The 110,979-nt window shown below is 67.7% G+C and carries 98 protein-coding genes, 3 tRNA genes, 1 pseudogene and 1 riboswitch (1 of these 103 only partly in view); of the genes and pseudogenes, 36 read left to right on the top strand and 66 right to left on the bottom strand.

Going from position 1 to position 110,979, the window contains the following annotated elements; all coding sequences use genetic code 11:
- From ACIGKL_RS10100 to ACIGKL_RS10080, 5 genes and pseudogenes are all read right to left on the bottom strand, one after another.
- Positions 1-53, bottom strand: the 5' portion of a protein-coding gene (locus tag ACIGKL_RS10100; RefSeq protein ID WP_280075991.1) for an IclR family transcriptional regulator. 709 nt of this gene lie to the left of the window's left edge; 53 of the gene's 762 nt are visible here — the first part of the coding sequence; its start codon is at positions 51-53; its stop codon lies beyond the left edge, outside the window.
- Positions 54-244: 191 nt separating this feature from the next.
- Positions 245-424: pseudogene (locus ACIGKL_RS10095) on the bottom strand (transposase); the annotation flags it as partial.
- A gap of 371 nt (positions 425-795) precedes the next feature.
- Positions 796-1,323, bottom strand: a complete 528-nt coding sequence (gene ppa / locus ACIGKL_RS10090) for an inorganic diphosphatase (protein WP_397486520.1) — start codon at positions 1,321-1,323, stop codon at positions 796-798.
- Positions 1,324-1,401: 78 nt separating this feature from the next.
- The gene (locus tag ACIGKL_RS10085; protein WP_397486519.1) at positions 1,402-2,229 is read right to left on the bottom strand and encodes a zinc-dependent peptidase; all 828 of its coding nucleotides are present in this window, start codon (positions 2,227-2,229) and stop codon (positions 1,402-1,404) included.
- Positions 2,230-2,310: 81 nt separating this feature from the next.
- Entirely contained in the window at positions 2,311-2,766 is a 456-nt protein-coding gene (locus ACIGKL_RS10080; RefSeq protein WP_106733470.1) for a GNAT family N-acetyltransferase, read from the bottom strand.
- A gap of 248 nt (positions 2,767-3,014) precedes the next feature.
- Between ACIGKL_RS10080 and mpl the strand changes: the two genes are divergently transcribed.
- Genes mpl through ACIGKL_RS10065 form a run of 3 tightly spaced genes read left to right on the top strand, consistent with a single transcriptional unit; the run spans position 3,015 to position 5,289 of the window.
- Positions 3,015-4,370: a UDP-N-acetylmuramate:L-alanyl-gamma-D-glutamyl-meso-diaminopimelate ligase gene (gene mpl, locus ACIGKL_RS10075; RefSeq protein ID WP_397486518.1), complete on the top strand. Its 1,356-nt coding sequence runs from the start codon at positions 3,015-3,017 to the stop codon at positions 4,368-4,370.
- Positions 4,371-5,000 (top strand): flavin prenyltransferase UbiX, encoded by a 630-nt coding sequence (ubiX, locus tag ACIGKL_RS10070; RefSeq protein WP_397486517.1) that lies wholly within the window; start codon positions 4,371-4,373, stop codon positions 4,998-5,000.
- A complete protein-coding gene (locus ACIGKL_RS10065) occupies positions 4,993-5,289 on the top strand; it encodes a YceK/YidQ family lipoprotein (protein WP_397486516.1) in 297 nt (98 codons plus the stop codon). Before ubiX ends, ACIGKL_RS10065 begins: the two co-directional genes overlap by 8 nt.
- A 176-nt stretch (positions 5,290-5,465) precedes the next feature.
- Here ACIGKL_RS10065 and ACIGKL_RS10060 read toward each other — a convergent pair whose 3' ends face one another.
- A complete protein-coding gene (locus tag ACIGKL_RS10060) occupies positions 5,466-9,590 on the bottom strand; it encodes an EAL domain-containing protein (RefSeq protein ID WP_397486515.1) in 4,125 nt (1,374 codons plus the stop codon).
- A 545-nt stretch (positions 9,591-10,135) separates the two neighbouring features.
- On the opposite strand from ACIGKL_RS10060, the gene ettA reads away from it, so the two are divergent.
- Entirely contained in the window at positions 10,136-11,803 is a 1,668-nt protein-coding gene (gene ettA / locus ACIGKL_RS10055) for an energy-dependent translational throttle protein EttA (RefSeq protein WP_397486514.1), read from the top strand.
- 148 nt (positions 11,804-11,951) lie between these two features.
- Here the strand turns inward: ettA and ACIGKL_RS10050 are convergent, their stop codons facing one another.
- Positions 11,952-12,284: a PilZ domain-containing protein gene (locus tag ACIGKL_RS10050; RefSeq protein WP_397486512.1), complete on the bottom strand. Its 333-nt coding sequence runs from the start codon at positions 12,282-12,284 to the stop codon at positions 11,952-11,954.
- 9 nt (positions 12,285-12,293) lie between these two features.
- Positions 12,294-14,615, bottom strand: a complete 2,322-nt coding sequence (locus ACIGKL_RS10045) for a DUF1631 domain-containing protein (RefSeq protein WP_397486511.1) — start codon at positions 14,613-14,615, stop codon at positions 12,294-12,296.
- A gap of 205 nt (positions 14,616-14,820) precedes the next feature.
- Between ACIGKL_RS10045 and ACIGKL_RS10040 the strand changes: the two genes are divergently transcribed.
- From ACIGKL_RS10040 to ACIGKL_RS10030, 3 genes are all read left to right on the top strand, one after another.
- Positions 14,821-14,896, top strand: a tRNA-Asn gene (locus ACIGKL_RS10040).
- 9 nt (positions 14,897-14,905) lie between these two features.
- A tRNA-Pro gene (locus ACIGKL_RS10035) sits at positions 14,906-14,982 on the top strand.
- 5 nt (positions 14,983-14,987) lie between these two features.
- Positions 14,988-15,063, top strand: a tRNA-Lys gene (locus ACIGKL_RS10030).
- A gap of 188 nt (positions 15,064-15,251) precedes the next feature.
- Here ACIGKL_RS10030 and ACIGKL_RS10025 read toward each other — a convergent pair.
- The 4 genes from ACIGKL_RS10025 to ACIGKL_RS10010 all read right to left on the bottom strand — a co-directional run bounded on the left by ACIGKL_RS10025 (position 15,252) and on the right by ACIGKL_RS10010 (position 17,971).
- Positions 15,252-16,553, bottom strand: a complete 1,302-nt coding sequence (locus tag ACIGKL_RS10025; RefSeq protein ID WP_397486509.1) for an NAD(P)/FAD-dependent oxidoreductase — start codon at positions 16,551-16,553, stop codon at positions 15,252-15,254.
- Between the two features lie 63 nt (positions 16,554-16,616).
- The gene (locus ACIGKL_RS10020) at positions 16,617-16,790 is read right to left on the bottom strand and encodes a DUF3094 domain-containing protein (RefSeq protein WP_021445286.1); all 174 of its coding nucleotides are present in this window, start codon (positions 16,788-16,790) and stop codon (positions 16,617-16,619) included.
- Between the two features lie 24 nt (positions 16,791-16,814).
- Positions 16,815-17,345 (bottom strand): MOSC domain-containing protein, encoded by a 531-nt coding sequence (locus tag ACIGKL_RS10015; protein ID WP_397486508.1) that lies wholly within the window; start codon positions 17,343-17,345, stop codon positions 16,815-16,817.
- Complete coding sequence (locus ACIGKL_RS10010; RefSeq protein WP_397486507.1) at positions 17,342-17,971, bottom strand: DUF1780 domain-containing protein; 630 nt, start codon at positions 17,969-17,971, stop codon at positions 17,342-17,344. Before ACIGKL_RS10010 ends, ACIGKL_RS10015 begins: the two co-directional genes overlap by 4 nt.
- A gap of 128 nt (positions 17,972-18,099) precedes the next feature.
- Here ACIGKL_RS10010 and ACIGKL_RS10005 point away from each other — a divergent pair, with 128 nt between their 5' ends.
- Positions 18,100-18,789: an energy-coupling factor ABC transporter permease gene (locus ACIGKL_RS10005; protein ID WP_397486506.1), complete on the top strand. Its 690-nt coding sequence runs from the start codon at positions 18,100-18,102 to the stop codon at positions 18,787-18,789.
- An 84-nt stretch (positions 18,790-18,873) separates the two neighbouring features.
- On the top strand, positions 18,874-19,089 hold the full coding sequence (locus ACIGKL_RS10000) for a hypothetical protein (protein WP_397486505.1): 216 nt from the start codon (positions 18,874-18,876) through the stop codon (positions 19,087-19,089).
- A gap of 67 nt (positions 19,090-19,156) precedes the next feature.
- Here ACIGKL_RS10000 and yacG read toward each other — a convergent pair whose 3' ends face one another.
- The 6 genes from yacG to miaB form a co-directional block, all read right to left on the bottom strand.
- Complete coding sequence (yacG, locus tag ACIGKL_RS09995; protein WP_397486504.1) at positions 19,157-19,351, bottom strand: DNA gyrase inhibitor YacG; 195 nt, start codon at positions 19,349-19,351, stop codon at positions 19,157-19,159.
- A complete protein-coding gene (gene coaE, locus ACIGKL_RS09990) occupies positions 19,348-19,956 on the bottom strand; it encodes a dephospho-CoA kinase (protein ID WP_397486503.1) in 609 nt (202 codons plus the stop codon). The genes yacG and coaE overlap by 4 nt, the downstream gene beginning before the upstream one ends.
- 163 nt (positions 19,957-20,119) lie before the next feature.
- Positions 20,120-20,959, bottom strand: a complete 840-nt coding sequence (locus tag ACIGKL_RS09985; protein ID WP_021443096.1) for an HlyC/CorC family transporter — start codon at positions 20,957-20,959, stop codon at positions 20,120-20,122.
- A gap of 6 nt (positions 20,960-20,965) precedes the next feature.
- Positions 20,966-21,445, bottom strand: coding sequence for an rRNA maturation RNase YbeY (ybeY, locus tag ACIGKL_RS09980; protein WP_397486502.1), 480 nt, complete (start codon positions 21,443-21,445; stop codon positions 20,966-20,968).
- On the bottom strand, positions 21,438-22,430 hold the full coding sequence (locus ACIGKL_RS09975; protein ID WP_397486501.1) for a PhoH family protein: 993 nt from the start codon (positions 22,428-22,430) through the stop codon (positions 21,438-21,440). The genes ybeY and ACIGKL_RS09975 overlap by 8 nt, the downstream gene beginning before the upstream one ends.
- Positions 22,431-22,518: 88 nt before the next feature.
- Positions 22,519-23,862: a tRNA (N6-isopentenyl adenosine(37)-C2)-methylthiotransferase MiaB gene (gene miaB / locus ACIGKL_RS09970; protein ID WP_397486500.1), complete on the bottom strand. Its 1,344-nt coding sequence runs from the start codon at positions 23,860-23,862 to the stop codon at positions 22,519-22,521.
- A 200-nt stretch (positions 23,863-24,062) separates the two neighbouring features.
- On the opposite strand from miaB, the gene ACIGKL_RS09965 reads away from it, so the two are divergent.
- Positions 24,063-24,386 (top strand): DUF1820 family protein, encoded by a 324-nt coding sequence (locus ACIGKL_RS09965; RefSeq protein WP_397486499.1) that lies wholly within the window; start codon positions 24,063-24,065, stop codon positions 24,384-24,386.
- Between the two features lie 89 nt (positions 24,387-24,475).
- Here the strand turns inward: ACIGKL_RS09965 and ACIGKL_RS09960 are convergent, their stop codons facing one another.
- The 5 genes from ACIGKL_RS09960 to ACIGKL_RS09940 all read right to left on the bottom strand — a co-directional run bounded on the left by ACIGKL_RS09960 (position 24,476) and on the right by ACIGKL_RS09940 (position 28,498).
- Entirely contained in the window at positions 24,476-25,024 is a 549-nt protein-coding gene (locus ACIGKL_RS09960; RefSeq protein ID WP_397486498.1) for a tetratricopeptide repeat protein, read from the bottom strand.
- Positions 25,025-25,130: 106 nt separating this feature from the next.
- Positions 25,131-25,763 (bottom strand): hypothetical protein, encoded by a 633-nt coding sequence (locus ACIGKL_RS09955; protein WP_397486497.1) that lies wholly within the window; start codon positions 25,761-25,763, stop codon positions 25,131-25,133.
- A complete protein-coding gene (gene hemL / locus ACIGKL_RS09950) occupies positions 25,763-27,052 on the bottom strand; it encodes a glutamate-1-semialdehyde 2,1-aminomutase (protein ID WP_397486496.1) in 1,290 nt (429 codons plus the stop codon). Before hemL ends, ACIGKL_RS09955 begins: the two co-directional genes overlap by 1 nt.
- 22 nt (positions 27,053-27,074) lie before the next feature.
- Positions 27,075-27,704 carry a thiamine phosphate synthase gene (gene thiE, locus ACIGKL_RS09945; RefSeq protein ID WP_397486495.1) on the bottom strand — a complete coding sequence of 210 codons (630 nt, stop codon included), beginning with the start codon at positions 27,702-27,704 and terminating at the stop codon, positions 27,075-27,077.
- Positions 27,701-28,498, bottom strand: coding sequence for a bifunctional hydroxymethylpyrimidine kinase/phosphomethylpyrimidine kinase (locus ACIGKL_RS09940; protein WP_397486494.1), 798 nt, complete (start codon positions 28,496-28,498; stop codon positions 27,701-27,703). The genes thiE and ACIGKL_RS09940 overlap by 4 nt, the downstream gene beginning before the upstream one ends.
- Positions 28,499-28,719: 221 nt before the next feature.
- On the opposite strand from ACIGKL_RS09940, the gene ACIGKL_RS09935 reads away from it, so the two are divergent.
- A complete protein-coding gene (locus tag ACIGKL_RS09935) occupies positions 28,720-31,128 on the top strand; it encodes a 7TM diverse intracellular signaling domain-containing protein (RefSeq protein WP_397486493.1) in 2,409 nt (802 codons plus the stop codon).
- A 462-nt stretch (positions 31,129-31,590) separates the two neighbouring features.
- On the opposite strand, the gene ACIGKL_RS09930 is transcribed toward ACIGKL_RS09935, so the two are convergent.
- Positions 31,591-33,174 (bottom strand): peptide chain release factor 3, encoded by a 1,584-nt coding sequence (locus ACIGKL_RS09930; protein ID WP_397486492.1) that lies wholly within the window; start codon positions 33,172-33,174, stop codon positions 31,591-31,593.
- Positions 33,175-33,765: 591 nt separating this feature from the next.
- Between ACIGKL_RS09930 and ACIGKL_RS09925 the strand changes: the two genes are divergently transcribed.
- The 4 genes from ACIGKL_RS09925 to ACIGKL_RS09910 all read left to right on the top strand — a co-directional run bounded on the left by ACIGKL_RS09925 (position 33,766) and on the right by ACIGKL_RS09910 (position 39,598).
- Positions 33,766-34,929, top strand: coding sequence for a type III PLP-dependent enzyme (locus ACIGKL_RS09925; protein WP_397486491.1), 1,164 nt, complete (start codon positions 33,766-33,768; stop codon positions 34,927-34,929).
- 346 nt (positions 34,930-35,275) lie between these two features.
- Positions 35,276-37,570: a TonB-dependent receptor gene (locus ACIGKL_RS09920; protein WP_397486490.1), complete on the top strand. Its 2,295-nt coding sequence runs from the start codon at positions 35,276-35,278 to the stop codon at positions 37,568-37,570.
- A 158-nt stretch (positions 37,571-37,728) separates the two neighbouring features.
- Positions 37,729-38,397 (top strand): Fe2+-dependent dioxygenase, encoded by a 669-nt coding sequence (locus ACIGKL_RS09915; protein WP_397486489.1) that lies wholly within the window; start codon positions 37,729-37,731, stop codon positions 38,395-38,397.
- 94 nt (positions 38,398-38,491) lie between these two features.
- Positions 38,492-39,598: an alpha-hydroxy acid oxidase gene (locus ACIGKL_RS09910; RefSeq protein ID WP_397486488.1), complete on the top strand. Its 1,107-nt coding sequence runs from the start codon at positions 38,492-38,494 to the stop codon at positions 39,596-39,598.
- A 7-nt stretch (positions 39,599-39,605) separates the two neighbouring features.
- Here ACIGKL_RS09910 and ACIGKL_RS09905 read toward each other — a convergent pair whose 3' ends face one another.
- Positions 39,606-40,043: a YqaA family protein gene (locus ACIGKL_RS09905; RefSeq protein WP_397486487.1), complete on the bottom strand. Its 438-nt coding sequence runs from the start codon at positions 40,041-40,043 to the stop codon at positions 39,606-39,608.
- A gap of 40 nt (positions 40,044-40,083) precedes the next feature.
- Complete coding sequence (locus ACIGKL_RS09900) at positions 40,084-40,812, bottom strand: VC0807 family protein (RefSeq protein ID WP_397486486.1); 729 nt, start codon at positions 40,810-40,812, stop codon at positions 40,084-40,086.
- A gap of 165 nt (positions 40,813-40,977) precedes the next feature.
- Between ACIGKL_RS09900 and ACIGKL_RS09895 the strand changes: the two genes are divergently transcribed.
- The 5 genes from ACIGKL_RS09895 (at position 40,978) to ACIGKL_RS09875 (ending at position 44,905) form a co-directional block, all read left to right on the top strand.
- A complete protein-coding gene (locus ACIGKL_RS09895) occupies positions 40,978-41,901 on the top strand; it encodes a substrate-binding domain-containing protein (protein WP_397486485.1) in 924 nt (307 codons plus the stop codon).
- A gap of 80 nt (positions 41,902-41,981) precedes the next feature.
- Positions 41,982-42,755: a substrate-binding periplasmic protein gene (locus ACIGKL_RS09890; RefSeq protein ID WP_397486484.1), complete on the top strand. Its 774-nt coding sequence runs from the start codon at positions 41,982-41,984 to the stop codon at positions 42,753-42,755.
- Positions 42,756-42,823: 68 nt separating this feature from the next.
- Complete coding sequence (locus ACIGKL_RS09885) at positions 42,824-43,582, top strand: substrate-binding periplasmic protein (protein WP_397486483.1); 759 nt, start codon at positions 42,824-42,826, stop codon at positions 43,580-43,582.
- A 118-nt stretch (positions 43,583-43,700) separates the two neighbouring features.
- On the top strand, positions 43,701-44,564 hold the full coding sequence (locus ACIGKL_RS09880) for an oxaloacetate decarboxylase (protein WP_397486856.1): 864 nt from the start codon (positions 43,701-43,703) through the stop codon (positions 44,562-44,564).
- 74 nt (positions 44,565-44,638) lie between these two features.
- The gene (locus tag ACIGKL_RS09875) at positions 44,639-44,905 is read left to right on the top strand and encodes a DksA/TraR family C4-type zinc finger protein (protein WP_397486482.1); all 267 of its coding nucleotides are present in this window, start codon (positions 44,639-44,641) and stop codon (positions 44,903-44,905) included.
- Here ACIGKL_RS09875 and ACIGKL_RS09870 read toward each other — a convergent pair whose 3' ends face one another.
- On the bottom strand, positions 44,906-45,370 hold the full coding sequence (locus ACIGKL_RS09870) for a hypothetical protein (RefSeq protein ID WP_397486481.1): 465 nt from the start codon (positions 45,368-45,370) through the stop codon (positions 44,906-44,908). It abuts the gene before it with no gap.
- Between the two features lie 186 nt (positions 45,371-45,556).
- Between ACIGKL_RS09870 and ACIGKL_RS09865 the strand changes: the two genes are divergently transcribed.
- A complete protein-coding gene (locus ACIGKL_RS09865) occupies positions 45,557-46,420 on the top strand; it encodes a DMT family transporter (protein WP_397486480.1) in 864 nt (287 codons plus the stop codon).
- A 448-nt stretch (positions 46,421-46,868) separates the two neighbouring features.
- Here ACIGKL_RS09865 and ACIGKL_RS09860 read toward each other — a convergent pair whose 3' ends face one another.
- From ACIGKL_RS09860 to ACIGKL_RS09730, 27 genes are all read right to left on the bottom strand, one after another.
- Positions 46,869-47,372, bottom strand: a complete 504-nt coding sequence (locus tag ACIGKL_RS09860) for an REP-associated tyrosine transposase (RefSeq protein ID WP_397486479.1) — start codon at positions 47,370-47,372, stop codon at positions 46,869-46,871.
- 376 nt (positions 47,373-47,748) lie between these two features.
- On the bottom strand, positions 47,749-49,449 hold the full coding sequence (gene ureC, locus ACIGKL_RS09855; protein ID WP_397486478.1) for an urease subunit alpha: 1,701 nt from the start codon (positions 49,447-49,449) through the stop codon (positions 47,749-47,751).
- Positions 49,450-49,525: 76 nt separating this feature from the next.
- Complete coding sequence (locus tag ACIGKL_RS09850) at positions 49,526-49,831, bottom strand: urease subunit beta (protein ID WP_397486477.1); 306 nt, start codon at positions 49,829-49,831, stop codon at positions 49,526-49,528.
- A gap of 7 nt (positions 49,832-49,838) precedes the next feature.
- Positions 49,839-50,339, bottom strand: a complete 501-nt coding sequence (locus tag ACIGKL_RS09845; protein ID WP_397486476.1) for a GNAT family N-acetyltransferase — start codon at positions 50,337-50,339, stop codon at positions 49,839-49,841.
- 3 nt (positions 50,340-50,342) lie between these two features.
- Entirely contained in the window at positions 50,343-50,645 is a 303-nt protein-coding gene (gene ureA, locus ACIGKL_RS09840) for an urease subunit gamma (RefSeq protein ID WP_397486475.1), read from the bottom strand.
- Between the two features lie 129 nt (positions 50,646-50,774).
- The gene (locus ACIGKL_RS09835) at positions 50,775-51,611 is read right to left on the bottom strand and encodes an urease accessory protein UreD (protein ID WP_397486474.1); all 837 of its coding nucleotides are present in this window, start codon (positions 51,609-51,611) and stop codon (positions 50,775-50,777) included.
- 230 nt (positions 51,612-51,841) lie between these two features.
- Complete coding sequence (gene urtE / locus ACIGKL_RS09830) at positions 51,842-52,540, bottom strand: urea ABC transporter ATP-binding subunit UrtE (protein WP_397486473.1); 699 nt, start codon at positions 52,538-52,540, stop codon at positions 51,842-51,844.
- 131 nt (positions 52,541-52,671) lie between these two features.
- On the bottom strand, positions 52,672-53,514 hold the full coding sequence (gene urtD, locus ACIGKL_RS09825; RefSeq protein ID WP_397486472.1) for an urea ABC transporter ATP-binding protein UrtD: 843 nt from the start codon (positions 53,512-53,514) through the stop codon (positions 52,672-52,674).
- Positions 53,511-54,602 carry an urea ABC transporter permease subunit UrtC gene (gene urtC, locus ACIGKL_RS09820; protein ID WP_397486471.1) on the bottom strand — a complete coding sequence of 364 codons (1,092 nt, stop codon included), beginning with the start codon at positions 54,600-54,602 and terminating at the stop codon, positions 53,511-53,513. Before urtC ends, urtD begins: the two co-directional genes overlap by 4 nt.
- Complete coding sequence (gene urtB / locus ACIGKL_RS09815) at positions 54,602-56,170, bottom strand: urea ABC transporter permease subunit UrtB (protein ID WP_397486470.1); 1,569 nt, start codon at positions 56,168-56,170, stop codon at positions 54,602-54,604. Before urtB ends, urtC begins: the two co-directional genes overlap by 1 nt.
- A 141-nt stretch (positions 56,171-56,311) precedes the next feature.
- The gene (gene urtA, locus ACIGKL_RS09810; protein WP_397486469.1) at positions 56,312-57,577 is read right to left on the bottom strand and encodes an urea ABC transporter substrate-binding protein; all 1,266 of its coding nucleotides are present in this window, start codon (positions 57,575-57,577) and stop codon (positions 56,312-56,314) included.
- 76 nt (positions 57,578-57,653) lie between these two features.
- Positions 57,654-58,376, bottom strand: coding sequence for a GntR family transcriptional regulator (locus tag ACIGKL_RS09805; RefSeq protein ID WP_397486468.1), 723 nt, complete (start codon positions 58,374-58,376; stop codon positions 57,654-57,656).
- Between the two features lies 1 nt (position 58,377).
- A complete protein-coding gene (gene uca, locus ACIGKL_RS09800) occupies positions 58,378-62,007 on the bottom strand; it encodes an urea carboxylase (RefSeq protein WP_397486467.1) in 3,630 nt (1,209 codons plus the stop codon).
- Between the two features lie 15 nt (positions 62,008-62,022).
- A complete protein-coding gene (atzF, locus tag ACIGKL_RS09795; RefSeq protein ID WP_397486466.1) occupies positions 62,023-63,831 on the bottom strand; it encodes an allophanate hydrolase in 1,809 nt (602 codons plus the stop codon).
- 270 nt (positions 63,832-64,101) lie between these two features.
- Positions 64,102-64,698 (bottom strand): MarC family protein, encoded by a 597-nt coding sequence (locus ACIGKL_RS09790; RefSeq protein ID WP_397486465.1) that lies wholly within the window; start codon positions 64,696-64,698, stop codon positions 64,102-64,104.
- Positions 64,699-64,736: 38 nt separating this feature from the next.
- Entirely contained in the window at positions 64,737-67,526 is a 2,790-nt protein-coding gene (locus ACIGKL_RS09785; protein WP_397486464.1) for a response regulator, read from the bottom strand.
- 198 nt (positions 67,527-67,724) lie between these two features.
- On the bottom strand, positions 67,725-69,014 hold the full coding sequence (gene purD, locus ACIGKL_RS09780) for a phosphoribosylamine--glycine ligase (protein ID WP_397486463.1): 1,290 nt from the start codon (positions 69,012-69,014) through the stop codon (positions 67,725-67,727).
- Positions 69,015-69,234: 220 nt separating this feature from the next.
- Entirely contained in the window at positions 69,235-70,842 is a 1,608-nt protein-coding gene (purH, locus tag ACIGKL_RS09775) for a bifunctional phosphoribosylaminoimidazolecarboxamide formyltransferase/IMP cyclohydrolase (protein ID WP_397486462.1), read from the bottom strand.
- Positions 70,843-70,912: 70 nt separating this feature from the next.
- Positions 70,913-71,233, bottom strand: a complete 321-nt coding sequence (gene fis, locus ACIGKL_RS09770) for a DNA-binding transcriptional regulator Fis (RefSeq protein ID WP_397486461.1) — start codon at positions 71,231-71,233, stop codon at positions 70,913-70,915.
- Positions 71,230-72,228 (bottom strand): tRNA dihydrouridine synthase DusB, encoded by a 999-nt coding sequence (gene dusB / locus ACIGKL_RS09765; RefSeq protein WP_397486460.1) that lies wholly within the window; start codon positions 72,226-72,228, stop codon positions 71,230-71,232. The genes fis and dusB overlap by 4 nt, the downstream gene beginning before the upstream one ends.
- Positions 72,229-72,458: 230 nt before the next feature.
- Positions 72,459-73,718 (bottom strand): DUF3426 domain-containing protein, encoded by a 1,260-nt coding sequence (locus tag ACIGKL_RS09760; RefSeq protein ID WP_397486459.1) that lies wholly within the window; start codon positions 73,716-73,718, stop codon positions 72,459-72,461.
- Positions 73,719-73,913: 195 nt separating this feature from the next.
- Entirely contained in the window at positions 73,914-74,795 is an 882-nt protein-coding gene (gene prmA / locus ACIGKL_RS09755; protein WP_397486458.1) for a 50S ribosomal protein L11 methyltransferase, read from the bottom strand.
- 141 nt (positions 74,796-74,936) lie between these two features.
- The gene (gene accC, locus ACIGKL_RS09750) at positions 74,937-76,292 is read right to left on the bottom strand and encodes an acetyl-CoA carboxylase biotin carboxylase subunit (RefSeq protein WP_011920892.1); all 1,356 of its coding nucleotides are present in this window, start codon (positions 76,290-76,292) and stop codon (positions 74,937-74,939) included.
- Positions 76,293-76,309: 17 nt separating this feature from the next.
- A complete protein-coding gene (gene accB, locus ACIGKL_RS09745) occupies positions 76,310-76,768 on the bottom strand; it encodes an acetyl-CoA carboxylase biotin carboxyl carrier protein (RefSeq protein WP_397486457.1) in 459 nt (152 codons plus the stop codon).
- Positions 76,769-76,790: 22 nt separating this feature from the next.
- Positions 76,791-77,240 (bottom strand): type II 3-dehydroquinate dehydratase, encoded by a 450-nt coding sequence (gene aroQ, locus ACIGKL_RS09740; RefSeq protein ID WP_021445594.1) that lies wholly within the window; start codon positions 77,238-77,240, stop codon positions 76,791-76,793.
- 143 nt (positions 77,241-77,383) lie between these two features.
- Complete coding sequence (gene dsbD / locus ACIGKL_RS09735; RefSeq protein ID WP_397486456.1) at positions 77,384-79,156, bottom strand: protein-disulfide reductase DsbD; 1,773 nt, start codon at positions 79,154-79,156, stop codon at positions 77,384-77,386.
- Positions 79,157-79,274: 118 nt separating this feature from the next.
- On the bottom strand, positions 79,275-80,195 hold the full coding sequence (locus ACIGKL_RS09730) for a histone deacetylase (protein WP_397486455.1): 921 nt from the start codon (positions 80,193-80,195) through the stop codon (positions 79,275-79,277).
- Positions 80,196-80,264: 69 nt separating this feature from the next.
- Between ACIGKL_RS09730 and ACIGKL_RS09725 the strand changes: the two genes are divergently transcribed.
- The 8 genes from ACIGKL_RS09725 (at position 80,265) to ACIGKL_RS09690 (ending at position 87,713) form a co-directional block, all read left to right on the top strand.
- The gene (locus tag ACIGKL_RS09725; RefSeq protein ID WP_397486454.1) at positions 80,265-80,825 is read left to right on the top strand and encodes a GNAT family N-acetyltransferase; all 561 of its coding nucleotides are present in this window, start codon (positions 80,265-80,267) and stop codon (positions 80,823-80,825) included.
- Positions 80,822-82,426, top strand: a complete 1,605-nt coding sequence (locus tag ACIGKL_RS09720; RefSeq protein ID WP_397486453.1) for a nitroreductase family protein — start codon at positions 80,822-80,824, stop codon at positions 82,424-82,426. The genes ACIGKL_RS09725 and ACIGKL_RS09720 overlap by 4 nt, the downstream gene beginning before the upstream one ends.
- A complete protein-coding gene (gene tesB / locus ACIGKL_RS09715; RefSeq protein WP_397486452.1) occupies positions 82,423-83,292 on the top strand; it encodes an acyl-CoA thioesterase II in 870 nt (289 codons plus the stop codon). Before ACIGKL_RS09720 ends, tesB begins: the two co-directional genes overlap by 4 nt.
- A complete protein-coding gene (locus ACIGKL_RS09710) occupies positions 83,289-83,885 on the top strand; it encodes an HAD family hydrolase (protein ID WP_397486451.1) in 597 nt (198 codons plus the stop codon). The genes tesB and ACIGKL_RS09710 overlap by 4 nt, the downstream gene beginning before the upstream one ends.
- 144 nt (positions 83,886-84,029) lie before the next feature.
- Positions 84,030-84,671: a TetR/AcrR family transcriptional regulator gene (locus ACIGKL_RS09705; RefSeq protein WP_397486450.1), complete on the top strand. Its 642-nt coding sequence runs from the start codon at positions 84,030-84,032 to the stop codon at positions 84,669-84,671.
- Positions 84,668-86,317, top strand: a complete 1,650-nt coding sequence (locus tag ACIGKL_RS09700) for an acyl-CoA dehydrogenase family protein (protein ID WP_397486449.1) — start codon at positions 84,668-84,670, stop codon at positions 86,315-86,317. Before ACIGKL_RS09705 ends, ACIGKL_RS09700 begins: the two co-directional genes overlap by 4 nt.
- Positions 86,318-86,320: 3 nt before the next feature.
- Complete coding sequence (locus ACIGKL_RS09695; RefSeq protein WP_397486448.1) at positions 86,321-86,746, top strand: PaaI family thioesterase; 426 nt, start codon at positions 86,321-86,323, stop codon at positions 86,744-86,746.
- 33 nt (positions 86,747-86,779) lie between these two features.
- Positions 86,780-86,978, top strand: a riboswitch (cobalamin riboswitch).
- A gap of 54 nt (positions 86,979-87,032) precedes the next feature.
- Positions 87,033-87,713, top strand: a complete 681-nt coding sequence (locus tag ACIGKL_RS09690) for an energy-coupling factor ABC transporter permease (RefSeq protein WP_397486447.1) — start codon at positions 87,033-87,035, stop codon at positions 87,711-87,713.
- 9 nt (positions 87,714-87,722) lie between these two features.
- Here ACIGKL_RS09690 and ACIGKL_RS09685 read toward each other — a convergent pair whose 3' ends face one another.
- Positions 87,723-88,445, bottom strand: a complete 723-nt coding sequence (locus tag ACIGKL_RS09685; protein ID WP_397486446.1) for a hypothetical protein — start codon at positions 88,443-88,445, stop codon at positions 87,723-87,725.
- A gap of 104 nt (positions 88,446-88,549) precedes the next feature.
- Here ACIGKL_RS09685 and ACIGKL_RS09680 point away from each other — a divergent pair, with 104 nt between their 5' ends.
- Positions 88,550-88,879, top strand: a complete 330-nt coding sequence (locus ACIGKL_RS09680; RefSeq protein ID WP_397486445.1) for a DUF3703 domain-containing protein — start codon at positions 88,550-88,552, stop codon at positions 88,877-88,879.
- A 65-nt stretch (positions 88,880-88,944) separates the two neighbouring features.
- Entirely contained in the window at positions 88,945-90,417 is a 1,473-nt protein-coding gene (gene amn / locus ACIGKL_RS09675) for an AMP nucleosidase (RefSeq protein ID WP_397486444.1), read from the top strand.
- On the opposite strand, the gene ACIGKL_RS09670 is transcribed toward amn, so the two are convergent.
- On the bottom strand, positions 90,418-91,386 hold the full coding sequence (locus tag ACIGKL_RS09670) for a threonine dehydratase (protein ID WP_397486443.1): 969 nt from the start codon (positions 91,384-91,386) through the stop codon (positions 90,418-90,420).
- An 81-nt stretch (positions 91,387-91,467) separates the two neighbouring features.
- On the opposite strand from ACIGKL_RS09670, the gene ACIGKL_RS09665 reads away from it, so the two are divergent.
- Positions 91,468-92,811, top strand: a complete 1,344-nt coding sequence (locus ACIGKL_RS09665) for a PLP-dependent aminotransferase family protein (protein WP_397486442.1) — start codon at positions 91,468-91,470, stop codon at positions 92,809-92,811.
- A 3-nt stretch (positions 92,812-92,814) separates the two neighbouring features.
- Here the strand turns inward: ACIGKL_RS09665 and ACIGKL_RS09660 are convergent, their stop codons facing one another.
- The gene (locus tag ACIGKL_RS09660; protein WP_397486441.1) at positions 92,815-93,846 is read right to left on the bottom strand and encodes an NAD(P)-dependent alcohol dehydrogenase; all 1,032 of its coding nucleotides are present in this window, start codon (positions 93,844-93,846) and stop codon (positions 92,815-92,817) included.
- 174 nt (positions 93,847-94,020) lie between these two features.
- Here ACIGKL_RS09660 and ACIGKL_RS09655 point away from each other — a divergent pair, with 174 nt between their 5' ends.
- A complete protein-coding gene (locus ACIGKL_RS09655; RefSeq protein WP_397486855.1) occupies positions 94,021-94,590 on the top strand; it encodes a pseudouridine synthase in 570 nt (189 codons plus the stop codon).
- A 23-nt stretch (positions 94,591-94,613) separates the two neighbouring features.
- On the opposite strand, the gene ACIGKL_RS09650 is transcribed toward ACIGKL_RS09655, so the two are convergent.
- Both ACIGKL_RS09650 and cra read right to left on the bottom strand, forming a co-directional pair.
- Positions 94,614-95,411 (bottom strand): TatD family hydrolase, encoded by a 798-nt coding sequence (locus tag ACIGKL_RS09650; RefSeq protein ID WP_397486440.1) that lies wholly within the window; start codon positions 95,409-95,411, stop codon positions 94,614-94,616.
- A 346-nt stretch (positions 95,412-95,757) separates the two neighbouring features.
- Positions 95,758-96,744 (bottom strand): catabolite repressor/activator, encoded by a 987-nt coding sequence (cra, locus tag ACIGKL_RS09645; RefSeq protein ID WP_397486439.1) that lies wholly within the window; start codon positions 96,742-96,744, stop codon positions 95,758-95,760.
- Between the two features lie 385 nt (positions 96,745-97,129).
- Here cra and ptsP point away from each other — a divergent pair, with 385 nt between their 5' ends.
- The 3 genes from ptsP to ACIGKL_RS09630 are packed head-to-tail and all read left to right on the top strand — an operon-like array spanning position 97,130 to position 102,658.
- Positions 97,130-99,994: a phosphoenolpyruvate--protein phosphotransferase gene (gene ptsP, locus ACIGKL_RS09640; protein WP_397486438.1), complete on the top strand. Its 2,865-nt coding sequence runs from the start codon at positions 97,130-97,132 to the stop codon at positions 99,992-99,994.
- Positions 99,994-100,914, top strand: a complete 921-nt coding sequence (pfkB, locus tag ACIGKL_RS09635; protein WP_397486437.1) for a 1-phosphofructokinase — start codon at positions 99,994-99,996, stop codon at positions 100,912-100,914. The genes ptsP and pfkB overlap by 1 nt, the downstream gene beginning before the upstream one ends.
- A gap of 13 nt (positions 100,915-100,927) precedes the next feature.
- Positions 100,928-102,658, top strand: a complete 1,731-nt coding sequence (locus ACIGKL_RS09630; RefSeq protein ID WP_397486436.1) for a fructose-specific PTS transporter subunit EIIC — start codon at positions 100,928-100,930, stop codon at positions 102,656-102,658.
- A gap of 189 nt (positions 102,659-102,847) precedes the next feature.
- On the opposite strand, the gene ACIGKL_RS09625 is transcribed toward ACIGKL_RS09630, so the two are convergent.
- From ACIGKL_RS09625 to ACIGKL_RS09595, 7 genes are all read right to left on the bottom strand, one after another.
- On the bottom strand, positions 102,848-103,288 hold the full coding sequence (locus ACIGKL_RS09625; RefSeq protein ID WP_397486435.1) for a PAS domain-containing protein: 441 nt from the start codon (positions 103,286-103,288) through the stop codon (positions 102,848-102,850).
- A gap of 4 nt (positions 103,289-103,292) precedes the next feature.
- A complete protein-coding gene (locus ACIGKL_RS09620; protein ID WP_397486434.1) occupies positions 103,293-104,294 on the bottom strand; it encodes a response regulator in 1,002 nt (333 codons plus the stop codon).
- A gap of 41 nt (positions 104,295-104,335) precedes the next feature.
- On the bottom strand, positions 104,336-105,583 hold the full coding sequence (locus ACIGKL_RS09615) for a TIGR03862 family flavoprotein (RefSeq protein WP_397486433.1): 1,248 nt from the start codon (positions 105,581-105,583) through the stop codon (positions 104,336-104,338).
- A gap of 86 nt (positions 105,584-105,669) precedes the next feature.
- Entirely contained in the window at positions 105,670-106,617 is a 948-nt protein-coding gene (locus tag ACIGKL_RS09610) for an adenosine deaminase (protein ID WP_397486432.1), read from the bottom strand.
- 156 nt (positions 106,618-106,773) lie between these two features.
- Positions 106,774-107,742 carry a 2-oxoglutarate and iron-dependent oxygenase domain-containing protein gene (locus ACIGKL_RS09605; RefSeq protein ID WP_397486431.1) on the bottom strand — a complete coding sequence of 323 codons (969 nt, stop codon included), beginning with the start codon at positions 107,740-107,742 and terminating at the stop codon, positions 106,774-106,776.
- A 238-nt stretch (positions 107,743-107,980) separates the two neighbouring features.
- Positions 107,981-109,063: a BMP family ABC transporter substrate-binding protein gene (locus tag ACIGKL_RS09600; RefSeq protein WP_397486430.1), complete on the bottom strand. Its 1,083-nt coding sequence runs from the start codon at positions 109,061-109,063 to the stop codon at positions 107,981-107,983.
- 334 nt (positions 109,064-109,397) lie between these two features.
- On the bottom strand, positions 109,398-110,753 hold the full coding sequence (locus ACIGKL_RS09595) for an 8-oxoguanine deaminase (RefSeq protein WP_397486429.1): 1,356 nt from the start codon (positions 110,751-110,753) through the stop codon (positions 109,398-109,400).
- Positions 110,754-110,979: the final 226 nt, after the last annotated feature.

Here is a 110,979-nt window from a genome sequence, read left to right as displayed (position 1 = left end):
GCATTCAGCATTCGAAACGCTTTTATGACGGATAAATTAACTGGCGTGGCCATGGATTACCTGAGGCTAGTTTCGATGTTTGCTTAGCCAATTTGGGTGGCAGGATTGGCGTCTTAAATTATAACGACCTGCCGTGCGTCGATGGGAGTCAGACCCTACTGATTGCTTGGCTTGCCTGTCCCGGGTTGAGTGGACACTGACTTAAGGTTGATAAGGTGATTGTCACGATTGGGCTCGCTCAGATGGGCGTGATCCGGGCCCAGTTGCGTCGCCAAGACTGGCCAATTGACAAGTAGTCATCGTCCCACCTGGCCTCGAACTCTCCGCGGCGCCGTTCGGCCTCGTCTGCCGTGGCAGACTGGTAAATCCTCCTCAGGTCAGCCGCCACCTTTGCGCGACGCTTCCAGGACACGTAATGCAGGCTCACTTCCGGGTAGGAGCCTAGGCCCATCTCTCTGCGTTTGCCTGGCAGTTGAAAACGCAGTACTCACGATTTTCGACTAGCCGCTTTTACCACTAGTCGAAGTCCGTCTCCCTCTTCGTAGGTGCCAGGTTCTGCGAGGTTCTCTACCTGCTTTGGATTCAGCTTTCCCATCAGTCACCGCCACATCGGTTCGCCTCTGTCCCCCCACTTCACGCTCGGATGGGGTCGAATCTCATCGGATTGGATCGGGTTTAGAGATGGCTTCAGTCATTGATTTATCTAGGCTATAAGCTTGTGGTTAGGACTTTATAGTATTTTTTTGGAGCATAAAAAAGCCGGCTTGTGGCCGGCTTTTCGGAGGTGGTCAGGGCTTATTTTTGATAAGCCGCGACTGCCTTGTTGATCAGGCCGCGGGCTTCTTCAGCGTTGCCCCAGCCTTCTACCTTGACCCACTTGCCCTTCTCGAGATCCTTGTAGTTCTCGAAGAAGTGCTTGATCTGTTCGATCAGCAGTGCGGGCAGGTCGGTGTATTCCTGAACGTCCTTGTACAGAACGGTCAGTTTGTCGTGTGGTACGGCAACCAGCTTGGCGTCGCCGCCGGCTTCGTCGCTCATGTGCAGGACGCCGACCGGACGGGCGCGGATCACCGAACCCGGAGCAACCGGGTAAGGGGTCACGACCAGCACGTCGAGGGGGTCGCCGTCATCGGCCAGGGTGTGCGGGATGAAACCGTAGTTGGCCGGGTAGAACATCGGAGTGGCCATGAAGCGGTCGACCATCAGGCAATCGCTGTCGTGGTCGATCTCGTATTTGATCGGCGCGTGATTGGCCGGGATTTCGATGGCAACGTAGATGTCGTTCGGCAGGTCTTTACCAGCCGGGATCTTGCTGTAGCTCATGGGGGAAACTCCCAGGGAGGGCCAAAAAAGTGGGGCGCATTATAGGCGTATTCGCAGTGCGTTACTACGGCGTCCTACTCAGCCATTGGTCGCGTTTTCGACCGCCTTGTAGTCGGGGTGTTCCGCTTGCAGACGCTGCAATCGCGCCAGGCTGTCCTGACGGTAGAACAGCGCCAGTTGCCGGTAGACATCCGGGAAGGCGTCGGCCAGCAGGTCCGGGGCGGTGAAGAAGTATTCGCTGGTGACGGCAAAGAACTCTGCCGGGTCTTCGGCGGCGTAAGGGTCGATGGCGGTTTCGGCCTCGGGGTCGGCGTCCAGCTCGGCGTTCAGGGCGTCATAGGCGCTCTGCATGGCGTGGGCCCAGTCCTGCACGCGCATGTCGCGGTGCAGCGGCGGCAGGCCATTGGCGCCGCCTTCGAGCATATCCAGCTTGTGTGCCAGTTCATGGATCACCAGGTTGTAACCTTCCCAGCCGCCACTGGCCTCGACCCCGGGCCAGGCGAGGATCACCGGGCCCTGTTGCCAGGCCTCGCCGCTGCGCGCGTCGTCCCATTCGTGTTCGATGCCGCTGGCATCGCGGTGGCGCTGCGGGCTGATGAAGTCGTCCGGGTAGAGGACGATTTCGTGAAAACCCCGGTACCAGTCCAGATCGCCCAGGTGCAGCAGGGGCAATTGCGCCTGAGCCGCCAGCAGCAGGTGTTCGACCGGGCCGAGTTTGAGGCCGGGCAGTGCTGTCAGGTGCTTGTCATGCAGGAACAGCACGGCGCGTTCGCGCAGGTACTGCTCTTCGTGTTCTTCGAGGCCGTCAAGGATGGGCAGGCGCTTGCGAACCTCGGCCCAGTGAGCCGGATCGACGGGGTTGCGTTCGAGAGTGCGACGACGGCGCCAGGCCTTGAGTGACCACATGGGGAATGCTTCGTGGCGGAAAACCCGGCCACCATAAGGGCGGTGGCCGTTCGCGGCAAGCCGTGGCGAGCGCTCGCTGTCTCAATCGACGTTGATCGGCAGCACGTAGTTCTTGAACTGCTCGTCCTCGACGAAGCCGATGGACTCGTAGACCTTCTGCGCCACTTCGTTGTCGCGGCTGGTGGCTACGCGCATACGCACGGCGTTGGTGTCCTTGGCCATCTGTTTGGCCGTGTGCAGCAGGCGGTCGGCCACCAGTTGGCGGCGAGCGTCTTCGGCCACGTAGATGTCGTTGAGAATCCACACGCGTTTGAGCGACAGCGAGGAATAGCTGGGGTAGAGCTGGCAGAAACCGAGCAGCTTGTCTTCGTCGTCGGCCAGGGCCAGGTAGATCACCGACTCCTTGCGGCGCAGGCGCTTCTCGAGAAACTTGCGCGACGACTCGGGGTAGGGCAGCTCGTTGTAGAACTCGCGGTATTTGACGAACAGCGGGGTCAACAGATCCAGGTGCTCCAGGGTGGCTTGGACGATGCGCATGGTGGGCCTCGGCTTCTCTTTGTGGTGGGCAGCAGCGGCGATGCAGCTGTATATGCCAGCGACTCGGTCGATGCTGCCTCAAAGCCAGTTGAATGCGCAATCCAAGCAAGCGTTTGATTTTTACCGGCCGGGCAACTTGGTTTTCGCGTCCTGGTCTGAACAGGGCGCAGCAGCCGCCCGTCGGACGCTGTGCTAACCTGCCGCCATCGCGTTAAGCCCGGTGAATAGGGCACCTCAAGAGGTCATTCATGCATATCCATATTCTCGGCATCTGCGGCACCTTCATGGGTTCGCTCGCGGTGCTGGCCAAGGAACTTGGCCACCGCGTCACCGGCTCCGATGCCAACGTTTACCCGCCCATGAGCACGCAATTGGAGGCTCAGGGCATCGAGCTGATGCAGGGCTATGACCCCGCGCACTTGCAGCCGGCGCCGGATCTGGTGGTGGTGGGCAACGCCATGAGTCGTGGTAATCCTGCCGTCGAGTACGTACTGAACAAGGGCTTGCCCTATGTATCCGGCCCGCAGTGGCTGGCCGACCACGTGCTGCAGGGCCGTTGGGTGATGGCGGTGGCCGGCACCCACGGCAAGACCAGCAGTTCCAGCATGCTGGCCTGGGTGCTGGAGCACGCGGGCATGGCGCCGGGCTTTCTGATCGGCGGTGTGCCGCAGAACTTCGGCATTTCCGCGCGCCTGGGCGAGACACCCTTCTTCGTGGTCGAGGCCGACGAGTACGACAGCGCCTTTTTCGACAAGCGCAGCAAGTTCGTCCACTACCGTCCGCGCACGGCGATCCTCAATAACCTGGAATTCGATCACGCCGATATCTTCCCGGATCTGGCGGCTATCGAGCGGCAGTTCCACCATCTGGTGCGGATCATCCCCAGCGAAGGCCTGGTCATCCACCCGGCCAGCGAAACCGCGTTGGCGCGGGTGATCGAGATGGGTTGCTGGACGCCCGTGCAGACCACCGGTGAAGGCGGCCAGTGGCAGGCGCGTTTGCTCAGCGCCGATGGCTCGCGCTTCGAGGTGAGCTTCGACGGCAAGGTCGAGGGCACCGTGGAGTGGAACCTGACCGGCCAGCACAACGTCGCCAACGCCCTGGCCGTACTCGCTGCGGCGCGCCATGTCGGCGTGGTGCCGGCGCTGGGCATCGAGGCGCTGGGCCAGTTCGTCAACGCCAAGCGGCGCATGGAGAAAGTCGCCGAGGTCAATGGCGTGACCATTTTCGATGATTTCGCCCACCACCCCACGGCCATCGCCACCACCCTCGACGGCCTGCGCAAGCGCGTCGGCGACCAGACCCAGGTGATCGCGGTGATCGAGCCGCGCTCCAACTCCATGAAGCTCGGCGCCCATCGCGACGGCCTGGCCGAGTCCGCCGCGCAGGCCGACGCGGTGTTCTGGTACGCGCCGCCGAACCTGGGCTGGGACCTGACCGCCAGCGTGGCGCAGGCGCGTAACCCGACCCGCGTATGCGACTCGCTGGAGTCGATCATCGACGGTGTCAAAGCATTGGTGCGGCCTGGCACCCAGGTGGTGATCATGAGCAACGGCGGCTTCGGCGGCCTGCACGGCAAACTGGCCAAGGCCCTGGAGGCATAGATGTCAGGCCCCGAACGCATCACCCTGGCGATGACCGGCGCCTCAGGCGCGCAATACGGCCTGCGCCTGCTCGATTGCCTGGTGCAGGAGGATCGCGAGGTGCACTTCCTGATCTCCAAGGCGGCACAACTGGTGATGGCCACCGAAACCGACGTGGCGCTGCCGGCCAAGCCGCAGGCCATGGCTCAGTTCCTCACCGAGTACACCGGTGCGGCGCCGGGGCAGATACGGGTCTACGGCAAGGAGGACTGGCTGGCGCCGGCGGCGTCTGGCTCCGGCGCGCCGACCGCCATGGTGGTGGTGCCGTGCAGCACCGGCACCCTGTCGGCCATTGCCAGCGGTGCCTGCAACAACCTGATCGAGCGCGCCGCCGATGTGGCGTTGAAGGAGCGTCGCCAGTTGATCCTGGTGCCGCGCGAGGCGCCGTATTCGAGCATCCACCTGGAGAACATGCTCAAGCTGTCCAACCTGGGCGTGACCATATTGCCGGCCTCGCCCGGCTTCTATCACCAGCCGCAGACGCTCGACGACCTGGTGGATTTCGTCGTCGCGCGCATCCTCAACTGCCTGAATATCCCCCAGGACATGCTGCCGCGTTGGGGCGAGCACCATCTGGTGTCGGATGACTAGCGCCATGCGCCTGGGCATCTCCGTCCTGGCGTTGTTGAGCCTGAGCGGCTGCGCCACGGTACGCACCCTGGATGCGGCGAAGGTCGATGCGCCGGTGGTCTACGCCGGCACGCGGCTGGACTGGTATGCGCTAAACGGCGGCTGTTGTCCGCTGGACCGCTTCGGCGCCGAGGCGCCGCGTTACCCGGGGCTGGACCTGCCGGCCAGCGCGCTGCTCGATACCCTGCTGCTGCCGTTTTCGCTGGCCACCGCGCTGGGGATCGGCCTGGGCGTCAGCGGCGGGCTGTAGGGCTGGCCCGGTGAAGGCCTGGTGCGCGCGGCGCACCCTACATGATGCTGGCCGCGTCCTCAGGTCAGGCCCGTAGGTTGGGTTAGCGGCGGGTGCATCTGTCCTGATACGACCCAGCTGCCAGGCGCCGCGCTAGCCCATACCGCCTTGGCGGCTAACCCATCCCAGGATTGCGTTTAGCTCAGGATAAACAGCGCCGCATTGCCGAACTGGGCGCTGAACTGCTGCGCCTGCATCGGCCGGCCGAGCAGGTAGCCCTGCACTTCGTCGCAGTCGTGCATGCGCAGGAAGTCCAGCTGCGCCTGGGTTTCCACGCCCTCGGCGATCACCGCCAGGTTCAGGCTGTGGGCCATGGCGATGATGGCGCGGGCGATCTGCGCGTCCTGTTCGCCCTCGGGCAGGCCGTCGACGAAGCTGCGGTCGATCTTCAGCACGTCGATGGGGAACTGCTTGAGGTAGTTGAGCGAGCTGTAGCCGGTGCCGAAGTCGTCCACCGCGATGCACAGGCCCAGGCGCTTGAGGTCGGCCAGGGTCTGCATGGCGCTGGCCACGTCGCGCATCAGGATGCTCTCGGTCAGCTCCAGCTCCAGGCAGGCCGGCGGGATGCCGCTGTCGGCGAGGATGGCGGCGATGCGGGTGTGCAGGTCGCCCTCGGCGAACTGGCGCGCCGACAGGTTGACCGAGATCTTCGGGATGCGGATCTTCTCCTCGTGCCAGGCCTTGAGCTGGCGGCAGGCCTCGTCCAGCACCCAGTCGCCGACCTGCACCACCAGGCCGAGTTCTTCCAGCACCGGAATGAACTCGTCCGGCGGCACCAGGCCGCGGCGCGGGTGGTTCCAGCGCAGCAGCGCCTCGACCCCGGTCAGGCGCCGGCCGTCGCCGGAGAACTGCGGCTGGTAATGCAGGACGAACTGGCCCTGTTCCTGGGCATGGCGCAGGTCGCTCTCCAGCTCCAGGCGCTCCAGGGCGCTGGCGTTCATGTCCGCCTGGTAGAACTGGAAGTTGTTCTTGCCGCGCTCCTTGGCGTGGTACATGGCGGTGTCGGCGTTCTTCATCAGCTGGCTGAGTTCCTCGCCGTCCTGCGGCGCCAGGGCGATGCCGATGCTGGCGGTGACGAAGAACTCGCGGCCCTCGAGGACGAACGGCCGCGCCAGGCTGGAGAGGATCTGCTCGGCGACGTGGATCGCCCGGTTCAGCGCGCCCTCGCGGGTGGCGCGCGGCTGCAGCAGCAGGGTGAATTCGTCGCCGCCCATGCGCGCCACGGTGTCGTCGCCGTCGACGCAGGCCGATAGGCGGATGGCCACGTCCTTGAGCATGCGATCGCCGGCGGCGTGGCCGAGCGAGTCGTTGATCGGCTTGAAGCGGTCGAGGTCGAGGAACATCAGCACCACCCATTCCTGGTGCCGTTCGGCATGCTGCAGGGCGCTGTGCAGGCGGTCCTGGAACAGGGTGCGGTTGGGCAGGTGGGTGAGGGCGTCGTAGTAGGCCAGGCGATGGATGCGCTGCTCGCTGGCCTTGCGCTCGCTGATGTCGCTGAAGAAGCACACGTAGCTGACCAGGTCGCCTTCCTCGTCGTGCACCGCGGTGATGCCGACCCAGGCCGGGAAGTTCTCGCCGCCCTTGCGCTTGAGCCACACCTCGCCCTCCCAGCTGCCGCGCTGGTTGAGCTGGCCGAGGATGTATTGCAGGTGCGCCGCCTGCTGGCGGTCGGCGGTGAGCATGCCGGGCAGCTGGTCGAGCACCTGGCCGGCGGAGTAGCCGCTGACCCGGCTGAAGGCCTTGTTGACCTGGACGATGTAGCCGGCCGGATCGGTGACCAGGATCGCTGCGGTGGAGTGCTCGAACACCGTGGCGGCCATGCGCAGGTCCTTCTCCGCACGGCGCTGCTGGCTGATGTCGCGGCCGACGCCGAGGATGCCCTCGAAGCGGCCGTTCTCGTCCCACATCAGCACCAGGCGCAGTTCCACCGGGATCTTGTGACCGTCGGCACGCAGGCAGTCGAAGACGAACAGCTGGTCCGGCAGCTCCTCGCGCAGGCGGTCGAGGCGGGGGCGGTCGCCGAGGGCGTCGCGGATGCGTTCGAGCAGCAGGTTGAGGCCGTTCAGTTGCTGGGGATTGGCCGCCAGGCTGTAGAAACTGTTGGCCATCACCCAGTCGACCGAGTAGCCCAGCACCGGCTCCACCGAGGGGCTGACGTAGTTCAGCGCCAGGCCGTCGTCGGTGGAGAAGATCACGTCGCTGATGCTTTCGGCCAGCAGGCGGTAGCGCTGCTCGCTGTCGCGCAGCGACTGGTTGCGCTCGATCTGTTCGGTGATGTCCTTGGCCACGCCGATCAGGCGGCTGACCCGGCCGCGCGGATCGCGCGCCAGGGCCTGTTCGCGGATGCTGAACCAGCGCCACTGGCCGTCGCGGTGGCGCCAGCGCAGCACCGACTCGAGCAGCAGGCCGTCGCCGACCACCTTCTGCAGGTTGCGGATGCGCCAGTAGTAGTCGCTGTCGTCCGGGTGCAGCACCTGCTCCCAGAATTCCCCGGTCATCGCCTTGAGTTCGCCGACGCTGTAGCCCAGCTGCAGGCCGAGGCTGTGGTTGCTGAACAGCACCTGCTTGCTCTGCATGTCGTGCACGTAGAGCAGGTCGGGCACCGAGCGCACCACCTCGGACCAGAAGCGCTCGCGCTCGATCAGCGACAGCTCGATGCGCTTGCGGCTGGTGATGTCGCCGATGCTCAGGGTCACCGCCTGGTAGTCCTGGATCATCTCCGGCAGGCGCAGCAGCAGCCAGACATGGCGCTGCAGGCCCTGGGCGGTGATCAGTTGGGTCTCCAGCTCGACCAGGTTGGGGCCCTCCAGCACGGCCACCGCCAGCCGGTAGCGCAGGTCGTCCGGCTGCAGCGGGCCGCAGTCGATCAGCTGCTGCCAGGCCTGCTCGGTGGACCTGACCCCGAGCAGGTTGAGCGCCACCTGGTTGGCCTCGGTGATGCGCAGCTGTTGCAGCAGTTGCCGCTGGTGCCCGGCGTCGGCCTGCAGCCAGCGGCCCAGGCTCGCGCTGTCGCGCAGTTTGTGTTGCAGGAGGAAGCTGCGCAGGCCGGCCAGGTCGAGCACGCACAGGGCCACCCCGGTGCCTTCGAAGATGTCCTGGTAGCGCCGCCGGGTTTCCTGCAGCACGCGCATCGCCTGTTGCTCGTCGGTGACGTCGCGCAGAACCCAGACGTAGCCGGCCTGGCGGCCGCCCTCGCTGATGTCGCTGCGGGTCACGGCGAACAGACGCGCGCGCCCCTGCTGCACCACCCGCACCAGCTCCGGGCCGAGGTCGCTGGTCTGTTGTGGGCTGTTGAGCAGCAGCGGGTCGAGGTCGGGCAGCAGCTCCAGCAGGTGGCGATCCCACACCGCCTGGCTGCTCAGGCCGAACAGCGCCTCGGCCTGCGGGTTGAGGTAGCGCAGCTTGCCGTCGGCCTGGGTCACCAGGATGCGTTCCTCCACCGCGCCGAGGGCGCTGGCGGCCTGGCGCAGCGAGCGCCGCGATTCGGCGTTGAGCCGCTGCAGGCTGCGCTGTTCGCGCTGCAGGCCGTACAGGGCGAGCAGGGTGAGCAGGCTGCACAGGGCGAACAGCAGAAACTTGCCGGCCAGGGTCGGCATCAACCGGCTGCCGGCGCGATCGGCGTCGAACAGCGCGCGCAGCTGCCAGTCGCTGCCGTCCAGGGGGATCAGCTGCAGGCTCTGCGCCTGCTCCTCGGCGGTGACCGGGGCGACCAGGCTGCCTTGTTGCAGGGCGTCGGCACGGGCGATCACCCGCCGGCTCTGCAGGTCCTCGAGCAGCCAGGCGTGTTCGCTCTGGTGCTGCTCGCGCAGCCAGCCGCGTAGCGCACGCACGCTCATGCGCAGCACCCGCGCGCTGCCGTCGCTCTGGCGCAGCAGCAGGTACAGCGCGCCGCCGTCGTGGGCGCTGAAGGCGAAGTGGTAGGGCGCGCCGCCGCTGCGTTGCTGCAGGCTGCGGATGAAGCTCAGGTCGGCGGTCTCGCCGGCGCTGTCGGCCAGCAGTTGGCCGTGGTCGTCGAGCCAGGCCAGGCTGGCCAGGGTCGGGAAGATGCCGCGCAGCGGCTTGAGCTGCGCGGCCAGTCCGTCCGCGCTGACGCTACTCGGCTCGCTGCCCTGCAGCATGGCCTGGCCGGCCTGGGCCTTGAGGCGCATGTTCAGGCCCAGGTGCTTGGCCAATTGTTCGCTGTAGCTGCGGCTCAACTGCTGCTGGCTGTCCAGCAACTGGCGGTATTCCTGCAGCAGCTGCCAGGCCAGCAGCCCGAGCATGGCCAGCACCAGCACCACCAGGGCGCGTCTGAGCGATTCGCGGCGGCGCGGTGCGTGCGACTCTCCCTGAGGCGACGAGGGCGGTGATGAGGGGGTCGACACGTCTTAGAACCTGTTCAAAAGTCTCGCGAGCTAGAGCAATGCAATACCGATGGCGGCCCCGCAAAAACAGGCGAGGGCCGGTCGGAGTCGCGCTCGACTTTACGAGTTGTAAATGAGCATTCCGAGCCTGTTTTTACCGCAGCAGTGCCGACGCGCAGCAGACTTTGAACAGGTTCTGAACCTGCAGCTACTGCGGAGTGTCGGGCGCGCGAGCATGCCTGCGCTCGCGCGAGCCGGCTAGCATGCCTGCAAATGTGGCCAAGTGCCAGCCGGGCCGACGAGCGTAGGTTTGCCCTGTCTCGCGCATTCCGGTAGCTTTGCGCCGCGCGCGCATGGCCAGCCATCCGTTCGGCACTTGGCGTGCGCCCCGGCAGGGGCTAAGGTCTCTGCACTGCGCGCCACGACGCGCCGTTTTCACCCCATTCTCACCAGTCAGGTTCTCCATGGCTCAGTACGTCTACAGCATGCATCGGGTCAGCAAGGTCGTCCCGCCGAAGCGTGAAATCCTCAAGGACATCTCCCTGTCGTTCTTCCCCGGCGCCAAGATCGGCGTGCTCGGCCTCAACGGCGCCGGTAAGTCGACCCTGCTGCGCATCATGGCCGGCGTCGACACCGAGATCGACGGCGAAGCCCGCCCGATGCCGGGGATCAAGGTCGGCTACCTGCCGCAGGAGCCGCAGCTCGACCCGAGCAAGAGCGTGCGCGACATAGTCGAGGAGGCCGTGGGCGAGATCAAGCAGGCCCAGGCCCGCCTCGACGAGGTGTACGCCGCCTACGCCGAGCCGGACGCCGACTTCGACGCCCTGGCCGCCGAGCAGGCCAAGCTGGAGGCGATCCTGCAGGCCTCCGACGGCCACAACCTGGAGCGTCAGCTGGAAGTCGCCGCCGACGCCCTGCGCCTGCCGCCATGGGAGGCCAAGATCGAACACCTGTCCGGCGGCGAGAAGCGCCGGGTGGCGCTGTGCCGCCTGCTGCTGTCGGCCCCCGACATGTTGCTGCTGGACGAACCGACCAACCACCTGGACGCCGACTCGGTGGCCTGGCTGGAGCGCTTCCTGCACGACTTCCCCGGCACAGTGGTAGCGATCACTCACGACCGCTACTTCCTCGACAACGTCGCCGGCTGGATTCTCGAACTCGACCGCGGCCACGGCATCCCCTACGAGGGCAACTACTCCGGCTGGCTGGAATCGAAGTCCAACCGTCTGGCCCAGGAAGCCAAGGCTGAGGCCTCGCACGCCAAGGCGATGAAGGCCGAACTGGAATGGGTGCGCCAGGGCGCCAAGGCGCGTCAGTCGAAATCCAAGGCGCGTCTGCAGCGCTTCGAGGAAATGCAGTCGCAGGAGTTCCAGAAGCGCAGCGAGACCAACGAGATCTACATCCCGGCCGGTCCGCGCCTGGGCGACAAGGTCATCGAGTTCCACAACGTGTCGAAGTCCTTCGGCGACCGCGTGCTGATCGACGACCTGTCCTTCAGCATCCCCAAGGGCGCCATCGTCGGCGTGATCGGCGGCAACGGCGCGGGCAAGTCGACCCTGCTGCGCATGATCACCGGCAAGGAGCAGCCCGATTCCGGCCATATCGAGATTGGCGAGACCGTGCAGATCGCCAGCGTCGAGCAGAGCCGCGACCTGCTCGACGGCAGCAAGACCGTGTGGGAGCAGATTTCCGACGGCTTCGACATGATCAAGGTGGGCAACTACGAGGTGCCGTCGCGCGGCTATGTCGGCCGCTTCAACTTCAAGGGTGCCGACCAGCAGAAGTTCGTCAAGGATCTCTCCGGCGGTGAGCGCGGTCGTCTGCACATGGCCCTGACCCTGAAGCAGGGCGGCAACGTGCTGCTGCTCGACGAACCGTCCAACGACCTCGACGTGGAAACCCTGCGCGCCCTGGAAGAGGCGCTGCTGGACTTCCCCGGCGCCGCGGTGGTGATCTCCCACGATCGCTGGTTCCTCGACCGCATCGCCACCCACATCCTCTCCTACGAGGACGACGGCAAGGTCAACTTCTTCGAGGGCAACTACAGCGAGTTCGAAGCCGACCGCAAGAAGCGCCTGGGCGACGCCGCCGCGCAGCCGCACCGGGTGCGCTACAAGAAGCTGGCGCAATAACTTTTCGCCAGATGAAAAAACGGAGCCTGCGGGCTCCGTTTTTCGTTGCGGCATGTGGGCTACGTCAGCCTGCGGGCTCCGTTTCGTAGGGTGCGCCGTGCGCACCGGTTGCGCTGGAATATCGGTGCGCATAGCGCACCCTGCCTGCTCAGAGCCTGGCCAGCAGGATTTCCAGCGCCCTGGCCTGGTCCTCGGCCAGGTCGATGATATGAAAGCCGGCCCAGCAGTGCTGGCCGTCGGCGCCGGGGCGGCTCCACAGGCAGTCGGCGCCCAGGCGCACCTCCGGCAGGTCCTGCGTGCCGGCGCTGCACACCAGGCGACATTGCAGCACCGCGTCGGCGGTGTGCGGAGTGTCGCTGAACAGCATGAAGCCGTCGGCGGACAGGTCGACGATACGGCCCAGGCGCTGACCGCTGTTCAGGTCGAAGACCTCCAGCTGCAACTCGGTGCCATGGCGGCTGTGTTGGCGACGCTCTTCCATGGAATTTCCTCAGCGGGGTTCGGCCGTGCGCCCGGTAAAGCGCTGCAGCACACGGTAGATGGCAGTCAGGGCGCGATCCATCAGCGGCGCCGCGCGTTCCGGGGCGACGATGCGGGCCAGGCCCTGTTCCATCTCGCTGGCCAGCAGGGTCAGGGGTTTGATCGCCACGCGCTGGCCGCTGTTGTCGACGAACATGTAGTTGTGGGTGGTGGGGCTGAACCAGGACAGCTTGAGCACGCGGCTCTGCTCGCCGTTGACGAACTCGAACCAGGTGCCGAACTCGACGCTGGCCAGTTCCTTGGCCAGTGCCTGGGCGCGCGCCGACAGCCTGGTGCGCGGCGGTGCCTGACGGGCGAGGTCGGCGTCCTCGCCGAGCATGGCGCCGAGCGGGCTCTCCGGCAGGCTCGGCTTGAGCTGGGCGGCCAGCTGCGGCTGCTTGGCCTGCACCGCGTGCTGGCAGGCCACCAGGTCCTGCAGCAGGCGGCGGATGCCGTCCTCGTGATAGCCGCCGAGCAGTTCCAGGCCCTTGCGCAGGTCGCTGAGCAGCGGCACGCGCAGCTCCTGCAGGCGGTGCAGGTCGGCCTCGCCCAGCGGGACGCCGCTCCAGGCCAACTGCTCGGCGACCTCGCAGTGGCGCCGCCATTCCGCGCTGGCGTCGCCGTGGCGCAGCAGGACGAAGACCAGCACGTCGGCCCAGGTCAGCTCGAGGAAGTTGCGGATGATCGCCGGCAGGTCGCGCTGGGCGACGCTGCGCTGGATCACTTCCAGCGCCTGTTCGCGGGCGCCGAGCAGGCGGTCGCGCCCCTTGGCCGCCTCGACCGCGCGGCGCTCGCGCAGCTCCACCTTGTGGCGCAGGGTCTCGACGTACTCGTTGAACTCGTCGATCAGGCTGTCGAACAGCGCCAGGTCGCCGCTGAAGCCGTGGATCACCCGTTCGACCACCCACTGCATCTTCGCCAGCAGGCCGCGTTCGTCGCCTTCGTTGCCATAGAGCACGCCGGCCTGGGCCATGGCGTTGAGCAGGCGGCGCGCCGGGTGGTGGTGCTGGGTGAACAGCGCCTTGTCCTGCAGGGCGATCTTCAGGTAGGGCGTGTGCAGGTGCGACAGCGCGGTCTTGCAGCTGTCCGGCAGGTTCTCGTCGTCGAGGATGAAGTCGAACAGCATGCCCACCAGGTCGATCACGTCGGCTTCCTGGTCGGACACCTTGCTGTCGCCGGGCAGGCTGCTGTGCGCCTCCAGTTGCTGCTGCAGGTCGGCCTTGAGCCCCTCCACCTGCTGCGGTCGCTGCAGGCGCTGGGCCAGGTCGTGGGCCGACTGCTGCTGCATGCGGTTGAGCGCGGCGAGCAGCTCGTTGGCGCTGTAGGTGCGGCTGGCGCCGCGCGGCGAGAAGCTGACGATACTGCGCGTGCCGCCCAGCAAGGGTTCGTCCGGATGGCTCTGGCGGTGCTCGCCGAGCAGGCTGGACAGGCCGCTGAACAGCGCCGTGGGGTCGCTCGGCGGCGGCGCGCTGAGGTCCAGGTCGAGCAGCGCCGGTTCGGCGGCCGGGGCGCCAGGCGGGCCCTGGGCGGGCGGCTGGTGTTCGGGCGGCGCTTCGGGCTTGCTCGGTTCCGGGCGGCTGACGCTGGGGTTGAGCTGGGCGCTGTACTTGAGGTTGGGCAGCACGCCGGCGTCGATCAGGCGCTGGTTGAGCGCGTTGTAGAGGGCGTCCAGGCTCTGCATCACGTGGCGATCGAAGAGCATATAGAGGATGGTCTTGATCTGCAGCGGGAAGGGGCAGGGCGCCAGGGCTTCGCGGAAGGCCTGGGCGATGGCCTGCGGGCCGAAGGGGTTGCTGTCCTCGCCGAGCTTCTGGCCGTTGTTGAGCAGCGCCAGGCGCTGCTCCAGGGCGAATAGTTGCTGGGTGCAGCGCGCCTTGACCCGGCTGACCATGTTGGTCACCTGCAGGCTTTCCTCGTAGTCCTCGTTCTGCACCAGGGCCAGTTGCTCGGGGTCGAGCTCGGCCGGCGCCTGGTTCTGCAGTTTGCCTTCGAGGAAGTCGGAGAAGTTGTGCGCGATCTTCTGGTGGTAGCTGCGTTCGATCTGCGGCCGCTGGCGGCGAATCTCGCGCATGCTGTCGAAGAACAGGGTCTGCACCTTGTTGTTCTCGGCCTTTTCCGCGCACTCGAACAGGGTGTCGTCGACCTGGCCGAACACGCCGCTCAGGTGCTCCGCCAGGCGATTCATCACCAGCTTGCGGCAGCTCTGGACCAGCTCGCCGAAGCGCGGCTGGATGCCGCGGCTAGCGAGCGTCGCCACGCTGGGCTTGATCGGGGGCGTGTCCTGGTTGCTCATGGACTGTCCTGGCTGGAGTCGTCGGCTGGCGCGTCCTGCGTCGGGCCGCAGTTCGATGAAACATATAGTAGTCCATGCTCGCGCTGCAAAGCATTGTCGTAAAAGCAGTTTGCAGGGGTTGACAGGGAAGTTTTGCGACGTAAAATGGCGCGCCTCTGAAGCGGGAAAGCAAAAGCCGAACGCTGCGGGGATGGAAGACCGAAGTTCCGCGATAGCTCAGTCGGTAGAGCAAATGACTGTTAATCATTGGGTCCCTGGTTCGAGTCCAGGTCGCGGAGCCAACTTCCAGACGGGGTATAGCGCAGTCCGGTAGCGCGCTTGCTTTGGGAGCAAGATGTCGGGAGTTCGAATCCCCCTACCCCGACCATATTTGGGTCGTTAGCTCAGTTGGTAGAGCAGTTGGCTTTTAACCAATTGGTCGTAGGTTCGAATCCTACACGACCCACCATATAGAACGACGAAGCCCGCCTTGTGCGGGTTTTGTCGTTTTTGTGCGGCGGCTTTTATGCGTAGCCGGATGCAATCCGGGGCTCCCAGGCGCTGCATGGCTGTCCCGGATTGCATCCGGGCTACGTGCCTGTCTCCCCTCTCCCGCTTGCGGGAGAGGGTCATCAGAAGGCCGCATGGCGGCCGCTATCAGTGCAGCTTCAGGCGCGGCTCGGTGCTGCGGCCGATGCGGTCGCTGAGCATCAGCAGCAGGGTGCGCAGCGGGCCGTACAGGGCCATCTGGTGCATGCGGTAGAGCGACACGTAGAACACCCGCGCCAGCCAGCCCTCGAGCATCACGCTGCCGGTCAGGTTGCCCATCAGGTTGCCCACCGCGGAGAAGCTCGACAGCGAGATCAGCGAGCCGTAGTCGCGATAGCGGTACTCCGGCAGCGGCTGGCCGCTGATCTTCAGGCGCAGCGACTTGGCCAGCAGCGAGGCCTGCTGGTGCGCGGCCTGGGCGCGCGGCGGCACGTTGCGGCCGTCGCTGCCCGGCTGCGGGCAGGCGGCGCAGTCGCCGAAGGCGAACACGTCGTCGTCCAGGGTGGTCTGCAGGGTCGGGCGCACCTGCAGCTGGTTGATGCGGTTGCTCTCCAGGCCGTCGAGTTCCCTGAGAAAGGCCGGGGCGCGGATGCCGGCGGCCCAGACCTTGAGGCTGGCCGGGATGAAGTTGCCGTCGGCGGTCTGCAGTCCCTCGGCGCTCACCTCGCTGACGGCGGCGCCGGTGAGTACGGTGACGCCGAGTTTTTCCAGGGTCTGGTGTACCGGTCGGGCGATGCGCTCGGGCAGCGCCGGCAGCACCCGCGGGCCGGCCTCGATCAGGGTGATGCGCATGTTTTCCGGGCGGATACGATTGAGCCCATAGGCCGCCAACTGCTGCGCCGCATGGTGCAGTTCGGCCGCCAGTTCGACGCCGGTGGCGCCGGCGCCGACTATGGCGATATTGATCTGTGCGCCGTCCTCGCCCTCGTTGGCGTGGGCGCGCAGGTAGTGGCTGAGCATGCGCCGGTGGAAGCGCTCGGCCTGCTCGCGGGTGTCGAGGAACAGGCAGTGCTCGGCCGCGCCGGGGGTGCCGAAGTCGTTGGTGGTGCTGCCGACGGCAATTACCAGGCTGTCGTAGGCGAGCTGCCGCTCGGGCATCAACACCTGGCCGTCGTCGTCCAGGGTCGGCGCCAGGGTGATGCTCTTGCCGGCGCGATCCAGGCCGCTCATGCGGCCGAGCTGGAACTCGAAGTGATTCCACTTGGCCTGGGCCACGTAGTTCAGTTCGTCTTCCGAGGAATTCAGCGAGCCGGCGGCCACTTCGTGCAGCAGGGGCTTCCAGATATGGGTGAGGTTGGCGTCGACCAGCACGATGCGGGCCGCGCCGCTCTTGCCGAGTTTTCTACCCAGACGGGTGGCCAGCTCCAAACCGCCGGCGCCGCCGCCGACAATCACGATGCGATGGGACATGGATGATGCTCACAAGGCTTTGAAAAAGACGGTGCGAGTCCGATCGGGCGAGCGCGAGGCAGCTCATAGCACCAATCGACTCAGGAAGCGGCTCAGCAGGCCGAGGCCGACGACCACGCAGAGAATGATGGCCAGCAGGCGCCAGACCCGGAAGGGCTGGCGCTCGACCTGGTGTTGTGGCGCACTCAGATAGTGATCGACCTTCTGCTGGTCGTCGGGGCTCAGGCGGCTGGTCATCGGGAGGCCTCTGCTCGAATGCGGCTATTCTAGGCTTGCCCGCCGGGCTTGGCGAGCCTCGTTGTCCGGCGGGTCAAGCACCTGCACGCTATCGTCGAGGCGGATGATGCCGCCTTCCAGCACCCGCGCGGTAATGCCGCCGTGGCCGCGCATGGCCTGGAAGGCGCCGCGGCCGAGGCGCTCTTCCAGCCTGGCGCAGGGTTGGCACCAGCCGGTGGTTTCCAGCAGCGCCTGGCCGATGCGAAAGCGCCGGCCCTTGAGGCTGAACAGGTTGATGCCGGCGACGGCGATATTGCGCCGCAGCTCGTTGGGCGGCAGCGGCGCCTGGCGGCCGAGCAGGGCGGCGACCACCGCCAGGTGCTCCCACTGGATCAGCGTCACCTGGCGCGCGTTGCGCGGCCCCGGGCGGGCGTGGTCGCCGGTCAGCCCGGCTTCGCGGCGGGCCTGCACGGCCTCGACCTCGAGCATGGTGGCGCGGGCGGCCGGGCGCACGCCTAGCCAGCGCACCCGGCCGACCTGCGGCACCTCGGCGAGCAGCTCCTGCAGCGGGCTCACAGGCCGATCCCGATGTCGAACAGCAGGCTGCGGCCGAGGTTCTGGCGCAGGAAGTCCGGGGCGTCCGGGTGGGCGAACAGCACGCGGGCGAAGCGCGGGCCGACCAGCGACAGCGAGCGCCAGCCCTGGCGCAGGTATTCGGTGGGCGGCGGGAAGTGGCTGTTGCAGTCCAGCACGGCGCGCTTGAGGCTGACGAAGGCGATCAGATCCAGTTCGCCCAGGTCGATGCCGCGCTCGCGGTAGTTGTGCGCCTTCTTGCGCAGGGTGGGCGCCAGGCGCGCCTGCAGCTCGCTGGCGGGGATGCGCTTGGGGCGGGCTTCGCGGCGCACCAGTTGGCTGAGGGAGAAGGCGCTGCGGCGGCGTTCCAGCTCGGCGCGCCATTCGTCGTTGAGGCGGCGGCCCTCGTCGAGGACGAAGAACACCTCGAAGTTGGCGTCGCGAAACAGCACGTCCGGCGGCTCCTGCCCGCTGGGGCTGAAATCCTCGTTGCGCTGGGTGACGTTGAGCGCCTGCAGCAGGCGCTGGCAGACCCAGCGCTCGCGCTCCCACTTCTTGGCGTTGGAGAGAAAGGCGTTGGCTTGTTCGGCTTGGTGCGTGAGTAGACGCAGGTAATCGGAGTCGTCCATGAACCTAGCTTAGCCCCGCGCCGGGGCGCCTTGCCAGCGCGAGTCGTCCGCCGCCAGTGGCCGGTGTAGACTGCCCGGCAGCGAGCGGAGGATGGCATGCGCAGAGACGACGAAAGCGGGGCGGCGGCATGATCGCGGCGGAGTTGCTGGCGGGCACCACCCTGGCGGCCGGCTGGCTGATCTACCTGCCGGCGCTGCTCTGGGCCGTCTGGCGGGCGCCCTGGCTGGAGCTGTGCAGCGACCTGCGCCGCCAGCACCTGCTGTTCGGCACCATGCTCGGGCTGTTTTTGCTGTGGCTGGTGCGTCGCGACTTCGACTCGGGGCTGTCCTACCACTTCATCGGCATGACCGCGGTGACCCTGCTGCTGGACTGGCCGCTGGCCGTGCTGGCCGGCCTGGCGGCGCAGCTCGGCCTGCTCGCCATCGGCCGCCAGGACCTGGCCGCGCTCGGCGTCAACGGCGTGCTGCTGGTGCTGATCCCGGTGCTGGTCACCGAGCTGTGCGCGCTGCGCGTGGAGCGCGCGCAGCCGCGCAACCTGTTCGTCTACATCTTCTTCTGCGGTTTCTTCCCGGCGGCGCTGGCCACCCTGCTGACCCTGCTCGGCGGTCTCGGCCTGCTGTGGCTGGACGGCCTGTTCCCCATGCCGCCCTGGCTGGACGACTTCGCCGGCTACCTGTGGCTGGTGATGTTTCCCGAGGCCTTTATCAACGGCACCGTGGTCACCGCGTTGGTGGTGTTCTACCCGGACTGGCTGGAGACCTTCAATCGCAGTCGCTACCTGCAGGCGCCGTGGAAGGAGAACGAGCGCGACGAGTGACTCCGGTTGCCGCGCTTGATCCGGATCAATGCCGCGCCGTGGTTTCGCGCCATGCTGGGACAAACCGCCGCGGAGGCTTCGAGCATGAGCATTCACAGCTGGGCCAGGCTTGCCCTGGAGAGCGATCTGCAGGGCGCCGAGGCGCAGGGCTTCGACCGCCTGCTGGCGTTGCGTGCGCTGCTGGCCGAGGTCGTCGAGCAGAACAGGGGGCTGCGCGATGCGCAGGAGCTGGCGCACGAGCTGCAGTTTCTCGCCGACAACCTCGACGACGAGCGCGATTACGCCTTTATGCGGCCCTAGCCCGGATATGATCCGGGGTTGGCGCAATAGCGTCCCCGGATTGCATCCGGGCTACGGCCAGGGTTGGTCAGTGCGGGCGGGTCGGTAGTTCGCCGCTGAACAGCTCGTCTTCCAGGTGATCGCCGGGAATCGCGTGTTCCTCGGCGGCCCAGGCGCCGAGGTCGATCAGCTTGCAGCGTTCGCAGCAGAATGGGCGATAGGTATTGTCGGTTTTCCACTCGACGGGCGCGCCGCAGGTGGGGCATTGCACTGTAGTGGTCATGGCTGGCCTCCGCGCAGGGTCAGGTAGAAGGTGTGCAGGCGTTCGACCTCGGCATCCAGCCAGGCCAGGTCGCGGTCGTTGAGCAGTACGTCGTCAGCGTGGCGCAGGCGTTCCTCGCGGCTGGCCTGGGCCTGGAGAATGGCGCGCACCTGCTCCTCGCTGCTCTGGTCGCGGGCCATGGTGCGCTGTACCTGCAGCTCCACCGGGGTATCGACCACCAGCACGCGCTGGGTCAGGCGCTGCTGGCCGGATTCGACCAGCAGCGGCGAGACCAGGATGGCGTAGGGCGACTCGGCGCGCGCCAGCACCTGGACGATCTCCTGGCCGATCAGCGGGTGCAGCAGCGCTTCCAGCCAGCGGCGCTGCTCGGGGTCGGCGAATACCAGCCGGCGCAGGGCGGCGCGGTCCAGTTGGCCGTCGGCCTGCAGCACGCCGGCGCCGAAATGCTCGACTATCTTGGCCAGCGCCGGGCGACCGGGCTCGACCACCCAGCGCGCGGCGTGGTCGGCGTCCACCAGGTGCACGCCGCGCTCGATAAAGCCTTGCGCCACTGCGCTCTTGCCGCTGCCGATGCCGCCGGTCAGGCCGAGAATCCAGGGTTTCATAGCGAGGTTGCGGTCCCGTTGCTGCTCAAGGCCGCGATTGTAGGGTGGATTCGGCAACGAAGCGAACAATCCGCCGGTGCGCGGCCGCCAGGACGATCGAGTCGCCGTAGCCCGGATGCAATCCGGGGAGGCTGGCGGCCAAGCCCCGGGTTGCCGTCGAGGCTCAGCGATTGACCGGGGTCAGGCGCAGCAGGTGGATGCGCCGGCTGTCGGCGTTGAGCACGCGGAAGCGGAACTCGCCGATCTCGGTGACCTCGTTGCGCTTGGGCAGGTGGCCGAAGGCGTTCATCACCAGGCCGCCGACGGTGTCGTACTCGTCGTCGGAGAACTCGCTGTCGAAGGTCTCGTTGAAGCTGTCGATGGGGGTCAGCGCCTTGATCAGGAAGTCGCCGGACGGCAGCGGCTTGATGTAGCCGTCTTCCTCGACGTCGTGCTCGTCCTCGATGTCGCCGACTATCTGCTCGAGCACGTCCTCGATGGTCACCAGGCCGGCGACGCCGCCGTATTCGTCGATCACCACGGCCATGTGGTTGTGGTTGGCGCGGAACTCACGCAGTAGCACATTCAGGCGCTTGGACTCGGGCACGAAAGTGGCCGGGCGCAGCAGGTCCTTGATGTTGAAGCTGGGCTGCTCGCCCGAGAGGATCAGCGGCAGCAGGTCCTTGGCCAGGAGGATGCCGATGACGTCGTCGAGGCTCTCGCCGATCACCGGGTAGCGCGAGTGGGCGGCGTCGATGATGGCGGGGAGGAATTCGCGCGGGGTCTGGCTGGCTTTGATGCTGATCATCTGCGAGCGCGGCACCATGATGTCGCGCACCTGCAGGTCGGCGACCTGGATGGCGCCCTCGACTATGGCCAGTGCCTCGCTGTCGAGCAGCTTGTTCTGGTGGGCTTCGCGCAGGACTTCCAGCAGTTCCTGGCGGTTTTTCGGCTCATGAGCAAAAGCCTGGGTCAGTTTGTTCAACCAGGACTTCTGCTCGTTGCTCGATCGGTCTTCGCTCATGGCGTTTTACTCGGGGTCCTTATCAATAGGAGATTCGTCGTCCGCATAAGGGTCGGGATGACCCAGTTCGGCGAGCAATTGTCGTTCCAGTTGTTCCATTTCGAGGGCTTCGTCTTCCTCGATATGGTCGTAGCCGAGCAGGTGCAGGCAGCCGTGGATCACCAGGTGGGCCCAGTGCGCCTGCAGCGTCTTGCCTTGCTCGGCGGCCTCGCGCTCGAGCACCGGTACGCAGATCACCAGGTCGCCCAGCAGCGGGATATCGAGGATGCCGTCGGGAATCTCGGCGGGGAAGGACAGCACGTTGGTGGCGTAGTCCTTGTGCCTCCAGGTGCGGTTCAGCTCGCGGCCTTCGGCTTCGTCGACCAGGCGGATGGTCAGCTCGGAGTCGGCGCTGCGCTGGCGCAGGGCCAGTTCGCACCAGTGACGCAGCTGGGCTTCGTCGGGGTGCTGGCCGTCACTGGCCAGTTGCAGGTCCAGTTCAAGCATCGCCATCCTCGACCTTGCCGTGCAGGCGGTTGTCGTGGCGCTCGTAGGCCTCGACGATGCGCTGCACCAGGGGGTGGCGCACCACGTCCTTGGGCTTGAAGTGGGTGAAGCTGATGCCGGGCACGTCGCGCAGCACGTCGATCACGTGGGTCAGGCCGCTCTTGGTGCCGCGCGGCAGGTCGACCTGGGTGATATCGCCGGTGATCACCGCGGTGGAACCGAATCCGATGCGGGTGAGGAACATCTTCATCTGCTCGACCGTGGTGTTCTGGCTCTCGTCGAGGATGATGAAGCTGTTGTTCAGGGTGCGGCCGCGCATATAGGCCAGCGGCGCGACCTCGATCACCTGCTTCTCGATCAGCTTGGCCACGTGTTCGAAGCCGAGCATCTCGTATAGTGCGTCGTACAGCGGGCGCAGGTAGGGGTCGATCTTCTGCGCCAGGTCGCCGGGGAGGAAACCGAGCTTCTCGCCGGCCTCGACCGCCGGGCGCACCAGCAGGATGCGCCGCACCTGCTCGCGCTCCAGCGCGTCCACCGCGCAGGCCACGGCCAGGTAGGTCTTGCCGGTGCCGGCCGGGCCGATGCCGAAGTTGATGTCGTGGTCGAGGATGGCCTTGACGTAGCGCTGCTGGTTGGCGCCGCGCGGCTTGATCACCCCCTTGCGCGTGCGCAGGCTGACCTGCGGCGCGCTGCTGGGGTTGACCAGTTCCTCGACGCCGGATTCCTGCAGGTACAGGTGGACCAGGTCCGGCGACAATTCGGTGGCCTTGGTTTCGCGGTACAGCTTGCGCAGCAGCGACTCGGCGGCTACGGCCTTGTCGCTAGCGCCGACCAGCTCGAACTGGTTGCCGCGGTTGCGGATTTCCAGGCCGAGGCGTTCTTCGATCAGGCGCAGGTGTTCGTCGAACTGGCCGCAGAGGTTGGCGAAACGGCGTGCCTCGAAGGGTTCGAGGACGAAGCGATGGGGTTCTAGGGGAGCGTTCAAGGTCGTGTGATGGCCGCCAGTCGGCTGGGGTAGTGAATCGAAGCATAACGCCGGCCGCCCAAGACGCAAAGCGCGGGCGGCTACGGCTTTAGTGGAGGCCCTGTGCGTCGAGCAGGGTGCCGCGCAGGGAGTGGGGCAGGGCGTCGTCGATATGCACGTCGACGAACTGGCCGATCAGCCGCGGATTGTCGCAACGGAAGTTGACGATGCGGTTCTGCTCGGTGCGACCCTGGAGCATGCCCGGGTCCTTCTTCGAGTAGTCGCTGACCAGGATGCGCTGCACGCTGCCGACCATCCGTCGGCTGTTCTCGAAGCCGTACTGGTTGATGCGGTGCTGGAGGATGGCCAGGCGCTGCTTCTTCACCTCGTCCGCGGTGTCGTCGACCAGATCGGCGGCCGGGGTGCCGGGGCGCGCGCTGTAGATGAAGGAGAAGGAGAAGTCGAAGCCGACGTCGTCGATCAGCTTCATGGTCTGCTCGAAGTCCTTCTCGGTTTCCCCCGGGAAGCCGACGATAAAGTCCGAGCTGATCAGGATGTCCGGCACCGCCGCGCGCAGCTTGCGGATGCGCGACTTGTACTCCAGGGCGGTGTGGTTGCGCTTCATCGCCGCGAGGATGCGGTCGGAGCCGGACTGCACCGGCAGGTGCAGGTATTTGACCAGCTGCGGGATCTCGGCGTGGGCGGCGATGATGGCGTCGGAGAACTCCAGCGGGTGGCTGGTGGTGTAGCGGATGCGCTCGATGCCGTCGAGCGCCGCCACCGCGTGCAGCAGCTCGGCGAAGTCGACGATGCGCCCGTCCGGCGCCGCGCCGCGGTAGCCGTTGACGTTCTGCCCGAGCAGGGTGACTTCCTTGACGCCCTTGTCGGCGAGCTGGGTGATCTCCAGCAGCACGTCGGCCAGCGGCCGGCTGACTTCCTCGCCGCGGGTGTAGGGCACCACGCAGAAGGTGCAGTACTTGCTGCAGCCTTCCATCACCGAGACGAAGGCGCTGGGGCCGTCGACCCGCGGTTCGGGCAGGCGGTCGAACTTCTCGATCTCGGGGAAGCTGATGTCGACCTGGGCGGTCTTGGTCACGCGCGCGGCGTCGATCATCTCCGGCAGGCGGTGCAGGGTCTGCGGGCCGAACACCACGTCGACGTAGGGCGCGCGGTCGCGGATCGCCGCGCCTTCCTGGCTGGCCACGCAGCCGCCGACGCCGATTACCAGATCCGGGTTGGCCAGCTTCAGCTCGCGCCAGCGACCGAGTTGGGAGAACACCTTGTCCTGGGCTTTTTCGCGGATCGAGCAGGTATTGAGCAGGATGACGTCGGCTTCTTCGGGTTTTTCCGTGACCTCCAGGGCCTGATGCTCGCCCAACAGGTCGACCATGCGCGAGCTGTCGTACTCGTTCATCTGGCAACCGTGGGTTTCGATATAGAGCTTCTTGGTCATGGCACTGTCTGGGCTGGTTAAAAAATGACCGCGCATTATAGGGGAGCGGCGAGCATCAGGCTACACGCGACAAGCTGCAAGCAAGCGCGTAGCCCGGATGCAATCCGGGAACTCATGGGGCCGCTCCCGGATTTCATCCGGGCTACTGCTGTGCGCTGTGCTATTCTTCTTGCCCCCGTTTTTCCTGACTTCGAGTCTTCATGAGCAAGCGCGACCCCATCTACAAGGTGATCTTCCTCAACCAGGGCCAGGTGTACGAGATGTACGCCAAGCAGATCTTCCAGAGCGATCTGTGGGGCTTCCTGGAGGTGGAGGAGTTCGTCTTCGGCGAGCGTACCCAGGTGGTGGTCGACCCCAGCGAGGAGAAGCTCAAGGCCCAGTTCGACGGCGTGGTGCGCAGCTTCGTGCCGATGCACGCGATCATCCGCATCGACGAGGTGGAGCGCCTGGGTACGCCGAAGATCAGCGAAGCCAAGGGCGCCGGCAACGTCATGCCGTTTCCCATGCCGATGCCGGACAAGTAAGCGGCAGGCCACGAGCTGCAGCTAGGTAGGGTGGGCTTCAGCCCGCCTCCTGCAGAGGCCACTCGGTGGGCTGAAGCGGATCTACGGGGTCAGGGCAAGGGCGCGAAGGGCGAGCGGCCTTCGGCGGCCTGCAGCTCCAGCAGGTAGTTGCGGAAGATCTGCCCCAGCACCTGGCTGGCGATTTCCAGCTCGTCGCGGCGCATCTGCGCCGACACCAGGTCGGCGGTGTCCATGGCCTCGTCCGAACCGTTGACCGAGGCCATCTTCAGCACGATATAGGCTTGCACGTTGTTCGCCGGCACCCCTTCGCCGCGAAAGAACATGGTGCCGAGGCGCAGCTGCGCCTCGGCATGCCCCTGCAGCGAGGCGCGTTCGAACCAGGTCAGCGCCTGCTTGAGGTCGCGCGGGGCGCGTTTGCCGTCGTAGTGGTATTCGCCGAGCTCGAAGGCCGCCTGGACGTTGCCGCCGCGGGCCATTTCCTGGCAGCTGGCCAGCGCTTCGGGCAGGTCTTCGGGGGCGCCGTTGAGGGCGCAGCTGCCGGTTGCGGGGATCAACAGGGAGTTGCCGCCGGCGAGTGCGAACAGCGGGAGGAAAAGCAACAGGCAGCCCAGGGTCAGGGTGCGGCCGGTGCGGTTCATCTGGATAACGGGACCTCGGCGGTTCGGGGCGGGTGACATGCCCGGCCGGCGCAAAGCGTGCCGGCCGTCGCATTATGAAATAAACCGCGCGCTTCTTACAAAGCCTTTACCCAGCCGATTGGCGTGCGCTGCCCGGCAGGCTCAGCAGCAGCCAGGCTAGCAGCGGATAGGCCGGGGTGAGCAGGCCGTGGAACAGGTCGACGCGGCGCAGCGGGCCGATAAAACCCTCGGTGCCCACCGCCAGGCCGGCCAGCAGAAACAGCCCGACCACCGCCGCGGCGACTGCCGGCGGCGCGCACCGCGGCCACTGCAGGGCGCCGGCGTAGAGAATCAACGCCAGGGTGGCCAGGTTCAGCGCCAGGCGGTAGTCCTCCAGATAGCCCATCTGCCGAAACAGCTCGAAGAAGGCGCACAGCCCCAGCACGATGCGCCCCCAGTTCGGCCGGCTCCAGGCCCAGCCGCGGCCCAGCGCCAGGGCGGCGGCGCCGAGCAGGGGCAGGGCGAGAAAGCTGCTGGCCTGGGAGAGCCACAGGTGCGCGCCCTGCCAGCCGGGATCGAAACCGTAGCGCACCACGCCGACGGCGGCCGCCGCGGCCGGCAGCAGGAAACCCAGCAGGGCGCAGAACAGCGCCGGCTGATCGGCCTCGCCATAGTGCTTGCGGGCCTTGCCGATGACCAGCGCGCAAGCCAGGCAGGCCAGCGCGAGTACGCCATCGGAGAGCGCGGTGCTGTACTGCATCAGGCTTTTTTCAGTTCGGCGAAGGCGCGCTCGGCGGCGTCCAGGGTCAGTTGCAGTTCGGCTTCGCCGTGGGCGATGGAGGTGAAGCCGGCTTCATAGGCGCTGGGCGCCAGGTACACGCCGCCGTCCAGCATCAGGTGGAAGAAGCGCTTGAAGCGTTCGACGTCGCTGGCCATCACGTCGGCGAAGGTGAGGATATCGTCGGCGCCGCTGAAGTACAGGCCGAACATGGCGCCGGCCTGGGTGGTGACGAAGGGGATGCCGGCGGCATCGGCGCGCTGCTGCAGACCGTCGAGCATGCGCGTGGTGTAGTCGCTCAGCTCGGTATGGAAGCCCGGGCGGCTGATCAGCTTGAGGGTGGTCAGGCCGGCGGCCATGGCCAGCGGGTTGCCCGACAGGGTGCCGGCCTGGTAGACCGGGCCGAGCGGGGCGACGCACTCCATGATCGCGCGCTTGCCGCCGAAGCAGCCCACCGGCATGCCGCCGCCGATGATCTTGCCGAAGGTGGTCAGATCCGGGGTGACGCCGTAGTGCGCCTGGGCACCGCCTAAGGCGACGCGGAAACCGGTCATCACCTCGTCGAAGATCAGCACCACGCCGTGCTGGTCGCACAGCGAACGCAGGCCTTCGAGGAAGCCCGGTGCCGGTGGCACGCAGTTCATATTGCCCGCTACGGGTTCCACTATGATGCACGCGACTTCCTGGGCGACCTGCGCCAGGCACTCGGCCACCGCGTCGATATCGTTGAACGGCAGGGTCAGGGTGTGCTTGGCGAAGGCCGCCGGCACGCCGGCGGAGTTCGGCACGCCCTGGGTCAGGGCGCCGGAGCCGGCCTTGACCAGCAGGCTGTCGGAGTGGCCGTGGTAGCAGCCTTCGAACTTGATGATGCTGTCGCGGCCGGTGTAGCCGCGGGCCAGGCGGATGGCGCTCATGGTCGCCTCGGTGCCGGAGCTGACCATGCGCACCATCTCCATCGACGGCACCAGCGAGCAGACCAGCTCGGCCATCTCGGTTTCCAGCGCGGTCGGCGCGCCGTAGGACAGGCCGTGCTGCAGCTGGCGGCGCACCGAGTCGAGCACCTCGGGGTGGCTGTGGCCGAGGATCATCGGGCCCCAGGAGCCGACGTAGTCGACGTAGCGCTTGTCGTCTTCGTCCACCACATAGGCGCCTTCGGCGTGCTTGAAGAACAGCGGGGTGCCGCCGACGCTCTTGAAGGCGCGCACCGGCGAGTTGACGCCGCCGGGGATGTGTTTCTGCGCGTTGGTGAACAAAATCTCGGAACGGGACATGGCAGGTCTCTCTACAAACGAATCAGTCGAACAGCGCGGCGAAGGCGCGGGCGCGGTCTTCCACCTCAAGGGTGGAGTTCGCGGCGAACAGGGCGTGGATCACCGCGACCAGGCTGGCGCCGCGGGCGATCAGGCCGGGGGCGTTGCCTAAGGTCACGCCGCCGATGGCGACGATGGGCTGGGCAAAGCGTGCGCGCGCCTGATCCAGCAGCTCCACAGTGGCGGCCGGGGCACCGGGCTTGGTGTTGGAGTTGAAGAAGCGGCCGAAGGCGATATAGCTGGCGCCTTCGGCGACGGCGCGCTCGGCCAGCTCCAGCTGGGCATGGCAGGTGCCGCCGATCACGGCATCGGCGCCCAACTGCTGGCGCGCGGTAGCCAGCGAACCGTCGCTCTGGCCCAGGTGCAGGCCGACCTTCAGCCGTGCCGCCAACTCCAGGTCGTCGTTGACGATCAGCGTGGCGCCGTGGCGGGCGCAGAGTTCGGCCAGGGCCTGGGCTTCGTCGAAACGGCGCACGGCATCGGCGGACTTGTCGCGGTACTGCAGCAGACGCGCGCCGCCGCGCAGCGCGGCCTCGGCGTAGGGCAGCAGCTTGCCGCCGGCCAGCAGCGGGGTGTCGGTGATGGCGTAGAGGCCGCGCAGCGCCGCAGTCATTGGGCGAAGTCCAGCGGCAGGCGGCGCGGGATGTACTGACCGCGACCGGGCTGTTCGGCGTCGCGCAGGGTGCGCCAGGTGTAGTCGAGGGCGCTCTTCACCGCGCTGACCAGCTCCTCGCCCAGCGCCAGGCGGCCGGCCAGGGTGCTGGCCAGGGTGCAGCCGGAGCCGTGGTAGCTGCCGGGCAGGCGCGGGCAGGTGAAGTCGTGGCGGCTGCCGTCGCGGCAATACAGGCGGTTGTGCACCTCGCGCTCGTCGCCGTGGCCGCCGGTGATCAGCAGGTATTGGATATAGGGCAGCAGCTTCTCGGCGCATTCGTCGGCCGTGCCGTCCGGCAGTTCGGCGAGGATGCGTGCCTCCGGCAGGTTCGGCGTGGCGATGGTCGATACGGCGAACAGCCGCTCGCGCATGGCGTAGCCGACTTCGTCCTTGCCCAGGGCGCCGCCGCCGCCGGCGCGCAGCACCGGGTCGCAGACCAGCGGCACGCCGGGCAGCTGGCTCATCAGCTCGAGCACGGTGTCGACCATCTGCGTCGAGCCGAGCATGCCCAGCTTGACCGCGGCCACCGGCAGGTCGGCGATCACCGCGCGGGCCTGGGCCAGCACCCAGTCGCGGTCGAGCACGCGGAAGTCGGCGACGTCGACCGTGTCCTGCACGGTCAGCGCGGTTACCGTCGGCGCGGCGTGGCAGCCCTGGGCGAGCAGGGCTTCGATATCGGCTTGCAGGCCGGCACCACCACTGGGGTCGTGGCCGGACAGACAGAGCACTACGGGGCGGGAATGGGTCATGTTCATGGCCGCCGAGCTTACCACCAAATCGCTCGGCCGAGACCGCCCGGTCGCCTGCGCTGCGGCGCCGCGCGATGGAAAAACTGTCGGCTGGATCAGACTTGCTGTCATTTCGCCAGGCGATGCCTGTGCTAGAGTGCCGCGCTATCGACAACTCTGCCCAGGCGGCGTGCGAAGCGGTGAGCGGGCGGCTCCCGGTGCGCCGTAGCGGGTTCTGGCCGGGCCGCATGCGCTACCTTCTGTTCTGTCTCTTTATATGGATGCCTGGCCTGGCCAGCGCCCTGGTGTTCGACGAACACAGCCGCAGCCTGCCGCTGGGCCAGGCCATGCACGTGTTCGAGGACGTGCGCGGCGACGCCAGCATCGACGACATCGCCTCGCCGGCGCTGCAGGACAGCTTCCGCCGGCACGACAAGCCGGTGCTCAACGCCGGCTATTCGCGCTCGGTGTTCTGGCTGCGCCTGGACCTGGAATACCGCCCGCAGCAGGCGACCGGTGCGCGCAACTGGCTGCTGGAGCTGGCCTACCCGCCGCTGGATCACCTGGAACTCTACCTGCCCGACGCCGACGGCGGCTTCGTCCTGGCGCAGCGCACCGGCGACGCCTTGCCCTTCGTCAGCCGGCAGATCAAGCAGCACAACTACCTGTTCGAGCTCAACCTGGCACCGGGCCAGCCGCAGCGCCTCTACCTGCGGCTGGAGAGCCAGGGATCGATCCAGGCGCCGCTGGCCCTGTGGGCGCCCAACGCCTACCTGGAAGAGCAGCCCGGGCGCATCTACGTGCTCGGCATCATCTACGGCGTGCTGCTGGTGATGCTGGTGTACAACCTGTTCATCTTCCTCAGCGTGCGCGACACCAGCTACCTCTACTACATCCTCTATATCGCCTCGTTCGGCCTCTACCAGGTGTCGGTCAACGGCGCCGGCATCGAGTACTTCTGGCCCGACAACCCCTGGTGGGCCAACGCCGCCACGCCCTTTCTGATCGGCTCGGCGGCGCTGTTCGGTTGCCAGTTCGCCCGCAGCTTCCTGCACACCGGCGAACACAGCCCCTGGATCGACCGCCTGCTGCTGCTGTTGATGGCCTGCGGCGCCGCGGTGATGATCCTGGCGCTGAGCGTCAGCTACGCCACCGCGCTGCGCCTGGCCACCTACCTGGCGCTGCTGTTCACCGTGGCGATCTTCAGCGCCGGGGTGCTGGCCTGGCTGCGCGGCATGCGCGTGGCGCGCTACTTCATCATCGCCTGGAGCGCGTTCCTGATCGGTGGGGCGATCAACACCCTGATGGTGCTCGGCTACCTGCCTAACGTGTTTCTCACCATGTACGCCAGCCAGATCGGCTCGGCGCTGGAGGTGGGCCTGCTGTCGCTGGCGTTGGCCGACCGTATCAACGCGATGAAGGAAGAACGCACGCGCATCCTCCAGGAGGCCGGGCGCAAGCTGGAGGCGCTGAACCAGGAACTGGCCAACAGCAACCGCTTCAAGGACGAGTTCCTCGCCACCGTCACCCACGAGCTGCGTACGCCGATGAACGGAGTGATCGGCTCGCTGGAGCTGATGCAGACGGTCAGCCTGGACGTCGAACTGGCCCAGTACCAGCGCACCGCCGCCAGCTCGGCGCGCGACATGATGCGCATGGTCAACGACATCCTCGCCCTCACCGAACTGCAGGCCGGCAAGCTCTACCCGCGGCGCGAGCCGTTCAGCCTGCGCGGCCTGTTCGACGGCCTGCGCGCGCAGTATGCGCCGCGGGCGCAGGACAAGGGGCTGCGCTTCGACCTGGAACTGGACGACAGCCTGCCCGATATCCTCGAAGGCGATGCCGCCAAGCTGGCCCAGGCGCTCGGCTATCTGCTGGACAACGCCATCAAGTTCACCAGCCAGGGGCGCGTGACCCTGCAGGTCGGCCGCGCCGGCAATGGCGGCGACTGCCTGCCGCTGAGCGTGCTGGTGAGCGACACCGGCATCGGTTTCGAGCCCGACGAGGGCCAGCTCTACCGGCGCTTCCAGCAGCTCGACGGCTCGATGACCCGCAAATACGGCGGCCTCGGCATCGGCCTGGCGATCTGCCGGCAACTGGTCGACCTGCTCGGCGGCAGCCTCGGCCACGAGTCGCAGCCGGGGCAGGGCAGCCGTTTTCGCCTCGACGTGCCGCTGACCCTGCCGCTGCAGCCGCCGGTCGCGGCCGTGCGCCCCGCTCGTGCGCCGGGCGGTGCACTGCAGCGCCTGGCGCAGCAGTGCACGGTGCTGATCGTCGAGGACAACGCGATCAACCAGCTGGTCACCCGCGGCATGCTGCTCAAGCTCGGCTACCGCGTGCGCACCGCCGACAACGGCGCCGAGGCCCTGGAACTGCTGCGCAGCGAGACGGTGGACGCGGTACTGCTCGACTGCCAGATGCCGGTGATGGACGGCTTCGCCACCTGCCGTGCGCTGCGTGCCCTGCCGGGCTGCGCCGAGCTGCCGGTGCTGGCGATCACCGCGCACAGTCACAGCGGCGACCGCGAACGCTGCCTGGCCGCGGGGATGAGCGACTACCTGGCCAAACCGGTGAAGTTCGACGAGCTGCGCGTGCTGCTGCACGACTGGGTGCTGTGCCGCCCGGCGAGCCCTTCGCTGACCGCCAGCTCGTCCTGAACCGCCGTCGGTTATTCCGCGCATGCCGCGGTGCGCGCGGCGCAGCCTACAGAGTGATCCCGACGTGGCGCCCCTTCGTCGGTCAGGGGACGTCCGGCTAGGTTAGTAGCAATGCCTGTTCGGCGAGTCGGAGAAGCTCATCCCGCTAGCCTATCTAGCCTGTTTGGCATTTTCGAACAGGCCGGTTGCCCCTGCCCCGGCAGTGGCACTCTGGATTCCCGCAATAATCGATCAGCAATATCTGGGGCAGCAGGCGCCATGTTATGGCGAACTCTTCGTTCGTGACGGGGTCATCGGCTGGCGCCGGCACCCTTGCTGGAGCAGGTGCTGCACGAGTGCTGCGAGCCCGGTGTGTTCCCACTGCCGTGTGCGTTTGAGCATACGCAGGAAGCGCTTGGCGAGGGATTCGGCTAAATACCCCGCAGAAACAAAAACGGCCCGATCAACGGGCCGTTTCGCTAGTCAGTGATGCTCGCGGGTGGCGCGGAACTTGATCTCCGGCCAGCGCTCTTCCATCAGGCTGAGGTTGACCCGGGTCGGGGCCAGGTAGGTGAGGTGGCCGCCGCCGTCCACGGCGAGGTTCTCGAAGGCCTTGTCCTTGAACTCCTTGAGCTTCTTCTCGTCGCTGCATTCGATCCAGCGCGCCGACCAGACGTTGATCGCCTCGTAGGCGCACTCGACTTTGTATTCCTCCTTGAGGCGGCTGGCGACCACGTCGAACTGCAGTACACCGACCGCGCCGAGGACGATGTCGTTGTTGCGCTCGGGGAAGAACACCTGGGTCGCGCCTTCCTCGGCCAGCTCCTGCAGGCCCTGGCGCAGCTGCTTGGATTTCAGCGGATCTTTCAGGCGCACGCGGCGGAACAGTTCCGGGGCGAAGTGCGGGATGCCGGTGAAGCCCAGGTTCTCGCCTTCGGTAAAGGTGTCGCCGATCTGGATGGTGCCGTGGTTGTGCAGGCCGATGATGTCGCCGGCATAGGCTTCTTCCAGGTGCTCACGCTCGCTGGAGAAAAAGGTCAGGGCGTCGCCGACGCGCACGTCCTTGCCCAGGCGCGCGTGGCGCATCTTCATGCCCTGGGTGTACTTGCCCGAGCAGATGCGCATAAAGGCAATCCTGTCCCTATGCTTCGGGTCCATGTTCGCCTGGATCTTGAACACGAAGCCTGTGAACTTCTCCTCGGTTGGCTCCACAGTGCGCTCGTTGGCTGCGCGTGGCAGTGGGCGTGGCGCCCAGTCGACCACGGCGTCGAGCACATGGTCGACGCCGAAGTTGCCCAGTGCGGTGCCGAAGAATACCGGGGTCATCGTGCCCTTGAGGAAGGCGTCGGGTTCGAAGGCGTGGCAGGCGCCCTGCACCAGTTCCAGCTCCTCGACGAAGCGCTCGTACATGTCGCCGAGGTGGTTGCGGGCCTCGTCGGAGTCCAGCTTCTGGATGATCTTGGCTTCGGTGCGCTCGTGGCCGTGACCCGGGGTGTAGACGATGATGTAGTCGCCGGTCAGGTGGTAGACGCCCTTGAAATCCTTGTAGCAGCCGATCGGCCAGGTGATCGGCGCGGCCTTGATGTTGAGCACCGCCTCGATTTCGTCGAGCAGCTCGATGGGGTCGCGGATGTCGCGGTCGAGCTTGTTGATAAAGCTCACAATCGGAGTATCCCGCAGGCGGCACACGTCCATCAGGGCGATGGTGCGTGGCTCGACGCCCTTGCCGCCGTCGAGCACCATCAGCGCGCTGTCCACCGCGGTCAGGGTGCGGTAGGTGTCTTCGGAGAAGTCTTCGTGGCCGGGGGTGTCGAGCAGATTGATCATGTGCTCGCGGTAGGGGAACTGCATCACCGAGGTGGTGATGGAGATGCCGCGCTGCTTTTCCATCTCCATCCAGTCGCTGGTGGCGTGACGGTCGGATTTACGCGACTTCACCGTGCCGGCGACCTCGATGGCCTTGCCCATCAGCAGCAGCTTTTCGGTGATGGTGGTCTTACCGGCGTCCGGGTGGGAAATGATGGCGAAGGTGCGGCGCTTGGCGACTTCGGCGGCCTGGGTGGTCATGGGCTGAACCTGGATGAAGATGGGGCGAAAAATTGGTCGCGAAGTATACAGCAAGCGCCGTGCAGGTGCCTGCACCTCGGTAGCGAGCCGCCGGCAGCTGGTCGCGCCGCTGCAGAGTGTCGGATGGGGTTTTTGCGAAGCCAATCTCCGGCCTGGTCATGGCGCTGACTCGAGGCTGTTCTAGACTGCTTCGCAGCAGGGAGTTCGCCTGCCGGGCAAGCGGCTGCAGGCCGCGCCCGTTCAGCATTTCCGGGCATTTCGTGCGATATCCGGAACGTTCGAAAGCAGTGCTGAAAATCGCGGCAATTTCCGGTTGATCTGCGCGGCGCATGGTCTTAAAGTCCGCGCCCGAACGTCCATGCTGGAAACGATCCATCCGGCTCAAGTACTGACGACGAGAGATCGCTGGTGGCTCACCGCGATCAGCGATGCTCGGCGACATGCCTTGGGAAGTAGGCGAACCAAAGTGGGGAAACTGTCAGACGTTCAGGCCGGCGCATTGCGCGGCCAGCCCCGACACGTGGCGGAACCTGTAAGCGGTTCTGCTGCCCGAATCAATGTGTTCCCGGTTTTGCCATTGGAGTCACCAGCATGTCGATCAAGGTCGAAGACTATTACGCACCCGCCACTTTTTCCCGCATGAAGGCGTTCGCCGATCAGCACGAAACCCCCTTCGTGGTGATCGACCGGCAGATCATCGCCGATGCCTATGACCAACTGGGCAACTGCTTCCCGTTCGCCAAGATCTATTACGCGGTCAAGGCCAACCCGGCCACCGAGATCATCGAGCTGCTGCGCGACAAGGGCTCGAGCTTCGACATCGCCTCGATCTACGAGCTGGACAAGGTCATGGCCACCGGCGTTGGCCCCGAGCGCATCAGCTACGGCAACACCATCAAGAAGTCCCGCGATATCCGCTACTTCTTCGACAAGGGCGTGCGCCTGTTCGCCACCGACTCCGAAGCCGACCTGCGCAATATCGCCAAGGCCGCGCCGGGCTCGAAGATCTACGTGCGCATCCTCACCGAAGGCTCGACCAGCGCCGACTGGCCGCTGTCGCGCAAGTTCGGCTGCCAGCCGGACATGGCCCTGGACCTGCTGATCCTGGCCAAGCAGCTGGGCCTGGTGCCTTATGGCATCTCCTTCCACGTCGGTTCGCAGCAGCGCGACATCGACGTGTGGGACGCGGCCATCGCCAAGGTCAAGGTGATCTTCGAGCGTCTTAAAGAGGAAGACGGCATCACCCTGCAGATGATCAACATGGGCGGCGGCTTCCCGGCCAACTACATCCAGCGCACCAACGACCTGGAGACCTACGCCGAGGAAATCACCCGCTTCCTCAAGGAAGACTTCGGCGACGAGCTGCCGGAAATCATCCTCGAGCCGGGTCGTTCGCTGATCGCCAACGCCGGCGTGCTGGTCTCGGAAGTGGTGCTGGTGGCGCGCAAGTCGCGCACCGCGGTCGAGCGTTGGGTCTATGCCGACGTGGGCAAGTTCAGCGGCTTGATCGAAACCATGGACGAAGCCATCAAGTTCCCCATCTGGACCGAGAAGAAGGGCGAGATGGAAGAGGTGGTGATCGCCGGGCCGACCTGCGACAGCGCCGACATCATGTACGAGAACTACAAGTACGGCCTGCCGCTCAACCTGGCCAGCGGCGACCGCCTGTACTGGCTGTCCACCGGCGCCTACACCACCAGCTACAGCGCGGTGGAGTTCAACGGCTTCCCGCCGCTGAAGTCCTACTACCTGTAAGACAGCTGCAAGCCGCAGGCCACATAGCCTGGATGCAAACCGCCGCGTAGGGTGCGCCGTGCGCGCCGCCTGATAATGCTGGTGCGCGCGACGCACCCTACGGGTGATAGGCCGGCGATGCTGCGTGACGAACGCCCACCTCGTGTGGGCGTTGGCGTTTCTGGCGTCAGCTTTTTTGCGGTTTTTCCGGGGCGGCCGCAATGCCCGTCCTAGAGCGGTCTGCCAAGGCTGCAGGTAGAGTCGTGACATCTTTGTTACAAATTCGCCTTTGTAAATCGTTCGTAAAGATTGATTGCGACTGAATCTCAAATACTATCGCGCGCAGTTTCCATCTGGAGTGACTCTCGTGAGCGATAACCACAACAAGCGTGCACCTCTTCCCCAGCCCCGTCTGCTGGCTTCGGCCATCGGTCTGGCCCTGGCGTCCGGCTTCGCCGTGGCCCAGGACAGTACAGTGGAGCTGGACAGCGTCACCGTGCAGGGCCAGCAGGACCAGGGCTACAAGGTCGACAAGGCGTCCTCGCCGAAGCAGACCGCGGCGCTGCTGGACACGCCGCAGACGATCAACGTCATTCCCGAGGCGCTGTTTCGCGAGCAGAACGCGCGCACCCTCACCGAGGTGCTGAAGAACACCCCGGGGATCAGTTTCAACGCCGGCGAGAACGGCTTCTCCAGCGGCACCAACAACTTCAGCCTGCGCGGTTTCGACACCAGCGGCAGCATCTTCATCGACGGCGCCCGTGACAACGGCAGTTACACCCGCGACGTGTTCAACGTCGAGCAGGTGGAAGTGGCCAAGGGCCCGGCCGCCGACAACGGCCGCGGCGGCGCCGGCGGCTACGTCAACCTGGTGACCAAGACGCCGACCCTGGAAAGCTTCGTCGCCGGTGGCGCCAGCTTCGGCTTCGATCAGTACGATTCCGAGGCGCGCCGCCGCGCCACCCTGGATACCAACCAACTGATCCACGACAGCGCCGCCTTGCGCCTCAACCTGCTGGTGGAAGACAGCGGCGTGGCCGGTCGCGAGCACGCCGAGAAGAACAGCTGGGGCCTGGCGCCGTCGCTGGCCTTCGGCCTGAGCACCGACACCCGCGCGATCTTCGCCTACGAGCACGTGCAAATGAACGACCGCCCGGACTGGGGCGTTTCCGCCGCGTCGGTCAAGGGCATGAAGGGCGACACGCCCTACAACCCGGCGCTGTCCGGGGTCGACCGCGACGAGTTCTACGGCCTCAAGTCGGACTTCGACGACACCACCAGCGATGCGCTGCTGGTGCGTCTGGAGCACGACCTGTCCACCGGCATGACCCTGAGCAACCAGACCCGCTGGGCTCGCGTCGACCGCCAGGCGCGCTACACCGTGCCCTTCCAGTACCTGGGCGGCGACCAGCTGCGTACCGACACCCAGTTCTACGACCGGGTCAACACCAGTCTGAGCAACCTGACCAATCTCTCGGCGCAGTTCGCCACCGGCTCGATCAAGCACAACCTGGCCGCCGGCCTGGAACTGACCCGCGAGGAGTCCGAGGCCGGCACCTATGCCGAGGTCAACCCGGGCAACGTCAGTATCTTCGACCCGGACTGGGAGCGTGCCGGCCCGGCCGCCATGCGTGGCCAGCTGCGCGAGCGCAGCGACGTGAGCGTCGACACCGTGGCGCTGTACGTCTACGACACCCTGGAGTTCACCCCTCAGTGGCAACTGACCGGCGGCCTGCGCCTGGAACAGTACGACGTCGATATCAGCAGCCATAACGTGCAGACCGGTGCCGCGGTGGGCGCCGACGGCTTCGACGACCGCGAGTTCAGCATCGGCGGCAAACTCGGCCTGGTCTACAAGCCGGCGGAGAACGGCAGCCTGTATGCCGCCTACGGCGTGTCCACCCAGCCGCCCGGCTCCTACCTGTCCAACCCGGACATCTCGCGGGTCAACGGCCAGGCCTTCCCCGGCTTCGTCCCGGGCGCCGATCCGGTGCGCGCGCACAACTACGAAGTCGGTACCAAGTGGGACTTCTTCGACAAGCGCCTGTCCACCACCGCGGCGCTGTTCTACACGGTGAAGAAGGACGTGGCCATCACTGGGCGCGACGTCGGCGAGACCAGCGACAGCCTCAAGGGCTACGGCGAGCAGGTGGTCAAGGGCCTGGAGCTGGGCGCCTCGGGGCAGATCACCGAGGCCTGGAACGTCTACGGCGGCATCGTCTTCATGGACAGCGAGCGCAAGCACAGCGCCTACCTGGACGAGGTGCGCCGCCGCGCCAACGCCGGCGACTACGGCACTGCGCTGCGCACCGACGGCGACGAGCTGGCCTTCACCCCCAAGGTGTCGGGCAACCTGTGGACCACCTACCGCCTGCCGGTCGGCCTGACCCTGGGCCTGGGTGCGCAGCACGTCGGTTCGTCCTACCTGGGCCGCCCCGACGATGCCAGCCGCATCGTCGCCAACGGCCTGTACGGCAAGTTGCCGAGCTACACCACCTTCGCCGCCATGGCCAGCTACGAGGTCAACCAGAACCTCGATCTGCGCCTGAACGTCGACAACCTGACCGACGAGGAATACGCCGTCTCCAGCAACTGGAACGGTCGCCGCGTGCTGCTGGGCGACCCGCGTACCTTCACCCTGAGCACCAACTTCCGCTTCTAAGCGCAAGCCGGTGTCACAACGCCCCGACCGCGTCAGCGGCCGGGGCGTTTGCCTGTTATAGGGGCGAGCGCCAGGCAGCCTGGCGCATTGGCTGTCATAGTGGCCTCGCTCTCTTTAGAATTCTGCGCCAACGGCGAGTTGCCCCGGAGACCTCACCCATGCTGCTGCAAATCCCCGATCTGCTGAGCGCCGAGCAGCTGCGCCAGTGCCGTGCCGCGCTGCAGACCGCCAACTGGCAGGACGGTCGGCACAGCGCCGGGCATCAGGCGGTCGGCGTCAAGGCCAACCAGCAACTGGCCGAGGACGACCCGCTGGCCCAGCAACTGGCCGAGTTCGTCCTCGCCCAACTCGGCCAGAGCCCGCGTTTCATGGCCGCCGCACTGCCGCTCAAGGTGCTGCCGCCGCGCTTCAACCGTTACGCCGAGGGCGGCAGCTACGGCGCGCATATCGACAGCGCCGTGTTCAGCGTGCCGGGCACGCCGCACCGCATCCGCGCCGACCTGTCGGCCACCCTGTTCCTCAGCGAGCCGGACGAGTACGACGGCGGCGAACTGGTGCTGCAGGACCAGCGCATCAAGCTGCCCGCCGGCCATCTGCTGCTCTACTCCAGCGGCAGCCTGCACCGGGTCGAGCCGGTGACCCGCGGCGCGCGCCTGGCCGCCTTCTTCTGGGTGCAGAGCCTGGTGCGCGAGCAGTCGCAGCGCGACCTGCTGCTGGAGCTGGACGACAGCATCCAGGCGTTGCGCCGGCACCTGCCGGACAGCCCCGAGCTGCTGCGCCTGACCGGCGTCTACCACAACCTGCTGCGCCAGTGGTCGCAGACCTGAGCGCCCGACCCGTAGCCCGGATGCAATCCGGGGATAGCTGGTGCGCATTTCCCGGATGGCATCCGGGCGACCAACAACTCGCGGAGAGGCTCCCATGCCCTTGCCCAAACTGCAGCAGATACCCGCAGAAATCGCCGCGCTGGCCGACTACGAGCGCTTCGCCCGCGAGCGCCTGAGCGAGCAGGCCTGGGCCTACCTGGCCGGCGGCGCCGCCGACGAGCTGACCCTGGCCGACAACCGTGCCGCCTTCGACCGCCTACGCCTGCGCAGCCGCGTACTGCGCGACCTGAGCGGCGGCAACACGCGCCTGCGGCTGTTCGGCCAGGACTTCGACCACCCGATCTTCCTCGCCCCGGTGGCCTATCAGCAACTGGCCCACCCCGACGGCGAGCTGGCCAGCGTGCTGGCGGCCGGTGCGGTGGGCGCCGGTATGCTGGTCAGCACCCAGGCCAGCGTCGAACTGGAAACCATCGCCGCCGCGGCGCAGGCGCCGCTGTGGTTCCAGCTGTATCTCCAGCCCGATCGCGACTTCACCGCCGCGCTGGTGCGCCGCGCCGAGGCCGCCGGCTACCAGGCGCTGGTGCTGACCGTGGACGCGCCGGTCAGCGGCGTGCGCAACCGCGAGCAGCGCGCCGGTTTTGCCCTGCCGACCGGTGTCGAGGCGGTCAACCTGCGCGGCATGCGCCCGCTGCAGGCCCAGCCTGATCCAGATGCCCGCAGCCTGCTGCTCGGCGGCCCGCTATTGGCGGCGGCGCCGACCTGGGCCGATCTGGCCTGGCTGCGTGGGTTGACCCGCCTGCCGATCCTGCTCAAGGGCATCATGAGCGGCGCCGATGCCGAACAGGCGCTGGCGGCCGGTATGGACGGGCTGATCGTTTCCAACCACGGCGGGCGTAGCCTGGACGGCCTGCCGGCGACCATCGAGGCGCTGCCGGAAGTGGCCGCCGCGGTGCGGAAGCAAGTGCCGCTGCTGCTCGACGGCGGCATTCGCCGCGGCAGCGACGTGCTCAAGGCGCTGGCCCTGGGTGCCGATGCGGTGCTGGTGGGAAGGCCCTATGTGTTCGGCCTGGCGGCGGCCGGCGCGGTGGGCGTGGCCCATGTGCTGCAGATGCTGCGCGGCGAACTGGAAGTGGCCATGGCCCTGACCGGCTGCCGCGACCTGGCCGCCATCGGTGGCGAGACGATCTGGCGGCCGGCGTAGCGCGCGATCAGCTCAGCTGCAGGGTCAGCGCGGCCAGCACGGCGTAGCGCGAGGCCTTGGCCAGGCTGACGAGGGCGAGGAACACCCACAGGCGTTCGCGCATCACCCCGGCGACCAGGGTCAGCGGGTCGCCGATCAGCGGCAGCCAGCTCAGCAGCAGCGACCAGCGCCCATGACGGGCGTACCAGGCCTGCGCCTGCTGCAGGCGCGCCGGGCTGACCGGGAACCAGCGGCGTTCGCGGTAGCGCTCGAGGGAGCGGCCGAGCAGCCAGTTGACCCAGGAGCCCAGCACGTTGCCGCAGGTGGCCACCAGCAGCAGGGCCCAGAGGGCGTGTTCGCCGTGCAGCAGCAGGCCCACCAGCACGGCTTCCGACTGCAGCGGCAGCAGGGTGGCGGCGCCGAAGGCGGAGAGAAACAGCGCCGGGTAGGCGGACAGGCTCAGCATCGTGGCGTTGCGCCGACCGGGCGGCCGGCGCGGGCGGGACTCAGGACTGCGGCTCCTGGCCCTGGTGGGCCATGATCTCTTCCAGGCTCAGGCCGGTGAGGCCGTGGATGGTCTTCCACAGGTAGTAGAAGATCGCCATCAGCATGATCATCGAGGGGATGGCGATCATCGGGTAGCTGAGCAGGGTCATGCGACCCAGCTCGTCGTTGAACGCCTCGGTGCCGGCCGGGCTGACCACTATCCACTTGGCCAGCACGTAGTTCATCGACGAGGAGAAGAAGAAGGTGCCGCTGAGCCAGTAGGTGGCGCGCATCAGCCGCGTCTCGAAGTGCTCGAGGTGGCCGCCCTGTTCCAGGCGCTGGTGGATCTTGTCGACGTTGAGCACCGACTTGTTGAACAGCAGGGTGCGGATCAGCGGGTAGCGGGTGCGGGTCGAGACCAGCACGGCGATGCCGATCAGCCCGGGGATCGCCGCTTCCTTGACCGCCAGCCACTGGGTGTCGAGGTGCAGCAGGCCGATGCCGCCGGTCAGCGCCACGCTGATCAGGCCGAGCAGGGCGATGAAGTTGAACTTGCGGTACTTGATCAGCTCGAACGCGCCCCAGCCCAGCGGGAAGGCCAGCGCCAGCAGCAACGCGCCGTCGGCGCCGAGGCGCTCCTCGCCGCTGAGCTTCATCAGGATGAACGAGGGAATCAGGATGCTGATGGCCAGGTCGATCAGCGGGCGGGGCTTGTGCGTCGGGGTGCGGCTGTCGGTGGTAGCGGTCATAACGTCTGGAGTCTGCGTAGGAGGCCCGATGATCGCCTGCCCGGCGCGCCAGGGCTAGCCCGACCGTCGGTTGGAATGTGAAAAAGTATGAGCCGACAGCTGGGCGACAGGCGGGAGAGGGCGAGTAGGCGATGCTAAAGTGATGGCAGGGGTTGGGAGAGCGCCATGCCAAGAGCCTTCGCCTTCTGCTGTGTGCTGCTGAGCGCCGCCGCGTCGTTGCCGGGCGCGGCTTGGGCGCGCGACTGCATCGGCATGGTGCCGGCCGGCAGCACCGCGTTCTGGACCGAGATGGAGGCCGGCGCGCGCCAGGCCGCCGAGGAACTCGAGCTGGACCTGTACGTGCGCGGCCCGACCCACGAGGGCAGTGCCGAGGTGCAGCTGCAGCTGATCGAGCGGGTGCTGGCCAAGGGCTGCAAGGCGCTGGTGATCGCCCCGGCCGGCGCCGCCATCGCCGCGCGGGTCGCCGCGTTGCGCACCGCCGGCATCGCCACGGTATACGTCGATCGCGACATCGCCGGCGAGGACGCCTATGCCCTGGTGGCCACCGACAATTTCCTCGCCGGGCAACTGGCCGGGCAGCGCCTGGCCGAGCTGCTCGGCGGTCGCGGCCGGGTGGCGCTGCTGCGCCTGCGCCAGGGCCTGCAATCGACCGGCGAGCGCGAGCGCGGTTTCCTCCTGGCGGCGGAGGCGGCCGGCCTGCAGGTGGTGTTCGCCGAGTACCTGGGCGACGACCGCCAGGCCATCGCCGAGGCCCTGCGCGAACGCCTGCCGCGGCTCGACGGCCTGTTCACCCCCAACGGCACCAGCACCCGCGCGACGCTGGCGGCGCTGCGCCAGCTGGGCCGGGTCGGCCAGCTGCCGCATGTGGGTTTCGACGGCGGCGCGCTGCTGCTCGACGCCCTGCGCCAGGGGCAGATCCACGCCTTGCTGCTGCAGCAGCCGCAGGCCATGGGCTATCGCGCGGTGCGCCTGGCGCAGCAGGCGCTGCGCGGCGAGCCGGCGGCGTCGCGCCTGCAGCTGCTGCTCGAGCCGCGCGTGCTGACGGCGGCGGAGCTGGTCGACGACGCTGCCGCCGAGCAGCCTTGGTGATGCGCCGGGTGGGAGTTTATCATCGCGCGCCTGGCCGCTCCGAATCCTGCCGTGGGGCGCGCCGCAGCCGGTGGCCGCCGATGATCCTGAAATGCACAGCCTGTGTCCTGTTGTTGCTCTGCAGCCTGGCCGCCTCCCTGGCCGCCGCCGAGCTGCGCCTGTACACCGAGGACTACCGGCCGTTCAGCTACCTCGAGGACGGCCGGCCGAGCGGCATGGCGGTGGCGGTGGTCGAGGAGCTGATCCGCCGCACCGGCGAGTCGGCGCGCATCGAGCTGGTGCCCTGGACGCGCGGTTACCACCAGGTTCGCCGGCTGCCCGATACGGCGCTGTTCTCCACCGTGCGCACGGCGCAGCGCGAGGCGCTGTTCCACTGGGTCGGCCCCATCGCCCGCGGCCATACGCGCTTCTACAGCCTAAAGGCGGACGGCCTGCGCGTCGCCGACCTGGACGCCGTGCGCCGCCTCGGTCCCCTGGCCGTGCCCAAGCAGTGGTACTCCTACGAGCTGCTGGCCGAGCTGGGCCTGGACAACCTCTACGGCGTGCCGACGCCGCAGGACATGCTGCGCATGTTCCGCCACGGCCGGGTCAAGCTGCTGCTCGCCAACAGCCTGACCCTCGACGGCATGCTGGCCGAACAGGGCATGCAGGCCGAGCAGCTGCAGGCGCAGTTCGACCTGATGCCCAACGATTCCTACATCGCCTTCTCCCGCCAGACCGATGCGCGGCGCGTGGCGCGCTGGCAGCAGGCGCTGCTGGAGATGCGCCGCGACGGCAGCCTGGAGCGCATCTACCGGCACTGGTTGCCCCGGGTCGATGCCGAGACCCTGGCCGAGCTGCTGCGCAGCGACTGAACGCGTACTCCGGGCGGCCGGCATGGAGCCCCGGCGACTGCTAGGCTGCAGGCATAAGGGGAGGATCGATGCTGCGTACCGCGTTCGCCGCTCTGCTGCTGTGCTGGCTGGCCCTGCCGGGCGCGCCGGCCGCGGCCGAGTTGCGCCTGCTCACCGAAGACGCGCCGCCGATGAGCTTTCAGCATGAGGGCGAGTTGCGCGGCCTGGCGGTGGAGGTGGTGCGCGCGCTGATCGAGCGTACCGGCGACGCCGCACGGATCGAGTTGCTGCCCTGGACCCGCGCCTTCCACCTGGCCCAGCATCAGGCCGATACCGCGCTGTTCGCCACGGTGCGCACGCCCGAGCGCGAAGGCAAGTTCCAGTGGGTCGGGCCGCTGGTGGTGGGCACCACCAGCTTCTACTCGCTGAAGTCCCGCGGCCTGACCATCGACACCCTGGAGCAGGCCGCCGCCAGCGGGCCGCTGGCCCTGCCCAAGCAGTGGTACACCTTCGAGACGCTCAGCGCCCACGGCTTCGCCAACCTCTACGGGGTGCCCAGCTCGAAGCAGATGGTGACCATGCTCAAGCATGGCCGGGTGCGCCTGATCGCCACCGAGGATCTGACCCTGGCCGGCGAGCTGGCCAGCGCCGGGCTGAGCCCGAGCGAGGTGACGGCGCATGTGCCGTTCATGCGCTCGGCCTACTACATCGCCTTCTCCCCGGCCACCGCGCAGGCCCGCGTGGCGCGCTGGCAGCAGGCCCTGCAGCGGATGCACGAGGACGGCAGCCTGGCCGCGATCCTGCAGCGCTGGCTGCCGCAGGCGCAGTTGCCGCAGCTCGCCGAGTGACGCCGCGCGGCCCGCGGCGGCGCAGGTCGGTGTCCTGCGCCCCGGTTCGCCGCGTCTACCCGGGTAAGCCTACAGCGAACCCGCGATTCACCTGACTGGAATACGCACCATGCCCATCCTGCAACGCGCCTCCCACCACCAACTGCGCAGCGCCTTCCGCGCGCTGCTGGCCTCAGACCGCTGCTACCACAGCGCCTCGGTGTTCGACCCGATGTCCGCGCGGATCGCCGCCGACCTGGATTTCGAGGTCGGCATCCTCGGCGGCTCGGTGGCCTCGCTGCAGGTGCTGGGTGCGCCGGACTTCGCCCTGATCAGCCTGAGCGAATTCGTCGAGCAGGCCACGCGCATCGGCCGGGTCGCGCGTCTGCCGGTGATCGCCGACGCCGACCACGGCTACGGCAACGCGCTCAACGTGATGCGCACGGTGGTCGAACTGGAGCGTGCCGGGGTGGCCGCGTTGACCATCGAGGACACCCTGCTGCCGGCGCAGTTCGGCCGCAAGTCCACCGACCTGATCTCGGTCGAGGAGGGCGTCGGCAAGATCCGCGCGGCGCTGGAGGCACGCATCGACCCGGATCTGGCGATCATCGCCCGCAGCCACGCCGGGGTGCTCGAGATCGACGAGGTGATCCGCCGCACCCGCGCCTACCAGGCCGCCGGCGCCGACGCCATCTGCCTGGTCGGGGTCAAGGATTTCGCCCACCTGGAGCGGATCGCCGAGAACTTGAGCGTGCCGCTGATGCTGGTCACCTACGGCAACCCGCAGCTGCGCGACAACGCCCGCCTGGCACGGCTCGGCGTGCGCATCCTGGTCAACGGCCACGGCGCCTACTTCGCCGCGATCAAGGCGACCTACGACTGCCTGCGCGAGCAGCGCGGCATCGAGCCGGGCGATCTCAACGCCACCGAGCTGACCCACAAGTACAGCCTGCCCGAGGACTATATCGTCTGGGCCCGCGAGTTTATGGAGGTCAAGGAGTAGGGCGACCGCGTGCTCTTGAGATTCGCCCGCAGACGGCGCATATCTACCGGGGCACACAACGGAGGGCGAGGCCGATGGCCGGTGGCTGGGCAAATGATGGCGCGGTACAGGACCAGATCGACAGCAGTATCGAGGACGCCGTGGCGCGTGCTCGCAGCCAGCTGCCGAAAGGCGAGAGCCGGCGCCACTGCGAGGAATGCGACGCGGCGATTCCCGAGGCGCGGCGCCAGGCCATCCCCGGCGTGCGCCTGTGCGTGGCCTGCCAGGCCGAGCACGACCGCGAGCAGGCCGCCTATAGCGGCTACAACCGGCGCGGCAGCAAGGACAGTCAGCTGCGCTGATCAGGGCGTGACGGAGTAGCCGCGCCCGCTCATGCAATTGATATAGGCCTGCTGCGCGTTGTCGCCGGCGCTGTCGTTGCGACGGTTTTCGCGGCGCTCCTGGCGCTGCCTGGAGCCTCCCACGGCCATGCCGACGGCCGCCGCGTCGCGCGCCTGATTCTGCCGGTACTCCTGCTTGATATCGTCGTCCACCCGGTCGTAGACCTCGTCGTGGCGATTGCCGCGAATCTGCGCCGCCGTGGCACCCACCGCGGCACCCTTGGCCGCGCCGCGCAGGCGTTCGCCACCGACGCTGTTGTCCTGCGTTTGGCTACCGCCGGCCTGGGCCTGGCAGCTGGAGATATCGGCTTGAATCTGCTCCGGGCTTTGCCCCTGCAGAGGCGTCAGCGTTTCCGCTTGGGCGAGGGGTAGGGCGAGCAGCAACAGGCCGCCGAGTAGGCGGCAAGACGGCGAGGGCGGGCGCATGAGATCGATCTCCCATCGGAGGGATGGATTCTCACTATAGCCCCGCCATGGGCGGCCGCCGGTGCCCGCTCGGTTTTGCCGACGGGCGCTCGATGGACGGTCTGGGCGGACGCGTGGTGCCTCTGGGCAAAGCGGCGAATGCTCGCTAAAGTTAGTAGCCTGCTAACTATTCGTTTGGTTTGTTTCGTGCCGACTTCCCACCGCCCGGGCCTGGGCATCCTGCTGATCCTCGCCGCCGGCCTGTTGCTGGCCAGCCACGACGCCCTGTCGAAGTCCCTGACCCAGCTCTACCCGGTGCTGCTGGTGGTGTGGGCGCGCTACCTGGCGCAGACCCTGCTGATGGCGGCGCTGTTCGCCCCGCGCCTGGGCTGGAACCTGGTGCGTACCCGGCGGCCCTGGCTGCAGCTGACGCGCGGCCTGAGCCTGGTGGCGATCAGCCTGCTGTTCTTCAGCGCGCTGCGCTACATCCCGCTGGGCGAGGCGACGGCGGTGATCTTCCTGGCGCCGCTGGTGGTGATCCTGCTGTCGGCCTTCGTGCTCAAGGAGCAGATCGGCGCCGCGGTGTGGCTGGCGGTGGGTTGTGGCCTGCTCGGCGTGCTGATCATCGTGCGTCCGGGCGGCGCGCTGTTCACCCCGGCGATCCTGCTGCCGTTCGCGGCGGCGCTGTGTTTCGGCCTCTACCAGTTGCTCACCCGACGGCTCAGCGCCACCGACCATCCGGCCACCAGCAACTTCCTCACCAGCCTGCTCGGCGCGCTGCTGACGAGCCTGGCGCTGCCCTGGGTCTGGCAACTGCCGGACTGGCATCACGGCCTGCTGATGGCGGCACTCGGCGCCCTGGCGATGACCGGGCATATGCTGCTGACCCACGCCTACCGCTTCGCCAGCGCGGCCAACCTGGCGCCCTTCACCTACGGCCAGATCGTCATCGCCACCCTGCTGGGCATGGTCTTCTTCGCCCACACCCCGGACGCCGGCGGCATCGCCGGCATGGCCATCATCATCCTCAGCGGCCTGTGTCTGGCCTGGAGCCAACGAAGCACCCGGTAGGTTGGGTTGAGGAGCTTGCGACGAAGCCCAACGGAGGGGATGAGACCGTCGGGCGGAGCATGACGTGCTCCTGACAGGGTTCGAGACGAGGTCGGAGCGCATCCTGTAGGTTGGGTTGAGGAGCTTGCGACGAAGCCCAACAGGGGGATGAGACCGTCGGGCGGAGCACTGCGTGCTCCCTGTTGGGCTTCGCTGCGCTCAGCGCCAACCTACGCTCAGCGCCAACCCACCTCGGCGCTAACCTACGGCTTGTCACCGATCCGGGTAGGTTGGGTTGAGGAGCTTGCGACGAAGCCCAACGGGGGGGAGACCGTCGGGCGGAGCACTGCGTGCTCCCTGTTGGGCTTCGCTGCGCTCAGCGCCAACCTACGCTCAGCACCAACCTACCTCAGCACCAACCCTGCTCGGCACCAACCTGTGTTCGGCGGCAGGCGGCGTTTTTGGCAGTTCAGGTGTCGCCTCCGGCCCAGTCGATGGGGAGCAGGCCCTGGGCGATATGCCGGTGAATGGAGGAGAACGGCCATTCTGCGGGGCATCGGGCGCGGCCGTGCTTGACCGGATTGAAGTGGATGTAATCGATATGCCGTTGCAGGTCGTCGGCATCGCGGATGCAGTGTTCCCAGTAACGTCGCTGCCAGATGCCGCGTTCGCGTTTGAGGTGGCGCGACAGGGAAACAGGCTCGCCGTCGTCGAGGGCTCGGGAGAAGCCGGATTTGATCAGGGCCCACCGGGTCGGGTAAGCGCAGTCCCCCTGCGGCAGCTGCCAGATGCAGTGCAGGTGCTCCGGAAGTACCACGATGGCCGGGATGCGAAAGGGATGGCGCTGATGCACCGCGCGGAATGCCGCGCGCAGGGCGTCGATATGACGGGTTAGCAGGTCTTGCGAGCGATCGGCCAACGTGACCGTGAAGAAGTAGGTGCCGCCCGCCACCTGGGCGCGTCGATAACGCATGTTCACCGTCCTTGGTGTGGTTGTCGTCCGCGTCAGTGTAGTTGCGTTGTCGGGGGGCGGAGTGCACCCGGTAGGTTGGGTTGAGGAGCTTGCGACGAAGCCCAACGGGGGGTGAGACCGTCGGGCGGAGCACTGCGTGCTCCTGACAGGGTTCGAGACGAGGTTGGGGGCATTCGGTAGGTTGGGTTGAGGAGCTTGCGACGAAGCCCAACAGGGGGGTGAGACCGTCGGGCGGAGCACTGCGTGCTCCCTGTTGGGCTTCGCTGCGCTCAGCGCCAACCTACCTCAGCGCCAACCTACGCCATGTCACCAATCTGGGTAGGTTGGGTTGAGGAGCCTGCGACGAAGCCCAACGGAGGTCAGACCGTCGGGCGCTTCAGAACAGAAAATAGCGCTGCGCCATCGGCAGCACCTCGGCCGGCTCGCACCAGAGCAGCTGGCCGTCGGCCCTGACCTGATAATTCTGCGGATCGACCTCGATATTCGGCAGGTAGCCGTTGTGGATCAGGTCGGTCTTGCGCACCTCGCGGCAGCCCTTGACCACACCGATCCGCTTCTGCAGCCCAAGCTGTTCGGGCACGCCGGCGTCGAACGCCGCCTGGCTGATAAAGGTGATGCTGGTGGCATGGCGGCTGCCGGCGTAGCTTCCGAACATCGGCCGGTAGTGCACCGGCTGCGGCGTCGGGATCGAGGCGTTGGCGTCGCCCATCAGGCTGGCGGCAATCGCCCCGCCCTTGAGGATCAGCGTCGGCTTGACGCCGAAGAAGGCCGGGCGCCAGAGCACCAGGTCGGCCCACTTGCCCACTTCGATGGAGCCCACCTCATGGCTGATGCCATGGGTGATGGCCGGGTTGATGCTGTACTTGGCGATGTAGCGCTTGGCGCGGAAGTTGTCGTTGCCGGGTACGTCTTCGGGCAGCGGGCCGCGCTGCTGCTTCATCTTGTCGGCGGTCTGCCAGGTGCGCGTGATCACCTCGCCGACGCGGCCCATGGCCTGGCTGTCGGAACTGATCATGGAAAAGGCGCCGAGGTCGTGGAGGATGTCCTCGGCGGCGATGGTTTCGCGGCGGATGCGGCTCTCGGCGAAGGCCACGTCCTCGGCGATGCTTGGGTCGAGGTGGTGGCAGACCATCAGCATGTCCAGGTGCTCGTCGATGGTGTTCTTGGTGAACGGCCGGGTCGGGTTGGTCGAGGACGGCAGCACATTCGGCAAGCCGCAGGCCTTGATGATATCCGGCGCATGGCCGCCGCCGGCGCCTTCGGTGTGATAGGTGTGGATGGTGCGGCCCTTGAAGGCGGCGAGGGTGGTTTCGACGAAGCCGGACTCGTTGAGGGTGTCGGTGTGGATCGCCACCTGCACGTCGTATTGGTCGGCGACCGACAGGCAATTGTCGATGGCCGCCGGGGTGGTGCCCCAGTCCTCGTGCAGCTTCAGCCCGATGGCACCGGCCTTCACCTGTTCGATCAAGGGTTCCGGCAGCGAGGCATTGCCCTTGCCGGTAAAGCCCAGGTTCATAGGGAAGGCGTCGGCGGCCTGCAGCATGCGCGCCATATGCCAGGGGCCGGAAGTGCAGGTGGTGGCGTTGGTGCCGGTGGCAGGTCCCGTGCCGCCGCCGATCATGGTGGTGACGCCGCTCATCAGCGCCTCTTCGATCTGCTGCGGGCAGATAAAGTGGATATGGGTGTCTATCCCTCCCGCCGTAAGGATCATGCCTTCGCCGGCGATCACCTCGGTGCCGGCGCCGATGGCGATGGTCACGTCGGGCTGGATATCCGGGTTGCCGGCCTTGCCGATGGCGTGGATGCGCCCGTCCTTGAGGCCGACGTCGGCCTTGACGATGCCCCAGTGGTCGAGGATCAGCGCGTTGGTGATCAGGGTGTCGACCACATCTTTCGCGCACAGCTGGCCCTGGCCCATGCCGTCGCGGATCACCTTGCCGCCGCCGAATTTCACTTCTTCGCCGTAGCTGGTGAAGTCCTGTTCCACTTCGATCCACAGGTCGGTGTCGGCCAGGCGCACCTTGTCGCCGACGGTGGGGCCGAACATGTCGGCGTAGGCTTGTCTGCTGATCTTCATTGGTTCGTCCCGTAGGGTGCGCCGTGCGCACCACTGCTATCTGTGTCGTTGCTGGTGCGCGCAGCGCACCCTACCGTCAAAGGTCGCCCATGACCCGGCCGGCGAAGCCGAATACGCGGCGTGCGCCGGCCAGCTCCACCAGCTCCACCTCGCGGCTCTGCCCGGGCTCGAAACGCACCGCGGTGCCGGCCGGGATATTCAGGCGCATACCGCGCGTGGATGCTCGATCGAAGATCAGCGCATCGTTGCTCTCGAAGAAGTGGTAGTGCGAGCCGACCTGGATCGGCCGGTCGCCGCTGTTGGCGACGGACAGGCTCAGGGTGCGGCGGCCGGCATTGAGCTCGATCTCGCCGTCGGCAATCTGGTATTGGCCGGGAATCATGGGCTGCTCACTCCAGAATCAGTTGCATAAAGGTCAGATCCAGCCAGCGGCCGAACTTGCGGCCGACCTGGGGCATCTGCCCGGTGATGACGAAACCGAGGCGCTGGTGCAGGCGGATCGAGGCGGCGTTTTCGGACTCGATGGCGGCGACCATCACATGCAGGCCGGCTTCGCGGGCGCGCTCGATCAGCGCCTGCATCAGCAGCGGGCCCAGGCCCTGGCCGCGCTGGTCGGCGCGCACGTAGACCGAGTGTTCGACGGTCTGGCGAAAGCCCTCGATGCTGCGCCAGGTGCCGTAGCTGGCATAGCCGAGCACCTCGCCGGCGGCATCGCGCGCCACCAGCACGGGAAAGCCCGCCGCCGTGCGCTCGGTCAGCCAGGCGCGGCGGTTGGCCAGGTCTACCAGGGTCTCGTTCCAGATCGCCGTGCCGTGTTGCACCGCGTCGTTGTAGATGGCGAGGATGCCGGGCAGGTCGACTTCGTTGGCGTCGGTTATCAGGTGGTTCATGGCTTATGCAATCGGCTGATGGACGGTCACCAGCTTGGTGCCGTCGGGGAAGGTGGCCTCGATCTGGATCTCCGGGATCATCTCCGGCACGCCCTCCATCACCTGCTCGCGGCTCAGCAATGTGGTGCCGAAGTGCATCAGCTCGGCCACGCTGCGGCCGTCGCGGGCGCCTTCGAGCAGGGCGGCGGAGATATAGGCCATGGCCTCCGGGTAGTTGAGCTTGACCCCGCGCGCCAGGCGGCGCTCGGCCACCAGGCCGGCGGTGAAGATCAGCAGCTTGTCTTTCTCGCGTGGACTCAGATCCATCTCGTGACTCCGTTTCTGGGCGACCGCCTGTCGCAGTCGCCGCAATCATTGGGGTAGCCAGGGCGCGTGCCTTGGCCACCGCGGTGTTGCAACGGCGGACAAGCCTTCGGCATGTCCGCCCTACATGCGTCAGGTACTCCAGATGCGCGGCGGCAGCGCCTCGCGGCCGAGCAGCGCCGGGCGCAGCAGGCGCCACAGGGCGATCAGCCAGGTGCGCGCCTGCAGCGCCTCAAAGGCCAGGCAGCGGGCGATCAGCAGGCCCGAGAGCTGGCTGAGGTCACCGCGCACGCCGTCGATCTTCAGTTCGCGACAGCGTTCCAGTAATTCGCCGTCCACTTCGCCGCTGGCCAGCAGGGTGGCGAACACCGGTCGGCCATCCAGGCCCACGGGCGAGTCGAGCAGGCCGTCGCCGCCGCTTACGCGCTGGCGCTCGTGCCACAGCAGCTGGCCGTCGCGGCGGATATCCACGGCGGCCTGGAAGTGGCCGCTGGCAAAGCGCTCGTTGGCGGCGGGGCGGCCGAGGGCGACGATGTCCCAGTACAGCAGGCGGGCGTCGCCGTGCAGCTCGATCTGCGTGTGCAGCTCGGCCTGGGCGCCGGCGTAGACGATGGTCTCCTGCGGCAGCCACTCCAGGGTGGCGCCGGCCGCGACGCTCAGGCGCAGCTCCTGGCGGGCGACGCCGGCGGCGCGATACCACTTGGCGGCGCCGGGGCTGGTGAGCTGCACCCAGCTGCCCTCGCCGGCATGCGCGGAGATGTCCAGGCGGTCGCCGCCGGCGATGCCGCCGGGCGGATGGACGATGATGTGCTGGCAGACCTGCGGCCCTTCGGCATACAGGTGCTTCTGCACCCTAAGCGGGCCGAGGTGGCGCCTTTGCACTGGCGTGGTGCGTGCGCCGTGGCGTGCATAGGCCAGCTCCAGTTCGGCGGGCCAACTGGGCGTGAACGGGGCGACAGGCAGGTTCATGGCAGGGCAAAGATTTCCGCGCATTAGTTGACCGAGTGGGCAAGCAAGAGGCGTGCCTCGAACCAATTCGGTGCGTATGACAAGGCGCGTCGCGGGGCGCTCATGTAGGGTGCGCTGTGCGCACCAGAGCTGTGGAGCATGCACCGCTCCAGCGAAAAGCGTCGCCGCTAAAGCTTAGTACCAGAGGGGCCTATGCACCGGCGTGGCCGCGGTGCGCGCGGCGCACCCTACTAGATGGCCACCAACCCGCGTACGCCTTCGGCTTCCATATTCTCGCCACGGCCCTGCTGGACGATCTCGCCGCGGCTCATCACCAGGTACTGGTCGGCCAGTTCGGCGGCGAAGTCGTAGAACTGCTCCACCAGCAGGATGGCCATATCGCCACGTTCCGCCAGTTTGCGGATCACCGCGCCGATCTCCTTGATCACCGAGGGTTGGATGCCTTCGGTGGGTTCGTCGAGGATCAGCAGGCGCGGCTGGCTGGCCAGGGCGCGGCCGATGGCCAGCTGCTGTTGCTGGCCGCCGGACAGGTCGCCGCCGCGGCGATGCTTCATCTCGCGCAGCACCGGGAACAGCTCGTAGATAAATTCCGGCACGGCCTTGGCCTGGCCGGCGGGGAAACGCGACAGGCCCATCAGCAGGTTTTCCTCCACCGTCAGGCGGCCGAAGATCTCGCGGCCCTGCGGCACGTAGGCGATACCGGCCTGTACGCGCTGGTGCGGCTTGTAGGCGGTGATCGCCTGGCCTTCCCACTGCACGCTGCCGTCCCTGGCCGGGATCAGGCCCATCAGGCACTTGAGCAGGGTGGTCTTGCCCACGCCGTTGCGGCCGAGCAGGCAGGTGACCTCGCCGACCTTCACGTCGAACGACAGGCCACGGAGGATGTGGCTGCCGCCGTAGTACTGATGCAATTTATCGACTTGGAGCATGACGGTGTCCTTAATTCGTTGTGTGGGAGGGGCCGGGCGGCGAACCGATTAGCCGCGACGGCTTTGCTCTTCAAAAGCTCGCGGCTAAAGCCCCTCCCACAGGCTGTGTCAGCCTGCAGGGGGGATCGGGGCTAGCGACCGAGATAAACCTCGATCACCCGCTCGTCGTTCTGTACCTGTTCCAGCGAGCCTTCGGCCAGCACGCTGCCCTGGTGCAGCACGGTGACGTGGTCGGCGATGCTGCCGACGAAGCCCATATCGTGCTCAACGACCATGAGGGAATGCTTGCGCGCCAGCGACTTGAACAGCTCGGCGGTGAACTCGGTTTCGGCGTCGGTCATGCCCGCCACCGGCTCGTCGAGCAGCAGCAGGTGTGGCTCCTGCATCAGCAGCATGCCGATCTCCAGGAACTGCTTCTGGCCGTGCGACAACAGCCCTGCCGGGCGGTGGCGCGAGGCGTCCAGGCGGATGGTGGCGAGCACCTCGTCGATGCGGTCCTTCTGCTCGCCGGACAGGCGCGCGCGCAGGCTGGCCCATACCGACTTGTTGGTCTTCTGCGCCAGCTCCAGGTTCTCGAACACGCTCAAAGCCTCGAACACCGTCGGCTTCTGGAACTTGCGGCCGATGCCGGCCTGGGCGATCTGCACCTCGCTCATGGCGGTCAGGTCGTACTGCTCGCCGAAGTAGGCCACGCCGTTGTCCGGGCGGGTCTTGCCGGTGATCACGTCCATCATGGTGGTCTTGCCGGCGCCGTTGGGGCCGATGATGCAGCGCAGTTCGCCGACGCCGATATACAGAGTCAGGTCGGTCAGCGCCTTGAAGCCGTCGAAGCTAACGTTGATCGCTTCCAGGGTGAGGATGGTGCCGTGGCGCACGTTGACGCCCTTGCCGACGTTCTTGCCGGTATCCAGCGCCAGGCCGGTGGGGTCGAAGGCGGCTTCGAGCATGGCTTCGGGGACGGGGGCGGTTTTCATTGATCCTTCTCCTTGCGCAGCAGACCCACCACGCCCCTCGGCAGGAACAGGGTGACAACGATAAACAGCGCGCCCAGGGCGAACAGCCAGTATTCGGGGAAGGCCACGGTGAACCAGCTCTTCATGCCGTTGACCAGGCCGGCGCCGAGCAGCGGGCCGATCAGGGTGCCGCGCCCGCCCAGGGCGACCCAGACGGCGGCTTCGATGGACTGGGTCGGCGCCATCTCGCTGGGGTTGATGATGCCCACCTGCGGCACGTACAGCGCGCCGGCCAGGCCGCAGAGCACGGCGGAAAGCACCCAGATAAACAGCTTGTAGCCGCGCGGATCGTAGCCGCAGAACATCAGGCGGTTTTCCGCGTCCCTGAGTGCGGTAAGCACCCGGCCGAATTTGCTGCGCGCCAGGCGAAAGCCCAGGTACAGGCTGCCGACCAGCAGGGCCACGGTGGCGATAAACAGCGCGGCGCGGGTGCCGGCGGCGGTGATATCGAAGCCGAGGATGCGGGTGAAACCGGTAAAGCCGTTGTTGCCGCCGAAGCCGGTTTCGTTGCGGAAGAACAGGAGCATGCCGGCGAAGGTCAGCGCCTGGGTCATGATCGAGAAGTACACGCCCTTGATCCGCGAGCGGAAGGCGAAGAAGCCGAACACCAGGGCCAGCAGGCCGGGCGCCAGCACCACCAGGCACAGCGCCCAGAGGAAACTCGAGGTGCCGTACCAGTACCAGGGCAGCTCGCTCCAGGCGAGGAAGCTCATAAAGGCCGGCAGGCCATCGCCCGCCGACTGGCGCATCAGGTACATGCCCATGGCGTAGCCGCCGAGGGCGAAGAACAGGCCGTGGCCCAGCGAGAGCATGCCGGCGTAGCCCCACACCAGGTCCAGCGCCAGGGCGACTATGGCGTAGCAGAGGATCTTGCCCACCAGCGTCAGGCTGTAGGCCGAGACATGCAGGGCGTGGTCGGTCGGCAGCAGGTGCAACAGCGGCATGGCCACGAGAATGGCCAGCACCAGCAGGCCAAGGGCCAGCGAAACCTGCGGGCCAAGCTTGGCCGTGGCGCGGGCGAGAAGGGTTTGATTGAGTGCTTGAGTCATCAGTCGATCACCCGTCCCTTGAGTGCGAAGAGCCCTTGGGGCCGCTTCTGGATAAACAGAATGATCAGCGCGAGGATGAGGATCTTGCCCAGCACGGCGCCGATCTGCGGTTCGAGGAACTTGTTCAGCACGCCCAGGCCGAAGGCGGCGGTGACGCTGCCGGCGAGCTGGCCGACGCCGCCGAGCACCACCACCAGGAAGGAGTCGATGATATAGCTCTGCCCCAGGTCAGGGCCGACGTTGCCGATCTGGCTCAGGGCCACGCCACCGAGGCCGGCAATGCCCGAGCCGAGGCCGAAGGCGAGCATATCGACTCGCCCCGTTGGAACCCCGCAGCAGGCGGCCATATTGCGGTTCTGCGTCACCGCACGCACGTTGAGGCCAAGACGGGTCTTGTTCAGCAACAGCCAGGTCAGCAGCACCACGAACAGCGCGAAGCCGATGATCACGATGCGGTTGTACGGCAGCACCAGGTTGGGCAGCACCTGCACGCCACCGGACAGCCAGTAGGGGTTGGCCACCTCGACGTTCTGCGCGCCGAAGGTGACGCGCACCAGCTGGATCAGGATCAGGCTGATGCCCCAGGTGGCCAGCAGGGTTTCCAGCGGGCGGCCGTACAGATGGCGGATCACCGTGCGCTCCAGGGCCATGCCGATGGCCGCGGTGACCAGGAAGGCGATGGGCAGGGCGAGCAGTGGGTAGAGGGCGAGGTAACTGGGGGCGAATTTCTGGAAGGCGATCTGCACCACGTAGGTGGTGTAGGCGCCGAGCATCAGCATCTCGCCGTGGGCCATATTGATCACCCCGAGCAGGCCGAAGGTGATGGCCAGGCCGAGGGCGGCCAGCAGCAGAATGCTACCCAGGCTGAGGCCGCTAAAGGCCTGGCCGAGCAGTTCGCCGACCAGCAGCTTGTTCTTCACCTGGGCCAGGCTTTTTTCGGCGGCGCTGCGCACGGCGGCGTCGCTTTCCGCGCCGGCCAGCAGCGCTTCCAGGCGGGTGCGCGCCAGCGGGTCGCCGGTCTGGCCGAGGCGCTCCACGGCGGCCAGGCGCACGGCCGGAGCCTCGGCTGCCAGTTGCAGGTTGGCCAGGGCCAGGGTCAGGGCGTCGCGCACGGCCTCGTCGGCCTCGATGCTCAGGCGGCTTTCCAGCAGCGGCAGCAGGGCCGGCGGGGTATTGCGTTGCAGCTGTTGGGCGGCCTCGAGGCGCACGGCGGCATCATCGTCGAGCAACCGATGGCTGGCCAGGGCGCTGGCGATCAGCCCGCGCAGGCGGTTGTTCAGCCGTAGTTTCTTCGGTGTGGTAGCAGGCTGTAGCTCGCCGGTGGCGGCCTGCCAGCTGCCGGCCTGCTGGATAAAGGCGCGCTTGTCGGCGTCGCCGGCGACGCGGCCCTGTTGCAGCGCCTGCAGCAGCGGCAGGCGTTCAGGCGTGGGCGCGGCGGCCCAGTCCTGCAGCAGCTTGGCCTGCTTGGCCGGGTTGGCGGCGACAAAGGCGTCGGCTTCATTGGCGCTGGCAACCAGAGGCAGCAGCAGCAACAGGCCGAGCAGAATTCGGGTAAGGGCAGTGGGCATGGTGGTTCCTTGGCGTAGCCCGGATGCAATCCGGGCGCGAGCTTCCCGGATTGCATCCGGGCTACGGCGACCCTCTCCCTGCGCGGGCCGCTGCCCCTCTGCCGCTTGCGGGAGAGGGACAGGGGGAGAGGGGCTTTTGCCTTAGTTCGACTTCACCGCGTAATCCGGCTTCTTGTCGTTGCCTTCGATATAGGGGCTCCACGGCTGGGCGCGGATCGGGCTGTCGGTTTCCCAGACCACCGAGAACTGACCGTCGTCCTGGATTTCGCCAATCATCACCGGCTTGTGCAGGTGGTGGTTGCTCTTGTCCATGGTCAGGGTGTAGCCGGAGGGCGCTTCGAAGGTCTGGCCGTAGATGGCCTCGCGCACCTTGTCCACCTCGGTGGTGCCGGCCTTCTCCACGGCCTGGGCCCACATATGGATGCCGACGTAGGTGGCTTCCATCGGGTCGTTGGTCACCGCCTTGTCGGCGCCCGGCAGGTTCTTGGCTTTGGCGTAGGCCTTCCACTTGGCGACGAAGGCGTCGTTGACCGGATTTTCCACCGACTGGAAGTAGTTCCAGGCGGCCAGGTGGCCGACCAGCGGCTTGGTGTCGATGCCGCGCAGTTCTTCCTCGCCCACCGAGAAGGCCACCACCGGTACGTCGGTGGCTTCCAGGCCCTGGTTGGCCAGTTCCTTGTAGAAGGGCACGTTGGAGTCGCCGTTGACGGTGGAGATCACCGCGGTCTTGCCGCCGGCGGAGAACTTCTTGATGTTGGCGACGATGGTCTGGTAGTCGCTGTGGCCGAAGGGGGTGTAGACCTCTTCGATATCCTTCTCGTCGACGCCCTTGCTGATCAGGAAGGCGCGCAGGATCTTGTTGGTGGTGCGCGGGTAGACGTAGTCGGTACCGAGCAGGAAGAAGCGCTTGGCGGCGCCGCCGTCCTCGCTCATCAGGTACTCCACCGCCGGAATGGCCTGCTGGTTTGGCGCGGCGCCGGTGTAGAAGACGTTGGGCGACAGCTCTTCGCCCTCGTACTGCACCGGGTAGAACAGCAGGCCATTGAGTTCCTCGTAGACCGGCAGCACCGATTTGCGCGACACGCTGGTCCAGCAGCCGAAGGTGACGGCGACCTTGTCCTGGGTCAGCAGCTGACGACCGCGCTCGGCGAACAGCGGCCAGTTCGACGCCGGGTCGACCACCACCGGCTCGAGCTGCTTGCCGAGCACGCCGCCCTTGGCGTTGATCTCGTCGATGGTCATCAGCGCCATGTCTTTCAGCGAGGTTTCGGAAATCGCCATGGTGCCGGACAGCGAATGCAGGATGCCGACCTTGATGGTCTCGGCGGCCTGCACGGTCCAGGTCATGCCCATGGCGGCGATGGAAGCGGAAAGGGTGAAGGCCTTGATCAGGCTGCGACGTTGCATGGTGCGATCTCCATTCTCGAACGTGAGTAAGTGGACAGCTCGTTATTGTTCGGCAGTGATTCCCAGGTCATTTCCGTCACCCTTGCGCCGGCTGCAGGCGCTGACGGGCGCTGTGCAGCATGTGCAGGGTGATCTTGCGCACTTCCGCCTTGCTGACCTCGATATGGGTCTTGAGCAATAGCTGTGCCTCTTCGCAACGACGCGACAGAATCGCGCCGAGGATGCGTGCGTGTTCCTCGTAGGTGAGCGCCACGCGCGGCTCCTGGGTGAAGTCCAGGCGCCTGATAATTCGGATCTTTTCGCTGACTTCGGCGTGCAGGCGGGCCATCTCGCGATTGCCGGCGGCTTCCACCAGTTGGCAATGGAAGCGCTCGTCCAGCCGCGAGACTTCGCGGCCGTCCTGCAGACGCTGCTCGGGTTGCACCATCCAGGTGCGCCTGAGCTGTTCCAGTGCATCCGGCAGCTCGTCATTGGGGCGCTCGCACAGGCGCTTGACCGCCTCCAGTTCGAGGACGATGCGCACTTCATAGAGCTCCTCGAAGTGGGCGAAGTCGAACGGCTTGACCTGCCAGCCGCTGCGGAAATACACCTCCAGGTAGCCCTCGCGCTCCAGGCGATACAGCGCCTGGCGCACCGGCGTGCGGCTGGCGGCCATGCGCTCGGCGATCTCGCCTTCGCTGAAGCGGTCACCGGGCAGCAGGCGGAACTCGAAGATGTCGTCCTTGAGCTGCAGGTAGATGCGCTCGGCGAGATTCTCCGGGCGCTCCTTGCCGCGCCTGGCCGGGTTGACCAGTTGCATCTCAGGCCGCCTCGCTCGGGGTCAGCAGGAGCAGGGCATCGCCCGGCGTCACCGCCTTGCCGGGGGCGCAGCGCAGCGCCTTGACCGTGCCGGCCACCGGTGCGGTCACCGCCAGCTCCATCTTCATCGCCTCGACCACCAGCAGCGGCGTGCCGGCTTCCACATGCTGGCCGGGCTCGACCAGCACCTTCCACACGCTGCCGCTCATCTCGGCGGCGACCAGATGGCCGTCCAGATCGGCGTCGTCCTCAGGCGTGGTGCCCAGCGCCTGTGCGGCGCTCGGATCGTCGTCCTTCCACAGCTCGACTTCGGCGTCGAAGGCGGCTTTCTGCTGGCGCTGGAAGGCTTCGATATCGGCGGCGTTGTCGGCGATAAAGCGGTTGTAGGCGGCGAAGTCGAACTCGCTCTGCTCGATGCGGATCTGCGCACGCCCCTCGCGGAAGGCTTCGCGGAATTGATCCAGCTCGGCCTCGCTGACCGGGTAGAAACGCACCTGATCGAAGAAGCGCAGCAGCCAGGGCTGGCCGTTCTCGAACTGGGCGTTCTTCACGTACTTGTTCCAGATCGGCAGAGTGCGACCGACCAGTTGATAGCCACCGGGCGAGTCCATGCCGTAGATGCACATGTACATGCCGCCGATGCCCACGGTGCCTTCAGCGGTGAAGGTACGCGCCGGGTTGTACTTGGAGCTGAGCAGGCGATGGCGCGGGTCCAGCGGCACGGCGCAGGGTGCGTCGAGGTAGACGTCGCCGAGACCGAGGATCAGGTAGCTGGCGTCGAACAGGATGTCGCGCACTTGCTCACGGCTTTCCAGGCCATTGGCGCGCTGGATGAAGTCGACGTTGTTCGGCAGCCAGGGCGCCTCGCTGCGTACGGTTTCGCGGTAGCGTTCGACGGCGGCCAGCGTTGCGCTGTCCTCGAAGGCCATGGGCAGATGGACGATCCGGGTCGGCACCTTGAGCTCGGCGACATCACCGAGCTGGCGCTCCAGGCGCAGCAGGTGGTCGAGCAGGGTGCGCTGGTGCAGCACGCGGCTGTCGTAGCGCAGTTGCAGCGAACGCACGCCGGGAGCGAGTTCTTCCAGGCCACGTAGCGGCTCGGCCTTGAGTGCCTCCATCAGCAGATGCACGCGTAGGCGCAGGGCCAGGTCCAGTACGTTATCGCCGTATTCCAGCAGGATGTAGGCGTCGCCGGCCTGGCGATACACCGCACGCGGGCGGCTGCCATCGGCCGGCAGCTCGGCCAGTACGGTGGCGGAAACCGTGGTGTCCGGTTGCAGCGACGGCGCCGGCAGGGTTACTGCGCTGATCGCCGCCAGTGCCGAGAGGCTGCCCAGTTGCGCCTGCTCCAGGCTCTGCGCCTGCTGGAAGCCGATGGGGTGGAAGCGCAGCTTGTCGCCGGGCTTGACCTGGCCGACCTTCCACAGCTCGGCCTTGGCGATAGTCACCGGGCAGACGAAGCCACCGAGGCTGGGGCCGTCCTTGGTGAGGATCACCGGGAAATCGCCGGTGAAGTTGATCGCACCGATGGCGTATTCGCAGTCATGCACGTTGGACGGATGCAGGCCGGCCTCGCCGCCGTCGGCCCGCGCCCAGCTCGGTTTCGGCCCGGACAGACGCACGCCGAGGCGGTTGGAGTTGTAGTGCACCTCCCACTCGGCGGCGAAGAATTCCTCGATGGCTTCAGTGGTGAAGAAGTCCGGCGCGCCGTGCGGGCCATAGAGCACGCCGATATTCCAGGTGCTGCCGTAGCTGGGGATCAGGCTCGGGTGAGCCGCCTGCGGGGGGGCGACTGGCGCTGGCGTGGTGCAGGCCGGCAACTCGGGCTGGGAGATGGCCAGCATGTCGGCGGTGCGCAGGGTGCGCCCGGCATGCCCGCCGAACTGGCCGAGGGCGAAGGTGGAGCGGCTGCCCAGATACAGCGGCACGTCCAGGCCATTGCGTACGGCGAGATAGGTGCGGCAGCCGCTGACCGCGCGGTCCAGCTTGAGCACCTGGCCGGCCTTGACCTCGATCGGTTGCCAGTAGGAAACCGGCGCATCGTCCAGGGTGGCCGGGCAGTCGGCGCCGGCCAGGGCGATCAGCGCATCGCTGTGAAAGCGCAGGGTCGGGCCTTGCAGGGTAAATTCCAGGCCGGCGGCTTCGGCGGCGTTGCCGACGATACGGTTGGCCAGGCGGAAGGCGAAATCATCCATCGGCCCGGATGGCGGCACGCCGATATCCCAGTAGCCCAAGCGGCCAGGATAGTCCTGCACGCTGGAGTAAGTGCCGGGCTCCAGCACTTCGATCACGCTGGCCTTGAAGGAAAAACTGTCGAGCAGACGCGTCCACACTTCACCTTGGGCGAAGCGTTCGTCGGCTACCACTTGGCGCAGGTAGTCGAGGTTGCTGGCGATGCCGTGCAGGTGGGTCTCGCCCAGGGCTTTTTGCAGCTTGGCGATGGCCTCAGCGCGGGTGTCGGCATGCACGATCAGCTTGGCGATCATCGGGTCGTAGAAGGCCGACACCTCGCTGCCTGTGCTGACCCAGCCGTCGACGCGCACGTCGTTCGGGAAATGTACGTCGGTGAGCACGCCCGGGCTGGGCTGGAAGTTCTTCAGCGGGTCTTCGGCATAGATCCGCACCTCTATGGCGGCGCCTTGCGGCGCACGGTTCAGCGCGGCCCAGTCCAGCGCATCGCCTGCGGCCACGCGCAGCATGCACTCGATCAGATCCAGGCCGGTGACCATCTCGGTGACCGGGTGCTCGACCTGCAGGCGGGTGTTCACTTCGAGAAAGTAGAAGTCGTCGCGGGCGGCGTCGTAGATGAACTCCACGGTGCCGGCGCTGCGGTATTTCACCGACTCGCCAAGCTGCACGGCGGCGGCGTGCAAGCGCTCGCGGGTGGCCTGCGGCAGGTTCGGCGCCGGGGTTTCCTCGACCACCTTCTGGTTGCGCCGCTGCAGCGAGCAGTCGCGCTCGCCGAGGGCGGCAACGCGGCCCTGGCCGTCACCGAAGATCTGCACCTCGACATGCCGCGCCTGGTCGACGAAGCGCTCGAGGAATACGCCGGCGTCGCTGAAGAACTGCTCGCCCATGCGCTTGACGCTGTCATAGGCGCTTTCCAGTGCGGCGGCGTCGCTGCAGCGGGTCAGGCCGATGCCACCACCGCCTGCGGTGGTCTTGAGCATCACCGGGTAGCCGATGCTGTCGGCGGCGCTCAGCGCTTCTTCCAGGCTTTGCAGCAGGCCGGTGCCCGGCGCCATCGACACCTGGGCCTGGGCGGCCAGTTCACGTGCTCTGTGTTTGAGGCCGAACTCGCGAATCTGCTCGCCAGTCGGGCCGACGAAGGCAATGCCGGCTGCTTCACAGGCATCGGCGAACTCGGCGCTTTCCGAGAGAAAGCCATAGCCGGGGTAGATCGCCTGGGCGCCGGTTTCTTGCGCGGCGGCGAGAATCTTGTCGATGCGCAGGTAGCTGTCAGCCGGCTTGTCGCCGCCCAGGGCGATGGCAATATCGGCGTCGCGTACGTGCTGGGCATTGCGGTCGGCGTCGGAGTAGACGGCGACGCTTTTCACACCCAGGCGTTTGAGCGTGCGGATGGCTCTGACTGCGATCTCGCCACGGTTGGCGATCAGTACGGTATGGAACATGGGGCTATCCCTTCCTCAGTTCTTGGCGGCTTGTAGGCTGGCGATATAGGCGCGCCAACCACCAAAGCTGGTGATATCGCGCGCGCCATCCAGCGCGTAGGGCTCGCAGATGAAGCCCTTGACCCAGCGGCCGTCGGCCAGCTGCAGGTTGCCGATGCCCAGCGGTGGCGGGATTTCGGCGACGAATTCGCCGAAGCGCGCCTGCGGCACGTCCCACAGCTCGACGATGATCTCAGCGCCGTCCTCTGCGACCCGTGCCAGGCCCGGTTTGGGCGGCACGCTGCCGGGCAGGGCATACAGGCGGTAATGCGCGGCGCTGGTGGTCTGCTCCACCAGCACGGCATCGCGGCTGGTGAGCTGGAAGTTCAGCGGCATGCCGGTCAGGTGCGCGCCGACCACGGCGGCGCGGATGCTGCCAGGTGCGGGTTTGTCGCTCGACGCTTGCACCGGCAGCGGCTTGCCGGTAGCGCCCAGCGGCAGATTGAGTGCCTGCTGCCAGCGCCGGCCGAGGGCCGCCAGGGCCTGGTCACGCCAGGCCGGGGCGAGCAGGGTGATGCCGGCCGGCAGACCGTCCTCGCGAAAACCGGCGGGTACGGCCAGGGCAGACAGGTCGGCGAGATTGGTGAAGTTGGTGTAGGTGCCGAACTGGCTGTTGAACAGCACGGGTTCTGCTTCCATCTCGGCCAGCGTGCGAATGGTCGGCGAGGTGGGCACTACCAGAGCATCGAAGCCGCCCAGGGCATCGTTGATGCGGCGGCTCAGCTCGGCGCGGACATATTCGGCCTTGTAGGCGTCGCAGGCGCTGTACTTGTGACCATTGGCGACGATGCCGCGCACCACCGGATTGATATGTTCGGGGTTCACGCCTTCCACCGCGACGGTGCGCTCGGCGACCCAGGAGCCCTGGTAGAGCTGCTCGGCCAGCTGGCGGAAGGGGGCGAAATCGATCTCCACCAGCTCGGCGCCCAGTTCGCGCAGCTTGCCCAGCGCAGTTTCGTAGACGGCCTGGTTCTGCACGTCGCCGAAGAATTCCGGGTTGGCCGGCACCGCCAAGCGCGGCTGGGTCGGCATGCCGACCTTGGCGCTGTGTGGGTTGTTGCGGCTGTAGGGATCGGCGGCGTCGTAGCCACCGGCGATAGTGGCCACGGCCAGGGCGTCGGCCACGGTCAGGGCGAACACCGAGATGCAGTCCAGGGTCTTGCAGGCCGGCACCAGACCGGTATTGGGCAGCCAGCCCTTGGTCGGCTTGAGTCCGACGATATTGTTGAAGCCGGCCGGTACGCGGCCGGAGCCGGCAGTGTCGGTGCCCAGCGCGAAGGGCACCAGGCCACGGGCGACCACGCTGGCCGAGCCGGAGCTGGAACCGCCGCTGACGTAAGCCGGGTTGAAGCTGTTGGGCACCGCGCCATGGGGCGAGCGGGTGCCGACCAGGCCGGTGGCGAACTGATCGAGGTTGGTCTTGCCGATGACGATGGCGCCAGCGGCGCGCAGGCGGGCGACCACTGTGGCATCGGCCTCGGCGCGGTAGGCGAACTCGGGGCAGGCGGCGGTGGTGGGCCAGCCGGCGGCGTCGATATTGTCCTTGATGGCGAAGGGCACACCGTACAACGGCAGCTTCCCGATATCGCTGTCGGCGGCTTGCAGTGCGGCTGCCAGGGCCACTAGTTGATCGTCGAGCTGAGCTTCGCTGGCCAGGGCGATCCAGGCGCTGTCATCGGTGCGCAGTTCCAGGCGCAGGGCGTGCAGCAGTTCGGCAGGGGATTGGCCGTCGCGGTAGGCCTGTTGCCAGTCGGTGAGGGTGAAGGCGAGCGGAGCGTTGGACATGCGCTGAGATCCCATCTTGTATCCAAGTTGGAGTCAGCAGAGCAATGAGGGTGCCAGTTCTTATAAAGTCTTTTATTTCATGTGGTTAGGTTATTTTTCGCGCTGCGAACGGGGCGCTGTCGAGGAGAGGTGCACCTTGGTGGGGCCGCGCTGCAAGCGGATGGTGCAGGGAACGGCTGGTGCGCACAGCGCACCTACAGAGTCGTAGGGCCTGCAGACTTTCGGTAGGTAGGGGGCGCCGTGCGCACCGAGGGTTCGAAGCTCGCCGTCTCAGGGCACCAGGTAATTCTTCACCCCGGTAAAGATGATCTGCGCGGCCAGGGCACAGACGAACAGGCCCATCAGACGGCTGACGATCTGCAGGCCCTGGTCGCCGAGCAGGCGCTCGAACTGGTTGGACAGATAGAGCACCACGCCGACGGTGAGGCTGGCGAGGAAGATCGCCGCCACCGCCACCAGCTTGTCGTCCCAGTGCGGCTGGCTGGCGCCCATCAGCAGCAGGGCGCCGATGGTGCCGGGGCCGACGGTGATGGGAATGGTGAGCGGCACTATGGTGACGTCCTGCTGCACGTTTTCGCTCTGCACCGCCGGCTTGCCCTGGGCCATGCCGAGGGCGGAAATGAACAGCACGCTGCCTGCACCGATGCGGAAGGCGTCGATGGTGATGCCGAACAGGGTGAAGATGTGCTTGCCGAACAGGTACAGCAGCACACTGGCGATCAGCGTGGCCAGCGCCACCTTCCAGGCCAGGCGCTTGCGCTCCCTGAGGGTGTAGCCGCGGCTCAGGCCGATAAAGCAGGAGAGGACGAAGAAGGGGCTGTAGAGCACCAGCATCTTCAGGTACAGGCTGAACAACTCGGAGGCCATGGCGGCAGGCTCGCAGAAAACTGGGGGGACGGAAACGATCAGTTTGGCAGCGCGTTACGCTGGCGGCGCAGTTCGCGTTCGGCGATCCAGTGTTCGATCAGCTCGCGCAGTTGCGACAGCTCCACCGGCTTGGACATGTGGCCGTCCATGCCCACGGCGCGCGCGCGCTCCTTGTGTTCGCTCAAGATATGCGCGGTGAGCGCCACCACCGGGGTGCGCGGGCGGTGCTCGGCCGCTTCCCACGCGCGCAGCTGTTCGGTGGCGGAGAAGCCGTCTAGCACCGGCATTTCGCAATCCATCAGCACCAGGTCGTAGTGCTGCGCCTTCATCGCGCAGAGGGCTTCCTCGCCGTTGCTGGCGGTATCCGGCTGCAGGTTGAGCTTGCCGAGCATGCCGCGGATCACCTTGGTGGAAATGCTGTTGTCCTCGGCCACCAGGATGCGGAAGTCGCCGGGCACCTCCAGCGGCGCGCTGACCGGCGTCGGTGCGGCCTGCACCTGGCTGTCGTTGGGGCGCTGGGCCAGCTCGTCGGCCAGGGTGGTCTTCAGCGTGTAGCCGGCCACCGGCTTGGCCAGGATGCGCTTGATCCCGGCGTTGCGCGCGATCACCTTGCTCGGCGCGTTGCTGATGCCGGTGAGCATGATGATCAGGATATCGTGGTTGAGGCTGGGGTCTTCCTTGATCTTGGCCGCCAGCTGCATGCCGGTCATACCGGGCATGTCCTGGTCGAGCAGCACCGCATCGAAATATTCGCGCATATGCGCCTTGGTGCGCAGCAGGGCCAGGGCTTCCTTGCCCGAGGGCACGGCGCTGACCTGCAGGCCCCAGGCGTTGCACTGCTGCACCAGCACCTTGCGGCAGGTGTCGTTGTCGTCCACCACCAGCAGACGCGCGCCCTGCAGCGGGCTGTCCAGATCGGCTTCGGGCTGTTGCAGGCGGGCGGCGTCCAGCGGCAGGGTCAGCCACAGGGTCGAGCCCTGGTTGCCGCTGCCCTGGATGCCGAACTCGCCGCCCATCAGACGCACCAACTGACGGGCGATGATCAGGCCCAGGCGCCCGCCGAGGCGGGTGGCGGCGAGGAAGTCCTTGCTGTGCAGCTCGGCGTTGAGCAGGGCGTCGCGCTCCTCGGCCAGCAGCGGGCGGCCGCTGTCCTGCACGGCGATGCGCAGACGGTGCTGGCCATCGCTGCTGTCCAGCGCCGCCACCAGCAGGATCTCGCCTTCGTCGGTCTGCTTGAAGGCATTGTCGAGCAGGCTGAGCAGAGCCTGGCGCAGACGCGTGGGGTCGCCGCTGATCACCCGCGGCACCTGCGGCTGGATGAAGCTGATCAGCTCGACCCGCTGCTGCTCGGCCTTGGCGCGGAAGATGTCGAGGCAGTCCTCGATCAGCGCGCCGAGGTCGAACTGCACGTCGTCCAGCTCGATCTGCCCGGATTCCAGCTTGGAAATGTCGAGAATCTCGTTGATCAGGGTGAGCAGCTCGTTGCCCGAGCTGTGGATGGTCTGCACGTAGTCGCGCTGCTTGGCCGACAGCGGCGTGCCCAGCAACAACTCGGTCATGCCCAGCACGCCGTTCATCGGTGTGCGGATCTCGTGGCTGATCTTCGCCAGGAACTCGGCCTTGGCCCGCAGTTCGGCGCTGCTGGCGGCCAACGCGGTGCGCTCCTGCAGGGTGTCGAGCTGGATCTGCCGCTGACGCTCGGTCAGCGACACGCTGAGGATCAGCCCGGCCAGGGTGGCGACGCTGAACACGCCTAGCACCAGCCAGCCCGGGTTGAGCTGGTCGTAACCCAGCAGCACCGGAATGAAGAAGCCGAAGCCGAGGTTGAACACCAGCATGCCCAGGGCGATCAGCCGCGCCGGCTGGTAACCGGCGCGCCAGTGCAGGCTGCCGACCAGCAGCAGGTTGAGGGTGCTCAGGGCCACCAGCAAGTAGACCAGCGAGCTGTACCAGAGCAGCCCGGTGATGCTGACGCACAGGGCGTAGGCCAGCAGCAACAGGGCGTTGCCCTGCAGCAGGCGGTTGAGCAGGCTGGCCTGTACCGGCGTGCCGCGGACGAAACTGAGGGCGAAGGCCAGGCCGCTGAAGGCGGCGAACAGCGCCGAGAGGTCGGCGATCAGCGACTGGTTGTGGCTCAGGCTCGGCAGCCACTGGGCGAAGACGCCGAGGTTGGCCGAGGAACATACCGCCAGGCCGATGTTCACCCCGGCCAGCCACAGGCTGCTGGCGCTGCGGCTGTAGAGGAAGCGGATGAGGTTGTACAGGGTCAGCAGCAGCAGCGCGCCGAACAGCGCGCCGAACAGGTAGGCGGGTTTTTCCAGGCTGACCAGCTCGGCCTGGTCCATCACCTTGAACCAGGTCATCAGCGGGTGGTTGGAGGTCAGCCGCACATAGGCGACGCGGGCCTGGCCGTCGTTGGGCAGCGGCATCAGGTAGAAACGCGAGGGCAGCGGGCGCGAGTCCAGCGGCATGGCCTCGCCGGTGTGCAGGTTGTGCTCCAGCTGGCCATCGCGCAGTAGGTAGTAGTCGAGGTACTGCACCCGCGGCGAGAATACCCAGAGCCAGGTGGGCTGGTTCTGTGGCGGCAACTCGGCGCGCAGCCAGACGGCGTGCTGGCTGGGCGGGAAGGTGAAGGATTGTTTACTGAGCGGCTTGAACTGCTGGCGCTGGGCGCGCACTTCTTCCAGGCCCAGGTGGGCGCTGGCGTCGATCAGGTAGGACCAGCTCTGAGGGCTTGTGGTCGGAACGGTGCCGGCGCTGGCTGTCAGGTTGAGGCCGAGCAGCAGCAAGCAGGCGAGTAATCCGATGGCAATCCTGAGCCGGTGCACGGGCAAATCCCTTCTAAATGAGTGGCCGGATTATAGCCAAGCATTTGTCCGGGAGAATATGGCGTAGGTGGGCATTTTTGTGCTCAGCACATCCATGTGCTTCACCCCTTCGGGGCTTGCGCGCAAAAACGCTCCCGGCGTTTTTGTGGCCTGCCGTCCCTGGCGGCCACCGACCGGCGTCATGTGCCCTGGCGGCGATCAGCCTTCGCCGCGTTCGCGGGCGATGGCGCGGTAGCCGATGTCGTGGCGGTGGAACATGCCGTTCCAGCGGATCTTCTCGGCCAGGCGGTAGGCCTGCTGTTGGGCATCGGCGACGCTGGCGCCGATGGCGGTGGCGCAGAGTACGCGACCGCCGGCGGTGACGATCTGGCCATCCTTCAGCGCGGTACCGGCGTGGAACACCTTGCCGTCGAGCTTGGCGGCCTCGTCCAGACCCTCGATCACCTCGCCCTTGGCGTAGTCGCCGGGGTAGCCGCCGGCGGCCAGCACCACACCCACGGTGGGGCGCGGATCCCAGGTCGCCTCGACCTTGTCCAGCGCCTTGGCCAGCGCGGCCTCGACCAGCAGCACCAGGGAGCTTTCCAGGCGGCACATGATCGGCTGGGTTTCCGGGTCGCCGAAGCGGCAGTTGAACTCGATGACCTTCGGCGCGCCGGCCTTGTCGATCATCAGCCCGGCGTAGAGGAAGCCGGTGTAAACGTTGCCTTCGCTGGCCATGCCGCGCACGGTGGGGTAGATCACCTCGTCCATCACCCGTTGGTGCACCTCGGCGGTGACCACCGGCGCGGGGGAGTAGGCGCCCATGCCGCCGGTATTCGGGCCGGTATCGGCGTCGCCGACGCGCTTGTGATCCTGGCTGGTGGCCATCGGCAGCACGTTCTCGCCGTCGACCATAACGATGAAGGAGGCTTCCTCGCCGTCGAGGAACTCTTCGATCACCACGCGCGAACCGGCGTCGCCGAAGGCGTTGCCGGCGAGCATGTCGCGCACGGCGGCTTCGGCTTCTTCGAGGGTCATGGCGACGATCACGCCCTTGCCCGCGGCCAGGCCGTCGGCCTTGATCACGATGGGCGCGCCTTTCTCGCGCAGGTAGGCCAGCGCCGGTTCGATCTCGGTGAAGTTCTGGTAATCGGCGGTGGGGATCTGGTGCCGCGCCAGGAAGTCCTTGGTGAAGGCCTTGGAGCCTTCCAGCTGGGCGGCGGCGGCGGTGGGGCCGAAGATGTCCAGGTCGCGCGAGCGGAACAGATCGACCACGCCCTTCACCAGCGGCGCTTCCGGCCCGACGATGGTCAGTTGCACGTTCTGCTCGGCAAAGTCGGCCAGCTGCTCGATGGCCAGCACGTCGATGCTCACGTTCTCGCACTTGGCTTCCACCGCGGTGCCGGCGTTGCCGGGGGCGACGAAGACTTTCTCGACGCGCGGATCCTGCGCCACTTTCCAGGCCAGGGCGTGTTCGCGACCGCCGCTGCCGATGATCAGTACGTTCATGTATCTCTCCCAATGGAGGCGGGCCGGTGGCCCGTTTGGTGGATAGGAAAAGCGCTATCCACCCTACGAAAATCTTGCTTCTAGCAATCTATCGGGCCGTGATGGAGCTGGTGGATGCTAGGCGCGGATGGCTTCGATAAGCGCAGTTGCCGACTGGCAATGAGCATTAGCGAAGTCGTCCGCAACAACGCAGACGCCTGCTTCAGCGCGGCCGCGCCACTTAGTGGCGGAAGTGGCGCATGCCGGTAAATACCATCGCGATTCCAGCCTCGTCGGCCGCGGCGATCACTTCGTTGTCGCGCATCGAGCCGCCCGGCTGGATCACGGCGGTGATGCCGGCCTTGGCGGCGTTGTCGATGCCGTCGCGGAAGGGGAAGAAGGCGTCCGAGGCCATCACCGCGCCCGGAACGGGCAGGCCGGCGTGCTCGGCCTTGATCGCGGCGATGCGCGCGGAGTTGACGCGGCTCATCTGGCCGGCGCCGACGCCCACGGTCTGGCGGTTCTTGGCGTAGACGATGGCGTTGGATTTGACGAACTTGGCCACTTTCCAGGCGAAGATCAGGTCGTGGATTTCCTGCTCGCTCGGTGCGCGCTGGGTGACGATCTTCAGGTCGCTTGCGGCGATCATGCCGATATCGCGGCTCTGTACCAGCAGGCCGCCGTTGACCCGCTTGAAGTCCCAGCCGGTGGCACGTTCGGCCGGCCACTGGCCGCACTCGAGCAGGCGCACGTTGGCCTTGGCGGCCACCACTTCACGGGCCTCAGCAGAAATTTGGGGGGCGATAATCACTTCGACGAACTGACGCTCGACGATCGTTTTAGCGGTTTCGCCATCCAGCTCGCGGTTGAAGGCGATGATGCCGCCGAAGGCGGATTCGGTGTCGGTGGCGTAGGCCAGGTCGTAGGCCTTGCGGATGCCGCCTTCGTCTTCCGGAACCACGGCCACGCCGCAGGGGTTGGCGTGCTTGACGATGACGCAGGCCGGCTTGACGAAGCTCTTCACGCATTCCAGTGCGGCGTCGGTGTCGGCCACGTTGTTGAACGACAGTTCCTTGCCCTGCAGCTGGATCGCGGTGGAAACGCTGGCCTCGCCCTTCTTCGCCTCGACGTAGAACGCCGCGCTCTGGTGCGGGTTTTCGCCGTAGCGCATTTCCTGGGCCTTGACGAACTGGCTGTTGAAGGTGCGCGGGAAGGCGCCACGGCCTTCGGTGGACAGAGTGTCGCGGGCCTGGTCGATGGTGCCCAGGTAGTTGGCGATCATGCCGTCGTAGGCGGCGGTATGCTCGAAGGCCTTGAGCGCCAGGTCGAAGCGCTGGGCGTAGGTCAGGCCGCCGGCGTTCAGGGCTTCGACTATGCCGGCGTAGTCGCCGGTATTGACCACGATAGCCACGTCTTTGTGGTTCTTCGCGGCGCTACGGACCATGGTCGGGCCGCCGATATCGATGTTCTCGATGGCGTCGGCCAGGTCGCAATCGGGCTTGGCCACGGTGGCTTCGAAGGGGTACAGGTTGACCGCCACCAGGTCGATCGGCTTGATGCCGTGCTCGTCCATCACCGCACCGTCGAGGGCGCGACGGCCGAGGATGCCGCCGTGGATCTTCGGGTGCAGGGTCTTCACCCGGCCGTCCATCATTTCCGGGAAGCCGGTGTAGTCGGCAACCTCGACCGCGGCCACGCCGTTGTCCTTGAGCAGCTTGTAGGTGCCGCCGGTGGAGAGGATCTCGACACCGAGGGCGGCCAGTTCGCGGGCGAACTCGAGGATGCCGGTCTTGTCGGAGACGCTGATCAGGGCGCGGCGAACGGGGAGGCGGGTGGTCTGGTCGGTCATGGCAAAGTCCATCGGAACAGGAAAACAGTGAAAAAAGGCGGCACTCGGCCGCCCTTTCCCGGGGATTCGCTTACAGCAGGTCGTACTGCTTGAGCTTCTTGCGCAGCGTGCCGCGGTTCAGGCCGAGCAGCTCGGAGGCCTTGGTCTGGTTACCTTTCACGTAATTCATGACGGTTTCCAGCAGCGGCGCTTCCACTTCGGTGAGCACCAGGTTGTACACATCGGTGACGTCCGCGCCCTCGAGATGGGCGAAATAGTTGTGCAGCGCCTTCTCCACGGCGCCACGCAGGGTCTGGCCCTCGTCGCTCGGCGTGTTCAGGTGCTGTTTAAGGCTGGTGTTGTCACTCACGGGTGCGGTTCCACTCACTAAGGTCTCTGTCATCAACGTCATGCGGCCACCTCGTTTCCATCGTTGTGCCGTTCGCGGAAAAACGCGCGAACCTGGGCGCACTGTGCGTCCGTACTGTCCAGACGGTTGAATTGGGCGCGAAACTCCCTGGCGCCCGGCAGGGTTGCGAGATACCAGCCGACATGCTTGCGGGCGATGCGCACGCCCATCAGGTCGCCATAGAAGGCGTGCAGTGCGGCCAGGTGTTCCAGCAGGATGCGTTCCACTTCGAGCAGGCTCGGCGCCGGGAGGCTTTCGCCGGTGCGCAGGTAATGCTCGATCTCGCGGAATATCCACGGCCGGCCCTGAGCGGCGCGACCGATCAGCAAGGCATCGGCGCCGGTGGCGTCGAGCACGGTGCGGGCTTTTTGCGGCGAGTCGATGTCGCCGTTGGCGAACACCGGGATCGATACCGCCTGCTTGATGGCGGCGATGGTGTCGTACTCGGCTTCGCCGGTATAGAGGTCGGCGCGGGTGCGGCCATGCACGGCGAGGGCGGTGATGCCGGCATCCTCGGCGATCTTCGCTACGGTGATGCCGTTCTTGTTCTGCCGGTCCCAGCCGGTGCGGATCTTCAGGGTCACCGGCACGTCCACCGCGCCGACCACCGCCTCGAGGATCTCGCGCACCAGCGGCTCGTCGCGCAGCAGGGCCGAGCCGGCGGCCTTGTTGCAGACCTTCTTGGCCGGGCAGCCCATGTTGATGTCGATGATCTGCGCGCCCAGCTCGACGTTCCTGCGCGCGGCTTCGGCGAGCATCTGCGGGTCGCCGCCGGCGATCTGCACCGAACGCGGCTCGGGGTCGCCGGCATGCAGCAGGCGCAGGCTGGACTTGCGGCTGTTCCACAGGCGCACATCGCTGGTGACCATCTCCGACACCACCAGGCCGGCGCCGAGGCGGCGGCACAGCTGGCGGAACGGGCGATCGGTGACGCCGGCCATGGGGGCCAGGATCAACCGATTGGGCAATGTGTAGGGGCCGATACGTGGGGCCGACATGGGGCGTCCCTGCTTGTTGGTTCGCAGTTGAGACAATGGGGCGATCAACAGCTGTCCTCCACGGTTTCCGCAGGGGAAACAATGGTGGGCCTGTGCTCGCAAAAGGGTGGGCATGATACCCGCTCTGGATGACCGGATAAAGGCTGTTTTGAACAAATTCTGAACAGCTATGGGCTTATCGCCAAGAGTTCGATAGGCGGCCTGCGGCCAGTTGTCGCGCCACCTGCAGGCTATTCCGGGGAGTGGAAACTGAGGCTGTAGTTCACCGCGCGGGTGCCCGGGTCGAGGATGTCCAGGGAGATATGGATCGGCGTCTGCGGCGGCATTTCGCTCTGCCCGGCCAGCTCGCCGGCGAGGTATTCGCTGGGCTTGAAGCGGCGACTGGCCACCAGTTGTCCGCCGAGGTCGGCGAAGCGCATTTCCAGCAGCGGGAAGGGTTGGGCGAAGGGCGCACGGTTGTAGAGGATTGCATCGACGATCAGCGCACCGGAGAACTCCGGGTGGCTGCGCACCACCAGGTTGCTGCTGCGGATCTGGCTGATATCGACCTTCGACGGCAACTCGCAACCGACGTTCGGGCAGAGCTGCTCGAACCAGGGGCGGTAGCGGTCCTGGCGCGCCAGCTCGTCGAAGTTGTAGGCGGCGTATTGCGCCAGCAGACCGCCGGCCGCCAGCAGGTTGAGCAGGCCCCAGCCGAACAGGCGCCCCCAGGCGATGCCCTGTGGCTGGCGCCAGTCGAGCTGCAGGGGTTCGTCATCCAGTTCGAACAGGCGTTCTTCGCGCAGGCCCGGCTCGCTGCGCGCCGCCCTGGGTTCTTCGCGCTCGCTGCGCAGGTCTTCATCCTGTCGCTCTTGCTCGTCCGGTTCGTCATCGAGGCTACCCAGGCGCGGTTCGCTCGGTTCGTCGAGCTCGTCGGCGCTGGGCTGCTGGTTGCGGGGCGTGACGGGGGCGGCGAATTCGCTGGCTGCTTTGGGCTCAGCGGCGGCGGACTCAGGCTGCTCTTCGGTAGGTTGCAGTGCGAAGCTATCGCGCTCGCGTTCTACCGGCTCGTCACGCAGCAGGGCTTCGGCCCAGGCCTCGTCGTGCGGCGCGTCGCGGCCCGGCCGCTGGTCGCTGGCGAAGCCTTCGCTGTAGCGCGGGGCGCGCTCCAGGGCGAGGAACTGCTGCGACAGTTGCTGTTCCTGTTGCTCCAGCTTGGCCAGTTCCTCGTCCAGATCGAGATCGTCCAGGTCGAGGTCGTCGTGAATCCACAGGGTGTCGTCGGCGGCCTTGGCCGGTTTGCCGGCGGCCGCTGGCTGTGGTTTGCCGGCTGCTGCCGACGGGGCGGTCGTGGGCGCAGCGCCGGGCGTGCCGAACAACTGCTGCGCGGCGTTGAACACGTGCAGGCAGGCCCCGCAGCGCACCGCGCCATGGGCGGCAGCCAGCTGCGCCTGGCTGACGCGGAAGCTGGTGCGGCAATGGGGGCACTGGGTGACGTGGCTTTCGCTCATGCGCGGGTCCGATAACTCGAGGCGGTTAGTCTAACTGAGGTGAGGCTTCTGTAGGTTGGGTTGAGGCGCGAAGCGATGAAGCCCAACGAGCGATGGCGGACGCAACGCCGAAACCAGACCGGGCATCGGCGATTTTGGGCTGTCGGGCGGAGCACGGTGTGCTTCCCGTTGGGCTTCGCTGCGCTCAGCGCCAACCTACCAGCGCTTGACGCCGCTGATGCGCACCCAGCCGTCCTTTTCCGCCGTGGGATCCAGAGCGAAGGCGCCGGCGTAGGCGGCGCGCACTTCCTCGGCCTGCTCGGCGAGGATGCCCGACAGCGCCAGGCGCCCGCCCGGCTTGACCAGCGCGCCGATCTGCGGCGCCAGCGAGACCAGCGGGCCGGCGAGGATATTGGCCACCACCACGTCGGCCGGCTGCTGCGGCAGGTCGGCGGGCAGATAGACCGGGAAGCGCGCCGGATCGATGCCGTTGCGCGAAGCGTTGTCGCGCGAGGCCTCCAGCGCCTGCGGGTCGATATCGGTACCGACCGCCTGCGGCGCGCCGAGCAGCAGCGCGGCGATGGCCAGGATGCCCGAGCCGCAGCCGAAATCCAGCACGCTGCAGTTGTCCAGAGTCTGGCCGTCCAGCCATTCCAGGCACAGCGCGGTGGTCGGGTGGGTGCCGGTGCCGAAGGCCAGGCCCGGATCGAGCAGCAGGTTGACCGCCTCCGGCTCCGGCGCGGCATGCCAGCTCGGCACTATCCACAGGCGTTGGCCGAAGCGCATCGGCTGGAAGCCGTCCATCCAGCTGCGCTCCCAGTCCTGGTCCTCGATGCGTTCGACCTGGTGTTCCGGCAGGGCGCCGCCGCACAGCAGCTGCAGGTGGGCGAGCAGCGCGGTCTCGTCGGTGTCGGCCTCGAACAGGGCGAGCAGGTGGGTGTGCGACCACAGCGGGGTGGTGCCCAGGTCCGGCTCGAAGATCGGCTGGTCTTCAGCGTCCATAAAGGTCACCGACACGGCGCCGACGTCGAGCAGGGCGTCCTCGTAGGTCTCCGCCTGCTCCGGCGTGATGGCGAGACGGACTTGTAACCAGGGCATGGGCAACCTCATGAACGATGCGGCGGGGCGTTTGGCCGCGCAGCTTACTTGAACGGATGGGCGGGCTGCCAGTTCGGCCGCCGGCCGGAAACGACAAGGGCCGCCAGATGGCAGCCCTTGTCGGTGCAGCAGACCTAAGTCTCAGTGCTTGTCCATACCCAGTTTCTTTTCCAGGTAGTGGATGTTCACGCCACCCTTGACGAAACCCTTGTCGCGGGTCAGGTCGCGGTGCAGCGGCACGTTGGTCTTGATGCCGTCGACCACGATCTCGTCGAGGGCGTTGCGCATGCGCGCCATGGCCTCGTCGCGGTCCTTGCCGAAGGTGATCAGCTTGCCGATCAGCGAGTCGTAGTGCGGCGGCACGCTGTAGCCGCTGTACAGGTGCGAGTCGACGCGCACGCCGTTGCCGCCCGGAGCATGGAAATGCTTGACCTTGCCGGGGCTGGGCATGAAGTTGTCCGGATCTTCGGCGTTGATCCGGCACTCGATGGAGTGACCGAGGATCTTCACGTCTTCCTGCTTGATCGACAGCTTGTTGCCGGCGGCGATGCTGAGCATCTCCTTGACGATGTCGATGCCGGTGACCATCTCGGTGACCGGGTGCTCGACCTGCACGCGGGTGTTCATCTCGATGAAGTAGAAGCGGCCGTCTTCGTAGAGGAACTCGAAGGTGCCGGCGCCGCGGTAGCCGATCTCGACGCAGGCATCGACGCAGCGCTTGAGCACTTCGGCGCGGGCCTTCTCGTCGATCAGCGGAGCCGGGGCCTCTTCGATCACCTTCTGGTGGCGACGCTGCAGCGAGCAGTCGCGGTCGTACAGGTGAATGGCGTTGCCCTGGCCGTCGGACAGTACCTGGACTTCGACGTGACGCGGGTTGCCGAGGAATTTTTCCAGGTAGACCATCGGGTTGCCGAACGCCGCGCCGGCTTCGGTGCGGGTCAGCTTGGCCGACTTGATCAGGTCTTCTTCCTTGTGCACCACGCGCATGCCGCGACCGCCGCCGCCGCCGGCGGCCTTGATGATCACCGGGTAGCCCACTTCACGGGCGATGCGCAGGGCTTCTTCCTCGTCTTCCGGCAGCGGGCCGTCGGAGCCGGGCACCACCGGCACGCCGGACTTGATCATGGCGTCCTTGGCCGACACCTTGTCGCCCATCAGGCGGATCACGTCGGCTTTCGGGCCGATGAAGGCGAAGCCGGAGTTCTCCACCTGTTCGGCGAAGTCGGCGTTCTCGGCGAGGAAGCCGTAGCCCGGGTGGATCGCCGTGGCGCCGGTGACTTCGGCGGCGCTGATGATGGCCGGGATGTTCAGGTAGGACTTTGCGCCAGGGGCTGGACCAATGCAGACGGACTCGTCGGCCAGGCCCAGGTGCATCAGTTCACGGTCGGCGGTGGAATGCACGGCCACCGTCTTGATGCCCAGCTCCTTGCAGGCGCGCAGGATGCGCAGGGCGATTTCGCCTCGGTTGGCGATCAGGACTTTTTCCAGCTTCTGCATTGCAGGCTCCCCGTGCATCAAACGATGGTGAACAGGGGCTGGTCGTACTCAACCGGCTGGCCGTTTTCCACCAGGATGGACTCGATCACGCCGCTGGCTTCGGCCTCGATGTGGTTCATCATCTTCATGGCTTCGACGATGCACAGGATGTCGCCTTTCTTCACGCTCTGACCGACTTCGACGAAGTTGGCCGAGGTCGGCGAGGCGGCGCGGTAGAAGGTGCCGACCATCGGCGAGCGGGCCACGCTGCCGTTCAGCTTCGGCGCGGCGGCCGGGGCGGCCTCGGTGGCGGGAGCGGCGGCTACCGGGGCGGCGGCCGGCGCCGGGGCCTGGGCGTAGACCGGTTGCGGCGCGTAGGCCGGCTGCTTGCTGTGGCGGCTGATGCGTACGGACTCTTCGCCCTCTTTGATCTCCAGCTCGTCGATACCGGATTCTTCCAGCAGCTCGATCAGTTTCTTGACTTTACGGATATCCATAGCGATTCAACTCCCGGTGAGGTCAGGGTCGTTTAGTTTCAAGTTGTTCTAGCGCGGCCTCCAGGGCCAGCCGGTAACCGCTGGCGCCAAGGCCGCAGATCACCCCCACCGCAACGTCGGAGAAGTAGGAGTGATGGCGGAATGGTTCACGTTTGTGCACGTTGGACAGGTGCACTTCGATGAATGGGATGCTCACCGCCAGCAACGCGTCACGTAATGCGACGCTGGTATGGGTAAAAGCGGCGGGATTGATCAGGATAAAGTCGACACCTTCGCCTTTCGCCGCGTGAATCCGCTCGATCAGCTCGTACTCGGCGTTGCTCTGCAGGTACAGCAGGTGGTGGCCGGCGTCGCGGGCGCGGCGTTCCAGATCCTGGTTGATCTCGGCCAGGGTGGTGGCGCCGTATTTGTCGGGCTCGCGGGTGCCCAGCAGGTTGAGGTTGGGGCCGTGCAGCACCAGTAGGGTGGCCATGGTCGCGTTCCTTGTTGTTCGAGCTGCGCAGGACTATGCCGCAGCTGGCCCGATGTCAGCAATAGCCGACACGATGCCCGGCGTTTGCGGCAAAAATATGACTATAGCGGTGGTTTCGGTCGTTGCCAGGCTGAGCTGGGCGCCTAGCGCGCGCTGGCCTGATCCAGGCGGGCGGCGAAGCTGGCGGCATCGACCTCACCTACGACACGCAGATCGAGCCATTCGTCACCGTTGCCGGCGAACAATTGAATCGCCGGCGGGCCGAACAGCTGGTAACGGTCGAGCAGGGCGCGCTGCGCCGCGTTGCTCTCGGTGATGTCGAAGCGGATCAGACGCCAGTCGCCGAGCTTGCTGCCCACTTCGACCGAGCCGAACACCTCGCGTTCGATCACCTTGCAGCTGATGCACCAGTCGGCGTACCAGTCCAGCAGCAGCGGCTGGCCGGCGGCCTTGGCCTCGGCCAGCGCGGCGTCCAGTTCGGCCGGGCTGCTCAGGGTCAGCCAGGCGCCGCCCTTGGCGCTCGCCGCGCCGGCGCCGGCCTGCAGCTGGCCGAGCGGCTTGAGCGGATCGCTCGCCCCCTGCAGGGCGCCGACCCAGCTGGCCAGGGCGTAGACCAGCAGGGCCAGGCCGGCGATCTGGCCGAGCTTCTGCCGGTGGGTCTTGGGGCCGAACTCCAGGGCGCCGAGAAACACCGCCACGCCGCCGGCCAGCAGGCCCCACAGCGCCAGGCTGAGGCTGCCCGGCAGCACCCGTTCGAGCAGCCATACCGAGACCGCCAGCAGCAGCACGCCGAAGGCGTTGCGCACGCTGACCATCCAGGTGCCGCTCTTCGGCAGCAGGGCGCCGCCGCCGACGGCGAACAGCACCAGCGGGGTGCCCATGCCCAGGCCCAGGGCGAGCAGCTTGAGACCGCCGCCGAGGGCGTCGCCGCTGGCGCTGATATAGAGCAGGGCGCCGGCCAGCGGCGCCGACACGCAGGGGCTGACCAGCAGGCTGGAGAGCACGCCGAGCAGCGCGGCATTGAGGTGCGAGCCGCCGTGGGTCTTGCCCGCCAGACGGTCCAGCGGCTCGCTGATCACGCGCGGCAGACGCAGTTCGAACAGGCCGAACATGGCCAGGGCGAACAGCGCGAAGAAGGCGGCGAAGGGCACCAGCACCCAGGCCGATTGCAGCCGCGCCTGCAGGTTGAGGCCGGCGCCGAACAGCCCCATCAGGGTGCCGAGCAGGGCGAAGCAGGCGGCCATCGGCACCACGTAGGCCAGCGACAGGGTCAGGCTGCGCAGGCCGCCGAGCTGGCCGCGCAGCACCACGCCGGAGAGGATCGGCAGCATCGGCAGCACGCAGGGGGTGAAGGTCAGCGCCAGGCCGCCGAGGAAGAACAGCGCCAGCTCCTGCCAGTTCCAGCCCGCGGCCGGCGTGCTGGCGGGGCTGGCGGGTGTGGCAGCGGCGGGCAGCTCGCCGATCTCGATAAATTCGCTTTCCGGCGGATAGCACAGGCCCTTGTCGGCGCAGCCCTGGTAGCCGACCTGCAGGCGCAACGGACGATTGTCCGGGTTGGCCAGCGGCAGGCGGATATCCAGCACGCCGTAGTAGACCTCGACGTCGCCGAAGTACTCGTCGTGCTTGGCCTGGCCCGGCGGCAGTTCGGCCTGGCCGAGCGCGAGATCGCCTGGCTCGACGCTGAAGTTGAAGCGGTGGCGGTAGAGGTAATAGCCCTCGGCGGCGACGAAGCGCAGGGTCAGCGCCTCGGCGTCGCTGCTCACCAGGCTCAGCTTGAACGCCTCGCGCACCGGCAGGAAATCGCCGCTGTTGTTCAGCGTGGCGCCGATGGGCGCGGCGGCGGGGCGTTGATCGAACAGGCCGGCGGCGGCCGGGAAAACGAGCAGCAACAGAAGCAGGGGCAACAGACGGCGCATGGTGGACTCGCACGACGGACTCGCCGGCATCATACCCAAGTTGGCGCCCAGGCCCCAGGCGACGTGGTGGCGCAGGGTGTCAGCGGATATTGCCGGGGGACCAGTGGCATGTCGCCGGCTAGCCCAGTCCCAGCGCGTTCCAAACCTTGTGCGCGCTGTGATGCAGGATGCCGTGGCGGCGGGCCAGGACGGCGCGATCCTTGGCGTAGCCGCCGCCGATCACGCCGAGCACCGGGATGTCGCGGCCCAGGCAGTGCTGCAGCACCGCCTCGTCGCGCGCGGCGAGGCCGGCGTCGGTGAGCTGCAGATGGCCGAGGGCATCGTCCTGGTGCACGTCGACGCCGGCGTCGTAGAGCACCAGGTCCGGCTGGTACAGCGGCAGCAGGTAGTTCAGCGTGTCGTCCACCACTCGCAGGTAGTCGGCGTCGCCCATGCCGCGCGGCAAGGGGATGTCCCAGTCGCTCTGCGCCTTGCGCGCCGGGAAGTTCTGCGCGCAGTGCAACGACACGGTCACCGCCTGGTCGCAGTCGGCCAGCAGCCGCGCGGTGCCGTCGCCCTGGTGCACGTCGCAGTCGAAGATCAGCACCCGCTGCACCCGCCCGGCTGCCAGCAGGTAGCGGGCGATCACCGCCAGGTCGTTGAAGATGCAGAAGCCGGAGGGGAAGTCGTAGTGGGCGTGGTGGGTGCCGCCGGCCAGGTGGCAGGCCAGGCCGTGCTGCAGCGCCAGCTCGGCGGTCAGCAGCGAGCCGCCCACGGCGCGCACCGTGCGCCGCGCCAGCGCCTCGCTCCAGGGCAGGCCGAGGCGGCGCTGCTCCTCGTGCGCCAGCTCGCCGGCCATGTAGCGGGCGATATAGTCCGGGCAGTGGGCCAGGGCGAGGATGTCCGCCGGGCAGAGCGCGGGGCGCTGCAGCTGGGCGTCGCTGGTCAGGCCGCTGGCGATCAGGTGATCGCGCAGCAGGCTGAATTTTTCCATGGGGAAACGGTGCCCGGCGGGGAAGGGCGGGCTGTAGTCCTCGTGGTAGACCAGCGGTAGCGGCATAGAATAGGCATCAGCGAATCGAGCGGCCGAGTATGGCCGCAGCCTTCCTCCCTACTCAAGCGAGCCGCCATGCCGCCTATCGAGACCCACAGCCCGCGCCTGCTGCTGCGCGCCTGGCGCGACGCCGACCTGCCGGTTTTCGCCGCGCTGAATGCCGATGCCGAGGTGATGCGCCACTTTCCCGCACCGCTGGACGCCGCGCAGAGCGCGCAGCTGCTGGCGCGCATCCGCGCGCATTTCGACGCGCATGGCTATGGCTTCTGGGCGCTGGAGCGGCGCGACACGGGCGAACTGATCGGTGTCACCGGCCTGGCCCAGGTCGGCTTCGAAGCGCCTTTCGTGCCTGCCGTGGAAATCGGCTGGCGCCTGGCCCGCGCCCACTGGCGTCAGGGCTATGCCCGCGAGGCGGCGCGCGCGGCGCTGGCGCTGGCCTTCGAGCGGCTCGGCCTGGAGCAGGTGGTGAGCTTTACCGTGCCGGCCAATCTGCCGTCGCAGGCGGTGATGCGCGCCATCGGCATGCAGCGCGATATGGCCGGCGATTTCCGCCATCCGCAGCTGCCGGCCGGCCATCCGCTGCAGCCCCATGTGCTTTACCGCATCCGCCGCGCGCAGTGGGAGGCCGCGCGATGAACGGGGTGCTCGCCTATCACCAACTCAGCAAGCATGCGCCCGAACGTTTCGCCCCGGGGCCGGGGCAGCTGGACTGGGCGACCCAGCCGGCGCCGTTTCGCCGCTATGCGGGCTCGCCGCTGATCGAGCTGTTCCACCGCCCGCTGGAGGAGTCACCGGCCTATGACGCGGCATTCGCCGGGGCGCAGACGCCGCCCGCGCTGCTGGATCGCGCCAGCGTCGCGCAACTGCTCTACGACAGCCTGGCCATTTCCGCCTGGAAGGAGGCCGGCGGCAGCCGCTGGGCGCTGCGGGTCAATCCCTCGTCCGGCAACCTGCATCCGACCGAGGCCTATCTGCTGCTGCCGCCCGGCGCGCTCGATGAGCACGGCTTGCTGGCGCATTACGCGCCGGATCTGCACGGCCTGGAAGTGCGCGCCGAGCTGCCGGAGGCGCTGGGCAAGCGGCTGGCCGCAGCGTTGCCGGCCGGCGGTTTTCTCCTCGGCCTGGCCAGCATCCCCTGGCGCGAGGCGTGGAAATACGGCGAGCGCGCCTACCGCTACTGCCAGCACGACCTCGGCCACGCGCTGGCGGCCCTGGCCATCGCCGCCGGCGTGCAGGGCTGGCAGGTACGGCTGCTGCGCGGCGTGGCGGAGACGCGGCTCGACGGCCTGCTGGGGCTGGATCGCAGCGGCTTTCACGAGGCGGAATACGGCGACTGTCTGCTGTGGATAGGCCCGGCGCAGCAGGCCGAATTCCACTTGCCCGAGGCTCTGCTCGATGACCTGGCGCAGCTGCAACTGCAGGGCTCGCCCAATCGCCTGTCACGCGACTATCGCCACTGGCCGGAGTTGCAGCGGGTACATGCCTTGTGCCGGGCGCCGGCGTTGCCGCCCGTGGCCTGGAGTGCCGAGGCGGCCGCCGTGCGTGGGGACAATCCGGGTCTGCCGCTACGGCCGCTCCTGCACCGGCGGCGCAGCGCGCAGGCCATGGACGGGCGCAGCGGCATCCAGGCTGCACTGCTGCTGGCCTGGCTGCGCCGCCTGCTGCCGGCGCAGTCGCCGCTGCCCTTCGCGCTTACTGGCGAGCCGCCGGCCATCGACCTGCTGCTGTTCGTCCATCGCGTGCAGGGCCTGGCGCCGGGGCTGTACTGGCTGGATCGCACGGGCGGCGGGGGGCAGGCGCTGCGCGAGGACTATCTGTGGCAACGGGTGGACGACGAGTTGCCGCTGTACCGCCTGCTCGAAGGCGATGCCCGCGGCCTGGCGGGCTTTCTGAGTTGCGGCCAGGACATCGCCGCCGACGGCTGCCTGGCCCTGGCCATGCTGGCGCGGCTGGAGGATGCCCTGACAGATGGCGCCTGGCGCTATCCCAGGCTCTACTGGGAGTGCGGGCAGATCGGCCAGCTGCTCTATCTGGAGGCCGAGGCGGCCGGGCTGTCGGCCACCGGCATCGGCTGCTATTTCGACGATGCCTTGCAGGAATTGCTCGGCGCTGCCGACAGCGGCTGGCAAAGCCTTTACCATTTCACCCTTGGCCGCGCCGTATGGGACGAACGCCTGACCTCCCTGCCGGCCTACCCGCAACCCCGTATTCCCCCTGTGCAAGGAGAGACCCCATGACCCAGGTGCTCGACGATCTGGTGGCGCTGCTCAGCCTGGAGCAGATCGAGGAAAACCTATTCCGCGGGCGCAGCCAGGACCTGGGTTTCCGCCAGCTGTTCGGCGGCCAGGTGCTCGGCCAGTGCATCTCCGCGGCCAGCCAGACGGTGGCCGCCGAGCGCCATGTGCATTCGATGCACGGCTACTTCCTGCGCCCCGGCGACGCCACGCTGCCGGTGGTCTACCAGGTCGAGCGCACCCGCGACGGCGGCAGCTTCAGCACCCGCCGCGTGGTGGCGGTGCAGAAGGGCCAGCCGATCTTCTTCTGCAGCGCCTCGTTCCAGTACGACGAGGAGGGCTTCCACCACCAGAGTGCGATGCCCGAGGTGCCCGGTCCCGAAGGGCTGAAGTCGGAAACCGAGTTGGCGCGGATGGTCGCCTCGATGATTCCCGAACGTCTGCGCGAGCGAATGATCAGCGACAAGCCGATCGAGATCCGCCCGGTGACCCTGATCAATCCCTTCGCCCCGCAGCCCTGCGAGCCGGTCAAGTACGTGTGGTTCCGCGCCGCTGGCGCGCTGCCGGACGACCCGCAGCTGCACAAGTACCTGCTGGCCTACGCCAGCGACTTCAACCTGCTCACCACCTCGATGCAGCCGCATGGCGTGTCGGTGTTCCAGAAGTTCATGCAGGTCGCCAGCCTCGACCATTCGCTGTGGTTCCATCGCAACCTGCGGATGGACGACTGGCTGCTGTACGCCATGGACAGCCCCTGGGCCGGCAACGCGCGCGGCTTCTCCCGCGCCAGCATCTACAACCGCCAGGGCGAGCTGGTGGCCTCGGCCGCCCAGGAAGGCCTGACCCGCGTGCGGGAAGACTGGAAATGAGGCAGCTGGCGACGGCGCGCCACTGGGTGTTCGACATGGACGGCACCCTGACCCTGGCGGTGCACGACTTCCCGGCGATCAAGCGCGCGCTGGGTATTCCCCAGGACGACGACATCCTCCATCATCTGGCGGCGTTGCCGGCAGACGAAGCCGCGCAGAAGCACGCCTGGTTGCTCGAGCACGAGCGCGAACTGGCGGTGGCCTCGCGACCGGCGCCGGGGGCCATCGATCTGGTGCGCGCGCTGTGCGAGCGCGGCTGCCGGCTCGGCATCCTCACCCGCAACGCCCATGAGCTGGCGCTGTTGACCTTGCAGGCCATCGGCCTGGACGACTGTTTCGCCGACGCAGACATCCTCGGCCGCGACGAGGCGCCGCCCAAGCCGCATCCCGGCGGGTTGCTGCACCTGGCCGAGCGCTGGGCGGTGGCGCCGCGTGAGCTGGTGATGGTCGGCGACTACCGCTTCGACCTGGAATGCGCCCAGGCCGCCGGTGCGCGCGCGGTGCTGGTCAACCTGCCGGACAACCCCTGGCCCGAGTTGACCGGGCTGCATGCGCGCGATTGCGCGGAGCTGCTGGCGCACCTCGGCCCTTAGCCTCGCGTAGGGTGCGCTGCGTGCGCCTCCACGTTGCGTCTCCTGCATTCCGACGTGCGTTCGGCCGCAGTTTTGGCCGGAACGTCGCTTTAGTCATGGTCTGAATCCTGATTCACTGATGTTCTGTGAATCAGGACTCAGACCATGGCTTACCGTCCCAGCGAAGCGCGGCTCGACCGCGATCAGGCGTTGCGTCGACGCATCCTCGTCTGTGCCCTGCAGCGGGTGGTCGATGGCGGGTTCGCCGCCTTGACCATGCAGGCGCTGGCCGAAGACGTCGGCATCGCCACCGGCAGCCTGTACCGGCATTTCCGCAGCAAGGGCGAACTGGCTGCCGAGGTGTTCGCCGACGCCAGCCAGCGCGAGGTCGATGCCCTGGCCGCCACCCTGCGCGCGCCGGGCGGCGCGCCGCAGCGCCTGCGCGCCGGCCTCGAACAGTTCGCCGCGCGCGCCTGGCACAGCCGCCGCCTGGCCTTCGCCCTGATCGCCGAGCCGGTCGACCCCGAAGTGGACGAGCAGCGCCTGCTGTACCGCGAGGCCTATGCCGAACTCTTTACCGATCTGCTCGAGGAGGGCGTGCGCCGCGGCGAATTTCGCCTCGAGCAGGTCGGCCTGGTCGCCGCCTGCCTGGTCGGCGCCATCGCCGAGGCCCTGGTCGGCCCGCTCTCTCCCCCGGCCCGCGCCGCCCGTGCGGCGGGCCACCCCACCCTGGAGTTGGCCGACGTCAGCGCCAGCCTGGTCACCTTCTGTCTGCGCGCCGTCGGCGCCGAGGAACTGCCGCGATGAAACCCAGCCTGCACGCCGAAACCCACGAGGTGTTCAACCAGGTACCGAGCCTGGACGGCGCCAACCTCTATCGCCTCGACCTGCCGCTGCAGGAGTGGATTCGCCGCTATGACGGCGGCTGGGCCGAACAGCGCCTGCACGCCTACGGCGCGCTGGCCGGCGGCGCACTGATGCAGGCCGGCTTCCTCGCCAACGAGAACAAGCCGGTGTTCAAGAGCCATGACCGCTACGGCAACCGCGTCGATCTGGTGGAGTTTCATCCGGCCTACCACGAGTTGATGCGCACCGCGGTCGAGCACGGCCTGCCCTCGCTGCCCTGGACCGACCCGCGCGCCGGCGCCCATGTCGCCCGTGCCGGGCTGACCTACCTGCACAGCCAGGCCGAAGCGGCCAGCGGCTGCCCGTTGACCATGACCTTCGCCGCCGTGCCGGCCATCCGCCTGCAACCGAACGTGGCCGAGCAGTGGCTGCCGAAGATCCTTTCCAGCCAGTACGACCCGCGCAACCTGCCGATGGAGCAGAAGAGCGGCGTCACCATCGGCATGGCCATGACCGAGAAACAGGGCGGCACCGACGTGCGCGCCAACACCACCCGCGCCTACCCGGTCGGCAGCGGCGGGCCGGGGCAGGCCTACGAACTGGTCGGGCACAAGTGGTTCTGCTCGGCGCCGATGTGCGACGCCTTCCTCACCCTGGCGCAGACCGACAAGGGCCTGTCCTGCTTCCTGCTGCCGCGCCACCGCCCGGACGGCACGCGCAACCAGTTCTATATCCAGCGCCTGAAGAACAAGCTGGGCAACTGGGCCAACGCCTCCAGCGAGGTGGAGTACCGCGGCGCCTTCGCCTGGATGCTCGGCGAGGAGGGGCGCGGCGTGCCGACCATCATCGAGATGGTGGCCATGACCCGCTTCGACTGCATGGTCGGCTCCAGCAGCCTGATGCGCCAGGCGCTGACCCAGGCCGCGCACCACTGCGCGCATCGCCAGGTGGGTGGCAAGCTGCTCGCCGACCAGCCGCTGATGCAGAACGTGCTGGCCGACCTGGCGCTGGAAAGCGAGGCGGCGCTGGCCTTGTCCATGCGCATGGGCCGCGCGCTGGATCACCTGCATGACGAGCAGGAAGACAAGTTCGCCCGCCTGGTCACCGCCGTCGGCAAGTACTGGATCTGCAAGCGCGCGCCGGAGATGGTCTACGAGGCCAGCGAATGCATGGGCGGCGCCGGCTACGTTGAGGAAACCATCCTGCCGCGCCTGTATCGCGAGGCGCCGGTCAACTCGATCTGGGAGGGCTCGGGCAACGTGCAATGCCTGGACGTGCTGCGCGCCCTGTCCAAGGAGCCCGGCGTGCTCGGTGCGCTGTTCGCCGAGCTGGGCGACGGCCACGGCGATGCGCGGCTGAAGGCGCATATCCAGCGCTTGAAGGCCGATTTTGCGGATACCGCCGATATCCAGTACCGCGCCCGCCAGCTCACCGAGGACGTGGCCGTGGCGCTGCAGGCCAAGCTGCTGCTGGAGGCCGGAAACAGCGTGGTGAGCGACGCCTTTATCGCCAGCCGCCTGGAAGGCCGCGGCCGCGTCTACGGCACCCTGCCGCGCGGCGTCGACGTCGAAGCACTGCTGGCGCGCAGCATGCCGCAGCTGATCTAAGGCATGAACATGCACGCCAGTCTCTTTGAACGGTTACGGGCCTGGCTGGCCGGTGACATCGGTGCCGATTACGGCATTTCCCAGCTGCAGGCTGCAGCCGGGGTGGCGGGCTTCAGCAGTCAGCCGCCGGCCGTGCACTTCAATCCGCTCGGCGGTGTGCATGGCGGCTACACCGCCACGCTGTTCGATGCGGCGCTGGGGCTGGCGGTGTACTCGCAGGCCAGCGCCGAGGAGGTCTATGTGACCGCCAGCCTGCAGGTGAATTACCTGCGCCCAATCGGCCCGGCGGCCTTGCCGCTACGTACCGAAGCCCGCGTGCTGCAGCGCGACGGGCGACAGGTCGCGGTGCAGGCCACGCTGCACGACGCTCAGGGGCAGCTGTGTGCCAACGCCAGTGGCCTTTTCACCTGCTTGCGTCATACGGCCTAAGACGCCGGGCACTGTCTTTTGTCCGTGCCGCCGGGTAAGGTGGCCGCCGATGGTTCCGGCCCCAGGGTCGGATGAAAAGGGAACAGGGTGCGGCGCATGTCGCCAATGCCCTGGCTGCCCCCGCAACTGTAAGCGGCGAACGACGCCCATATGCCACTGGCCCACCGGCCGGGAAGGCGGGCGAAGGGTCGAGCCGCGAGCCAGGAGACCTGCCATCGCCGTCGGGCGCTTGCGCCCATCCCCTCCATCCGGATCGTCGCGCGGTGGGCGCGACCAAGGAACCCTTATGCATATCGAACCCGGCGTCGTCGAAGGCGCCAAGATCCTGCTCAGCTACGCCACGGCCGTCGCCGGCTTCGGCCTGACCGCCCAACTCGCCCGCGATGCCATCCGCGACAACGGTGGGGCGGTCGCCCTGGCGCTGCGCAGCCTGTTGACCACCGCCCTGGTGTTCTGCTTCTTCGAGGTCTTGCCGCATCACCCGGTGGGTGTCTCGGAGGTGCACCTGATCCTCGGCTCGACCCTGTTGCTGCTGTTCGGCGCCGGCGCCGCGGCCATCGGCCTGGCCGCCGGCCTGTTGTTGCAGGGGCTGCTGTTCGCCCAGTTCGACCTGCCGCAGTACGGCATGAACGTCACCACCCTGCTGCTGCCGCTGTGGGGCATCCAGCTGCTGGCCAAGCGCATTGTCGCGCCGGGCACCGCCTACGTGGATCTCTCCTACAAGCAGGCGCTGGCGCTGTCGACCGCCTACCAGGGCGGCATCGTCGCCTGGGTGGCGTTCTGGGCTTTCTACGGCCAGGGTTTCGCCGCGGATAACCTGGCCGCGGTGGGCAGCTTCGGCCTGGCCTATATGAGCGTGATCCTGGTCGAGCCGCTGATCGATCTGGGCGTGCTGGCCGCGGCCAAGGCGCTGGCGCGTTTCAGCCAGGGCCCGCTGTTCAACGTGCGCCTGCACCAGGCCGCCTGACCCGCAGCGCTACTGGCGGCGCTGCCAGATCATCTTGCCGGTATTGCTCTCGGTGACCAGGTAGGGGTCGCTGAAGCGATAGTAAGCGGCGGGCTGGTAGTCGGCGGCGCCGTCCAGGCGCACCAGCAGCACGCCGTTGTCGCTGCGCCAGCGGCCGCGGTATTGCAGCTCGCCCGGGCTGTTGAAGCTCCAGTCGCTGCCGCCGCCGGCCGCCAGGCTCCACTGCGCGACGCTGCCGTCGGCGCCCAGCTGCAGGGTCAGCAGGGTGGAAAACGAGGCGAAGTTGGCGCCGCCGCTGTTGATCTGCTTCTCGTGGATCCAGGTGCCGATCAGCGCCGGATCCAGGCGCTCCGCTGCAGTCGGCGCGCTGGCCGGCGCGCCGCGCTGGAACAGCGCCTGGCGCTCCAGCACCTGGCCGTTGCGCGGGTCGCGCGCGGCGATGCTGACGTTGAGCATGGCGTTGGCGTAGGTGGCGTTCATGTTGGCGATCAGCAGCCCGGACTGCGGGTCGCTGATCTCGGCGCGCAGCAGCTGGCCGTCGTAATGACCCTTGAGGTTCAGGCGCAGGCGCTGGTTTTCCACGTATTGCCCCTCCACCGACTGACCCTGGCTGCGCAGGATCAGCTCGGCCGGCTGGCCGTCGAGGTTGGCGTGGTAGTGGCCGTCCAGCTCGCCGGCGAGCAGGACGGGAGCGAGCAGGGGCAACAGGAGCAGGCTGAGCAGGCGTGGCATGGGGCGACCCTCGGGCAGGCGCTATGCGGCTAAGCCTAGTCGCTTGACCGCGGGGCCGCCCCAGGCTTGCAGACTGTCCCGGTCGCCTACTCTGGAGCACCGCCATGAACCGTCGCCAAGCCTTCCACCACGAACTGCAACTGGCCCGTCGCAAGCGCCGCCTGGGCGATGCCGAGGGCGAGCTGCGTCATTTGGAGCGCGCGCATATCCTCGGCCAGCCGAGTGTTCTCCAGCACGGCCTGAGCCACTGGCTGATGCTGCTGTGGGCCTGGCGTCGGCGCGACTGGGCCGAGCTGCTCGCGCAGCTGCTGCGTCTGCCGGGCAGCCTGGGGTCGCTGCTGGGCCTCTATCCGCTGGGCAATCCCGGCACGCGCCGGGTCGGGCCGCTGACGCCGCAGCCCGTGCCGGAGGATCTAGCTCGCCTGCTGCGCTGAGCGCTATGCCTGGCACCGCCGGAACAGGCAAGATAGGGGCGTTCGATCAACCAGGAAGGTGCGCCGTGAAACCCTGTGCCGATGAATTCGTCGTTGCCTTTACCCCGGAAGAGGCGGTCGACCGCCTCGCCGCCCTCCACCAGCAGGCCACCGGCGCCCTCAGCCGGGCGCTGAAGCGCTACCTCAAGGAGCGCATCAAGCCCGACGCCGGCGAGCATTGTCTGTTCCGCTATCCCGAGCTGCGCCTGACCTATCTGTGCCAGGGCGAGGTGCCGACCACCGTGCGCGCCTACGCCAAGGTGCAGGTGCCGGGCACCTACAGCGTCACCGTGACCCAGCCGGCGGCCTTTCGCAAATACCTGCTGGAGCAGCTGCGGCCGCTGATGCACGACTTCACCCTGCGCGTGGAAGTCGGCATGAGCCAGCAGAACATCCCCTATCCCTATGTGGTGGAGCAGGGTGACGAGCTGGCCGGCAGCGGGGTGACCGCCGCCGAGCTGGCGCGGGTGTTCCCCAGCACCGACCTGTCCGCCGCCACCGACGGTACCGCCGACGGCCTGTACGACTGGGAGAACACCGACCCGCTGCCGCTGGCGCTGTTCGACGCGGCGCGGGTGGATTTCTCCCTGCGTCGCCTGGTGCACTACACCGGCAGCGACTGGCGCCACGTGCAGCCGTGGATCCTGCTGACCAACTACCACCGCTACGTCGACCAGTTCATCCGCCACGGCCTGGACATGCTGGTGGGCGACTCGCGCTTCACCCGCCTGGTGCTGCCGGGCAACGTGGTGGTCGAGCGCGGCATGGCCGAAGGCGAGATGCAGGCGATCATCGAGAACGTCATCTGGCACCGCTACCAGATGCCGGCCTACCACCTGCAGGCCGAGGACGGCCACGGCATCACCCTGGTCAATATCGGCGTCGGCCCGTCCAACGCCAAGAACATCACCGACCACCTGGCCGTGCTGCGTCCGCACTGCTGGCTGATGATCGGCCACTGCGGCGGCCTGCGTCAGTCGCAGACCATCGGCGACTACGTGCTGGCCCACGCCTATATGCGCCGCGACGGCATCCTCGATCGCGTGCTGCCGCCGCATATCCCGCTGCCGGCGCTGGCCGAGGTGCAGCAGGCGCTGCAGGAGGCGGCCAAGCTGGTCACCGGCGAGCAGGGCGACGAGCTGAAGAAACGCCTGCGCACCGGCACCGTGCTGACCTACGACGACCGCAACTGGGAGCTGCGCTGGGCCCAGGAGCGGCCGCTGATCAACCTGTCGCGGGCGGTGGCGGTGGACATGGAAAGCGGCACCATCGCGGCGCAGGGTTACCGCCTGCGGGTGCCCTACGGCACGCTGCTGTGCGTGTCGGACAAGCCGCTGCACAGCGAGATCAAGCTGCCCGGCGCGGCCGGCGCCTTCTACGAGCGCGCCGTGACCCAGCACCTGCGCATCGGCATCGCCGCGCTGGAGCTGATGCGCAGCCAGCTCGACTCGCTGCACTCGCGCAAGCTGCGCAGCTTCGACGAGCCGCCGTTTCGCTGATCAGGCGGCTGCGACCTCGTCGCGCAGCAGCTCGGCCAGCGCCAGGCGGTCGATATTGGCACCGCTGAGCACCACCGCCACGCGCTGGCCGGTGTTGCATTCGCGCTCCTGCATCAAGGCGGCCAGGGCGGCGGCGCCGGCGCCCTCGGCGAGGTTGTGGGTGTCCTCGTGATAGGCGCGGATGGCGGCGCGAATCTCCTCATCAGTCACACGCACGATGCGCGCGGCGCCGGCGCGGATCATCTCCAGCGCCAAGGGCTGCGGCTGACGACAGGCCATGCCGTCGGCCAGGGTGTCGGCGCGCTCGGTCTGCACCAGGCGACCCTGCTCGAAACTCTGCGCGTAGGCGTCGGCGCCGCTGGCGACCACGCCGACTATCTCGGTGTCGAGGCCGAGCAGGTCGCGGGTGCGGATCATGCCACAGATGCCCGAGCCGAGGCCGATGGGCACATAGACCCGGCGCAGGTTCGGCAGCGCCTCGAGCAACTCCAGGGCATAGGTGGCCACGCCGCGCACCAGATCCTCGTGCAGTGACGGCACCCAGTGCAGGCCGTCGCGCTCGGCCAGGCGCGCGGCCTCGGCGCGCGCCTCGTCGAAGTCGCGGCCGTGCTCGATCACCTCGGCGCCGAGGGCGCGCATCGCCGCGTTCTTCTCGCGGGCGTTGCCGTGCGGCACCAGGATGCGGATCGCCAGGCCCGCCGCGCGCGCAGCCAGCGCCAGGCTCTGGCCATGGTTGCCGCGGGTGGCGGTGACCAGGCCGCGCACCTGCGGCTCGCGGCGCAGCAGGGCGTCGATATAGACCAGCCCGCCGCGCACCTTGAAGGCGGCGGTGGGGGCGTGGTTCTCATGCTTGACCCACAGCTCGCAACCCGTGCGCTCGCACAGTAGCGGCCAACTCAACTGTGGCGTGGGTGCCATATGGCGATGAACCAGTTGCGCGCTCTGGCGCAGTTGGGCGAGGTCGAACATGGGCGGTGCTCCGGATGGCGTTGACCCCGATGCTAGTGCGGCGGCATTGTATGGGTAAATCTTTATATTGCATGGCAAACAATGTGGCTTCCTGACCTCGGCGACAGCGCCTTACCCACCTACCTGGCATTGGTCGAGGCCATCGCCACGGCCATCGGCCGCGGCGAGCTCAAGCCTGGCGAGCGCCTGCCGCCGCAGCGCCGCCTGGCCTGGACGCTGGGCATCAACCCGAGCACGGTGATGCTCGCCTACCGCGAGGCGGCGCGCCGCCACCTGGTCTCCGGCGAGGTCGGCCGCGGCACCTATGTGCTGGCCGGCAGCCGCGAGGCGAGTCTGTTCCGCCTCAAACAGCCGGCCGCGCAGGGCGAGCTGATCGACCTGTCGACCAACGTGCCGGTGCATGACCCGGACAACCGCGACCTGTCCGCCAGCCTCGCCGCGCTGGCCGCCCGTGGCGAGCTGGACGCGCTGCAGGCCTATCCCTCGGCGGCGCTGGTCGAGCGTGCGCACCTGGCCGGCGCCAGCTGGTTGCGCCGCCGTGGCCTGGAGTTGGCGCCGAACGGCCTGCTGCTCTGCGCCGGCGCCCAGCAGGGCGTGTCGGCGGCGCTGCTGGCGCTGTGCGAGGCCGGCGAGCCGCTGCTGGTGGAGCGCTTCACCGCGCCGGGGATCAAGGCCGCCGCACGGCAGCTGCGCCTGCCGCTGCACGGCGTGGCGATGGACGAACGCGGCATCCTGCCCGACGACCTCGACCGCCAAGCGCGCACCACCGGCGCCCGCGTGGCGGTGCTCACCCCCTGCCTGCAGAACCCCAGCGGCGCCAGCCTGGACGCCGAGCGCCGCGCCGCCATCGCCGAGGTGGCGCGGCGACGCGGCCTGTGGATCGTCGAGGACGACGTCTACGGTGTGCTCGGCGGCGAGGCGCCGCTGGCGGTGCAGCTTGCCGAGCGCTGCCTGCTGATCAGCAGCCTGTCCAAGAGCGTCGCGCCCGGGTTGCGCCTGGGCTTTATCGCGGGGGCGCCGGAATTGCTCGAACGTATCGACCGCGAGGCCCAGGCCACGCGCTGGGCGGTGACGCCGCTGAGCCTGGCGCTGGCCTGCGAGTGGATCGAAAGCGGCGTCGCCGAACGGCGCCTGGCCTGGCAGGTCGACGAGCTGCAGCAGCGTTGGCGCCTGGCCGCGCGTGTGCTCGGGCCGCGCATGCCGCAGGGCAGGGCGGTGGCGCCGCACCTGTGGCTGGATGGCGCGCCGCCCGTCGGCCTGGCCGAGGCCTGCCGGCGCCACGGCGTGGAGGTGGTGCCGGCCGAGGTGTTTGCGGTCGAGGCCAATCCCGGCCATGCGGTGCGCGTCAGCCTCGCGGCGGCCGCCAGCCGTGTGGAACTCAAGCGGGCCCTGGAGGGCATCGTCGCGGCCTGGCCGCTCGCCTGAGCCTCAGCGGCTGGCGTCCAGCACCACGCGGTAGCGTGCCTTGCCGCTGCGCAGGTGGTCGATGGCCGCGTTCACCTGGCTCATGGGGAAGTGCTCGACCTGCGGCAGGATCTGATGCCGCGCGCAGAACTCGAGCATGCTCGCCATGCTCGCTGGCGAGCCCACCGGCGAGCCGGACAGGCTCTTCTGCTGCGGGATCAGGTTGAACACATGCACCGGGATGGCGCTGGGCACTATGCCGACGAAGTGCAGCCGGCCCTTGCTACGCAGGGTTGCGAGCAGGGCGCCCCAGTCGAGGTCGGCGCTGGCGGTGACCAGGAGGAAATCCAGGCTGCCGGCAATCGCCTTCATCGCCGCGCTGTCGGTGGAGGCCACCACCCTGTGCGCGCCCAGGCGCTTGGCTTCGTCCTGCTTGCTCAGCGAGGAGGTGAAGGCGGTCACCTCGCAACCCCAGGCGTTGAGAAAGCGCAGCGCCAGGTGGCCGAGGCCGCCGATGCCGACCACGCCGACGCGGTCGGTGGGCTTGACGTCGAACTCCAGCAGCGGGTTGAACACCGTGGAGCCGGCGCAGAACAACGGGCCGACCAGCGCCGGGTCGAGCCCTGCGGGCAGCGGCACGGCCCAGGCCCAGTGCGAGCGCAGGCGGTCGGCGAAACCGCCATGGCTGCCGATGATGGTCGGCTTCACCGAGCGGCACAGCTGGTGTGAACCCTCCATGCACGAGCCGCAGTGCATGCAGCTGCCCTTGTACCAGCCGATGCCGACCCGTTGGCCGAGCCTCAGGCCGCGCGCCTGATCGCCGAGACGGACGATGGTGCCGACCACCTCGTGGCCGGGGATAAAGGGGTAGCGCGCATTGCCCCACTCGTTGTCGATCATCGACTGGTCGGAGTGGCAGATGCCACAGTACTCCACCGCCACCTCGACCTCCTCGGCACCGAGCGGGCCGGGGTCGTAGCTGTGGCGCTCCAGCGGCGCCCCGGGGGCGGTGGCGGCCCAGCCGCTAAAGGTGGCGAGTTCGGCGCTGCTGCTCATGACTGACTCCTGATTCGGGGGGCGGAATCAGCAGCTTAGTCGCCCCGTCGCGGCGGGGAAGCACCATCAGCGCCGCTGATCGTGGGTTACACTGCGCGGCCCAGTTCCACCGAAGCCGCCTGCATGTCCCGTCCACGTCCTCCCGCCAGTCGCCGTCCCGCCGCCCCGCGCCGGGTGGCCAAGGCGCCGCCGTCCGAGCCGCGGCTGATCCTGCTGAACAAGCCCTTCGACGTGCTGACCCAGTTCAACGACGAGCAGGGCCGCGCCACGCTCAAGGATTTCGTCGCGGTGCCCGGCGTCTATCCGGCCGGGCGCCTGGACCGCGACAGCGAAGGCCTGCTGCTGCTGACCAACGACGGCCGCCTGCAGGCGCGCATTGCCGATCCGAAACACAAGCTGGCGAAGACCTACTGGGTGCAGGTGGAGGGCGAACCGAGCGAGGCGCAGCTGCAGCAGTTGCGCGACGGCGTGACGCTGGGCGACGGCCCGACCCTGCCGGCCCAGGCGCGCCTGTTGGACGAACCGCAGCTGTGGGAGAGACATCCGCCGGTGCGCTTTCGCAAGAGCGTGCCGACCGCCTGGCTGGAACTGGTGATCCGCGAGGGCCGCAACCGCCAGGTGCGGCGCATGACCGCCGCGGTCGGCCTGCCCACCCTGCGCCTGGTGCGCGTGGCCATCGGCTCCTGGCGCCTGGATGGCCTGCAGCCGGGGCAGTGGCGCGAGGTGCCGGCGCGGCTCGATTAAGCGGCTGGCGCTGTGCGCGCCGCCTAGCGCGGAGTGCCGGCATGCTCCCAGCCGAACAATTCGCAGGCATTGCGGCTGCTGGCCGCGGCCAGTTCCTCGGCCGTGATGCCGCGCAGCGCCGCCAGCGCGGTGCAGATGTCCGCCAGGTATTCGGGGCTGTTGCGCTGGTTCGGGTGCATGGCCGGGGCCATGTCTGGGGCGTCGGTCTCCAGCACCATGGCCTCCAGCGGCAGTTGCGTGAGCACCTTGCGCAGGCGGTTGGCCTGCGGCCAGGTGGCGGCGCCGCCGAGGCCGAGGCGAAAACCCAGCTTGAGGTACTCGCGCGCTTCCTCGTAGCTGCCGGCGAAGGCGTGGACGATGCCGCCGCGCTTGAGGCGAAAACGCTTGAGGGTGGCGATGGTCGCCGCATGGGCGCGGCGCACGTGGAGCAGGACGGGCAGCTCGAATTCGGCGGCCAGCGCCAGCTGCGCCTCGAACAGCGCCTGCTGGCGCTGGCGGTCGAGGTTGTCCAGGTAGTAGTCCAGGCCGAACTCGCCCAGCGCGCAGAGCCGCGGATGGCCGGCCAGGCGCGCCAGCCAGGCGCGCAGCTCGCCCAGGTGTTCGGGCAGGTGCTGCTCCAGATACACCGGATGCAGGCCGAAAGCGGCGTACAGGCCGTCTTCCTTCAGCACCAGCTCCCACAATCGTTGCCAGTTGGCCTGGTACACGCCGAGCACCACCAGGCGCTCGACGCCCAGGGCGCGGCTGCGCGCCAGCACCTCAAGGCGGTCGGCGTCGAAGTCGGGGAAATCCAGGTGGGTGTGGGTGTCGATCAGGCGCATGGAGCAAGCATCGGCGATTTGTCCGGCAGATGCCAGGCGCGCAGAAATTTGCCAGCCGATTCAATCGTTTAACCCACAGTAACGGTGCAGCAAGCTGTGCATAAGTTGTGCGCCGATGGCGCCGGCGCAGAGCCGGCGCGGCGTTGGCTGAGCTGGTCGTTTATTGAGCGGCGTGGCTTGTACCCAGAAGCCAACGGTGGGCTCGGCTCATGGCGGCGCTCAGACTGCAGGAGCCGCGCCCCGCGGCGAATTGATGCAGAAGCCAAAAGCTTCGCCCCGAGGCGGGGCTCCCACGTGGTTACGGCAAGCGGTGTCCCTTGTTGGGGACGCTTGCGAGCGATCCTCTTTACAGTCGCGCCTTGAAGCTGCGGTCGATGGCCTCGATGCCGGGGCGGTAGTCGTCCCGCTCCACCGCCTGCAGCGCCCAGGCCAGCACCCGTTCGGCGATGCGCTCGTGCTGCTGGCTCATGGCATTGACCCGCAGCGGCAGAAAATCCAGCAACTGGGTGTCGCCAAAGGTGGCCAGGCGCAGCGCCGGCCAGGCTTGCGGCGCCCGTTCGCGCAGGGCGTCGAGCACCCCTTCGAGCAGCACGTAGGCGGTGGTGAGCAGGGCGTCGGGGGCGCCGGCCTCGGCCAGCAGCGCCTGCATCTGCCGCTGGCCGCTGGCGCGGCTGAACTGCTCGCCGTGCAGCACGCTGATGCGCCCGGCGAAGCCCGTCAGCGCCCGGCGGAAGCCGCGTTCGCGGGCCTGGCTGATCACCAGCTCGGGGCGCGCGCCGAGCAGGGCGATATGCCGCGGCGGCGGCGTGAGCAGGCTGGCGGTGAGCTGGGCGCCGGCCTGCTCGTCGTCGCTGACCACCGAGCGGATATGCGCCGGGTCCAGCGCGCGGTCCACCGCGATCACCGGCAGGCCGCCGGCCACCAGGCGACGGTACAGCGGATCGTCCGGCGGCAGGCAGCTGGCGACGATCAGCGCGTCGCAGCGGCGCGAGCGGAACAGTTCGAGCAACTGCCGCTCGCTGTGCGGGTCGTCGTCGGAGCTGGCGATCAGCAACTGGTAGCCGGCAGCGCGGGCCTTCTGCTCCAGCAGCTTGGCCAGGCGCGCGTAGCTGGGGTTTTCCAGGTCGGGGAGGATGAAACCCAGGCAGCGGCTCTGCCCGCGACGCAGGCCGGCGGCCTGCTGGTCGGGGCGATAGCCATGCTGCTCGACCACCGCCAGCACCCGCTCCACCGTGGCCGGGCTGATGCGCCGGCGCTCGGCCTGGCCGTTGATCACGTAGCTGGCGGTGGTCACCGAGACCTGCGCCAGGCGGGCGATATCGCTGAGTTTCACGGGGCTTCCAGGCTGTCGACGACGATCGGGCTTCAAGGATCGCCGATTCTGGGATAAGGTGCCAGCGCTAGATGAAACGTTTCAGCAAGCGCTTTCATCGACTAGGCTAAGAGTTTGTTCAAAGTCTCGCGAGCCAGGGAAATTCTGAAAGAGTCGTCATTCCCGCGCAGGCGGGAATCCAGAACCTGCGTAGTACCTGGGCTCCCGCCTTCGCAGGAGTGACGGTAGATGATCTTTTCAGAACTTCCCCAGCGCCTGCTTTCAACGCAGCAGGGCCGACGCGCAGCAGACTTTGAGCAGGCTCTAAAGAACAAGATCGCGAATTCGGGTTTCTGCGCCAGTCAATTGCAGAACTCGGATACCTCGCCTGCCGGAGGACATTTCCATGCTCGAACTCGACGCCAGCCAGATCCAGATGGGCCGCCAGGCCGCGGACAAACAGGCGGCGCTGGCCATGCTCGGCGAGGCCCTGGCGGCCGCCGGCCTGGCCAGCGCGGCTTACCTGGCCGGCCTGCAGGCGCGCGAGGTGCAGGGTTCGACCTTTCTCGGCCAGGGCATCGCCATCCCCCACGGCACCCCGCAGACCCGCGACCAGGTGCTGCGCACCGGCGTCTGCCTGATCCAGTTCCCCGACGGCGTGGACTGGGGCAACGGCCAGCAGGTGTACCTGGCCATCGCCATCGCCGCGCAGTCCGACGAGCACCTGCACCTGCTGCAGCTGCTCACCCGCGCGCTCGGCGAGGGCGATTTGAGCCAGGCGCTGCGCGCGGCGCGCGCGCCCGAGCAGATCGTCGAGCTGCTGCAGGGTGCGCCGCAGGCGCTGGCGCTGGACGGCCAACTGGTGGGCCTGGGTTTGCCGGTCGAGGATTTCGACGAGCTGCTCTGGCAGGGCGCGCGACTGCTCAAGCAGGCCGGCTGCGCGGCCTCCGGCTTCGCCCTCAGCCTGGCCCGCGGCGAGCCGCTGCCCTTGGGCGAGGGGCTGTGGTGGCTGCACAGCGAGCGCGCCGTGGAGCGGCCGGGGCTGGCCTTCGTCACCCCGGCGGCGCCCCTGAGCTTTCGCGGCGAGCTGCTCAAGGGCCTGTTCTGCCTGGCCAGCCAGGGCGAGGCGCATCGCCAGGCGCTGGAACGGCTGTGCGACGTGCTGATCGGCGGGCGCGCCGCGGAGCTGTGCGAGGCGCATAACAGTCGCAGCGTGATCGAGGCCCTCGGCGGCGAGGTGGCGCCGGATTGGCCCAGCGTGCAGCTGCCGCTGGCCAACGCCCACGGCCTGCATGCGCGCCCGGCCAAGATTCTGAGCGAATTGGCGCAGGGCTTCGCCGGCGAGATCCGCGTGCGCCTGGTTGGCGACCCAGGCGCCGGGGTCTCGGCCAAGAGCCTCAGCCGCCTGCTCGCCCTCGGCGCGCGGCGCGGCCAGTTGCTGGAGTTCAGCGCCGAACCGGGCATCGCCGGCGACGCCCTGCCGGCGCTGCAGGCCGCGCTGGAAAGCGGCCTGGGCGAGGCGGTCGAGCCGTTGCCGCTGACGCCGCAGGAGGCGGCAGCCGACGAAACCGCGCAGGTGCCGCTGCAAGCGCCGCCGGCCGGTGCGCGCCTGCAGGCGGTGGCCGCCTCGCCGGGTATCGCCATGGGCCCGGCGCTGGTGCGGGTGCTGCCGCGCTTCGACTACGCCGAGCAGGGCCAGGGCGCCGATAGCGAGCGACGGCGGCTGGACCAGGCGTTGGCGGTGATCGGCGGCGAGATCCAGCGAATGGTCGATGGTGCCGGGGTGGCCAGCATTCGCGAGATATTCAGCGCCCATCTGGCCATGCTCGAAGACCCGGCGCTGCGCGAGGACGTCGACGCGCGTCTGGCCCGTGGCGCCAGTGCCGAGGCGGCCTGGCAGGCCGAGATCGAGGCCGCCGCGCAGCGTCAGGAGTCCCTGCACGACGCGCTGCTGGCCGAGCGCGCCGCCGATCTGCGCGACATCGGCCGCCGCGTGCTGGCGCGCCTGTGCGGCGTCGAGCTGCCGGGCGAGCCGGACGAACCCTACGTGCTGGTGATGGCCGAGGTGGCGCCGTCCGACGTCGCCGGCCTGGATCGCCAGCGCGTCGCCGGCATCCTCACCGCGCGCGGCGGCGCCACCGCACACAGCGCCATCATCGCCCGCGCCCTGGGCATTCCCGCCGTGGTTGGCGCCGGCGAGGCGATCCTGGCGTTGGCCCAGGGCACGCCGCTGCTGCTCGACGGCGACAGCGGCCTGCTGCGCGTGGCGCCGGATCAAGCGACCCGCCAGCAGGCGCTGCGCGAGCGCGACACCGCGCAGCGCCGCCGCGAGCAGGCGCATGCCGCGCGCCTGCAGGCGGCGGTGACCAGTGACGGCGTGCGCGTCGAGGTGGCGGCCAATATCGGCGCCGCCGGCGAGACCGCCGAGGCGGTGGCCCTGGGCGCCGAGGCGGTGGGCCTGCTGCGCACCGAACTGGTATTTATGGAGCACGCCCAGGCGCCGAGCCAGGCGGCCCAGGAAGTCGAGTACCGCCGCGTGCTCGATGCGCTCGAAGGCCGCCCGCTGGTGGTGCGCACCCTGGATGTCGGCGGCGACAAACCGCTGCCCTACTGGCCGATGCCGGCCGAGGAAAACCCCTTCCTCGGCGTGCGCGGCATCCGCCTCAGCCTGCAGCGTCCGGATATCCTCGAAACCCAGCTGCGCGCGCTACTGGCCTCGGCCGAGGGGCGAGCGCTGCGGATCATGTTCCCCATGGTCGGCGCGGTGGAGGAGTGGCGGGTGGCGCGCGACATGGCCCTGCGCCTGCGCGAGGAGATCCCTGTGGCCGACCTGCAGCTCGGCATCATGGTCGAGGTGCCGTCGGCGGTCCTGCTGGCGCCGGTGCTGGCGCGCGAGGTGGACTTCTTCAGCATCGGCACCAACGACCTGACCCAGTACTGCCTGGCCATCGACCGCGGCCACCCGACCCTCTCGGCCCAGGCCGACGGGCTGCACCCGGCGGTGCTGCGGCTGATCGGCATGACGGTGGCGGCGGCGCATGCCGAGGGCAAGTGGGTCGGCGTCTGTGGCGAGCTGGCCAGCGACCGCCTGGCGGTGCCGCTGCTGGTCGGCCTGGGCGTCGACGAGCTGAGCGTGTCGCCGCGCGCCATCGCCCTGGTCAAGGCGCGCGTGCGCGAGCTCGACAGCCGCCACGCGCGCGCGCTGGCCGAGCAGGCCCTGGCCCTGGACAGCGCCGCCGCGGTGCGCGCGCTGGTCGCGGAGGTGCACTGATGGCGCGCATCCTGACCCTGACCCTGAACCCGGCGCTGGACCTGACCCTGCGCCTCGACCAGCTGCAGCCCGGCGCGGTCAACCGCTGCCACGATTTTGCCAGTCACGCCGCCGGCAAGGGCCTGAACGTCGCCCAGGTGCTCGCCGACCTCGGCCACAGCCTGAGCGTGGCCGGCTTTCTCGGTCGCGCCAATGCGGCGCCGTTCGAGAGCCTGATGCACAAGCGCGGCTTCCACGACCTGTTCGTCCGCGTGCCCGGCGAGACGCGCAGCAATATCAAGCTGGCCGAGGCCGATGGGCGCATCACCGATCTCAACGGCCCCGGCCCGCAGGTCGAGGCCGAGCACCTGCGGCAACTGGAGGGCGAGTTGGCCCCGCTGCTGGCCGGCCACGACGCCATAGTGGTGGCCGGCAGCCTGCCGCGCGGCGTTGCGCCTGAGTGGTTCGCCAGCCTGCTGCGCCGGCTCAAGGCCAGCGGCGTGCCGCTGGCGGTCGACAGCAGCGGCGCGGCGCTGAGCGCGGCGCTGGGCGTGGCGCCCTGGCTGATCAAGCCCAACGAGGAGGAGCTGGCCGAGGCCTGCGGCAGCGATCTCGACGCCGCGGTGCGCGGCCTGCGCGCCCAGGGCATCGAGCACGTGCTGCTGTCGCGCGGCGCCGCCGGCGTCGACTGGCACGGCCCGGGCATCGCCCTGCGCGCCATGCCGCCGCGGGTCGCGGTGGCCAGCACGGTCGGCGCCGGCGATTCGCTGCTGGCCGCCAGCTTGCACGGCCTGCTCGAAGGCTGGCCGGCCGAGCGCAGCCTGCGCCTGGCCACCGCGGTAGCCGCCCAGGCGGTGACCCAGCTCGGCTTCGGCATCCACGATCGCGAACAGCTGGCGCGCCTGGAAGCGGCGGTGCAGCTGCAGTCCCTAGAACAATAAGAGGCCTTTCACCATGAACCTGCTGATCGTTACCGCCTGCCCCAATGGCCAGGTCACCAGCGTGCTCTGCTCGCGCCTGCTGCAGGCCGCCGCCGGACGCCTGGGCTGGAGCACCCGCGTCGAGGTGCACGACGCCCGCGCCATCGGCGCGCCGCTCAGCGAGGCGCAGATCGCCGCCGCCGACCTGGTGCTGGTGGTCAAGACCGGCGAGCTGCCGCTGACCCGCTTCGTCGGCAAGCGCCTGCTGCAATCCACCCCGGCCGAGGCGCTGGCCGACCCGCAGCGTTTCCTGCGCGAGGCGGCCGAGCGCGCCCAGCCCTATGCCGAGGATCTGGCTATCGCGCCGAGCGGGCGCCGTCGGCTGGTAGCGGTGACCGCCTGCCCGACCGGGGTGGCGCACACCTTTATGGCCGCCGAGGCGCTGCAGCAGGCGGCGGCGCGCATGGGTCTCGAGCTGCAGGTGGAGACCCGCGGCTCGGTGGGCGCGCGCAACCTGCTGGACGAGGCCGCCATCGCCGCCGCCGACGCGGTGCTGCTGGCCGCCGATATCGAGGTGGACACCGCCCGCTTCGCCGGCAAGAAGGTCTATCGCTGCGGCACCGGGGTGGCGCTCAAGCAACCGCAGCAGACCCTGGAACGGGCCTTGAGCGAAGCCAAGCCGCTGGCCGAGGCCGCGTCGAACCAAGCTGCTAGCCAGGCCAAGCCCGGCGCCAAGGCCGGGCCCTACAAGCACCTGCTCACCGGCGTGTCCTATATGCTGCCGATGGTGGTGGCCGGCGGTCTGCTGATCGCCCTGTCGTTCGTCTTCGGCATCGAGGCGTTCAAGGAGGAGGGCACTCTGGCCGCGGCGCTGATGAAGATCGGCGGCGAGACCGCGTTCCAGCTGATGGTGCCGCTGCTGGCCGGTTATATCGCCTATTCCATCGCCGACCGCCCGGGCCTGGCGCCGGGAATGATCGGCGGCCTGCTGGCCGGCTCGCTGGGCGCCGGCTTTATCGGCGGGATCATCGCCGGCTTCCTCGCCGGTTACTCGGCCCTGGCCATCGCCCGCTGGCTGCGCCTGCCGGACAGCATCGAGGCGCTGAAACCCATCCTGATCATCCCGCTGGTCGCCAGCCTGTTCACCGGCCTGGTGATGATCTACCTGGTGGGCAGCCCGGTGGCCGGCATGCTCGCCGGGCTCACCGCCTTCCTCGACGGCATGGGCAGCACCAACGCGATTCTGCTCGGCCTGCTGCTCGGCGGGATGATGTGCGTCGACCTCGGCGGACCGATCAACAAGGCCGCCTACGCCTTCTCCGTGGGCCTCTTGGCCTCGCAGAGCTACGCGCCGATGGCGGCGACCATGGCCGCCGGCATGGTGCCGCCGATCGGCATGGCCATCGCCACCCTGCTGGCGCGGCGCAAGTTCGCCCAGAGCGAACGCCAGGCCGGCAAGGCCGCCGGGGTGCTGGGGCTGTGCTTTATCTCCGAGGGGGCGATTCCCTTCGCCGCCAAGGACCCGCTGCGGGTGATCCCGGCCAGCATCGCCGGCGGCGCCCTGACCGGCGCGCTGTCGATGTACTTCGGCTGCAAGCTGATGGCGCCGCACGGCGGGCTGTTCGTGCTGCTGATCCCCAACGCGATCAACCAGGCGCTGCTGTATCTGCTGGCCATCGTCGCCGGCAGCCTGCTGACCGGGGTGGTCTACGCCCTGATCAAACGCGCCGATGCCCAGCCGCTGGCGGTTGGGGCGGCGGCGTAGCAGGGGTTCTCCGCCGCGCCCGCTCATCGCCGCCAGGGCCGGCGAGGCGGCGTTCCACGCCGAGCTTCGTGCACACATGTTCCCGGTGCTTGTTCATCGTGCGCGGCACAGGCCGAGCACCGCGACCAGGGTGGGAGAACGGTCGATAGGTGCGGCTGTCAGGCTCCCTCATCACGCTGTTAACGGTTTTCATCCGCCCGATGATGGCGTGCCTGCGGCCACCGCCGCGGCGGTCATGTCGTAGATCACCAGGCATACGTGTTCGACCGGCTGGCCGGCCAGCGGCAGCAGGGTGACGTTCTGGTACATGAAGTCGGCCCGGCCGGTGATCGGCTGGTAGCTGTTGAAGCGCAGCAGGTAGGGGCGCTGCTGCCACAGGCTGAAGGCGCGGGTGCCCAGTTGCACCACGCTTTCCACCTTGCGCTCCAGCCAGGGCCGGTCCAGTTCGGGGAACAGCTCGAACAGCGAGCGCCCCTGCACCTGGTCCGGGCCCAGCCCGGAGTGGTTTTCCATAAAGGCGTTCCACACCTCGACGCGGTACTGGCGATCCAGCACCAGCACGCCGACGTCGATGCTCTGGACGATGTCGAGCAGCCAGTGAACTTCGCGGATATCGATCTGCGCGGGCATCGCCTCACTCCATCAGGTAGCCGATCTTCGCCGTCAGGCGGGCAATCGAGTCTTCGGTAAAGAGCAGCAGCAGGTCGAAGTGGATGGCGTGGCCTTCCAGGCTGTAGCTGATCTCCACCGCCAGGGTCTGGCGCCAGCGCTGGCGGTTGACCTGGATCAGCTGATCGAGGCTGGCATGCTGGCCGAGCAGCTGCGGATGGCCCTGGGAGAAGCGCAGGTCGAGCTGTTCGGCGATGCCGGCCAGGCAGGCGCCGATCAGGATGCTGGCCAGGTCCAGGAGCATCTCCGTGGTTTCTGTCTCGTTCTTCGGCTGCCAGCCAAGCAGGCGCGCCATGTCGTCCACTTCCGAGTCGTGGAACAGCAGCAGCGCCTCGCCGGCGATGGCCTCGCCGATAAAACCCTGGCAGATGGCGCTGAAACGCTCGCCGCGCTGGGCGTCGAGCAGGGTCATATGCAGTTCGCCGACCTCGAAGATATTCACCTGCGGCAGCGGCAACTGCACGAACACCCCGAGCACCCTGGCCAGCAGTGCGGCGGCGCGGCCCATGGCGATGTTGCTGACCTCGCGCAGGGCGTCGCGGAAACTGACCTTGAGCGCGTCCACGGCGGCGGCCTGGGCCTGCGCCGCAGGCGTGGCCTGGGGGGCGAACAGGCCCAGTTCGATCAGCGTCCGGCGCAGCCGCTCGGGGTCGGCTGGCTTCTGGATAAAGGCCAGCGCGCCCAGCTCGCGCACACGGCGCACGGCTTCCTCCTGCACGTCGCCGGAGACCACGATGACCTGGCTCGCGAGGCCCTCGGCGCGCAGCGCGGCTAGGGTCTGGTAGCCGTCCAGAACCGGCATGGTCAGGTCCAGCAGCAGCACCTGGCCGCGCCCCTGGCGGATCAACGCCAGGGCTTCTTCGCCGTTGGCCGCCTGGCTGAGGGCCACCGGCCATTCGCCGGGCAGGGCGCGAATCAGCTGCTTGCGCGCCATGGCGGAGTCGTCGCAGACCAGCAAGGGGATCACGGTGGGGAAGGACCTGTGCGCAGTGGGGGGTGCTCCTGAGCTTAGTCGCGGTTGGCGTGGCGCAGCCAGTTCAACAGGCCGTGGGCGGCGACCCGGCCGCTGGCGAAGCAGGCGGTGAGTAGGTAACCGCCGGTGGGCGCCTCCCAGTCGAGCATTTCGCCGGCGCAGAACACCCCGGGCAGCGCCCTGAGCATCAGTCGCTCGTCGAGTGCTTCGAAGGACACCCCGCCGGCGCTGCTGATGGCCTCGGCCAGCGGCCGTGGGCGCAGCAGGGTCAGCGGCAGGGCCTTGATCCAGGGCGCCAGGGCGGGCGGATCGGCGAAGGCGGCAGCTGGCGCCAGCTCGCGCAGCAGGGCGGCCTTGACCCCCTCCAGCCCGGCCTGGCGCTGCAGGTGCTTGGCCATGGAGTGCTTGCCGCGCGGCCTGGCCAGTGCCTGCTGCAGCTTGGCCAGCGGCGTCTGCGGCAGCAGGTCGAGGCTGATCACGGCCCGGCCCTCGGCCTCGATGGTGCGGCGAATGGCGGCGGAGAAGGCGTAGACCAGGCTGCCCTCGACGCCCTGTTCGGTGAGGACGAACTCGCCGATCCGTGCGTCCCGACCGGGCAAGCTCAGGGCGACGTTCTTCAGCGGCGCGCCGGCGAACTTGTCGCGCAGGTGCTCGCTCCAGCCGGCCACCTCGAAGCCGCAGTTGCTCGGTTGCAGCGCCGCCACCTCGACGCCGCGCGCCTGCAGCAGCGTCGTCCAGGCGCCGTCGGAACCCAGTCGCGGCCAGCTGCCGCCGCCCAGGGCCAGCAGGCAGGCGTCGGCCGCGAGCCGGCGTTCGCCGTCGGCAGTGGCCAGGCGCAGGCTGCCGTCGTCGTTCCAGCCCAGCCAGCGGGTGCGGGTGTGCAGGGTCACGCCCAGCTCGCGCAGGCGGCGCAGCCAGGCGCGCAGCAGCGGCGCGGCCTTCATGTCGCTGGGGAACACGCGTCCGGAGGTGCCGACGAAGGTGTCGATGCCCAGGCCGTGAATCCAGGCGCGCAGGGCGTCGGCGTCGAAGTCTTCGAGCAGCGCGGCGACCTCCCGCTGACGTTCGCCGTAGCGGCTTAGAAACGCCGGCTTGGCCTCGGAATGGGTGATATTCATGCCGCCGACCCCGGCCAGGAGGAACTTGCGTCCCAGCGAGGGCATGGCGTCGTACAGCTCGACGCGCACCCCGGCACGGGCCAGCACCTCGGCGGCCATCAAGCCGGCGGGGCCACCGCCGACGATGGCGACCAGGGGAGCGGTGGGGGCGGGGATGGCGGGCATGCGGCGACCGGCAGGGCGAGGAAAGGGCGCATTCTAGCCGAAGGGGCAGGGCCCGGGGGGAGCCCTGCGGCGTGGCGCCGGCGGCATCAGGCCAGGCGCGCGTCCAGGCTGTTCTGCGCCAGGCGTCTGGCCTGCTCCTCGGTCATGCCCAGATGTTCGTGCAGGGCGGCGAAGTTCTCGCCGACGTAGCCGCCGAAGTAGGCCGGATCGTCCGAGTTCACCGTCACCTTCACCCCGCGTTCGAGCATCTCGAGGATGTTGTGCTGGCCCATATGCTCGAACACGCACAGCTTGATGTTCGACAGCGGGCAGACGGTCAGCGGGATCTGCTCGTCGATGATGCGCTGCATCAGCCGTTCGTCCTCGCTGGCGCGCACGCCGTGGTCGATGCGCTCGACCTTGAGCAGGTCCAGCGCCTCCCAGATGTACTCGGGCGGGCCTTCCTCGCCGGCGTGCGCCACCGCGTGCAGGCCTTCGCTGCGGGCCTTGGCGAACACCCGTTGGAACAGCCGCGGCGGGAAGCCTTTCTCCGAACTGTCGAGGCCGACGCCGATAAAGGCGTCGCGGAACGGCATGGCCTGCTCCAGGGTCTTGAAGGCCTCCTCCTCGGGCAGGTGACGCAGGAAGCTGAGGATCAGGCCGTGGCTGATGCCCAGTTGCTGCTCGCCGTCGCGCAGCGCCTGCTGGATGCCGCGCAGCACCACCTCGAAGGGAATGCCGCGGTCAGTGTGGGTCTGCGGGTCGAAGAAGGGCTCGACGTGGATGACGTTCTGCGCCTTGCAGCGCTGCAGATAGGCCCAGGTCAGGTCGTAGAAATCCTGCTCGCTGCGCAGTACGTTGGCGCCGGCGTAGTACAGGTCGAGAAATTCCTGCAGGTTGTTGAAGGCGTAGGCCGCGCGCAGGGTCTCGACATCGGCCCAGGGCAGGGCGATCCCGTTACGTTCGGCCAGGGCGAACAACAGTTCGGGCTCCAGCGAGCCCTCCAGGTGCAGATGCAGTTCGGCCTTGGGCAGGGCGTTGAGCCATTCGGGCATGGTCGGGTTCTCGTTATCAGGCTTGCGGTGCGGCCAAGTTTAACCCGTAGGACAGGCATGCGCTGTGCCGGGCGGTGTAGGGCGGACATGGCGAAGCCTTGTCCACCATTGCCGGTTTCGTGGTGGACAAGCCTGGCGGCATGTCCACCCTACGCCTCATTCATCCTGCGCCTCGTCACGCCGATAGGCATAGGTATCGGCAAAGCGCGACAGCAGGTACTCGGCGCTGGTCACCGCCGCGTACTTGGGCGGGTTGTCCGCGCTGGAGCAGTTCGGCAGGCAGTCGATCAGCGTGTCGGGATGCGGTTCGGCGAAGAACGGCATGGCGTAGCGATCCACCCCCAGCGGGCTGATCACCCGGTGCGGCGTGGAGGTGTAACGGTCGTTGCTCCAGCGCGCCAGCATGTCGCCGATATTGACCACGAAGCTGCCGGCCAGCGGCGGCGCGTCGATCCACTCGCCACCCCGCGCACGCACCTGCAGGCCGCCGGCGTCGTCCTGGTAGAGCAGGGTGACGCAGCCGTAGTCGGTGTGCGCCCCGGCACCCTGTTGCTCGGCGCTGCTGGCGGTGTGGCGCGGCGGGTAGTGGATCAGGCGCAGCACGCTGATCGGCTCATGGAAACGCGCGTCGAAGAAGTCGTGCTCGATATCCAGGGCCATGGCCATGGCGCGCAGCAGGGTCCTGGCCAGGTCCTGCATATCGGCGTAATGCTGTTCCATCAGCTCGGCCCAGCCGGGCAGGTGCGGGTGGCGATTCGGCCCGCGCAACGGTTTGCCGGCCAGCACCTCGGGGTGATCGACCGGCATGTGGAAACCCATGTCGAAGGTTTCCTTCAGGTCGCTCGGCTTGCTCGGGTCGAGCTGCTCGGTGGCGATGGCACCGTAACCGCGGTGGTGGGCGCTCCGGGTGATGTCGATCCTGAGTTTTTCCTCGGCGGGCAGGGCGAAGAAGGTCTTCGCCGCACTGAGCAGGGCGTCGATGCGCTCGCTGCCGATAGGGTGGCCGACGATATAGAAGAAGCCCCAGTCGCGGCAGGCGCGGTCGATTTGTTCGGCCACGGCAGGCCAGGCGATTGCGTCGTCGGCGTAGAGAGGGGCAATGTCGATGATGGGAAGGCTGTTCATAAAAGCTCCGGGGTGTTGCTGCGAGTCTTCTCGTACCCAGGGCAGCGAAAAAGGACGTTTCGTGTGAAACGTCCCCTTGATGCGGTTCTGCAGTGCAGGGACGGCATCTCTGTTGGCTCGCGGGAGGGCCGGGCGGCAATCCGCTCTAGCCGCGAGCCATTTGCTTGTTGCGGCTAAAGCCCCTCCCACAAGGTTCAGCCGGTAGGGCGGGTGCAACCCGCCACTGGCCGCGATCAGGTCACTTCGGCAGCTCGGCCTTCAGGTTTTCCACGTAGTAGTTCATCGAGGCCAGCTCGGCATTGGTCGCGCTCACGCCGTCGGCGATGCGCAGCGTGCCGCTCTGATCCTTGATCGGGCCGGTGAAGGGGTGGAACTTGCCGCTGCGGATGTCGGCGATGATCTGCTCGGCCTCGCTCTTCACCTCGGCCGGCACCAGGTCGCTGATCGGAAGTTCTATGGTGTCCTCGGCCAGACCGCCCCAGAAGTCTTCGGATTTCCAGGTGCCGTCGAGCACCGCCTGGGTGGATTTGACGTAGTGCGGGCCCCAGTCGTTGACGATCGAGGTGAGCACGGCCTTGGGCCCGAAATGGGCCATGTCCGAGGCATAGCCCACCGAGTAGACGCCACGGCGCTCGGCGGTCTGGATCGGCGCCGGGCTGTCGGTGTGCTGGAAGATCACGTCCACGCCCTGGTCGATCAGCGCGTTGGCGGCGTCGGACTCCTTGCCCGGATCGAACCAGGTATTGACCCACACCACCTTGATCTCGGTGCCCGGGTTGTACTTGTCCAGGGCCAGCTGGATGGCGTTGATATCGCGGATCACCTCGGGGATCGGGAAGGAGGCGACATAGCCGACCTTCTTGGTCTTGGTCATCTTCGCCGCGAGGAAGCCGCCGACGTAGCGCCCCTCGTAAGAGCGCGACAGGTAGGTGGCGAGGTTCTTGTCCTGCTTGTAGCCGGTGGCGTGCTCGAAGGTGACCTTGGGAAATTGCTTGGCCACCTTGATGGTCGGGTTCATGTAGCCGAAGGAGGTGGTGAAGATCAGGTCGAACCCGCCCTTGGCCATGTTGCGAATCACCCGCTCGGCGTCGGCGCCTTCCGGCACGTTCTCGACGAAGCTGGCGCTGACCTTGTCGCCCATCTCCTTGATCAGCATCTGCCGGCCCTGCTCGTGCTGGTAGGTCCAGCCGTGGTCGCCGATGGGGCCGATATAGACGAAGCCGACCTTCAGCGGATCGGCGGCCGAGGCGCCGAGCATGGCGCCAAGGCCCAGGGCGGCGACGAGGGTGCGCAGCAGCGGTGTCTTGCTCTTCTTGTGCATGGTGGGTGCAGCTCCAGTCTTGGTGTCGGGATGGCCGTTGGTTGGCTGATCCCCTGACTGCAAAAAGCTGACCAACAAGACAGATAGCGGTGTTGCTGCCGTTCTGGCTGCTGGCCTGTCTCGATGCTGGAGCTGGATTGGTGCGTGGTGTTGTGAAGTGCCGTGTTGTGGTGCGTAGGTGCTCGTCAATGGCGGTCGCGGCTGAAGCCCCTCCCACAGGTTGGCGCTGTTCTTGCGGGAGGGGGCCTTTGTGGGAGGGGCTTTAGCCGCGACAGCTGCGACTCAGACGGTAGCCTGGGCATCGCTGCGCTCGATCCAGCCTACGCAACCGATGTCAGCCTGCGATCAGCTCACGCGCGGCCTGACGGTGATCGGCGATCAACTGCGCCACATCCAGCCCCTCGATCTGCCCATCGATGACGCGCCAGGTGCCGCCGATCATCATCCGGTCGGCGCGGTCGGCGCCGCACAGCAGCAGCGCAGAGAGTGGATCGTGGCTACCGGAGAAGCGCAGCTCGTCGAGCTTGAACAGCGCCAGATCGGCCTGCTTGCCCACCGCCAGCTCGCCGATGTCGTCGCGGCCCAGCAATTTCGCCGAACCCTTGCTGGCCCAGCCGAGCACCCGCTCTGGGGTGATCTGCTCGGCGCCGTAGCGCAGGCGTTGGATGTACAGGGCCTGGCGCGCTTCTAGGATCATGTTCGAGGCATCGTTGGAGGCCGAGCCGTCGACGCCCAGGCCCAGCGGCGCACCGGCGGCTTCCAGTTCCACGCTGGGGCAGATGCCCGAGGCCAGGCGCATGTTGGAGCTGGGGCAATGGCAGATGCCGGTGCCGGCGGCACCAAGGCGGGCGATTTCCTCGGGGTTGAAATGGATGCCGTGGGCCAGCCAGGTGCGCGGGCCGAGCCAGCCGACGCTGTCCAGATAATCCACGGTGCGCAGGCCGAAGCGCTGCAGGCAGAAGTCTTCCTCGTCGAGGGTTTCCGCCAGGTGGGTGTGCAGGCGCACGTCCAGTTGCTCGGCCAGCTCGGCGCTCTGGCGCATGATGGCCTGGGTCACCGAGAAGGGCGAGCAGGGCGCCAGGGCGATCTGGATCTGCGCGCCGTCGCCGCGCTGGTGGTACTGGCCGATCAGGCGCTGGCTGTCGGCCAGGATCACCTCGCCCTGCTGCACCGTCTGCTGCGGCGGCAGGCCGCCGTCGGCCTCGCCCAGGCTCATCGAACCGCGGGTGAGCATCGCACGCATGCCCAGTTCGCGTACCGCCTCGACCTGCACGTCGATGGCATGCTCCAGGCCGCCGGGGAACAGATAGTGATGGTCGGCTGCAGTGCTGCAGCCGGACAGCAGCAGTTCGGCCAGCGCCACCTTGCTGGCCAGGGCCAGTTTCTCCGGCGTGAGGCGCGCCCAGACCGGGTAGAGTGTCTTCAGCCAGGGGAACAGCGGCTGGTTGACCACCGGCGCCCAGGCGCGAGTGAGGGTCTGGTAGAAGTGATGGTGGGTGTTGATCAGGCCCGGCAGCAGCACATGCTCGCGGGCATCGAACACTTGCTGGCAGGGCGCGGCGGGTTGCTGGCCTTTGCTGAGCACTTCGCTGATGCGGCCATCCTCGATCACCAGGCCGCCGGAAGCGTCCAGGCCGTTGGCGGTGAAAATGGCGAGAGGGTTCTTGATCCAGATACGGGTAGCAGCCATGAGCAGGCTCCTCAGTGGTTGAGTCGAGCCAGCTCAGTGTTGACCCTGTCTGCTGATCCAGGTGCGTCGGAATCGACGTGCGGGGGAAGATAGCTGACTCTGAAGTCAGGGGCAACAAACCTGTCGCGGGGGGGGGGCGCGCCCCCCCCCCCCCCCCCCGGGGGGGGGGGGGGGGGTCGAGACCCGCACAACAACCAAACAACCCACCCCCAAAACAAAAACCGAG

The organism is Pseudomonas sp. NPDC077186, from assembly GCF_044543505.1.
Taxonomy (GTDB): Bacteria; Pseudomonadota; Gammaproteobacteria; order Pseudomonadales; family Pseudomonadaceae; genus Aquipseudomonas.
This window is presented reverse-complemented; position numbering and strand designations above follow the sequence as displayed.

What these genes read in the sequence shown, in the direction of transcription:
- ACIGKL_RS10025 (WP_397486509.1), bottom strand. Translation starts at nt 16,553, where the DNA reads ATGTCCCATCGCATCGTGATTGTCGGCGGCGGCGCCGGCGGTTTGGAG.
- ACIGKL_RS09915 (WP_397486489.1), top strand. Translation starts at nt 37,729, where the DNA reads ATGCTGCTGCAAATCCCCGATCTGCTGAGCGCCGAGCAGCTGCGCCAG.
- ACIGKL_RS09720 (WP_397486453.1), top strand. Translation starts at nt 80,822, where the DNA reads ATGAACGGGGTGCTCGCCTATCACCAACTCAGCAAGCATGCGCCCGAA.
- fis (WP_397486461.1), bottom strand. Translation starts at nt 71,233, where the DNA reads ATGACGTTGATGACAGAGACCTTAGTGAGTGGAACCGCACCCGTGAGT.
- tesB (WP_397486452.1), top strand. Translation starts at nt 82,423, where the DNA reads ATGACCCAGGTGCTCGACGATCTGGTGGCGCTGCTCAGCCTGGAGCAG.
- purH (WP_397486462.1), bottom strand. Translation starts at nt 70,842, where the DNA reads ATGACCGACCAGACCACCCGCCTCCCCGTTCGCCGCGCCCTGATCAGC.
- ACIGKL_RS10005 (WP_397486506.1), top strand. Translation starts at nt 18,100, where the DNA reads ATGATCGCGGCGGAGTTGCTGGCGGGCACCACCCTGGCGGCCGGCTGG.
- ACIGKL_RS10085 (WP_397486519.1), bottom strand. Translation starts at nt 2,229, where the DNA reads ATGTGGTCACTCAAGGCCTGGCGCCGTCGTCGCACTCTCGAACGCAAC.
- ACIGKL_RS09910 (WP_397486488.1), top strand. Translation starts at nt 38,492, where the DNA reads ATGCCCTTGCCCAAACTGCAGCAGATACCCGCAGAAATCGCCGCGCTG.
- dsbD (WP_397486456.1), bottom strand. Translation starts at nt 79,156, where the DNA reads ATGCGCCGTCTGTTGCCCCTGCTTCTGTTGCTGCTCGTTTTCCCGGCC.
- ACIGKL_RS09955 (WP_397486497.1), bottom strand. Translation starts at nt 25,763, where the DNA reads ATGCAGTACAGCACCGCGCTCTCCGATGGCGTACTCGCGCTGGCCTGC.
- ureA (WP_397486475.1), bottom strand. Translation starts at nt 50,645, where the DNA reads ATGGATCTGAGTCCACGCGAGAAAGACAAGCTGCTGATCTTCACCGCC.
- ACIGKL_RS09610 (WP_397486432.1), bottom strand. Translation starts at nt 106,617, where the DNA reads ATGCCCGAATGGCTCAACGCCCTGCCCAAGGCCGAACTGCATCTGCAC.
- ACIGKL_RS09660 (WP_397486441.1), bottom strand. Translation starts at nt 93,846, where the DNA reads ATGAGCAGCAGCGCCGAACTCGCCACCTTTAGCGGCTGGGCCGCCACC.
- urtE (WP_397486473.1), bottom strand. Translation starts at nt 52,540, where the DNA reads ATGCTCCAAGTCGATAAATTGCATCAGTACTACGGCGGCAGCCACATC.
- dusB (WP_397486460.1), bottom strand. Translation starts at nt 72,228, where the DNA reads ATGTCGGCCCCACGTATCGGCCCCTACACATTGCCCAATCGGTTGATC.
- ACIGKL_RS09895 (WP_397486485.1), top strand. Translation starts at nt 40,978, where the DNA reads ATGCCAAGAGCCTTCGCCTTCTGCTGTGTGCTGCTGAGCGCCGCCGCG.
- ACIGKL_RS09690 (WP_397486447.1), top strand. Translation starts at nt 87,033, where the DNA reads ATGCATATCGAACCCGGCGTCGTCGAAGGCGCCAAGATCCTGCTCAGC.
- ACIGKL_RS10045 (WP_397486511.1), bottom strand. Translation starts at nt 14,615, where the DNA reads ATGAGCAACCAGGACACGCCCCCGATCAAGCCCAGCGTGGCGACGCTC.
- ACIGKL_RS09695 (WP_397486448.1), top strand. Translation starts at nt 86,321, where the DNA reads ATGAACATGCACGCCAGTCTCTTTGAACGGTTACGGGCCTGGCTGGCC.
- ACIGKL_RS09850 (WP_397486477.1), bottom strand. Translation starts at nt 49,831, where the DNA reads ATGATTCCCGGCCAATACCAGATTGCCGACGGCGAGATCGAGCTCAAT.
- atzF (WP_397486466.1), bottom strand. Translation starts at nt 63,831, where the DNA reads ATGTCCAACGCTCCGCTCGCCTTCACCCTCACCGACTGGCAACAGGCC.
- mpl (WP_397486518.1), top strand. Translation starts at nt 3,015, where the DNA reads ATGCATATCCATATTCTCGGCATCTGCGGCACCTTCATGGGTTCGCTC.
- ACIGKL_RS09900 (WP_397486486.1), bottom strand. Translation starts at nt 40,812, where the DNA reads ATGACCGCTACCACCGACAGCCGCACCCCGACGCACAAGCCCCGCCCG.
- ybeY (WP_397486502.1), bottom strand. Translation starts at nt 21,445, where the DNA reads ATGCTTGAACTGGACCTGCAACTGGCCAGTGACGGCCAGCACCCCGAC.
- ACIGKL_RS09870 (WP_397486481.1), bottom strand. Translation starts at nt 45,370, where the DNA reads ATGCGCCCGCCCTCGCCGTCTTGCCGCCTACTCGGCGGCCTGTTGCTG.
- ACIGKL_RS09710 (WP_397486451.1), top strand. Translation starts at nt 83,289, where the DNA reads ATGAGGCAGCTGGCGACGGCGCGCCACTGGGTGTTCGACATGGACGGC.
- purD (WP_397486463.1), bottom strand. Translation starts at nt 69,014, where the DNA reads ATGAACGTACTGATCATCGGCAGCGGCGGTCGCGAACACGCCCTGGCC.
- ACIGKL_RS09790 (WP_397486465.1), bottom strand. Translation starts at nt 64,698, where the DNA reads ATGGCCTCCGAGTTGTTCAGCCTGTACCTGAAGATGCTGGTGCTCTAC.
- ACIGKL_RS09805 (WP_397486468.1), bottom strand. Translation starts at nt 58,376, where the DNA reads ATGCAACTGGTCAACCCGGCCAGGCGCGGCAAGGAGCGCCCGGAGAAT.
- ACIGKL_RS10010 (WP_397486507.1), bottom strand. Translation starts at nt 17,971, where the DNA reads ATGGACGACTCCGATTACCTGCGTCTACTCACGCACCAAGCCGAACAA.
- coaE (WP_397486503.1), bottom strand. Translation starts at nt 19,956, where the DNA reads ATGAAACCCTGGATTCTCGGCCTGACCGGCGGCATCGGCAGCGGCAAG.
- uca (WP_397486467.1), bottom strand. Translation starts at nt 62,007, where the DNA reads ATGTTCCATACCGTACTGATCGCCAACCGTGGCGAGATCGCAGTCAGA.
- ACIGKL_RS09605 (WP_397486431.1), bottom strand. Translation starts at nt 107,742, where the DNA reads ATGAACAGCCTTCCCATCATCGACATTGCCCCTCTCTACGCCGACGAC.
- ACIGKL_RS09705 (WP_397486450.1), top strand. Translation starts at nt 84,030, where the DNA reads ATGGCTTACCGTCCCAGCGAAGCGCGGCTCGACCGCGATCAGGCGTTG.
- ACIGKL_RS09665 (WP_397486442.1), top strand. Translation starts at nt 91,468, where the DNA reads ATGTGGCTTCCTGACCTCGGCGACAGCGCCTTACCCACCTACCTGGCA.
- ppa (WP_397486520.1), bottom strand. Translation starts at nt 1,323, where the DNA reads ATGAGCTACAGCAAGATCCCGGCTGGTAAAGACCTGCCGAACGACATC.
- ACIGKL_RS09905 (WP_397486487.1), bottom strand. Translation starts at nt 40,043, where the DNA reads ATGCTGAGCCTGTCCGCCTACCCGGCGCTGTTTCTCTCCGCCTTCGGC.
- hemL (WP_397486496.1), bottom strand. Translation starts at nt 27,052, where the DNA reads ATGTCCCGTTCCGAGATTTTGTTCACCAACGCGCAGAAACACATCCCC.
- ACIGKL_RS09630 (WP_397486436.1), top strand. Translation starts at nt 100,928, where the DNA reads ATGAACCTGCTGATCGTTACCGCCTGCCCCAATGGCCAGGTCACCAGC.
- ACIGKL_RS09930 (WP_397486492.1), bottom strand. Translation starts at nt 33,174, where the DNA reads ATGACCACCCAGGCCGCCGAAGTCGCCAAGCGCCGCACCTTCGCCATC.
- ubiX (WP_397486517.1), top strand. Translation starts at nt 4,371, where the DNA reads ATGTCAGGCCCCGAACGCATCACCCTGGCGATGACCGGCGCCTCAGGC.
- ACIGKL_RS09600 (WP_397486430.1), bottom strand. Translation starts at nt 109,063, where the DNA reads ATGCACAAGAAGAGCAAGACACCGCTGCTGCGCACCCTCGTCGCCGCC.
- ACIGKL_RS09760 (WP_397486459.1), bottom strand. Translation starts at nt 73,718, where the DNA reads ATGAGCGAAAGCCACGTCACCCAGTGCCCCCATTGCCGCACCAGCTTC.
- ACIGKL_RS09700 (WP_397486449.1), top strand. Translation starts at nt 84,668, where the DNA reads ATGAAACCCAGCCTGCACGCCGAAACCCACGAGGTGTTCAACCAGGTA.
- ACIGKL_RS09835 (WP_397486474.1), bottom strand. Translation starts at nt 51,611, where the DNA reads ATGAACCTGCCTGTCGCCCCGTTCACGCCCAGTTGGCCCGCCGAACTG.
- ACIGKL_RS09730 (WP_397486455.1), bottom strand. Translation starts at nt 80,195, where the DNA reads ATGCCGCTACCGCTGGTCTACCACGAGGACTACAGCCCGCCCTTCCCC.
- ureC (WP_397486478.1), bottom strand. Translation starts at nt 49,449, where the DNA reads ATGAAGATCAGCAGACAAGCCTACGCCGACATGTTCGGCCCCACCGTC.
- ACIGKL_RS09670 (WP_397486443.1), bottom strand. Translation starts at nt 91,386, where the DNA reads ATGTTCGACCTCGCCCAACTGCGCCAGAGCGCGCAACTGGTTCATCGC.
- ACIGKL_RS09845 (WP_397486476.1), bottom strand. Translation starts at nt 50,339, where the DNA reads ATGAACCACCTGATAACCGACGCCAACGAAGTCGACCTGCCCGGCATC.
- ACIGKL_RS09650 (WP_397486440.1), bottom strand. Translation starts at nt 95,411, where the DNA reads ATGCGCCTGATCGACACCCACACCCACCTGGATTTCCCCGACTTCGAC.
- ACIGKL_RS09935 (WP_397486493.1), top strand. Translation starts at nt 28,720, where the DNA reads ATGCGCTACCTTCTGTTCTGTCTCTTTATATGGATGCCTGGCCTGGCC.
- ACIGKL_RS10020 (WP_021445286.1), bottom strand. Translation starts at nt 16,790, where the DNA reads ATGACCAGCCGCCTGAGCCCCGACGACCAGCAGAAGGTCGATCACTAT.
- aroQ (WP_021445594.1), bottom strand. Translation starts at nt 77,240, where the DNA reads ATGGCCACCCTACTGGTGCTGCACGGCCCCAACCTCAACCTGCTGGGC.
- urtA (WP_397486469.1), bottom strand. Translation starts at nt 57,577, where the DNA reads ATGCAACGTCGCAGCCTGATCAAGGCCTTCACCCTTTCCGCTTCCATC.
- ACIGKL_RS09960 (WP_397486498.1), bottom strand. Translation starts at nt 25,024, where the DNA reads ATGAACCGCACCGGCCGCACCCTGACCCTGGGCTGCCTGTTGCTTTTC.
- pfkB (WP_397486437.1), top strand. Translation starts at nt 99,994, where the DNA reads ATGGCGCGCATCCTGACCCTGACCCTGAACCCGGCGCTGGACCTGACC.
- thiE (WP_397486495.1), bottom strand. Translation starts at nt 27,704, where the DNA reads ATGACTGCGGCGCTGCGCGGCCTCTACGCCATCACCGACACCCCGCTG.
- prmA (WP_397486458.1), bottom strand. Translation starts at nt 74,795, where the DNA reads ATGCCCTGGTTACAAGTCCGTCTCGCCATCACGCCGGAGCAGGCGGAG.
- ACIGKL_RS09965 (WP_397486499.1), top strand. Translation starts at nt 24,063, where the DNA reads ATGAGCAAGCGCGACCCCATCTACAAGGTGATCTTCCTCAACCAGGGC.
- ACIGKL_RS09595 (WP_397486429.1), bottom strand. Translation starts at nt 110,753, where the DNA reads ATGGCTGCTACCCGTATCTGGATCAAGAACCCTCTCGCCATTTTCACC.
- ACIGKL_RS10080 (WP_106733470.1), bottom strand. Translation starts at nt 2,766, where the DNA reads ATGCGCATCGTCCAAGCCACCCTGGAGCACCTGGATCTGTTGACCCCG.
- ACIGKL_RS09860 (WP_397486479.1), bottom strand. Translation starts at nt 47,372, where the DNA reads ATGCGTTATCGACGCGCCCAGGTGGCGGGCGGCACCTACTTCTTCACG.
- ACIGKL_RS10065 (WP_397486516.1), top strand. Translation starts at nt 4,993, where the DNA reads ATGACTAGCGCCATGCGCCTGGGCATCTCCGTCCTGGCGTTGTTGAGC.
- ACIGKL_RS09940 (WP_397486494.1), bottom strand. Translation starts at nt 28,498, where the DNA reads ATGAACATGACCCATTCCCGCCCCGTAGTGCTCTGTCTGTCCGGCCAC.
- miaB (WP_397486500.1), bottom strand. Translation starts at nt 23,862, where the DNA reads ATGACCAAGAAGCTCTATATCGAAACCCACGGTTGCCAGATGAACGAG.
- ACIGKL_RS09985 (WP_021443096.1), bottom strand. Translation starts at nt 20,959, where the DNA reads ATGAGCGAAGACCGATCGAGCAACGAGCAGAAGTCCTGGTTGAACAAA.
- ACIGKL_RS10060 (WP_397486515.1), bottom strand. Translation starts at nt 9,590, where the DNA reads ATGCTCGGGCTGCTGGCCTGGCAGCTGCTGCAGGAATACCGCCAGTTG.
- ACIGKL_RS10050 (WP_397486512.1), bottom strand. Translation starts at nt 12,284, where the DNA reads ATGGAAGAGCGTCGCCAACACAGCCGCCATGGCACCGAGTTGCAGCTG.
- ACIGKL_RS09875 (WP_397486482.1), top strand. Translation starts at nt 44,639, where the DNA reads ATGGCCGGTGGCTGGGCAAATGATGGCGCGGTACAGGACCAGATCGAC.
- ACIGKL_RS10000 (WP_397486505.1), top strand. Translation starts at nt 18,874, where the DNA reads ATGAGCATTCACAGCTGGGCCAGGCTTGCCCTGGAGAGCGATCTGCAG.
- ACIGKL_RS09615 (WP_397486433.1), bottom strand. Translation starts at nt 105,583, where the DNA reads ATGCCCGCCATCCCCGCCCCCACCGCTCCCCTGGTCGCCATCGTCGGC.
- accB (WP_397486457.1), bottom strand. Translation starts at nt 76,768, where the DNA reads ATGGATATCCGTAAAGTCAAGAAACTGATCGAGCTGCTGGAAGAATCC.
- ettA (WP_397486514.1), top strand. Translation starts at nt 10,136, where the DNA reads ATGGCTCAGTACGTCTACAGCATGCATCGGGTCAGCAAGGTCGTCCCG.
- ACIGKL_RS09890 (WP_397486484.1), top strand. Translation starts at nt 41,982, where the DNA reads ATGATCCTGAAATGCACAGCCTGTGTCCTGTTGTTGCTCTGCAGCCTG.
- accC (WP_011920892.1), bottom strand. Translation starts at nt 76,292, where the DNA reads ATGCAGAAGCTGGAAAAAGTCCTGATCGCCAACCGAGGCGAAATCGCC.
- ACIGKL_RS09625 (WP_397486435.1), bottom strand. Translation starts at nt 103,288, where the DNA reads ATGCCCGCGCAGATCGATATCCGCGAAGTTCACTGGCTGCTCGACATC.
- urtD (WP_397486472.1), bottom strand. Translation starts at nt 53,514, where the DNA reads ATGAAAACCGCCCCCGTCCCCGAAGCCATGCTCGAAGCCGCCTTCGAC.
- ACIGKL_RS09725 (WP_397486454.1), top strand. Translation starts at nt 80,265, where the DNA reads ATGCCGCCTATCGAGACCCACAGCCCGCGCCTGCTGCTGCGCGCCTGG.
- ACIGKL_RS09925 (WP_397486491.1), top strand. Translation starts at nt 33,766, where the DNA reads ATGTCGATCAAGGTCGAAGACTATTACGCACCCGCCACTTTTTCCCGC.
- ptsP (WP_397486438.1), top strand. Translation starts at nt 97,130, where the DNA reads ATGCTCGAACTCGACGCCAGCCAGATCCAGATGGGCCGCCAGGCCGCG.
- ACIGKL_RS09680 (WP_397486445.1), top strand. Translation starts at nt 88,550, where the DNA reads ATGAACCGTCGCCAAGCCTTCCACCACGAACTGCAACTGGCCCGTCGC.
- ACIGKL_RS09885 (WP_397486483.1), top strand. Translation starts at nt 42,824, where the DNA reads ATGCTGCGTACCGCGTTCGCCGCTCTGCTGCTGTGCTGGCTGGCCCTG.
- urtB (WP_397486470.1), bottom strand. Translation starts at nt 56,170, where the DNA reads ATGCCCACTGCCCTTACCCGAATTCTGCTCGGCCTGTTGCTGCTGCTG.
- ACIGKL_RS09685 (WP_397486446.1), bottom strand. Translation starts at nt 88,445, where the DNA reads ATGCCACGCCTGCTCAGCCTGCTCCTGTTGCCCCTGCTCGCTCCCGTC.
- yacG (WP_397486504.1), bottom strand. Translation starts at nt 19,351, where the DNA reads ATGACCACTACAGTGCAATGCCCCACCTGCGGCGCGCCCGTCGAGTGG.
- urtC (WP_397486471.1), bottom strand. Translation starts at nt 54,602, where the DNA reads ATGACTCAAGCACTCAATCAAACCCTTCTCGCCCGCGCCACGGCCAAG.